At 48.5% G+C, this 115,343-nt stretch carries 96 protein-coding genes and 1 pseudogene (2 of these 97 only partly in view); 66 read left to right on the plus strand and 31 right to left on the minus strand.

Features of this window, described 5'->3' with window-relative positions; all coding sequences use genetic code 11:
- The 3 genes in view from SPI9445_RS0113615 to lipA are tightly spaced (at most 56 nt apart) and all read left to right on the plus strand, a layout consistent with a single transcriptional unit that may run on beyond the window.
- A protein-coding gene (locus tag SPI9445_RS0113615; protein ID WP_017305311.1) for a dolichyl-phosphate-mannose--protein mannosyltransferase crosses the window boundary here: on the plus strand, nucleotides 1-532 show its final stretch. It extends 1,046 nt beyond the left edge of the window; 532 of the gene's 1,578 nt are visible here — the last part of the coding sequence; its start codon lies beyond the left edge, outside the window; it ends in the stop codon at nucleotides 530-532.
- Between the two features lie 46 nt (nucleotides 533-578).
- A complete protein-coding gene (locus SPI9445_RS0113620; protein WP_017305312.1) occupies nucleotides 579-1,772 on the plus strand; it encodes an AI-2E family transporter in 1,194 nt (397 codons plus the stop codon).
- Nucleotides 1,773-1,828: 56 nt separating this feature from the next.
- Nucleotides 1,829-2,725 (plus strand): lipoyl synthase, encoded by an 897-nt coding sequence (gene lipA, locus SPI9445_RS0113625; protein ID WP_017305313.1) that lies wholly within the window; start codon nucleotides 1,829-1,831, stop codon nucleotides 2,723-2,725.
- A 132-nt stretch (nucleotides 2,726-2,857) separates the two neighbouring features.
- On the opposite strand, the pseudogene SPI9445_RS27010 reads toward lipA, so the two are convergent.
- The 7 genes and pseudogenes from SPI9445_RS27010 to SPI9445_RS0113655 form a co-directional block, all read right to left on the minus strand.
- Nucleotides 2,858-4,151, minus strand: a pseudogene (locus SPI9445_RS27010) (IS4 family transposase).
- A gap of 213 nt (nucleotides 4,152-4,364) precedes the next feature.
- Nucleotides 4,365-6,047 (minus strand): serine/threonine-protein kinase, encoded by a 1,683-nt coding sequence (locus SPI9445_RS0113635; RefSeq protein ID WP_017305314.1) that lies wholly within the window; start codon nucleotides 6,045-6,047, stop codon nucleotides 4,365-4,367.
- Nucleotides 6,048-6,266, minus strand: coding sequence for a hypothetical protein (locus tag SPI9445_RS30595; protein ID WP_164674525.1), 219 nt, complete (start codon nucleotides 6,264-6,266; stop codon nucleotides 6,048-6,050).
- A 96-nt stretch (nucleotides 6,267-6,362) separates the two neighbouring features.
- Nucleotides 6,363-8,270, minus strand: coding sequence for a cation:proton antiporter (locus SPI9445_RS0113640; RefSeq protein WP_017305315.1), 1,908 nt, complete (start codon nucleotides 8,268-8,270; stop codon nucleotides 6,363-6,365).
- 368 nt (nucleotides 8,271-8,638) lie between these two features.
- A complete protein-coding gene (locus tag SPI9445_RS0113645; protein ID WP_017305316.1) occupies nucleotides 8,639-9,565 on the minus strand; it encodes a DMT family transporter in 927 nt (308 codons plus the stop codon).
- Nucleotides 9,566-9,684: 119 nt separating this feature from the next.
- Nucleotides 9,685-9,813, minus strand: coding sequence for a photosystem I reaction center subunit IX (gene psaJ, locus SPI9445_RS0113650; protein ID WP_017305317.1), 129 nt, complete (start codon nucleotides 9,811-9,813; stop codon nucleotides 9,685-9,687).
- A 284-nt stretch (nucleotides 9,814-10,097) separates the two neighbouring features.
- The gene (locus SPI9445_RS0113655) at nucleotides 10,098-10,592 is read right to left on the minus strand and encodes a photosystem I reaction center subunit III (RefSeq protein WP_017305318.1); all 495 of its coding nucleotides are present in this window, start codon (nucleotides 10,590-10,592) and stop codon (nucleotides 10,098-10,100) included.
- A gap of 205 nt (nucleotides 10,593-10,797) precedes the next feature.
- Between SPI9445_RS0113655 and tsaD the strand changes: the two genes are divergently transcribed.
- Nucleotides 10,798-11,844, plus strand: coding sequence for a tRNA (adenosine(37)-N6)-threonylcarbamoyltransferase complex transferase subunit TsaD (tsaD, locus tag SPI9445_RS0113660; protein WP_017305319.1), 1,047 nt, complete (start codon nucleotides 10,798-10,800; stop codon nucleotides 11,842-11,844).
- Nucleotides 11,845-12,432: 588 nt separating this feature from the next.
- Nucleotides 12,433-14,706, plus strand: a complete 2,274-nt coding sequence (locus SPI9445_RS0113665) for a ribonuclease R family protein (RefSeq protein ID WP_017305320.1) — start codon at nucleotides 12,433-12,435, stop codon at nucleotides 14,704-14,706.
- A 189-nt stretch (nucleotides 14,707-14,895) separates the two neighbouring features.
- Here the strand turns inward: SPI9445_RS0113665 and SPI9445_RS0113670 are convergent, their stop codons facing one another.
- Entirely contained in the window at nucleotides 14,896-16,392 is a 1,497-nt protein-coding gene (locus SPI9445_RS0113670) for a M16 family metallopeptidase (protein ID WP_017305321.1), read from the minus strand.
- 212 nt (nucleotides 16,393-16,604) lie between these two features.
- Here SPI9445_RS0113670 and SPI9445_RS0113675 point away from each other — a divergent pair, with 212 nt between their 5' ends.
- On the plus strand, nucleotides 16,605-17,633 hold the full coding sequence (locus SPI9445_RS0113675; RefSeq protein ID WP_017305322.1) for a bifunctional heptose 7-phosphate kinase/heptose 1-phosphate adenyltransferase: 1,029 nt from the start codon (nucleotides 16,605-16,607) through the stop codon (nucleotides 17,631-17,633).
- A gap of 199 nt (nucleotides 17,634-17,832) precedes the next feature.
- Here the strand turns inward: SPI9445_RS0113675 and SPI9445_RS0113680 are convergent, their stop codons facing one another.
- Nucleotides 17,833-18,573 carry an HAD family hydrolase gene (locus tag SPI9445_RS0113680; protein ID WP_017305323.1) on the minus strand — a complete coding sequence of 247 codons (741 nt, stop codon included), beginning with the start codon at nucleotides 18,571-18,573 and terminating at the stop codon, nucleotides 17,833-17,835.
- A gap of 51 nt (nucleotides 18,574-18,624) precedes the next feature.
- On the opposite strand from SPI9445_RS0113680, the gene SPI9445_RS0113685 reads away from it, so the two are divergent.
- The 5 genes from SPI9445_RS0113685 to SPI9445_RS30600 all read left to right on the plus strand — a co-directional run bounded on the left by SPI9445_RS0113685 (nucleotide 18,625) and on the right by SPI9445_RS30600 (nucleotide 22,770).
- Nucleotides 18,625-19,083, plus strand: coding sequence for an NUDIX hydrolase (locus SPI9445_RS0113685; protein WP_017305324.1), 459 nt, complete (start codon nucleotides 18,625-18,627; stop codon nucleotides 19,081-19,083).
- Between the two features lie 164 nt (nucleotides 19,084-19,247).
- A complete protein-coding gene (locus SPI9445_RS0113690; RefSeq protein WP_017305325.1) occupies nucleotides 19,248-20,075 on the plus strand; it encodes an alpha/beta fold hydrolase in 828 nt (275 codons plus the stop codon).
- Nucleotides 20,072-21,259 (plus strand): glycosyltransferase family 4 protein, encoded by a 1,188-nt coding sequence (locus SPI9445_RS0113695; RefSeq protein ID WP_017305326.1) that lies wholly within the window; start codon nucleotides 20,072-20,074, stop codon nucleotides 21,257-21,259. Before SPI9445_RS0113690 ends, SPI9445_RS0113695 begins: the two co-directional genes overlap by 4 nt.
- A gap of 195 nt (nucleotides 21,260-21,454) precedes the next feature.
- A complete protein-coding gene (locus SPI9445_RS0113700; RefSeq protein ID WP_017305327.1) occupies nucleotides 21,455-22,366 on the plus strand; it encodes an FkbM family methyltransferase in 912 nt (303 codons plus the stop codon).
- A gap of 80 nt (nucleotides 22,367-22,446) precedes the next feature.
- Complete coding sequence (locus tag SPI9445_RS30600) at nucleotides 22,447-22,770, plus strand: hypothetical protein (protein ID WP_164674526.1); 324 nt, start codon at nucleotides 22,447-22,449, stop codon at nucleotides 22,768-22,770.
- 227 nt (nucleotides 22,771-22,997) lie between these two features.
- On the opposite strand, the gene moeB is transcribed toward SPI9445_RS30600, so the two are convergent.
- The 3 genes from moeB to SPI9445_RS0113720 form a co-directional block, all read right to left on the minus strand.
- Nucleotides 22,998-24,170, minus strand: a complete 1,173-nt coding sequence (moeB, locus tag SPI9445_RS0113710; protein ID WP_017305329.1) for a molybdopterin-synthase adenylyltransferase MoeB — start codon at nucleotides 24,168-24,170, stop codon at nucleotides 22,998-23,000.
- 350 nt (nucleotides 24,171-24,520) lie between these two features.
- Nucleotides 24,521-25,549 (minus strand): fatty acid desaturase, encoded by a 1,029-nt coding sequence (locus SPI9445_RS0113715; RefSeq protein WP_017305330.1) that lies wholly within the window; start codon nucleotides 25,547-25,549, stop codon nucleotides 24,521-24,523.
- A 109-nt stretch (nucleotides 25,550-25,658) separates the two neighbouring features.
- Nucleotides 25,659-26,792, minus strand: a complete 1,134-nt coding sequence (locus SPI9445_RS0113720) for a 5-(carboxyamino)imidazole ribonucleotide synthase (RefSeq protein WP_017305331.1) — start codon at nucleotides 26,790-26,792, stop codon at nucleotides 25,659-25,661.
- 199 nt (nucleotides 26,793-26,991) lie between these two features.
- Here SPI9445_RS0113720 and SPI9445_RS0113725 point away from each other — a divergent pair, with 199 nt between their 5' ends.
- Genes SPI9445_RS0113725 through rpsN form a run of 3 tightly spaced genes read left to right on the plus strand, consistent with a single transcriptional unit; the run spans nucleotide 26,992 to nucleotide 28,961 of the window.
- Nucleotides 26,992-27,873 (plus strand): M23 family metallopeptidase, encoded by an 882-nt coding sequence (locus SPI9445_RS0113725; RefSeq protein WP_017305332.1) that lies wholly within the window; start codon nucleotides 26,992-26,994, stop codon nucleotides 27,871-27,873.
- Nucleotides 27,874-27,878: 5 nt separating this feature from the next.
- Nucleotides 27,879-28,637 carry a pantothenate kinase gene (locus SPI9445_RS0113730; RefSeq protein ID WP_026079782.1) on the plus strand — a complete coding sequence of 253 codons (759 nt, stop codon included), beginning with the start codon at nucleotides 27,879-27,881 and terminating at the stop codon, nucleotides 28,635-28,637.
- Nucleotides 28,638-28,658: 21 nt separating this feature from the next.
- Entirely contained in the window at nucleotides 28,659-28,961 is a 303-nt protein-coding gene (gene rpsN, locus SPI9445_RS0113735; protein WP_017305334.1) for a 30S ribosomal protein S14, read from the plus strand.
- 69 nt (nucleotides 28,962-29,030) lie between these two features.
- Here the strand turns inward: rpsN and SPI9445_RS0113740 are convergent, their stop codons facing one another.
- A complete protein-coding gene (locus SPI9445_RS0113740) occupies nucleotides 29,031-29,363 on the minus strand; it encodes a hypothetical protein (protein WP_017305335.1) in 333 nt (110 codons plus the stop codon).
- Nucleotides 29,364-29,640: 277 nt separating this feature from the next.
- Here SPI9445_RS0113740 and SPI9445_RS0113745 point away from each other — a divergent pair, with 277 nt between their 5' ends.
- The 3 genes from SPI9445_RS0113745 (at nucleotide 29,641) to SPI9445_RS0113755 (ending at nucleotide 34,453) form a co-directional block, all read left to right on the plus strand.
- Entirely contained in the window at nucleotides 29,641-32,088 is a 2,448-nt protein-coding gene (locus SPI9445_RS0113745; RefSeq protein ID WP_017305336.1) for an ATP-binding protein, read from the plus strand.
- A gap of 615 nt (nucleotides 32,089-32,703) precedes the next feature.
- Nucleotides 32,704-33,687, plus strand: coding sequence for an RNA polymerase sigma factor, RpoD/SigA family (locus tag SPI9445_RS0113750; protein ID WP_017305337.1), 984 nt, complete (start codon nucleotides 32,704-32,706; stop codon nucleotides 33,685-33,687).
- Between the two features lie 157 nt (nucleotides 33,688-33,844).
- On the plus strand, nucleotides 33,845-34,453 hold the full coding sequence (locus SPI9445_RS0113755) for a cation diffusion facilitator family transporter (RefSeq protein WP_017305338.1): 609 nt from the start codon (nucleotides 33,845-33,847) through the stop codon (nucleotides 34,451-34,453).
- 57 nt (nucleotides 34,454-34,510) lie between these two features.
- Here SPI9445_RS0113755 and SPI9445_RS0113760 read toward each other — a convergent pair whose 3' ends face one another.
- The gene (locus SPI9445_RS0113760) at nucleotides 34,511-36,364 is read right to left on the minus strand and encodes an iron uptake porin (protein WP_017305339.1); all 1,854 of its coding nucleotides are present in this window, start codon (nucleotides 36,362-36,364) and stop codon (nucleotides 34,511-34,513) included.
- A 125-nt stretch (nucleotides 36,365-36,489) separates the two neighbouring features.
- On the opposite strand from SPI9445_RS0113760, the gene SPI9445_RS0113765 reads away from it, so the two are divergent.
- The 5 genes from SPI9445_RS0113765 to clpB all read left to right on the plus strand — a co-directional run bounded on the left by SPI9445_RS0113765 (nucleotide 36,490) and on the right by clpB (nucleotide 46,349).
- On the plus strand, nucleotides 36,490-39,762 hold the full coding sequence (locus SPI9445_RS0113765) for a type 2 lanthipeptide synthetase LanM family protein (RefSeq protein WP_017305340.1): 3,273 nt from the start codon (nucleotides 36,490-36,492) through the stop codon (nucleotides 39,760-39,762).
- Nucleotides 39,763-39,805: 43 nt separating this feature from the next.
- Nucleotides 39,806-41,950, plus strand: a complete 2,145-nt coding sequence (locus SPI9445_RS0113770; protein WP_017305341.1) for a peptidase domain-containing ABC transporter — start codon at nucleotides 39,806-39,808, stop codon at nucleotides 41,948-41,950.
- 136 nt (nucleotides 41,951-42,086) lie between these two features.
- Nucleotides 42,087-42,320: a mersacidin/lichenicidin family type 2 lantibiotic gene (locus tag SPI9445_RS0113780; RefSeq protein ID WP_017305343.1), complete on the plus strand. Its 234-nt coding sequence runs from the start codon at nucleotides 42,087-42,089 to the stop codon at nucleotides 42,318-42,320.
- A gap of 151 nt (nucleotides 42,321-42,471) precedes the next feature.
- On the plus strand, nucleotides 42,472-43,491 hold the full coding sequence (locus tag SPI9445_RS25570; RefSeq protein ID WP_017305344.1) for an HlyD family secretion protein: 1,020 nt from the start codon (nucleotides 42,472-42,474) through the stop codon (nucleotides 43,489-43,491).
- A gap of 173 nt (nucleotides 43,492-43,664) precedes the next feature.
- Nucleotides 43,665-46,349 carry an ATP-dependent chaperone ClpB gene (gene clpB / locus SPI9445_RS0113790; protein WP_017305345.1) on the plus strand — a complete coding sequence of 895 codons (2,685 nt, stop codon included), beginning with the start codon at nucleotides 43,665-43,667 and terminating at the stop codon, nucleotides 46,347-46,349.
- 117 nt (nucleotides 46,350-46,466) lie between these two features.
- Here clpB and bicA read toward each other — a convergent pair whose 3' ends face one another.
- Nucleotides 46,467-48,161: a bicarbonate transporter BicA gene (gene bicA / locus SPI9445_RS25575; protein ID WP_017305346.1), complete on the minus strand. Its 1,695-nt coding sequence runs from the start codon at nucleotides 48,159-48,161 to the stop codon at nucleotides 46,467-46,469.
- 281 nt (nucleotides 48,162-48,442) lie between these two features.
- Here bicA and SPI9445_RS0113800 point away from each other — a divergent pair, with 281 nt between their 5' ends.
- Nucleotides 48,443-49,831, plus strand: coding sequence for a cation:proton antiporter (locus SPI9445_RS0113800; protein WP_017305347.1), 1,389 nt, complete (start codon nucleotides 48,443-48,445; stop codon nucleotides 49,829-49,831).
- Nucleotides 49,832-50,323: 492 nt separating this feature from the next.
- Here SPI9445_RS0113800 and SPI9445_RS25580 read toward each other — a convergent pair whose 3' ends face one another.
- On the minus strand, nucleotides 50,324-53,017 hold the full coding sequence (locus tag SPI9445_RS25580) for a serine/threonine-protein kinase (RefSeq protein WP_017305349.1): 2,694 nt from the start codon (nucleotides 53,015-53,017) through the stop codon (nucleotides 50,324-50,326).
- Entirely contained in the window at nucleotides 53,017-54,738 is a 1,722-nt protein-coding gene (locus SPI9445_RS0113815; RefSeq protein WP_017305350.1) for a diflavin flavoprotein, read from the minus strand. The genes SPI9445_RS25580 and SPI9445_RS0113815 overlap by 1 nt, the downstream gene beginning before the upstream one ends.
- 199 nt (nucleotides 54,739-54,937) lie before the next feature.
- Here SPI9445_RS0113815 and SPI9445_RS0113820 point away from each other — a divergent pair, with 199 nt between their 5' ends.
- Nucleotides 54,938-55,549, plus strand: a complete 612-nt coding sequence (locus tag SPI9445_RS0113820; RefSeq protein WP_026079784.1) for a molybdenum cofactor guanylyltransferase — start codon at nucleotides 54,938-54,940, stop codon at nucleotides 55,547-55,549.
- Nucleotides 55,550-55,767: 218 nt separating this feature from the next.
- On the opposite strand, the gene SPI9445_RS0113825 is transcribed toward SPI9445_RS0113820, so the two are convergent.
- The 3 genes from SPI9445_RS0113825 to SPI9445_RS0113835 form a co-directional block, all read right to left on the minus strand.
- Nucleotides 55,768-55,989, minus strand: coding sequence for a FeoA family protein (locus SPI9445_RS0113825; RefSeq protein WP_017305352.1), 222 nt, complete (start codon nucleotides 55,987-55,989; stop codon nucleotides 55,768-55,770).
- Nucleotides 55,990-55,991: 2 nt separating this feature from the next.
- A complete protein-coding gene (locus tag SPI9445_RS0113830) occupies nucleotides 55,992-57,446 on the minus strand; it encodes a ferrous iron transporter B (RefSeq protein WP_017305353.1) in 1,455 nt (484 codons plus the stop codon).
- Nucleotides 57,447-57,558: 112 nt separating this feature from the next.
- Nucleotides 57,559-58,188 carry a FeoB small GTPase domain-containing protein gene (locus SPI9445_RS0113835; protein ID WP_017305354.1) on the minus strand — a complete coding sequence of 210 codons (630 nt, stop codon included), beginning with the start codon at nucleotides 58,186-58,188 and terminating at the stop codon, nucleotides 57,559-57,561.
- Between the two features lie 528 nt (nucleotides 58,189-58,716).
- On the opposite strand from SPI9445_RS0113835, the gene mgtE reads away from it, so the two are divergent.
- Both mgtE and SPI9445_RS0113850 read left to right on the plus strand, forming a co-directional pair.
- Nucleotides 58,717-60,120, plus strand: coding sequence for a magnesium transporter (mgtE, locus tag SPI9445_RS0113845; RefSeq protein ID WP_026079785.1), 1,404 nt, complete (start codon nucleotides 58,717-58,719; stop codon nucleotides 60,118-60,120).
- A gap of 3 nt (nucleotides 60,121-60,123) precedes the next feature.
- On the plus strand, nucleotides 60,124-61,623 hold the full coding sequence (locus SPI9445_RS0113850) for a SagB/ThcOx family dehydrogenase (protein ID WP_017305357.1): 1,500 nt from the start codon (nucleotides 60,124-60,126) through the stop codon (nucleotides 61,621-61,623).
- A gap of 28 nt (nucleotides 61,624-61,651) precedes the next feature.
- Here the strand turns inward: SPI9445_RS0113850 and SPI9445_RS0113855 are convergent, their stop codons facing one another.
- Nucleotides 61,652-62,164 carry a globin family protein gene (locus SPI9445_RS0113855; protein WP_083883540.1) on the minus strand — a complete coding sequence of 171 codons (513 nt, stop codon included), beginning with the start codon at nucleotides 62,162-62,164 and terminating at the stop codon, nucleotides 61,652-61,654.
- A gap of 169 nt (nucleotides 62,165-62,333) precedes the next feature.
- Between SPI9445_RS0113855 and SPI9445_RS0113860 the strand changes: the two genes are divergently transcribed.
- The 25 genes from SPI9445_RS0113860 (at nucleotide 62,334) to SPI9445_RS0113985 (ending at nucleotide 87,264) form a co-directional block, all read left to right on the plus strand.
- Complete coding sequence (locus tag SPI9445_RS0113860; RefSeq protein ID WP_164674527.1) at nucleotides 62,334-62,768, plus strand: hypothetical protein; 435 nt, start codon at nucleotides 62,334-62,336, stop codon at nucleotides 62,766-62,768.
- Nucleotides 62,769-63,483: 715 nt separating this feature from the next.
- A complete protein-coding gene (locus tag SPI9445_RS0113870; protein WP_017305361.1) occupies nucleotides 63,484-64,695 on the plus strand; it encodes a glycosyltransferase family 2 protein in 1,212 nt (403 codons plus the stop codon).
- A gap of 3 nt (nucleotides 64,696-64,698) precedes the next feature.
- Nucleotides 64,699-65,916 (plus strand): DegT/DnrJ/EryC1/StrS family aminotransferase, encoded by a 1,218-nt coding sequence (locus SPI9445_RS0113875; RefSeq protein ID WP_026079786.1) that lies wholly within the window; start codon nucleotides 64,699-64,701, stop codon nucleotides 65,914-65,916.
- A gap of 78 nt (nucleotides 65,917-65,994) precedes the next feature.
- Nucleotides 65,995-67,005, plus strand: a complete 1,011-nt coding sequence (locus tag SPI9445_RS0113880; protein ID WP_017305363.1) for a Gfo/Idh/MocA family protein — start codon at nucleotides 65,995-65,997, stop codon at nucleotides 67,003-67,005.
- Between the two features lie 195 nt (nucleotides 67,006-67,200).
- Nucleotides 67,201-67,824: an acyltransferase gene (locus SPI9445_RS0113885; protein WP_017305364.1), complete on the plus strand. Its 624-nt coding sequence runs from the start codon at nucleotides 67,201-67,203 to the stop codon at nucleotides 67,822-67,824.
- 10 nt (nucleotides 67,825-67,834) lie between these two features.
- Nucleotides 67,835-69,355 carry an NAD(P)/FAD-dependent oxidoreductase gene (locus SPI9445_RS0113890; RefSeq protein WP_017305365.1) on the plus strand — a complete coding sequence of 507 codons (1,521 nt, stop codon included), beginning with the start codon at nucleotides 67,835-67,837 and terminating at the stop codon, nucleotides 69,353-69,355.
- Entirely contained in the window at nucleotides 69,352-69,990 is a 639-nt protein-coding gene (locus SPI9445_RS0113895) for a class I SAM-dependent methyltransferase (RefSeq protein WP_017305366.1), read from the plus strand. Before SPI9445_RS0113890 ends, SPI9445_RS0113895 begins: the two co-directional genes overlap by 4 nt.
- 152 nt (nucleotides 69,991-70,142) lie before the next feature.
- Nucleotides 70,143-70,472, plus strand: coding sequence for a hypothetical protein (locus SPI9445_RS0113900; protein ID WP_017305367.1), 330 nt, complete (start codon nucleotides 70,143-70,145; stop codon nucleotides 70,470-70,472).
- Between the two features lie 9 nt (nucleotides 70,473-70,481).
- Nucleotides 70,482-71,180, plus strand: coding sequence for an SDR family NAD(P)-dependent oxidoreductase (locus tag SPI9445_RS0113905; RefSeq protein WP_017305368.1), 699 nt, complete (start codon nucleotides 70,482-70,484; stop codon nucleotides 71,178-71,180).
- 45 nt (nucleotides 71,181-71,225) lie between these two features.
- A complete protein-coding gene (locus SPI9445_RS0113910) occupies nucleotides 71,226-71,729 on the plus strand; it encodes a hypothetical protein (protein WP_017305369.1) in 504 nt (167 codons plus the stop codon).
- A 17-nt stretch (nucleotides 71,730-71,746) separates the two neighbouring features.
- On the plus strand, nucleotides 71,747-73,114 hold the full coding sequence (locus tag SPI9445_RS0113915; protein ID WP_017305370.1) for an ANL family adenylate-forming protein: 1,368 nt from the start codon (nucleotides 71,747-71,749) through the stop codon (nucleotides 73,112-73,114).
- Nucleotides 73,115-73,220: 106 nt separating this feature from the next.
- On the plus strand, nucleotides 73,221-73,856 hold the full coding sequence (locus SPI9445_RS25585) for an acyltransferase (RefSeq protein ID WP_017305371.1): 636 nt from the start codon (nucleotides 73,221-73,223) through the stop codon (nucleotides 73,854-73,856).
- On the plus strand, nucleotides 73,853-74,749 hold the full coding sequence (locus SPI9445_RS27655) for an esterase/lipase family protein (protein ID WP_017305372.1): 897 nt from the start codon (nucleotides 73,853-73,855) through the stop codon (nucleotides 74,747-74,749). The genes SPI9445_RS25585 and SPI9445_RS27655 overlap by 4 nt, the downstream gene beginning before the upstream one ends.
- Before the next feature lie 15 nt (nucleotides 74,750-74,764).
- Nucleotides 74,765-75,418, plus strand: coding sequence for a GNAT family N-acetyltransferase (locus SPI9445_RS0113930; protein ID WP_017305373.1), 654 nt, complete (start codon nucleotides 74,765-74,767; stop codon nucleotides 75,416-75,418).
- Nucleotides 75,419-75,452: 34 nt separating this feature from the next.
- Entirely contained in the window at nucleotides 75,453-77,006 is a 1,554-nt protein-coding gene (locus SPI9445_RS0113935) for a glycosyltransferase family 39 protein (RefSeq protein WP_017305374.1), read from the plus strand.
- Nucleotides 77,007-77,022: 16 nt separating this feature from the next.
- Nucleotides 77,023-78,084 carry a lysylphosphatidylglycerol synthase transmembrane domain-containing protein gene (locus tag SPI9445_RS0113940; RefSeq protein WP_017305375.1) on the plus strand — a complete coding sequence of 354 codons (1,062 nt, stop codon included), beginning with the start codon at nucleotides 77,023-77,025 and terminating at the stop codon, nucleotides 78,082-78,084.
- 16 nt (nucleotides 78,085-78,100) lie between these two features.
- A complete protein-coding gene (locus tag SPI9445_RS0113945; RefSeq protein WP_017305376.1) occupies nucleotides 78,101-79,174 on the plus strand; it encodes a polysaccharide deacetylase family protein in 1,074 nt (357 codons plus the stop codon).
- Between the two features lie 372 nt (nucleotides 79,175-79,546).
- On the plus strand, nucleotides 79,547-80,032 hold the full coding sequence (gene apcA, locus SPI9445_RS0113950) for an allophycocyanin subunit alpha (RefSeq protein ID WP_017305377.1): 486 nt from the start codon (nucleotides 79,547-79,549) through the stop codon (nucleotides 80,030-80,032).
- 120 nt (nucleotides 80,033-80,152) lie between these two features.
- Nucleotides 80,153-80,638: an allophycocyanin subunit beta gene (gene apcB / locus SPI9445_RS0113955; protein ID WP_017305378.1), complete on the plus strand. Its 486-nt coding sequence runs from the start codon at nucleotides 80,153-80,155 to the stop codon at nucleotides 80,636-80,638.
- Between the two features lie 216 nt (nucleotides 80,639-80,854).
- Nucleotides 80,855-81,058: a phycobilisome linker polypeptide gene (locus SPI9445_RS0113960; RefSeq protein WP_026079788.1), complete on the plus strand. Its 204-nt coding sequence runs from the start codon at nucleotides 80,855-80,857 to the stop codon at nucleotides 81,056-81,058.
- A 101-nt stretch (nucleotides 81,059-81,159) separates the two neighbouring features.
- Entirely contained in the window at nucleotides 81,160-82,368 is a 1,209-nt protein-coding gene (locus tag SPI9445_RS0113965) for an FtsW/RodA/SpoVE family cell cycle protein (protein ID WP_017305380.1), read from the plus strand.
- Between the two features lie 134 nt (nucleotides 82,369-82,502).
- Entirely contained in the window at nucleotides 82,503-84,158 is a 1,656-nt protein-coding gene (locus SPI9445_RS0113970) for a D-Ala-D-Ala carboxypeptidase family metallohydrolase (protein ID WP_017305381.1), read from the plus strand.
- Nucleotides 84,159-84,644: 486 nt separating this feature from the next.
- Nucleotides 84,645-85,622 carry a hypothetical protein gene (locus tag SPI9445_RS25595; RefSeq protein WP_017305383.1) on the plus strand — a complete coding sequence of 326 codons (978 nt, stop codon included), beginning with the start codon at nucleotides 84,645-84,647 and terminating at the stop codon, nucleotides 85,620-85,622.
- A 145-nt stretch (nucleotides 85,623-85,767) separates the two neighbouring features.
- Nucleotides 85,768-86,013, plus strand: coding sequence for a photosystem I iron-sulfur center protein PsaC (gene psaC, locus SPI9445_RS28595; RefSeq protein WP_012307203.1), 246 nt, complete (start codon nucleotides 85,768-85,770; stop codon nucleotides 86,011-86,013).
- Between the two features lie 366 nt (nucleotides 86,014-86,379).
- The gene (locus SPI9445_RS0113985; RefSeq protein WP_017305384.1) at nucleotides 86,380-87,264 is read left to right on the plus strand and encodes a hypothetical protein; all 885 of its coding nucleotides are present in this window, start codon (nucleotides 86,380-86,382) and stop codon (nucleotides 87,262-87,264) included.
- 115 nt (nucleotides 87,265-87,379) lie between these two features.
- Here the strand turns inward: SPI9445_RS0113985 and lepB are convergent, their stop codons facing one another.
- Together lepB and SPI9445_RS0113995 are read right to left on the minus strand one after the other, a co-directional pair.
- Nucleotides 87,380-88,069, minus strand: a complete 690-nt coding sequence (gene lepB / locus SPI9445_RS0113990) for a signal peptidase I (RefSeq protein ID WP_017305385.1) — start codon at nucleotides 88,067-88,069, stop codon at nucleotides 87,380-87,382.
- Nucleotide 88,070: 1 nt separating this feature from the next.
- Nucleotides 88,071-88,847 carry a pentapeptide repeat-containing protein gene (locus SPI9445_RS0113995; RefSeq protein ID WP_026079790.1) on the minus strand — a complete coding sequence of 259 codons (777 nt, stop codon included), beginning with the start codon at nucleotides 88,845-88,847 and terminating at the stop codon, nucleotides 88,071-88,073.
- 445 nt (nucleotides 88,848-89,292) lie between these two features.
- On the opposite strand from SPI9445_RS0113995, the gene SPI9445_RS0114000 reads away from it, so the two are divergent.
- On the plus strand, nucleotides 89,293-90,792 hold the full coding sequence (locus tag SPI9445_RS0114000; RefSeq protein ID WP_017305387.1) for a methyl-accepting chemotaxis protein: 1,500 nt from the start codon (nucleotides 89,293-89,295) through the stop codon (nucleotides 90,790-90,792).
- Here the strand turns inward: SPI9445_RS0114000 and SPI9445_RS0114005 are convergent.
- Together SPI9445_RS0114005 and SPI9445_RS0114010 are read right to left on the minus strand one after the other, a co-directional pair.
- Nucleotides 90,775-91,425, minus strand: a complete 651-nt coding sequence (locus SPI9445_RS0114005) for a DUF2301 domain-containing membrane protein (protein ID WP_017305388.1) — start codon at nucleotides 91,423-91,425, stop codon at nucleotides 90,775-90,777. The two genes, SPI9445_RS0114000 and SPI9445_RS0114005, sit on opposite strands and share 18 nt — an antisense overlap.
- Before the next feature lie 96 nt (nucleotides 91,426-91,521).
- Nucleotides 91,522-92,319, minus strand: a complete 798-nt coding sequence (locus tag SPI9445_RS0114010) for a transporter substrate-binding domain-containing protein (protein WP_017305389.1) — start codon at nucleotides 92,317-92,319, stop codon at nucleotides 91,522-91,524.
- A 33-nt stretch (nucleotides 92,320-92,352) separates the two neighbouring features.
- Here SPI9445_RS0114010 and tadA point away from each other — a divergent pair, with 33 nt between their 5' ends.
- Nucleotides 92,353-92,874: a tRNA adenosine(34) deaminase TadA gene (tadA, locus tag SPI9445_RS25600; protein ID WP_017305390.1), complete on the plus strand. Its 522-nt coding sequence runs from the start codon at nucleotides 92,353-92,355 to the stop codon at nucleotides 92,872-92,874.
- 46 nt (nucleotides 92,875-92,920) lie between these two features.
- Here tadA and SPI9445_RS30605 read toward each other — a convergent pair whose 3' ends face one another.
- Nucleotides 92,921-93,163 (minus strand): hypothetical protein, encoded by a 243-nt coding sequence (locus tag SPI9445_RS30605; RefSeq protein ID WP_017305391.1) that lies wholly within the window; start codon nucleotides 93,161-93,163, stop codon nucleotides 92,921-92,923.
- Between SPI9445_RS30605 and SPI9445_RS25610 the strand changes: the two genes are divergently transcribed.
- The 8 genes from SPI9445_RS25610 (at nucleotide 93,155) to SPI9445_RS0114060 (ending at nucleotide 101,553) form a co-directional block, all read left to right on the plus strand.
- Entirely contained in the window at nucleotides 93,155-93,928 is a 774-nt protein-coding gene (locus SPI9445_RS25610; RefSeq protein WP_202803697.1) for a lysophospholipid acyltransferase family protein, read from the plus strand. The genes SPI9445_RS30605 and SPI9445_RS25610 overlap by 9 nt on opposite strands.
- Before the next feature lie 95 nt (nucleotides 93,929-94,023).
- Nucleotides 94,024-94,986, plus strand: coding sequence for a glycosyltransferase family 9 protein (locus SPI9445_RS0114030; protein WP_017305393.1), 963 nt, complete (start codon nucleotides 94,024-94,026; stop codon nucleotides 94,984-94,986).
- Nucleotides 94,979-95,557 carry a D-glycero-alpha-D-manno-heptose-1,7-bisphosphate 7-phosphatase gene (locus tag SPI9445_RS0114035; RefSeq protein WP_017305394.1) on the plus strand — a complete coding sequence of 193 codons (579 nt, stop codon included), beginning with the start codon at nucleotides 94,979-94,981 and terminating at the stop codon, nucleotides 95,555-95,557. The genes SPI9445_RS0114030 and SPI9445_RS0114035 overlap by 8 nt, the downstream gene beginning before the upstream one ends.
- A 427-nt stretch (nucleotides 95,558-95,984) precedes the next feature.
- A complete protein-coding gene (locus SPI9445_RS30610) occupies nucleotides 95,985-96,197 on the plus strand; it encodes a hypothetical protein (protein ID WP_026079791.1) in 213 nt (70 codons plus the stop codon).
- A complete protein-coding gene (locus SPI9445_RS31125) occupies nucleotides 96,187-96,372 on the plus strand; it encodes a PIN domain-containing protein (RefSeq protein ID WP_017305396.1) in 186 nt (61 codons plus the stop codon). The genes SPI9445_RS30610 and SPI9445_RS31125 overlap by 11 nt, the downstream gene beginning before the upstream one ends.
- 369 nt (nucleotides 96,373-96,741) lie before the next feature.
- Entirely contained in the window at nucleotides 96,742-99,198 is a 2,457-nt protein-coding gene (locus tag SPI9445_RS0114050) for a CHAT domain-containing protein (RefSeq protein ID WP_017305397.1), read from the plus strand.
- Nucleotides 99,199-99,649: 451 nt separating this feature from the next.
- Complete coding sequence (locus tag SPI9445_RS0114055) at nucleotides 99,650-100,057, plus strand: hypothetical protein (RefSeq protein ID WP_017305398.1); 408 nt, start codon at nucleotides 99,650-99,652, stop codon at nucleotides 100,055-100,057.
- A complete protein-coding gene (locus SPI9445_RS0114060; RefSeq protein WP_017305399.1) occupies nucleotides 100,036-101,553 on the plus strand; it encodes a hypothetical protein in 1,518 nt (505 codons plus the stop codon). The genes SPI9445_RS0114055 and SPI9445_RS0114060 overlap by 22 nt, the downstream gene beginning before the upstream one ends.
- Nucleotides 101,554-101,743: 190 nt before the next feature.
- Here SPI9445_RS0114060 and SPI9445_RS0114065 read toward each other — a convergent pair whose 3' ends face one another.
- From SPI9445_RS0114065 to lipB, 3 genes are all read right to left on the minus strand, one after another.
- On the minus strand, nucleotides 101,744-103,738 hold the full coding sequence (locus SPI9445_RS0114065) for an SPFH domain-containing protein (RefSeq protein ID WP_017305400.1): 1,995 nt from the start codon (nucleotides 103,736-103,738) through the stop codon (nucleotides 101,744-101,746).
- A gap of 21 nt (nucleotides 103,739-103,759) precedes the next feature.
- On the minus strand, nucleotides 103,760-104,476 hold the full coding sequence (locus tag SPI9445_RS0114070; protein ID WP_026079792.1) for an OB-fold-containig protein: 717 nt from the start codon (nucleotides 104,474-104,476) through the stop codon (nucleotides 103,760-103,762).
- 427 nt (nucleotides 104,477-104,903) lie between these two features.
- Nucleotides 104,904-105,578 carry a lipoyl(octanoyl) transferase LipB gene (lipB, locus tag SPI9445_RS0114075; RefSeq protein ID WP_033374771.1) on the minus strand — a complete coding sequence of 225 codons (675 nt, stop codon included), beginning with the start codon at nucleotides 105,576-105,578 and terminating at the stop codon, nucleotides 104,904-104,906.
- Nucleotides 105,579-106,453: 875 nt separating this feature from the next.
- Between lipB and hpf the strand changes: the two genes are divergently transcribed.
- From hpf to SPI9445_RS0114095, 4 genes are all read left to right on the plus strand, one after another.
- Nucleotides 106,454-107,119, plus strand: a complete 666-nt coding sequence (gene hpf / locus SPI9445_RS0114080; RefSeq protein WP_017305403.1) for a ribosome hibernation-promoting factor, HPF/YfiA family — start codon at nucleotides 106,454-106,456, stop codon at nucleotides 107,117-107,119.
- A gap of 534 nt (nucleotides 107,120-107,653) precedes the next feature.
- The gene (trmFO, locus tag SPI9445_RS0114085) at nucleotides 107,654-109,012 is read left to right on the plus strand and encodes an FADH(2)-oxidizing methylenetetrahydrofolate--tRNA-(uracil(54)-C(5))-methyltransferase TrmFO (RefSeq protein ID WP_017305404.1); all 1,359 of its coding nucleotides are present in this window, start codon (nucleotides 107,654-107,656) and stop codon (nucleotides 109,010-109,012) included.
- A 459-nt stretch (nucleotides 109,013-109,471) separates the two neighbouring features.
- The gene (locus tag SPI9445_RS25620) at nucleotides 109,472-110,677 is read left to right on the plus strand and encodes a murein hydrolase activator EnvC family protein (RefSeq protein WP_071525292.1); all 1,206 of its coding nucleotides are present in this window, start codon (nucleotides 109,472-109,474) and stop codon (nucleotides 110,675-110,677) included.
- Nucleotides 110,678-110,762: 85 nt separating this feature from the next.
- Entirely contained in the window at nucleotides 110,763-112,352 is a 1,590-nt protein-coding gene (locus SPI9445_RS0114095; RefSeq protein ID WP_017305406.1) for a S8 family serine peptidase, read from the plus strand.
- 184 nt (nucleotides 112,353-112,536) lie between these two features.
- Here the strand turns inward: SPI9445_RS0114095 and SPI9445_RS0114100 are convergent, their stop codons facing one another.
- The gene (locus SPI9445_RS0114100) at nucleotides 112,537-113,730 is read right to left on the minus strand and encodes a family 10 glycosylhydrolase (RefSeq protein ID WP_017305407.1); all 1,194 of its coding nucleotides are present in this window, start codon (nucleotides 113,728-113,730) and stop codon (nucleotides 112,537-112,539) included.
- 183 nt (nucleotides 113,731-113,913) lie between these two features.
- On the opposite strand from SPI9445_RS0114100, the gene SPI9445_RS25625 reads away from it, so the two are divergent.
- On the plus strand, nucleotides 113,914-114,885 hold the full coding sequence (locus SPI9445_RS25625) for a pentapeptide repeat-containing protein (protein ID WP_017305408.1): 972 nt from the start codon (nucleotides 113,914-113,916) through the stop codon (nucleotides 114,883-114,885).
- On the opposite strand, the gene egtD is transcribed toward SPI9445_RS25625, so the two are convergent.
- Nucleotides 114,833-115,343, minus strand: the 3' end of a protein-coding gene (gene egtD, locus SPI9445_RS0114110) for an L-histidine N(alpha)-methyltransferase (RefSeq protein WP_017305409.1). 542 nt of this gene lie beyond the right edge of the window; the window shows 511 of its 1,053 coding nt (coding positions 543-1,053); the start codon falls outside the window, past its right edge; the stop codon is at nucleotides 114,833-114,835. The two genes, SPI9445_RS25625 and egtD, sit on opposite strands and share 53 nt — an antisense overlap.

A 115,343-nucleotide genomic window follows, 5' to 3' on the forward strand; every position in this document is an offset into this window, starting at 1 on the left:
GCCCTTTATGTGGCGACCTGTGGCCTATTTTTACTATACGACCCAAAACCCCGAGGAGATGATCCCCGCCTATCCCCCTCTCCCCCCCGGCATTGGCTCAATCATTTATGATGTTCACGCTATGGGCAACCCCTTTTTATGGTGGTTTTCCAGCGCGGCCATTCTATTATTAATTCTGGTGGTCATCCAACAGTGTTGGAGCGGGAAAATTAGGAAATCTAGCCTCAGTTTGCCGATGGGTTTAGTTCTCTATGGGGTGGTGAACTATTGCGCTAATCTCTTGCCTTGGATGAAAGTTTCCCGGTGTGTCTTCATCTACCACTATATGGGAGCGTCGGTTTTTGCTACCTTTGCCTTGGCTTGGATGATTGATAATTGGCTACATCACCCTCGCCCCCTCTACCGCTATTTGGGCTTAGGTGCGATCGCCTTAGTCATCATCGCCTTCTACTTTTGGCTTCCCCTTTACCTCGGTTTACCCCTTTCCAAAGAAGGCTATCAGATACGAATGTGGTTCCGCAATTGGATTTGAAACAATCAGTTAAAATGGGCTGTAGTTTTGTGGAAATTGATTCGACGTGAAACTTGGGGACTGGATTGGTTTACTCTGTTTAATTCTGTCTGGTGTGATTCTCTGGGAGTTTCGCCAGATTTTGCTGTTGTTGTTTACGGCGATAGTGTTGGCGATCGCACTCAATAGTTTAGTCCGCTGGATTCAGCACATCCTCCGTCAACGACAGATTAAGCTCTCTCGCGGAAAAGCCGTCTTAATCGCCCTCACCGTTGTCTTGATTGGGGCAACACTGTTTATTTCCCTGATCCTCCCCCCCTTCATCAACCAGTTTCAGAAACTCATTCCCAAAGTCATTGAAGGCCTTGCCCTCCTTGTGACTTGGGTGACCGACTGGTTGAGAGATCCCCCCCCTTGGTTTCCCGATGTTAACGTAGAACCCCCCAAATTCTCCGAACTCTCTCAACAAATTGGCAGCTTATCTCAAAACCTCTTGGAGAATGTCTTAGCCTTTTTCTCCAATTCAATGGCGGTTTTGTTGCAAGTCCTGCTCATTCTGATCTTTACCATCATGTTTTTAGCCAATCCCCCGGCCTATCGGAATTTGTTGCTCTTACTCTTCCCCTCCTTTTACCGTCGTCGGGCGAACATGATTCTCGCCCGTTGTGAGGTGGATTTATTGGGCTGGATGCAGGGGATTTGTTTTAACTCCCTCTTTGTAGCGGGTTTATGTGCTTTTGGCTTAAGTCTGTTAGATGTACAGTATGTTCTCACCCATGCTTTACTGGCCGGGGTGTTTAACTTTGTCCCCAATATTGGCCCCTTTGCGAGTGCAGTGTTTCCCGTGTCGGTTGCCCTGCTTGACTCCCCAGTAAAAGGCGTTTCGGTGATTGTCCTGTATGTGATTGTGCAGAATTTAGAAAGCTATTGGTTTAGCCCCATGATTATGCACAAACAGGTTTCTCTACTCCCGGCCGCTACTTTAGCCGCCCAATTGTTCTTTACCACGTTTTTGGGCTTTTTGGGCTTGGTGTTGGCTCTGCCTTTAGCCGTGATTGCTAAAGTATGGATTGAGGAAGCTTACATTAAAGATGTATTAGACCATTGGAATAGTGGTCCGGCTTTTTTGGTGGAGGCAAAAGGGCTAGATGAGTCAGGACTCTTAGAGGAAATGGTCACGCCGGAGGCGATTTCTCCTGCTTCTGATGACTCTTCTGCTGAAACATCACAAAGCCCTGAATCCCCAGAGCAGGGGGAATGAAACACTCACCCTATGCGCTGAAGCGCTACGACGAACGAACCACTCACAGTTAAACTATGACCCTTTCTGAGAATTCCCCGTGGCGTAAGGAAATTACGACTCTTCCCCCTTGGCTCCGTCGTCCGATTGGCAAAGCCAGCGATTTGTCTACGGTGCAACAGATTATTAAACAACGACAAATTCACACCATTTGTGAGGAGGGACGTTGTCCCAATCGGGGGGAATGTTATGGCCGAAAAACAGCCACTTTTCTTTTAATGGGTCCCACTTGTACCCGATCTTGTGCTTTCTGTCAGGTGGATAAAGGCCATGCTCCCATGCCTTTGGATGCTGATGAACCGCAAAAAGTGGCGGAGTCGGTGGCTTTGTTGGGATTGCGCTATGTAGTCTTAACCTCGGTGGCTCGGGATGATCTGCCGGATGGGGGAGCAAGTTGGTTTGTGCGTACTATGGAAGCCATTCGAGAACAAACCCCCACGGCTCAGATTGAAGTGTTGACTCCGGATTTTTGGAGTGGGAAGGGGGGCGCGGTGAGTCAACGGGAGCGGGTGGAGCAAGTGGTGGGGGCGACTCCAGCTTGTTATAACCACAATATCGAAACGGTGGCTCGTTTACAGGATCGGGTGAGACGGGGGGCGAAGTATGACCGCTCTCTGGCGGTGTTGGAGATGGTTAAGGAGATGAATCGGGAGATTCCCACAAAATCGGGTTTAATGTTGGGTCATGGGGAGACGGAAGGGGAGATTGTCGAGACGTTGCGGGATTTAAGGGCGGTGGGATGCGATCGCCTCACCTTGGGTCAATATATGCGCCCGTCTCTGGAACATCTCCCGGTCGAGAAATATTGGACTCCCCAAGAGTTTGAACAGTTGGGAGAAATTGCCCATTCCCTTGGCTTTAATCATGTTCGTTCGGGTCCCTTGGTGCGCAGTTCCTATCATGCAGGGGAATAGTGAATAGCCAAAACTCTTTTATTTTAGGGAACGGGGAACGGGAAGGGGGAGGTAATAGGTAATAAGTCTTAATTCCTTGTCTCCCTCTCTCCCCCTCCCCCCGACTCCCTAGGGCGCAAGCATTCATTGGTGTCAACTTAAGGGAATGGGATCCCAAATTAGCCGAGAAAGAGCGTCTTTTTGTCGATGTCGTTTTCTCTCGGCTTTGATCAGACCAAATAACTTGGCTCGCTCAGCTAAATATGCCACTGTATCAGGGTTTTCGCCTCGCAGCACAGCTTTAGCCACATAGTATAAGCTACGGAAAACCATCTCCACAGAGATTTTTTCCTTGGGTTGATGAAGTGCGATCGCTACTTCGGCGACTAATTGGTTTAAAACCGTGTAAAAAATCAAAGTGGAGAGAATCTGGATTTGTACACCATTAATATGTCCCACCCAAACATAGGCTAACCCCAAAAGACGTTTAGTGAAGGAAAAGGCTTCTTCAATTTTCCACCTTCTCCGATATAAATCACAAACTTCTTGAGGAGAAAGATGCCGAGCGTCAAGGACATTAGTTAAATAATAATACCAAGTTTTACCCCAGAGCACAGAAACTAATCGAACGGGATGATGACAAGGATTAGAACGATGCAGAAAGAACTCGTTGAACCTGATAAGATGTCTGGCCTCTCATTCGGGTGATAAAAAACTTATTTTCTTGAGTAAATTGGTCAAACCAGCTAAAAGAAAAAAAGCCCAGATCAAAAATCAATAAGCCCGATTCAGGGAGAGTTTCTAAGAACTCTTTACCCCAAATTTTATCATTACATCGAGCATTTTCTTCATACCACATTGTTACAGGAACTTGGGTCAAAGCTTCGACTATCACCATGATTTTTCCGGCAAGTTCCCCAGATTCTTTCGGGGCGATTTTTAGCCGTTTCCGAAGCTGTTCTAGGGTTGAACCATCTGCTATCCACAGAGCGCTAAATTTTTCCCTTACAGTTTCCCCTTGTTTTTCTAAGGGATTTTTCTTCGCAACGTCTGGTCTTTTGTCTAACAGTCTTTTGAGGAGAACAGCAAAAATTTCTGCGGGAAAATTCATCAATCTTTTAGAGACAGCTTGTTTACTGACTTTTAACGGTTTTACCCACAACAATCCTTCTTCTTGCAAAAGTCTCACCGCTTCACTTAATCCGGGGATATTTCGATAGACCAAACTCACCACTAACGCTACCATGACGGGCAGAGTCAACAGTCGCTCTCTCATCAGTTTCTCATGATTACCCTGTACATATTTTAACGGGGTAAATAAGCAAGGGGTTAAATATTCTTTCAGTTCTTCTACCAATTGAGGAATTTCTAATGCTGGGGTTTGACGCTGACGACGTAAATCTGGATTCCCCTCTTTTCTAGGCCGTTGCTTTGCTCTCTTTTTCATCTTCCTTTCCTCTCTCTTACTTATTTCATTTTCTTCTTCCCTCTGGTTTTTCCCATTCTTTTCTTTTTCCCCTCTCTCTCGTTAAGTTGACACCAATGGCAAGCATTGCGCCCCTACACCGACACCCGACACCCGATTCCCGACTCCCGATTCTGGTCACTGAGCGAAGTCGAAGTGCCGATTCCCCATTCCCTGTTCCCTGTTCCCCGTTCCCTAATTCGACAGCTTGGGATCCCAAATGCCGATATAAATGCGATCGCGCTGATCTCGGCTAATAGTGCCACTAAAGGAGGAGGTACTGAAAGCCCGTCGGTCTGCCTGTCGATTATACACTTCTCGTAATCCCTGCGTTGCGGCAGCACTTTGTTCTCCCCCCAAAAGTTGCCCCATCACCCGTTCAATGTCTTCTAAACTCACCGCTTGATTAAAGGATACTTCGGTTTGACGGAGGAGGCCTGTCTCTGTGTTGATGATATAGCCCAAATTGACCAAATTCGGCACATGGTTCATATAGGAAAGCGCCCTAGTTCCCTCCCAATACCCCCGACGATCAAAACTGGGGCGGCCTAATTGGGCTTCGATTTCCTCCCGGGTGCTGCCGGGGGTGAAGATGGGGACTTGTGAGGAGAGATTTGGGGAGGGAGAGGGGGAAGGAGTGGGACTGGGAGAGGGAGAGGGACTAGGACTAGGAGAAGGACTGGGAGAAGGGGAGGGGGAAGGAGAAGGGGAAGGAGAAGGACTGGGAGAAGGGGAGGGAGTGGGAGTGGGACTGGGAGAAGGGGAGGGAGTGGGACTGGGACTGGGGGTTTCTAAATTGGTGGATTGAGGGGAGGTATCGCGGAAGAGGGCAAAGCCAATCCCTGCCCCGAGAAGGGCAATGAGGGCGGCCAGGAGGAGAAGGGGGAGGGGAAGGCGATCGCGCTGGGGGGTGATTTTGGCCGGAGCAGTCCCTCCTGGTGTGGGTGCAGCCCCTCCCACAGCGCCTCCTACGGCCACTGTGGCCATTGTGGAGGAGACTTGGGGGGTTAGAACCGGGGTCAGGGCGGCTAACATGGCCGAAGCGGTAGGATAGCGATCGCGGGGATGATAACAAATCGCCCGGTCAATCACTTGGGCTAACCCTTTATCGAGGTCGGAAACACTGTCTCGCCATAGAAACTCCCCGGTTTCAGGATCAACGCTTAAGGTTTGGGGGAGTTTCCCCGTCCAGAGAAAAATAGCCGTTAATCCCAAAGCGTATAAATCACTGGAGTAGAGGGGACGACCTGCGGCCTGTTCACTGGCCATAAAACCGGGGGTTCCAATGGCAACGGAACGGGTAACATTGCCGTAGGTGTTGATGAGGGTTCCCATGACTTCTTTCACGGCTCCGAAGTCGATTAAAACGGGAGTGCGATTCCTGGGGAAGGCTTCGCCACCGCCTAGTGTCTCGGAACCAGAACCGCGCTGACGTAAAATAATATTTTCGGGTTTAATGTCTCGGTGAATAATCCGCTCCCCGTGAACCACTACCAACACCTCCAACAGATGCCGGAGAACCGTCCCCACCTCTTGCCCAGAGCGAGGCCCTTCGTCTTGTACCCACTGCTTGAGTGTCACCCCCTCAATCCACTCCTGCACCAGATAAAACTCGGACGCTTCGGAAAAATAGGCATAGAGTCGAGGGATTGCGTCGTGTTTACCTCCCAAGGCTTCTAAGGTAGCCGCTTCCCGTTGAAAGCGGTGTTTTAGTTCTTCGGGTTGGGAGACGGGAAAAGCGGGTTTTAATTGTTTAATCACACAGCGACGCTGGGAGGGTAAGTGGGTGTCAATGGCTAAATAGGTTTGCCCAAACCCACCACTCCCGAGGGTTTCTATAATTTGATAACGGTTATTGAGTAGTGTTGTGGGAGTCATTCATTTAGGAATCAGTAAGTAGGGCTGGCTGAAAAAGTCGGGAGTCGGGAGTCGGGAGTCGGGAGTCGGGTGTCGGGTGTCGGGAGTTGGGAGTTGGGAGTCGGGAGTCGGGTGTCGGGAGTCGGGAGTCGGGAATCGGGTGTCGGGTGTCGGGAGTTGGGAGTCGGTGTAGGGGCGCAATGCTTGCGCCCTAGGGAGTCGGGAAAAGACAATAGTCAAGAGTTTTGGCTATTCACTACCCACTATTCCCCTGCTCCCCTGCTCCCCTATTCCCTATTCCCTATTCCCTATTCCCCGTTCCCTGTTCCCCACCCGTCATTGATTGGGCAAACTGACCGTCAGGGGAATTTCTTCCACAGCGGGGAGGGTTTCTAAGGCTAAAGGAGAGGCGGCACTTTCGCCGGATAACTGTTTGAGCAGTTTGGGTCTAGGATCATGGAGGAGGTAGATAATTTGATCTCCCGCTTGCCATTGTTCAGAGGCGATCGCAATATTTAACCCATCCCCCCGTTGAACCAATAACGGCAACAGTTCCCCAGAACGGATTAAAGCCTGTAAATGGGCTTGTTGAAACTCCAAACCCGAAGCCCTTAAGATCGTTTTGCCTAACTTCACTTGACCCTCCCGAATGTACTCATTCCAAGTCTTAATCTTCAACTGCGGCACAAAAGCCTGATTGATTTTTTTCTTCTTCTTGCCCGAATGATTACTATTTTGGTCATTTTGCGGGAAAATCGCCAACACGCGAGGGGGTTCAAACTCCTCAACCGCCCGTTGTGCTAGGACTGAATTCACCTCCCCATTACTGGTTAATGCCAAAAACGTCCCAATGGAATGCACCCCAATATCCGCCAACATATCCACATCCAAAGCGCTACTCTGCACCACCGAGAGATTCTCCTCCTGGGCGATTTCGCAGGCCTCGGGGTCTGTATCAATCATCACCACGGACTGACCGGATTCTTGGAACAAGCGCCCCACCAGTCGCCCCAAGGGATTACAGCCAATAATTACCGCCCCCGTTGCTTCTTGGGTGGTAATCTTCAACCCTTTGGCTACCCACCGGGCGGATAACCCCTGAATAAACACCGTCATCATGATGGTTAAAAACACCAGTGCCTTGATGGAGTCTCCCCCGGTAATGCCTTGTTGGGTCAGCAAAATGGCAAATAACGAAGCCACAGAAGCCGAAACAATCCCTTTGGGGGCAACCCACGCGAGAAATAATTTTTGTCGCCAGTTCAGGGTGCTAGTCCAAGTACAACAAATCACACTGATGGGACGCACAACCAACATCAAGGCCAACACCGTCCACACACTGCCCCAACCCAGCGCAAACACACTATCAATGGACAGATCCGCCGCTAACAGGATAAATAAGACCGACACCCCTAAAACGGTTAATTGCCCCTTAAAGCGTCTTAACATCCGTTCTTCGGGCAGGGAGGAGGCTCTGAGGACGATTCCGGCTACCACTGTGGCCATTAACCCGGACTCACTGCGCAGAAACTGGGACAGACCAAATAAAGCCCACACTCCAGCCAAAACGACCAAATTTTTCAAGTCTTCTGAGAGGACATTAAAGCGTTTGAGGAACAGACCCAATAACCACCCCCCTAAGCCACCAATGGCCGCCCCAATGCCTAAACGCAGGAACAAACTACTAAAAATCTCTAGGGGTACCGCGTCGCTGTTTACAATAGTGTCGAAAACAACCACCGCTAAAATCGCCCCTACTGGGTCAATGAGTACCCCTTCCCCTTCCAAGAGGGTGGCAACTTGACGGTCTACGGCTACTTGTTTCAGCAGGGGACTAATGACCGTTGGCCCGGTGACGACGACTAAGGCCGCGTAGAGGAAAGCAATAGACCAAGGGAACTCACCCAACCAGTGAGCGGCCATCCCTCCCCCTAACAGGGTGATGAGGGTGCCTAGGGTGACAAGATTGCGTAAACTCCCGGAAACTCGCCCTAATTCCCGTAATTCGAGGTTTAAACCGCCCTCAAACAGGATAATGGCAACGGCTAGGGAAACTAAAACCTCTATACCTAATCCTAAGTCGTGGGGGTGAATGATATTGAGGCCATCGGCGCCTAATAAAATCCCGAAGAGTAGGAGGAAGACAATACTTGGCACCTTAATGAGTTCACCCAAAACTTGGGCGCTGATGCCTGCGAGAACGGCAATCACGATGATTAGGGTCAGTGTAAATGATCCTTCCATAGGTGTTTTAGGCAGGCGATCGCATTAGCCAGACGGTTAGGGTATTCTCTATTCAGGGTAGCACTGGACTCGAATTAACGCTTAGGGGTTGAGCAAATTGGGAGTAATTGGGATCTTTCGGCGATCGCTCAGGAAGGCTATGACCCACTTGGGAGGGCGCGAGGTGGGGGAGTGGGTCGCTATTTCTGTTCAACGCCTCATCACCTGAGCTAGGGCTTGCTGAATAACTCGGAGCGTAGGGAGTCGGGAGAGCGACCCGATTAATCCTCTTCTGTCACTCTCGAAGAGTTTAACGAATCTTCGCTATCACAGCCAAGGAGAGAATCAGGGTTTGAACCTGATTTGACAGAAGAGAGTTCAATAACGTCTCAAGTCGTCCCACCACTGAATAACAACCCAATGCCGAGTAGGGCGATGAACACCCCTAGAACCGCACGGGGGCTAATCTGTTCTTTCAGGAGGGCGGCCAAGGGGAGGACGAAGAGGGGGCTAGTGGCGAGGAGGGTTTGAGCAATTCCGGCGGGGGCGAGTTTAAAGGCGGTTTGTTGTAGCCAGATGCCTAGATAGGTGCCGAGGAGGGCGGCTAAGGCGATTGCACCCCAAAGCTTGGGAGAACGCAAAATCTGCCCTGTTGGGCGTGTTTGCCCGGTTTTCAGCAGGGCTAAGAGCAAGATAATCATCCCCATACCCCCCAGCAATCTCAACAGGGTACTCCAGAGGGGGGTAAGATCAGATTGGACTAAAGCGGTGCGAGACAAAACCGCCCCTAGGGCTTGGCAGAGGGTGGATAGAACTCCCCAGAGTAGCCCTTGCTTTAAATGGGCGGAATCTCTCACCCAGTCAGGGGTTCGTTCGGCAATCACCCAGCCGACCCCCAATAAAACCAGCACAATCCCCAACCAAGCGCGGAGGGGTAGGGTTTCCCCGAGGAATAACCAAGCCAAACAAGCGGTAAGGGGTGGGGCGAGGGTTTCTAACAACAGGGTACGACGAGCGCCCAATTTACTCAGGGCGAAGAGGAAGGCGGTATCTCCTACGCCAATTCCAATCCCCCCACTAATGAGGAGCAAAGCTACGGGGCGTAAGGCTTGGGGGGGGATGGCATCACCACTGACTAGGAGGGTGAGGGTTAAAAGGGCGATCGCAATTCCCCCTTTAAACAGATTCAACCACAGGGGGGCAAAGCGTTGACCCACTTGGCCATAAATCGCCGTTGCCAGCGCCCAACACAGCGCCGCCCCTAACGCGGCCAGCGCCCCCAGTTGCCACTCCCCCCCCAATAGTGCCAAATCCATCCTTTCTCCCATGAAAAACCCGCAACTCTAAACAGAATTGCGAGTGCTGAACAACCTTGAATCAAAACGGGATAGTGACCGCTTCGGGTCTGCCCGATGTTGTTTATTTTGACCCGGTTCTACTGTAAGGGGTGGAACAGGAGGTCAGGATAAAAACGATTAAATTCAATCAAAATTCCGGCGGTAAAGGTCAATAGTGCCATAATCAGCACGGGGGCCGTCGATAAAAACTTAGTCAAACCTTCCATGATGTTTTCTCCGAATGAGAGGACAGCGTAGTGACATACTTCCCGACCTTCACGCTTTGCCTAGGGCAGGCTTGCGCCAACGCGCACAGGGCGGGCTTCTCCAGCTTGGCAGCCTTCGCGTTTTATAGTGAGGCGATGCCCAACCCCACTTGTATCTTATCATACATAATTCGGCTCTCATCCCGACGCTTGCCAGTGGCAAAGCGCGGGGCTTCCCGCCGATTAGCTAAAAAAAGAACTTAACGCTGGTTTGTGATCAGCGTTTTGAAACAAGTTAAAAAACCCTAACGGGGGGAAATGGGGATTTCGGTATCCTTGGCGGTTAATTTGCCGGAAGTAAACTCAGCTAAAGCCGCTAAAGGCCAAGCAAAGCCCCCTAACATAAATTTAAAAGCGAGAGGCACATCAATGATGATTTCTTTCATTTCAGCGTCTTTGTCCCCACGAATGGCGATCAGATAAGAACGTCCGACCCAACCAATCCAGCCTGTAATATACAGGAACAGAATACTGGGGATTAAGAAGTCGCCCGCGTGGGAGAGGCTACCATCCACGATTAAGTGAGGATACCCTTCCGGGCCACAGAGGGCTTGAGCATAACGTTCAGCGCGTTTTTTGCCAGACAGGGGATCATCAGTGGTGTTCCGGAAGCTTTTAGACTTCTGGATATAAGCAGAAGACTCGCTACAAGGCACTAGGCCGTACTCATCGGCGGAGGCTGAGGGAGCAAAATTGAACCACAGCGTCATTACTAGAATCAAAGCTAACAACTTTCGCATTGAAATGTTTCCTTTTGTTACGAAACAATAAGTTTTTTGTACAAAAGCGACGGTTTATCATTTGTACATCGAAGCGATCTTACTCTGACCTGTTAATCCAGTAAAGATTACTTTACAAAAAGTGAAAGCTTCTTTCAGAACCCAGCAGAAAAGTCTGTACAGGTCAGGGCTTTTGTTAAACTGGGAGAAAGCTTAGGGTGAGATAATGGCGACGATTTTAGCAATAGAAACCAGTTGTGATGAAACCGCCGTTGCGATTGTAAAGAATCGTAACATTCTGAGTAGTGTCGTGGCCTCTCAAATTAAATTGCATCAACCCTATGGCGGGGTAGTGCCAGAAGTGGCTTCTCGTCAACACCTCGAAAGTATTAATTTTTGTTTGGATCAAGCGCTACAGGAAGCCCGATTAGATTGGGGGGGTATTGATGGGGTGGCGGCCACTTGCGCGCCGGGTTTGGTGGGGGCGTTGTTGGTGGGGTTAACGGCGGCTAAAACCCTGTCGGTGGTTCACCGGAAGCCTTTTTTTGGGGTGCATCATCTGGAGGGGCATATTTATGCGACTTATTTGTTGGAACCGACCTTAAAGCCGCCTTTTTTGTGTTTGTTGGTGTCGGGGGGTCATACCAGTTTACTCCGGGTTGAAGACTGCGGTCGTTATGAGATGCTGGGGACGACGCGAGATGATGCGGCGGGGGAATGTTTTGATAAGGTGGCTCGTTTGTTAAAGTTAGGCTATCCGGGGGGGCCGGTGATTGATCGGTTGGCGAATACGGGGAATCCGGAGGCTTTTGCGTTGCCCGAAGGCAAGATTTCGTTACCCCAAGGGGGCTATCACCCCTATGATTGCAGTTTTAGTGGCTTAAAAACGGCGGTGTTGCGGTTGGTGGAGAAGTTGGAGGAGGAGGGGGTGGAGCCTCTTCCGGTGGCGGATATTGCGGCGAGTTTTCAACGGGTGGTGGTGCGATCGCTCACGAAACGAACGATTCAATGTGCTTTAGACTATGGTTTAGATACTATTGCCGTAGGGGGGGGAGTGGCCGCGAATCAGGGCTTACGGAAGATGTTGGAAGAGACGGCGGCCCCCCATCAGCTTAAGGTTTATTTCCCGCCCCTACGCCTTTGTACGGATAATGCAGCCATGATTGCCTGTGCCGCCTCGGAACATTGCGATCGCGGTCATATCTCTCCCCTGACTCTCAATGCCCAATCTCGTCTGAACATTACTGAGGTTATGGGGTTATATCGGGAATAGGGAGTCGGGAATCGGGAGTCGGGAGTCGGTGTAGGGAGTCGGGGGGAGGGGGAGAGAGGGAGACAAGGAATTAAGACTTATTACTTATTACCTATTACCTCCTCCCTGTTCCCCGTTCCCCGTTCCCTAAAATAAAAGAGTTTTAGCTATTCACTATTCCCCTGCTCCCCTGCTCCCCCTCTCCCCTGCCCAGTTATTCAGCAGACTCTAATTAGGGGAGATGTCTATTGCCTCGCCAGACGACTAGACTTTCTCAGCAAGCCCTAGTTAAGAATTTACATTCGGCGTGATAAACTATTGATAATCAGTCCCTACCCGTGACCAGTGACCCTGAATCTTTGCCCTTACCACTGTTCACCGAACACGGTTTGCATAACGTTACGTCGCTAATGCTACACCACTTTCCAAGGATCAAAAACCCAGCTTCAACCCAGTGGATGCGCGTCCATCACAAAAGCGTTAACTCCAATCCTGTTAACTCCTGCTCGCATTCACTTACTCAAGCAACAACGATTCAAGGAATGGGAAATGAACAGCAAGGCAAGCATAATAGACCCCACTTAATAAGTATATAAAGGATAATTTGAGATGGAATTTTCAATCGCTACATTACTAGCCCAATTTAGTCAAGATAAATTAGTAGCTGGTAAATACCTAGAAAAACGCCTCAATTGTGAGGATGAGGAATGTCAAGAAAAACTCCTAGTCGCCCTGGACGCTTTAGAGCGTATTGGTGTTTTAAGCAAAGAAATGGGGAAATATCGCCGAGTTTATGAGGAGGGAGTGGTTGAGGCAAAACTGCGCTGTTCGAGTAAAGGATTCTGTTTTGCGATTCAAGATGAAGAAGGTGCCGATGATATTTATGTACGGGAAAGTCATTTAAGCACCGCTTGGAATGGTGATCGCGTTTTAGTCAGAGTGATTAAAGAGGGCAGTCGTCGCCGTTCACCAGAAGGGGAAGTCAAAGTGATTTTAGATCGGGCGAATCCTTCCCTCCTCGCACGGATCAAAAAAGCCCCCGTCGGTTTCCGGGCAGTTCCCCTCGATGATCGTTTACTTTTTGAACTGGATCTAACCAATGATTCCAGCCAACTTGATGATGCCATTGATCATCTTGTTCATGTAGAAGTCATTCGTTATCCCCTCGGCACCTCCCTACCCCTCGGACGAGTCACCAAAATCCTCGGCAGTGATGCCGAAGCCGCCGCCGACACAGATATTGTCTGTTGCAAACATGATTTACCCCAAACCTTCAGCGAAAAAGTCTTAGAGTCCGCCAAAGCCATCGGGACAGCGCCCGCCTCGGGGAAACTGCCCAAAGCGGACTTCAAAAATCGTCTAGATTTGCGCTCCTTACTAACCGTCAGTTTAGAGGATGAGAAATATCTCCAAGGGGATAAACCCCAGCTAATTGAAAATGCTTTTAGTTTAGAACCCCTGCCAGAAAATCAATGGAAACTAACTATTCATATTGCTGATTTTGCCCACTATATTGAACCCCACTCTTCCCTAGACTATGCCGCCAGAAAGCGCGGCACCGCCGTTCATCTAGGCGAGTTAAAACTCCCCATGTTACCGGACAGTGTGATTGAACGCTGTTCCTTAGCCCTGAATGAAGAACGGTTGGCGTTTAGCATTATCCTGACCCTGAATAAACATGGGATTATTCTCGCCCATGATATTCAGCCCAGCGTGGTGCAAGTAGATTATCAGATGAGTTATCAACAAATTCAAGAATATTTACGGGATGAAAGCCAAGTCGGGGAGGAGGTGAAAGCGCCTGTTGAGATGTTAGATAAACTCTTTTTCACCTTGGGGCCGGTGATCAAAGCCCAACGCTTACAACGGGGCGGCTTTGATCTGCACATGGAAATCCGCTCCCCCTTTAAAGATGAAGGGCGTTTAGGGACGTTGGCCATTGCCGATCATTTACCGATTCAAGCCATGTTAATGGAGGTAGCCCTGTTAGCTGGGAAAGCGGTAGCGGATCATTGTCGTAATTTAGAATTACCTGCGATTTATTGCACCCAACCTGAACCGGATATGATGGAACTCGAAGATTTCCTGAAATTGGGGATCAATCTGGGTTTAGATTTAGATGTGGAGTCAGAGGATGATCTTCAATCCCGGGACTATCAAGGATTTGTTCAGGAAATTGCCGGGTCTTCTGCACCGAAAATTCTCACGGAATTTTTACGCAGTACCCTACGTTCTCCGATGCATAGTACCAAGCCGGGGCCTCATTTTGGGTTAGCCTACGGGGATGGTTATTGTCATGTTCTGAGTCCGGGACAACGTTTTGCAGATTTACAGGTACAGCGCGTTTTACATCTCTTGTTTGAGGAAGGACGCGATCGCCGTTCCACCCGGGCTAAAATTCGGGTTAATCTCGGCAGTAGTACTTGTTACGACCAAATTAGTTGGAATATTTTACCCCCCCAAATCCAAACCCAATGGGAACAAGATATGGCCATGTTGATTAATCATCTCAATGAGCGAGATAAAGTGGCCGAAGATGCCGAACGGGATTTAATTGGCCTGAAAAAAGCCGAGAAGATGAAAGAACGCACTGGGGAAGTATTTACAGGGTTAATTACGGGGGTTCAATCCTACGGTTTCTTTGTGGAAATTGAGGAGTTAATGGTGGAGGGATTGGTTCATGTTAGCTCCTTGAAAGATGACTGGTATGAATACCGTTCTCGCCATAGTTGTCTCGTGGGACGGAAAAATCGCACCGCTTACCGTTTAGGCGATCGCGTGGAAGTACAGGTCAAGAGTGTAGACTACTACCGTCAACAGATTGACCTCGTAACCGTCAGTGGTGGCAGTGATGCTAGCAATGAGGATTTCGAGGATGACTAAAAACAATTGACCTAGGGCTTGTTGAATAACTGGGCTAGGGAACGGGGGAGAGGGGGAGCAGGGGAGCAGGGGAGCAGGGGAGAATTGATAATTATTCCCTATTCCCGACTCCCGACTCCCTAGGGCGCAAGCATTGCGCCCCTACACCGACACCCGTTCCCCGTTCCCCGTTCCCTGTTCCCTCAACCCCTAACTTTGAGGATTAGGGATAGTAATATCCACCGTTGTTATATTAGAATCCAAACGACTTAAAGGGGGGGTAATATCCCGAGAATTTCCTACGACTAACGTCGTCAATTGATCCGGAGTGAGATAGGTTTGAGCCACCCGTTGAACATCCTCAATGGTTGTGTTTTGAACTTGCCGTTGATATTGGAAAATATAATCCGCCGGATAGTCATAGTATTCATAGCGCATCAGACGGGAGAGGGTTTGTCCGGGAGATTGGAAGTTAAACACAAAAGAATTGAGGATGGAGTTTTTCGCATAATCGAGTTCCTCCGATGAAATTGGCGCATTGCGTAGATTATTCACTTCTCCTAGGACATATTGAATAAACGGCACCGTTGCTTCTGAGCGAGTTTGTCCTCCGGCAATGAAAACCCCCGGATAGTCAAAATTGGGACTCCAGAAACCATAGACTGAATAGGCTAAACCTTGGCGCGATCGCACTTCATTAAATAAACGCCCGCCAAAGCCATTTAACACCCCATTGAGGACACTTAAGGCCGGATAGTCTGGATCATCCACGCGCCCCCCTAAATGCCCTAACTGGATATAACTCTGGGTGAGTTGGGGTTGTTCCACAAAGAATAGACCTTGAGGATTGCGATCGCGAACTTCGGGAATCTCCGGTAATTCTGCCACCTCGACTCCTTGCCAAGAGCCAAACTTCTCCGCAATCAACGCCTTCATTTCCTCCCGGTTAAAATCCCCCACAATGCCCAGCATCATGCGTTCAGGTCGGAAAGACTGCTGATAAAAGCGGATCACATCCTCCCGCGTGATATTACTCAGGGTGGCATATTCCACCGTCCGAGCATAGGGGCTACTTTCCCCATAAACCAACTTATAAAACTCCCGTGACGCAATACTATTAGGATCATCATTCCGTCGTGCAATACCGCCCCGCATTTGATTCTGTGCCAGGGCGAGACGTGCCTCCTCAAAGGCCGGCCGCTGCACCACATCGGCAAACCAATCAAACACAGTGGTTAAATCCTCACTCAACGCATTAAAACTGGCACTGCCCAAACTTCCCCCAATACTGGTTTCCACCGAGGCCGCCCGTTGTTCCAACAGTTCGTTCAGTTCATTAGAGGGGTGATTGGTTGTGCCACCCGTGCGGATGGCCGTTCCCGTAAGATCCGCCAAACCCACCTGATCCGCCGGCTCTAAACGCGCTCCCGTGCGGAAAAACGCATTTCCTTGCACTAAAGGCAACTCGTGATTTTCCACCAAGTAGACCACTAAACCATTATCTAACTGATAGCGTTCATAGTCTGGTAGTTGAACCTCCCGCAGAGGGGGAAACTCCAACTCATCATAATGCCTTGCCCCAGCGGCCACCACAGCCGGAGCCGAGAGAATAACCAACAACATCGCCCCCAACACCAGACCGACCCAGCGTTGGAGCGCAAAGCGGCTTGACCGCAACCATCGTTCTTGTTTTTTCTGTAGTTTCATGACCAATTGTTTTATGATGTTTGCATTGCCGCAACAACAACTCTCAACCTTTCAATTTTAGCCCTGCTGGGGGGAGACTGTGGGCTGACGGCAAGCTGAGTCTATGAAGGAAGAATCCCCGTCCCTTTAGGGTCTGGGAGTGTCAAGATATGTTAGATTGACCCTAGTGCAATTTGCCTTAACCCAGTCCCGATGGATATTTGACCGGATTTATGAGCCAAGCCGTCCCCTCTTTTCCCCAACTCGCCTCAGCCGCTGACCAGTTGTTCGCCCTGCTGGATCGGTTTCAGGATATCCCTGTCCTCGTGATAGGGGATCTCACCCTCGATGAATTCCTGACCGGGCAGGTCGAGCGCCTCTCACGGGAAGCTCCGGTTCTCATTCTGCGCCATGAATCCACCCGGCAAGTCCCGGGCGGAGGGGCGAACGCGGTCTATAATTTGGCCAAATTGGGCGCACGGGTGAAAGTGGTGGGCTTAATTGGCAACGATTCCCAAGGGAAAGCCCTGCGGGGGATTTTTGAGGCGGCGGGGATTGATACGACTGGGCTAGTTGTAGATCCCAGTCGTCCTACGGTGACGAAAAGCCGCATCGCGGGTCATGCCCGCCAGTCTGTGACTCAGCAAATTGTGCGGATTGACCGGAAATCTGATGCACTACCCAGCCGAGAGATCCAGCAGGAGTTAGCGGAGGCCATTAAGCGGGCTAAGGTCGGAACCAAGGCTGTGGTCTGTTCTGACTATGGGGAAGGCGTTTTTACCTCTCCGGTGATTGGGGCGGCGCTGCAACATTCTTGCGTGGTGGTGGATGCTCAAAAGGGTTTGCCCCGGTATAAAGGGGCGACGATTTTCACGCCTAATCTGCCAGAAGCGGAATTAGCGGTGGGCTATGGGGTGACGGATGAGGTAAGTTTGCAGCACGCGGGGCGGGAGTTATTGGAGTTCACCCAGGCGGTCTATATGTTGATTACTCGGGGGGAAGAGGGGATGAGTTTATTTTCCCACAAGGGCAGTATTGACCATATTCCGGCATTTAATCAAACGGATGTCTTTGATGTGACGGGGGCGGGGGATACGGTGGTGGCGGCTTTGACTTTGGCGTTGTGTGCGGGGGGATCGGCTTGGGAGGCGGCGGTGTTGGGAAATTTGGCGGCTAGTTTGGTGGTGCGGCAGTTTGGCACCGCGACCACGACGGTGGAGGAGATGAAGGAGGCCTTACGCTCTCTGTTGGAGAAGGCTTAGTTGGGGCTGGCTGAATAAGTCCGGGAGTCGGGAGTCGGGAATCGGGAATCGGTGTAGGGGCGCAATGCTTGCGCCCTAGGGAGTCCGGTGTCGGGAACAGTAATCAACCTCTCCCCTGCCCCCCTGCTCCCCTCCCCCCCTCTCCCCTGCTCCCCTGCTCCCCCTCTCCCCTGTTCCCCGTTCCCTGTTCCCTGTTCCCTTATTCAGCAAGCGCTAATTGATTTAAGTGGGCGATCGCAACATCAGCCTGTTGAATCTCTCGCGCCCCGGCATTCCCCCAACAAATACCAATCACCCCCCCGGCTCCGGCCGCTTTCGCCATCTGAATATCTAAATGGGAATCCCCCACCATTAAAGCCTGTTGGGGTGTCACTCCTAGCCCCTCACAGACCTGTTGAAACAGCCTCGGATCCGGTTTACTCGGTTGAGGCGGATCTACCCCCATCCCCAACTGAATCCACTCCCCAAGTTGATGACGTTCAATAAAACTCTGCACCCCAGCGCTAGAATCTGCCGATAAAATACCCAACTTTATCCCCGTGGCCGCCCATTGACTGAGAATTTCCCGCGTCCCAGCGAAGAGGGGGGAGACTTCCGCCCGACGGGGAAGCGATTGATCGGCCTCTTGAAAGGCTTGTTGGGCAATGGCTAAGGCTTCCGACCAACTCCGCCCGGTTTCAGCAATATAGGCCGCGGCCGCGATGCGGTTTTCTTCTCTACTCCCCACAGCCATTAAACCTCTAGGATCAATGGTTTCCCCCTGTACCCCAAAGGCCATTAACAAGGGTTCTCCGGTGCCGGGGATTTGAGCATCCACGAAGCGCGATCGCCTCTGAGCCAAAAGACGTAAAAAATCGAGAGAATTTTCTAAGGTGCCATCTTTATCCAAAATAATCGCCTCAATCCCCTCAAAGGTGACAGTCTGACAACGAATTTTCACAGCACGTTTTCCGGTTTAATTTAGAGATATTTTGTACCCCCCCTTTTTCCCATGATTCATCGGTATTGGCAATTCTTCACCACCGTCTTAGGCATTATCTTCCGCCACCCCATCACCGGAACCACCTTGATTCCCGTCCTCCCGGATGGCAAAATCGTCCTGATTCGTCGTCGAGATACCGGAAAATGGGGATTACCCGGTGGAATTATTGACTGGGGGGAAGATATTCCCACCACCGCTCATCGTGAGTTAGCCGAGGAAACTGGGCTAGAAATTACCCAAATTGGTCGTTTAGTGGGGGTGTACTCCGCACCAGACCGAGATCCTAGAATGCACTCCATTAGCATTGTGCTAGAAGTGGCCGCTCAAGGAACCCTCCAAGTCCAAGACACCAACGAAATAACCGACGTGCGCGCCTTTGACCCCCAAGAGATTCCCTTTGGACATTTAAGTCATGATAATGACCGTCAGTTACAAGATTATCTAAATAACTTGACAACAATTGCTTAATGTGCATCCAAAACTCCGAAACAGAAGATCACTTAAGAATCTCTTATCAATCCCCCTCCAAACGTAATTTTTTGTGACTTTTGCCCAAATCTGTGGAATTATAATTCCAACGTTGCTCACACTCCTCTTGTCTACCCTTATTGATTCAGTCTGGTTGAACTCAGATGCAATTACCAGTCCGCAATTCTCGAATCCGCCTCTCTCAGGGACAAATGTTCTGGCGGGAAGTTGGCAAAGGAACGCCCCTTGTGTTCTTACATGGTGCAGGGAGTGATGGCAGTCAGTGGCTCCCGGTTTTTGAACGCTTAGGTGATCAATATCAGTGTTTTGCCCCTGATTTACTGGGGTTTGGGGAGTCAGAACAGCCAGATCTGCACCAGTCCATCAACCTCCATGTGGAGTGTTTAGAGGCCTATATTGCCGCCCTCAAGTTAGAAAAGTTTTACTTAGTGAGTTATTCCATCGGGGCCTGGGTGGCCACCCATTACACCCTGAAGAACCCGGAAAAGGTGCAGGGAATGGTGGTGATTGCACCGGAGGGGGTGGAGGTGAAGGAACAGGAGGGACGCTGGAATACTGAAAAAAGGCTCACATCTCCCCGTTCCCTGTTTTGTGGGTGGTTAAAGTTCCTGTTTCCCCTAGCTAAACTGTTGGGAACTCACCATACTATTGAGCAGTTGTTGAATTATCGCAAGCAGTTGTTAGCTTGTCCGGCCACTTGTGAGTTATTGTTTCAACGGCGCAGTCAGGAGATTAAGGAAGAGTTCCTTTATAATCAGTTGGCGGGGTTGAGGACTCCGACGCTGGTTTTACAAGGGGGACAAGATCAAGCGGTGCGCATTGCCCAGAGTAAGGTTTATTCTCAACTCGCCCCATCTGCCCGTTTAAGGGTGATGAAACACGGGGGGGCGGATTTACCGGAAGTATGGCCTGATAGCATTGTGCAGGAAATTCGCCGTTTTGCCGTGGTTTTAGCTGAAATTGGGCGATGAAGGCAAAGCAACGGGTTTTGATTGTGGTATCCCATCCGGTGCCTTATATTATCCCCTTGTTTCGCGGGATGGTTGAGGAAGGCAGCCTAGATCCGTTGGTGGCCTATTGTAGTTTGCAGGGGGTGGAGTCCTATCAAGATCCGGAGTTTGGGACGGAGATTGCTTGGGATGTGCCGATGTTGGAGGGGTATGATTGGATCAATCCGCCCAATGTCTCTCCTCGGCCGGGAATTGGACGGTTTTGGGGGTTAATTAATCCTCAGTTGATGGATTTGGTGGATCAGGTGGATGGGGTGATGGTCTATGCAGGCTATGCCTATGCGAGTTTTTGGCTGGTGGCACTGGCGGCGAAGTTGAAGGGGAAACCGTTTTTGTTTAGTACCGATGCTAGTAGTATTGCGCCTCGCGATCGCGCACCTTGGAAACGTTGGCTAAAACCCTTGATTTTGCCTTGGATTTTCCGCCTCGGGGATGTGATTTTAGTGTCTTCGACCTACGGGAAAGAAATGGTGGAAAATTTAGGCATTCCCCCTCAACGGGTGGTTTTAACCCCCTCGGCGACGGATAATGATTGGTGGTTAGCCCAAGGCGCCCAGGTAGATCGGGAGGCCGTGCGCCAAGCTTGGGGCATTCCCGAAGATGGGGTGGTTGTGTTGTGTGCGGGCAAGCTACAGTATTGGAAGCGGCCCCACGATATCCTGCGGGCGTTTGCTGTCGCGAATGTGCCGGGGAGTTATTTAATCTATGCTGGGGATGGGGGGTTACGGGGAGAATTGGAGAGGGAGGCGCAGGAGTTGGGAGTGGGCGATCGCGTGAAGTTCCTCGGTTTTGTCAATCAACGGGAATTAGTCGGGGTGTATCGTGGGGCTGATTTGTTTTGTTTATGTTCCGAGTATGAACCTTTTGGGGTGGTGGTGAGTGAGGCCATGTTGTGTGAAACGGCTGTCGTAGTGAGTGATCAAGTGGGGGCGCGGGAAATTGTCGAGTCGGGGGTGAATGGTTTCGTCTATCCCTGTGGCGACATTGACGCACTGGCGCAGGTTTTACGGGAAATCTTACCGGAGCGCGATCGCCTTCAAACCATGGCTAAAGCCGCCCAAAAACGCCTAGAAACCTGGTCCCCTCGGGAAAATGTCGCCGCCCAAATTCAAGCCGTCCAACTCGCCCAATCCATCCGCAATTGATCATCAACGATTAGGGAACAGGGGGAGGAGGAGAGGTTGATTACTATTGCCTATTACCTACTACTGGAATGACACACCTTAAATAGTGCATGAAGAAAACCATCGAAACTGGCTTCAATTAGGAAACAAACCGAAAATCTATCGCACACTTTTAGCTGTGTCAAGGCACTACCCATTCCCTATTCCCTATTACCCATGTCCTTCCTCACCTATCTCAATCGACCTGAATATATTCTCCAACCTTGGCAAATTTATCAACGATTGCTTAATCCTCCCGATCAAGTCCTCAACGAACTCAAAACTGTTCAACTCAATTGGGGGCTCCCCTTTCAAATTTTGCCCAATCCTGATGATAAAGTTGAGTGGTCCTTATGGATCATGGGCATTTATGATCCCGCCCTATCGGAAACCCTTTGGCGACTCATTGAACCCGGAGAAACCGTTTTAGATATTGGGGCAAATATTGGCTATATGACCAGTTTAATGGCCGTTAAAGTCGGTAAAACAGGACAAGTATTAGCCTTTGAACCCAACCCCGAAGCTTATCAAGAACTGCTTGAACAAGTGAACCGTTGGCAAACCTATCCAAACCTAGGTCAAATTTATGTAAAACCCCTTGCCTTATCCAACCAATCCGGAGAAGGCCTGTTAAAAATCCCCAAATACAATCGCGGGGAAGCTGCCCTAATTTCAGCCGAGGCTCAAACCTCACCCGATATTCTCAAAACCTATTCTGTAACCCTTGACAAACTGGATAATTTATGCAGTGAAAACCAGAAAATATCAGTGATAAAAATAGATATTGAGGGGCATGAACTCGCCACATTCCAAGGCGCAGAAAACCTGCTAAAACAACAGAATATTCGCGACATTTGTTATGAAGATCATGCGGGATATCCTAGCCCAGTCAGTGACTATTTAGAACAGTTTGGCTATAAAATTTTCAGGATTTGGAAAGGCTTCTGGAAACCCTTACTTTACCCCGCCACTTACTCGGAAATCCACCCGTGGGAACCCCCCAACTATTTAGCAACCTTAGATCCCAAGCGAGCCAGAGAAAAGCTAAAACCTCGGGGATGGTCGATTTTAAATCGGGCTGGCGGTTGAATCTATCCCCCATTTAGGGAGCAGGGAGTCGGGAGTCGGGAATCGGGAGTCGGGAGTCGGGAGTCGGGAGTCGGGAATCGGTGGCCACTGAGCGAAGTCGAAGTGGAGTCGGGAGTCGGGAGTCGGGAGTCGGGAATCGGGAGTCGGGAATCGGGAGTCGGGAATCGGAAGTAATGTCATTGCGAGGTACGAAGCAATCTAGTCAGGAGTCAGGAGATTGCCTCTCCCCCTCTCCCTCTCTCCCCCTCTCCCTCTCTCCCCCTCTCCCTCTCTCCCCCTCTCCCCCCTCTCCCTCTCTCCCCCTCTCCCCTGCTCCCCTGCTCCCCCCCGTTCCCTGTTCCCCGTTCCCTGTTCCCTTCGTGAACTACCCCACCCTGCCGAGGCGCGAGGATGGGGCTTCCTGATTCATGGGAAGTGCTTTCTATACCGAAATATAGCGAGTCTTATCTTCCCTCCCCAGGCAGAAGTCCTAGTTCCTAAGACCCAAATTTTCTCTTGCAACACAGCCCTTTTTAGCTTGGTTTTCGCTTTGGGAGTTAGTGGTCAAGTCCATCCCCTCCCTGCAAGCGAGGAAGGGGAATTCCGCAACATTTTTGTTAAATAGCGTCTAGTGTTCTTCAGCAGACCCTATTTAATACTCCGGCACAGAAGAATCTACTTCCCGACTCCAGGCCAAAATTCCGCCTTTGACGTTTGTCCCCTCAATACCATGTTCTTGGAGAATCCCTAACGCCTTCGCGGAACGTCCTCCCATTTTACAATGGGCAATTAAACGATGACCATTGAGTAGATTTTTCACCTTTTCCACTCCCGGACCATCTTCAATTTCCGGCAGAGGAACTAACACTGAACCCGGAATTTTAGCAATGTCGTATTCATTGGGGTTACGGACATCGAGTAAGACAAAACTATTCGATCCACTATCTAACAGTTGTTTTAACTCTTGTACAGTTATTTCAGCCATAGTTTGACGCTTCCTTTCTTCCTCAGCTTTAGCTTGGGGAATCCCACAAAACTGTTCATAATCAATGAGTTTTTCAATCACCGGACGTTCTGGATTTGGTCGTAAACGCAATTCCCGGAATTTCATATCGAGGGCATTATAGAGCAACAAACGCCCGCTTAAGGTGTTGCCTGTCCCCAGAATAATTTTAATCGCCTCGGTTGCTTGAATCACGCCAATAATACCGGGCAGAACGCCTAAAACGCCCCCTTCGGCACAGGAGGGAACTAACCCCGGAGGTGGGGGCTCCGGGAATAAGTCGCGGTAGTTGGGGCCGTCTTCGTAGTTAAATACGGTGGCCTGGCCTTCAAAGCGGAAAATTGAACCGTAGACGTTGGGTTTATTCAACAACACACAAGCATCATTGGTGAGGTAACGGGTGGGGAAGTTATCGGTTCCATCAATCACCACATCGTAAGGCCTCATGATGTCTAGGGCGTTTTCTGAACTCAAGCGGGTTTCGTATAAGTCCACTTGGCAGAAGGGGTTAATTTCTAAAATCCGGTTTTTGGCGGATTGAATTTTGGGTTTTCCGACCCAGGAGGTGCCGTGAATGACTTGCCGTTGTAAGTTGGAGTGGTCCACTATGTCAAAGTCCACAATGCCAATGCGACCGATTCCTGCGGCGGCAAGATACAGCAGCAGGGGGGAACCAAGTCCTCCGGTGCCAATACAAAGAACACTAGCGGCTTTTAAGCGTTTTTGACCTTCTACTCCGACCTCGGGCAGGATGATATGGCGTGAATAGCGCTCATAGTCATCTTTGCTGAGTTGGATTTCCTCTAAATTGGGATTTAGCATAATAGTTCAGCGTGAGCATCATCTTCTGAACCTTTGATCATACCCTTTTTTGCTCGTCTCTAGGACATAGGGGAATTTGATGTTGGGTTTTGCTGTCGCTCGACCCAACCTACAAATGGGGGGCAGGGGGGAGGGGGAGAGAGGGAGAGGCGATCTCCCGACTCCTGACTAGATTGCTTCGTACCTTCCTTCGGAACGCTACGCGTTCACTTCGTGACGCTCCGCGTTCGCGAAGCGTTGCGTAGCAAACGCGAAGCGTTGCGCAGCAAACGCAATGACATTACTTCCGACTCCCGACTCCCGACTCCCGACTCCCCATTCCCTATTCCCCGTTCCCCGTTCCCCGTTCCCTATTTAAACGGACGATACCCTTTATCGGGGTCGTATAAGTGACATTGGCGGCTGATGGTGTCCATTAATTCCCAGGAGAATTGGCGGGTTTTGATGGCGCTGCCCCAATGGGTGGTTAGACTCTCATGGGCGAGTCGTAGGTTATAGGAGGGGATGGCGACGGAGAGATGGTGGGGAACATGAACGTTGATGTCGTGACAGAGGAATTCGACCCAACGGGGATAGGTACAGTGGACGGTTCCGGCGAGTTGGGCTTCTACTTCGTGCCAGTCTTGGGGGGTTTTAAAGTGAATTTCGGGGATGGTGTGGTGGACGATGGTAAAGGTACTCATCCAGAAGTGATACACTAACCAGGGCATGAGCCAGAATTTCACGAAACCCCAGGGGCCGGTGGTGATGAGGAGGAGGGGAAAGGCGATCGCAGCAAACAACAGGACCACCGCAATGGAGAGTTTCACTTTCCCTTGATCTCGGGCTTGAAAGTTATCTAGTTTGAAGTGCATTAATCCCCAATGGGCAATAGAGCCAATCCACCACAAACGCCCCCGGATAGCCCGGTAAAAAACGCGAACTAACCAAGGTTTGGCTTGATAATCGCTCTCAGTCCAAGGTTCCCAAGCGTTATCGAACTCTAGTTTGTTGGTGTGGGCGTGGTGTTGATTGTGCAGAATCCGCCAACTGTGGAAGGGGTAAATGAGGGGCATCATAAAAAAGTGACCCACTAAATCATTCACCCAGCGACGTTGAGCAAAGGACCGATGACCACAATCATGGCCAATGACAAACCATCCCGTCAGGGCGGTTCCAGTCCAAATCCAAGTCAGGGGTAAACAGTACCAAGGCAGGGCAATAATGCCGATATAACCCACTAAGGCCGCACAAAGGCTGATCACTACAGAAGTCCAAGCTTTGCGGCGATTTTTCTCAAAGCATTGGCGGGGTAGGGTTTTTAAAATGTCTTTCAGGTGCAGCGTGGTGAGGTCGGGGGAAACCAACGTCTGGACAAACTTTTCCGTCGTGGCGGTCATGAATTTTTTTCCGTCTCCGTAAAATATTAAAGGCAGTTAATAAACCTTTACATATATACCACGGGGAGATGGACTTGCTGGCATGAGCTAGGAATTTATGCGGATTTGGTTAGGACGGATACCAAAGCTGTTCAATGGGTTGTGCGATCGCCAAAACCCCCGCCTCATCCAAAGGGGTTTCACTCAAAACCGTGATATGCGCCAATTTCCGACCCGGCCGCGACTCCGCTTTTCCGTACCAATGCAACGTAGCCCCCGGAATTTCACTCAAACGCGCCCGTTTTTCCCCATAATCATGGTAAGCCGTCTCATACCCCAATAAATTCACCATCACTGCCCCCCCCGTCTTCAACGACGGCACAGGCAAAGGCAAACCTGCCACCGCCCGCAACTGCATTTCAAACTGGGACACCTCACAAGCATCTAAAGTGTAATGACCGGAATTGTGGGTACGGGGCGCAATTTCATTCACTAACACCCGTTGATCTGGAGTTAAAAAGAACTCAATGCCAAAAATCCCCACCACCTCAAGGGAATTTAACAACGTCCTAGCCGCGTGGACAATCTCCTCTGTCAACGAAGGCGACAAAACCGCCGGAGCCACCACCCGACGACAGACTTGATGGATCTGTTGGGTTTCCACCACCGGATAAACCACCACCTCCCCAGTCAGGCTTCTCGCCGCCATTACCGCCAGTTCTCGCTCAAAAGGAATAAAAGACTCCAACAGAATAGACGGCCGTCCTAGACGCTCCCAGAGGGCAATCAGCGCCTCCCGACTTTTGAGGATAAAAGTCCCCTGTCCATCATAGCCATGTCGTCTTGCCTTCAGCACCACCGGAAAATCACAGGGCGGGATAGTCCTATCCGGTTCTAATAATTGGTAATCTGGCACCGGAAGCCCCATCTGTTCAAGAGATTGGTGTTGGGTGTACTTATCCAACAAGGGGGCGAGGGCATCTAAACGCGGCCGAAAACACACCCCCGCCTGTTCAAGAGGTCTAAGTGCGTCGAGGTCGATAAATTCGTTTTCAAAGGTAATCACATCACAACATTCAGCCAACTTAGCCGTCGCCTCTGCGTCGGCAATGGGGGCGTAAATCACTTGATCGGCAATACTCACGGCCGGATCATCCGGGCTAGGTGTTTGTATGATTAATTGCAGTCCTAATTTTTGCGCGGCGGCGGCCATCATCCAAGCGAGTTGACCGCCGCCAATTATCCCAATTCGTTGGACTGTCATGGTTTTTCCCTCTTGACTCGAAATGTTCCACTGGATGGTTGATCATAGCGTGACTTGGGGTGGGGAACTCTCAACTCCTTTGTTGCTTCTTGTACTGCACCAAGATTCTCCTGAAAACCCCCCATCCTGGGTGAAAGCAAAATTCAGGCTGCATTCTAGCAGATCAACCCTATTGGGGTTGTAGTTTTTTAATGAGTTTATGAAAAGAAAACAAGATTTCGCAAAAAATCGGCGAAGAATCGGCTTATTCTTCACCCTGAGTTTATCGGTTCTCTTTGCCACAACCTCCAGCGCGGCCGATGATCCGACGGTGGTTGAACCGCCATCCTCGGGTCAACGCGCTCAACTCGCCCGTCAGATGGCTAATGGTTTGATCTGGCCGACGACGGGGATTCTTTCCCAAGGGTTTCACACTTATCACACTGGGATTGATATTGCAGGCGCTCCCGGAACGCCCATTGTGGCGGTTCAGGATGGGGTGGTGGTTATGTCGGGGTGGGATGATTGGGGTTTGGGCTATGCCATCACGTTACAACACCCGGACGGGTCGCGGACGGTCTATGGTCACAATCGGCGTTTGCTGGTGCGTCAAGGGCAACAAGTCCAACAAGGACAACTGATTGCGGAAATGGGTAGCACGGGCAACAGTAGCGGGCCTCATCTCCATTTTGAGTTTTATCCGTCTCAGAGTCGTCAAGCGGTCAATCCGATGTACCAGTTGCCGCCGTTGCTGGGGGGGCGCATTCCTAGCACGGAGTCTCAGGCTACCCAACGGAATCCGGAGGTCATGGGACAAGGGGCGGGTCGGATGGAAGTGAATGTAAGGCGGGGATTAGCTTGTGATGAGGCGTTGTTAGAGCGGGAAACGGCTAATTTCTATGTCCAAGTTTGTCGTCAAGGCGGACAATTGTATTATATTGGACGGTCAAAATCAGATGCTCAAAGTGTGGTGCGTTTGCCTGCTTTCCCGGTGTCTGGGGGATATCGCGCCCAAAATGGTAGTTTTTCCTATGTGGTACGGGGGGAACGGGTGGAGGTGTTCCGCAATGGCATTCGTTTACGGACGGAATATTTTCTTTAGGGAGGATGACCATGGAGTTGGAGGGGTTAGCGCTTTCGATTGGCAATTCTCGTCTCCATTTTGCGGGGTTGCGTGGGGATAAGATTGAATGGGTGGCTCATGCGCCTCATTTACGGGGGGGGTTGGAGGAGTTACCGGAGGCTATTCTCTCGTTTTTGTCCCTTTCTCTGCCCCTTTATCTGGCTTCGGTGGTGCCGCAACAAACGGAATTCTGGCAACAGTACCCCCACACCCAGATTCTGACGTTGGCGGATTTGCCGATTCAAGGGGTATATCCCACGATGGGCATTGATCGGGGGTTGGCTCTCTATGGGGCGGTAAGACGCTATGGCGCGCCTTGTGTGGTGATTGATGGGGGAACGGCTTTAACGTTAACGGGGGGGAGTAAGGGCGGCCAATTTGGGGGAGGGGCTATCCTGCCGGGTTTGGGGACTCAGTTTCAAGCCCTTTATCACCAGACGGCCGCTCTGCCTTCTCTGTCTCTCCCCCTTGCTCTGCCTGAGCGCTGGGGTCATGATACGAATGAGGCGATCGCCAGTGGAATTTTGTACACGGTTTTGGCGGGGGTGCAGGATTTTCTCTCGGACTGGGCGACTCGGTTTCCCCACAGTGCTATGGTGGTGACGGGGGGAGATCAGTCCCGTTTCTTGTCCTATTGGCGATCGCGCTATCCCGAAAGCCCCTTTTCTCTCATCGGCGACCCCTACCTGATTTTTGCTGGAATACAAGCCTGTGTTCATGCTAGAATGAAAAACGCTGTCTAAATTAACAGGCTTAAAGCTGGTATGGCAAAAAAATCTATGATAGAGCGCGAGAAAAAGCGCCAGCGTTTAGTTGAAAAATATGCCGCGAAACGGGAAGCATTAAAAGAAGAGTTTAGAACTTGTACCTCCCCCGCGCAAAAACTGGAACTCCACCGCGAATTACAACGTTTACCCCGCAATAGTGCCAAAGTACGCGTCCGCAATCGTTGCTGGGTAACAGGTCGTCCTAGAGGATATTATCGTGATTTTGGACTCTCTCGCCACGTTTTCCGGGAATGGGCCCACGAGGGATTACTCCCCGGTGTGGTTAAGTCGAGTTGGTAAAGACTTCCGAATCAGTCAAAAGGGGCGAGGTTTTTCTAAAAACCTTGCCCCTTTTGCTTTGGGGGAATTTTAGCCGTTGCCACAACAGCGATCAATGCCCAGACTATCTAAGAGGAGATCACTCACGGCATTGGCGATCGCAAACTCACTGTAAAAACTTCTACTAAAATCAAAAGCCTGCATTTCCGTTACAATAGCTATAACCAGGGAGCCTAGATCATTCTCCCCTTCTAGGCGTTGACGCACGAAAATCTGAGCAGCACGTTCGGCTATTTTCTCATTAACCAATTCAGGGATAAACTCGTGATCTAGCCACTCCTGCAAGGCTGATTGTAACCATTTTCCTTCTTGGCGGGCATCTTCTACGGGAGGTAAAGTAATCGGAGGAATGGGTTGTGTCATAGGGATTTATGTCACAAAGAGGAATAAACAGCTAGAGAAATGCGGTATCGTAAAAGTATATCCTATCCTAGTCTTGCCTTAGAGCAATCTTGCCTTAAACCCGTCAATTCATGTAGGACAGAATTGTAGTTTCGATATTTCTGAGCAGAATTCCGTCACCATGATAGACGCTAGGTCTCAAGATCATTTTTTCGCTTATCTCTTCAACTACCCTTGATGAGATCATTTCAATTTCGTTTAATCTATTGTACAGGCAACCGTTTCTGATCTAAGTCCCATGCCAACTCCCGTTCAAAAATTACTCAATTCTCTCTCACAAGATGAACAGGAATCCATCAACACTCCCGGATGTATTCAGCCTCATGGTGTTTTACTGGTTTTACAAGAGCCGGAACTAAAGATTCTCCAAGTCAGTGCCAATAGTGATATCATTTTGGGCATTCCTCCTCAACGCTTAATTTCTCAAAACTTGTCGGCAGTTTTTGAGCCTTCCCAAATTAAGAAATTAAAACGGGTTTTACAATCCCCTAATTTGCTTGGACTAAATCCCGTTAAGCTGTCATTTCAAAATCAAGAATCTTATAAGCCTTTGGATGGGATTGTTAATCGAACCGATGGGGTACTAATTTTAGAATTAGAAGAAAATTCTAGTATCCATCACTTCAGTTTTTTGGATTTTTATCAACTGATTCAAAACACGGTTATTGAGCTACAAAAAACTGAAAGCTTGCTTCATCTCTGTGAAGTAGCTGCTCATGAATTTCGCGAAATTGCCCAACTGGATCGGGTAATGGTTTATCAGTTCCAACCCCAAGGACACGGTTTAGTTATTGCAGAAGATAAACGAGAAGATTTAGAATCTTTTGTTGGCTTAAATTACCCGGCTAGTGATATTCCTGCCATCGCCAGAAAACTATTTTCTAAAAATCGGGTTCGTCTTATTCCTGATGTTTATTATCAACCTGTTTCCCTCATTCCCTCCGATAATCCTCTGACTGAAAAGCCCTTAGACTTAGGTCAGTCGGTCTTGCGCAGTGCCTCCTCTTGTCATTTAAAATATTTACAAAATATGGGAGTACGGGCTTCTTTAGTTGTGCCGATTCTACGACATGGGGAATTGTGGGGACTCATTGCGGGACATCATTACAGCCCTCAATATTTCCCTTATGAAGTCCGGGCAGCTTGTGAGTTTTTTGGTCAAGCATTATCCGCAGAATTATCTGCCAAAGAAAGTTATGAAAGCTATGATGCTCGTTTAGCCATCCAAGATATTCAAGGGCAATTACTCACCCAAATGACCCAAGCGGATAGCTTTGTAGAGGGCTTAATGGAAGATCCCGATCAACTGCTGAATTTAGTTTCTGCTACCGGGGTGGCTATTTGTTTGGGAGACAAAATACAGACTCTCGGGAAAACTCCCAGCCATAAAGCCATTATGGTACTCTTGCAATGGTTAGAAGAGGGTCATTTTCGAGATAAACTCTACTGCACCGACTCCCTCGCCCTCGAATATCCCTCAGCCATCAAGTATAAAGACGTGGGGAGTGGTTTATTGGCGATCGCGATTTCCCAATCTCAACAAAAATATATCCTCTGGTTTCGCCCGGAAGTCATTCAGACTGTGGACTGGGCAGGCAACCTAAATGATAGCACCCATCAAACAGACGATGGCACGGTTTCATTATGTCCGCGTCATTCCTTTGAACTGTGGAAAGAAGAAGTTCAATTAACTTGTTTGCCTTGGTATGCCTATCAAATTGAGGCCGCTTTAGATTTGCGGAAAAATATTATTAGCATTGTTATTCGCAAAGCTGATGAACTGGCGCAACTGAATCAGGAACTCTATACTGCACTGCGCCAATTAAGACAAGTTCAAACCCAATTGATTCAAAGTGAAAAAATGTCGAGTTTGGGGCAAATGGTCGCGGGAATTGCCCATGAAATTAACAATCCTGTTAATTTTATTTATGGCAATTTAGCCCATGCTGAAGCCTATAGTCAAGGCTTAATTGATTTGGTTGAACTCTACCATAAACACTACCCTCAACCCCATAAAGAGATTAAAGAAGAAGCGGAAAACCTTGATCTAGAATTTTTAATTGAGGATTTACCAAAACTGTTATCTTCCATGCAACTCGGAGCAGAGCGCATCCGCGAAATTGTTCAATCTCTGCGTAATTTCTCCCGGTTGGATGAGGCAGACATGAAACCTGTGGATATTCACGAAGGGATAGATAGCACCCTTTTAATCCTCAGTAATCGTCTCAAAGCTAAGACGGATGCACCAAGTATTCAGGTGATTAAAAAATATGGTAAAATCCCTCCGGTTGAATGTTACCCTAGCCAACTCAATCAGGTTTTTATGAATTTGTTGGCAAATAGCATTGATGCCATTGAAGAATATAATCATACCCGCACATTTCGGGAAATTCGAGAAGATCCCAGTACCATTCTCATTGAAACCGAATTAGTTGGACAGATGGTTCGCATTCGCATCAAAGATAATGGGATGGGAATTCCTGAATCCGTTCAAGCTAAATTATTTGACCCCTTTTTCACGACTAAACCTGTGGGAAAAGGAACAGGGATGGGATTAGCCATTAGCTATCAAATTATTACCGAAAAGCATCAAGGTACACTCTGCTGCATTTCTCAACCCCATCAAGGCGCAGAGTTTATCATTGAGATTCCCCTCTATCCTAAGTCTGATTCTCGCCTAGCTTAGGTTTATCATCGGTTATAACTTGTTCAGTTTTTTGAATCACCCGATTGGGGGAAGTGATTTTGAGGGAATCCTAAATATAGTAGGAAGGTAAGAGAACTTTACTCCCGAAAGTCAATCATCACGAAAACACCCTCAGCAAATTCCCGGATTGAAATGGTGTTTTCTCTATTGACTTCTCCTGTTTTTTGATCGGGTACACCAAGCGAAAAGTCATCTGATTTGTTTGGTTTAGTTCTCGAATCTGTTCGGAAATCCACCCCTATCCTGTGGGGAGATTATGACTACCTCTCGTCATTCTCATAATTTTTAAGAGTTGATGAACCTTTTTGCCTTTACGAACGTCTAAAGGTTGGTTATTATAAAGTTAAGGTAAAGTCATAACGACTTCGAGTTAACACAAATTTCCTGATAGCTCAGATGGGTAGACGATGAAAAGAAGAACAAGCATAGGGGAGGAGAAAACGGAAACCGCAGAAAATTGAGACTGATGCACTCCATCTCCCGTCAGGGGGGAAGGGGGGGAGTGACTGAACAGATGCACGCCTTTTTACTGCATAGAGAGGATAAACCTCAGCGAAAAACCTGTTGCGACTTTTAAGGAGTCATTATCACACGATGCCTACTGCCAACATTGACACCAAAGCGACTCACACTAAAATTTCTGGGGATATGGTGCGGACTTATCTCCAAGAAATTGGGCGGGTGCCCCTGCTCACCCATGAACAGGAGATTATTTATGGAAAACAGGTGCAAAAAATGATGGTTCTGCTGGAAGAATACAGTGCGTTGCAAGAGTGCTTGCGACGGGAACCGACTCGGGCAGAATGGGCGGCACATCTGAACATCAGTGAAAGCGAATTAGGGCAACTGTTACGCCAGGGAAAACGGGCGAAACGGAAAATGATTGAGGCGAATTTGCGCCTAGTGGTGGCGATCGCGAAAAAATACCAAAAGCGCAATATGGAATTCTTGGATCTGATTCAGGAAGGGACATTAGGCCTAGAACGGGGAGTGGAGAAATTCGACCCCACCAAAGGCTATAAATTCTCCACCTATGCTTACTGGTGGATTCGTCAGGCCATCACTCGTGCGATCGCCCAACAAGCTCGCGCCATTCGTTTACCCATCCACATCACCGAAAAACTAAACAAAATCAAAAAAATTCAACGGGAACTTTCCCAACAACTCGGACGCAGTGCCACAGCCGGGGAAATTGCCCAAGAATTAGGCGTTGAGCCCTCCCAAATCCGGGAATATCTCAGCGTTGCCCGTCAGCCTGTTTCCTTAGATGCGCGAGTGGGAGACAACCAAGACACGGAACTCTGTGACCTACTCGAAGATGACGGGATTTCTCCCGACTTATTCATTACTCAAGAGTCTCTGCGCCAAGACTTGCAGAATTTGATGGCCGAATTAACCCCCCAACAGCGCAAAGTGCTTAGTTTGCGCTTTGGTTTAGACGACGGGAAAGGGATGTCCTTAGCCAAAGTCGGGGAACGGTTAAACCTCAGTCGGGAACGAGTGCGCCAACTCGAACACCAAGCCCTGAGTCACTTACGGAAACGTCGCGCCAAAGTGAAAGAGTATTTGAGCGCTTAAACTGTGATTGATGTGTGAGTTGCCCATGATTAGCCTAGGTTCTAATCATGGGCTTTTTGTGCCGCCAAGGGGAAAAAATCCCCCCTAACCCCCTTAAAATGCTATTCCTAGAGGGAATTCATGAATTGCCCCCACTTACAACCCATTGAGGAATGAGATGTCGGATTGTGGATGTCACGTTGAAGCCAACAACAAGCAAGAACGAAAAACCCTATGGATTTTGTTGGTCATTAATGCCAGTTTATTTGTGCTGGAAGTCATTACAGGCGTTCTAGCCGAGTCTACAGCCTTAATTGCCGACTCCTTAGATATGTTGGCAGATATGATCGTCTATGCTCTATCCCTTTATGCTGTCGGGAAATCTCGTCAGCACAAAAACCGTGCGGCCTCTTTGAGTGGCATTTTTCAAATAACCCTAGCGGTTTTAGTCCTCGTGGATGTCATGCAACGGTTTATTACAGGGAGTTCTCCCGAGTCAGGCTGGATGATGGGAATTGCGGGTTTAGCCTTGTTGGGGAATAGTTTCTGTTTATATTTAGTCTCAAAACACCGCCAAGGGGAAATTCATATGCGAGCTAGTTGGATTTTCACCCAGAATGATGTGATTGCGAATGTTGGAGTGATTATAGCGGGTTTGTTGGTGGCTGTTTTGGATTCCCGTTTCCCTGATTTGATTGTGGGGTTTATGATTTCGCTCCTTGTCCTACGCGGGGGAGTGAATATCTGGCGTGAGGCGCGGTTAGATGTGGGGAATAGGGGGAATTAAGGATTGGCTCTCCCTGTTGCTGATTAGTCAGGAGCAGAGAGAGCTAGGCAATCGGAGTTAAAACAAAAAGGTCAGCCGTAACGTACCAATCAGAACACTGGGATTACGAGAGGTTTGATTAGGAGCCGTCAGCCAAATTAGACCGGGGGTGATAAAAATTTGGTCGGTCATTTTATAACGGTAAAAGCCCTCAATATGCCAAGGTACGGTATTCCCGGCGATTAAATCCGTAAAATCTTCACCTAAATTAGAGCCGAACCAATTGTTACCCGTGCGGAAAGGTTCCGGGACTTTGGCGCGGGTGGCGTAGGGAGAGGCTCCCACCACTAGGCCGCCTAAGTGACCGGGGCCGCCTAGGTCAGGAAAGGCGAGGGAAACGCCATAGGTGAGAACATCGGCGGAACTGCCGGAATAGGGGGTACCGCCAAAGAAAAGGGGCAGGGTTCCCCCGGAGGTTTTGATCCGGTTATAGGCAAACCAGCCGTTAACGGCGAATTTGGGGCTAATTTCCCATAAGGCGGCGATTCCGTAAGAATTGACCCGTGATTCTTGACTGGGAATGACGGGGAAGTTGGCGAGGGTGGTTCCTTGGTCGCCAAAAAAGATGGGCAAACTGGCCACGGGACCGCCAACGTTGTGGCGACTGTAGCTATAGGTTAATCCGAAGGAAAAGTTATCGCTGGGTTGAACGGTGAGTTGAGCGAGAGCAGAATAACGACCGTCAAAGAGTCCCCCACTAAAGGGATTATCGGGTTGGGGACGGGTGGGGTCGTTGGCATAGCTGGCGAGGTATCCGGCGCTGAAACTGAGGCGATCGCTAAAATGGTGGCTAAATCCTAATCCGGCTCCTTCAAAGTTATAAATGGCGCTGCGTTGTCCAAAGAGGGAGAGGGAGCCGGTGCCGCCGTTATCATCATCCCAAAAACTGAAGGTGGTGGGGACATAATCATGATGTTCCCCCCCAAATCCCATGATGACCAGTTGGGTTTGCTGGCTGAGGGGGAATTTATAGCTGAGTTGGGTTAGACCGAGGGTATTGTTGCCCGGTAGGGAGCCAATGTTGTTAAAGGTTTGTTGACCTTCGGGGGAAAAGTCAGAACCGCCCTGAAAACCGCGCAGGGGGGAGGGGCCGTAGCGTAAACCCCGAGGTTGTCCGGGGTCAACCGGACCGACGGGACGGTTGGGGTGAAGCAGGTTGCCACTGGTGAGGCGGATTTTCAGTTCATCTTGGCCGGAAAAGCTGGTGAGGAAGTCGAGACGAACTCGGTTGCCAAAGATGGGGTTTTGGGTGGGGGTGGGGACGTTGATTTGTCCGGTGCGACCGAAAATGGCGGGAAAGGTGGAGGTGGTGCCGCTTCCGGTGAGGACATCGGTGAGGGCAAAAATGGCTTCTCCTCTCAGTTTGGTGGTGGTGGAAAATTGGTTATCTTCTAAGAAGGCGGTTCGACTTTCGAGGTGATCTACGCGGGTGCCGAGTGTCACCAGTTCGCTTTCAAATTCTTTGAGCAGTCGTTCTAATAGGTTGAGGTCTTCGCGGGTCACAAAATCGGCGGTAGATGCGGCGAGAATGCGCTGGATTTGTTCGAGGCAAGCGTTTAATCCGGCGGCGAATTCGTAACGACTCAGGGGGCGTTGACCGCGAAAGGTTCCGTCTGGATAGCCCACTAAGCAACCATAACGCTCTATGAGTCCCTGTAAGGCGCTAAAGGCCCAGTCCCCTGGGGAGACATCCCGCAACCCAGAAACGGAGTTCATTTGGCTCATGGGGGCGCTGTTGAGGGTGAAATCCTCAAGGTTTTGAGCGAAGAGGGGAAGGGGGGAGAAGGCGATCGCACCACTGCCTAATCCCAACAGGAGAGTCCCCAGTCTGCCCATGACACTGGGGGGTAGATACCGCGCAAATTTTGACATTGTTTTGTTTCCTCACAAACCTTTTTGGCAAGCTTGCCGTATTTTTTTAAGAATGATTATCATTCTTGTACAAGTGTGAGTATGATAATCATTATCACTAAAAAAGGCAAGGGGGAAGCATTGCAATGGCTGAAACGGAAAGGGGGCGAGGTGTGCAGGTCAAGAGTCCGGGCTGGTATCAGGCTTTACGGTTGGAGGAGCGTTTAGCGTCGGGACAACCGGGGGCATCTGGTAGCGAGAATCGCTACCTAGAGCGCTGGCGACAGCAAACCCCCTTTCAGCAAGAGGAGTATTGGCGGCAAAAGTTAGCGATTGAAGGGATCAGTGAGGATCTGTGGTGTGCCGTGGTGGGGGAGTCTCCGGAGTCCTTGGCGCACCGTTTAACACCTCCCCAATGGTTGAAGCAACTAGAGAGCGCCTTTGGGCGAGCAGATTGGGATAATATTCAGATCGCCTCCGGTGCGGATTTAGCGGAGGAGCGTTTACTGGTGGGATTGCTCCATTGGGTGCGGCCGTTACTCAGTGAGGCGATCGCGCAGCGTCTCGGAACGAGAATCGCCCGCTTGGAGTCTCAACTCCCCCCCGCGCCCCCCTCTTGGGGTGTGGACAGCCTTAAACGCCTCTTACTGGGCAATTTACCTGAACAACTACTCAACTTCATCAGTCAAACACTCACCCTAGAGTTAAATGTTGCTCGTTTACAGGGTCAACTCTCAGGAAATACGGCGAAAGAACGGTTTCTGGACTTTATTGAACAGTTAAAACAGCCCGATTATGCGATCGCCCTTTTTGCAGAATATCCCGTCCTCACCCGGCAGTTAGTCCTACACCTAGAGCAATGGGTGAACAGTAACACAGAACTGATCCAGCGTCTGGTGGAGGATTGGCCCCTCATTTGTTCTCACTTCACAGCGCAACCTCCCGGACAACTGGTAAAAATTCAACAGGGGGCAGGCGATCGCCATTGTGGGGGGCGTTCCGTTGCCATCTTAGAATTTAGCAACCTGAAGCTAGTTTACAAACCCAGATCCCTCGCCATTGATCAACAATTCCAACAGCTTTTAGAGTGGTTTAATCCCCACCTTGAGATCCCCTTCCCTCAAGTTAAAATCCTCAATCAAGGACAATATGGTTGGATGGAATACATCGCCCCAGCCAGTTGTGAAACCCCTGTTCAAATTGACCGTTTTTATCAAAGAATTGGTCATTACCTAGCCCTTCTTTACACCTTAGAAGCCACAGACTTTCACCTAGAAAATCTCATTGCTGCGGGAGAAAACCCCGTCCTCATTGACCTAGAAACCCTCTTTCGTCCCGAACGAATCGATCCCAACAGTCCCGAATCTTGTTTAATTGCCAATCAGAAAATAGCACAGTCGGTGATGAGCGTTGGTTTATTACCCCAACGCATCGCACTTAAAGAAAAATCCCCCGGTTTTGATGCCAGTGGTTTAGGGGCAGTGGGAGGAGAAACCCTACCCACCAGCAGCGCACAACTCAGCGCAATCGGCACAGATCAAATGCGCGTTACCCGACAACCTGATATTCTTCCTTCGGCTCATAATCAACCCCAACTAGAGGAAAAATCTGTTCAAGCTTGGCAATATCAGAACTCAATCCTACAAGGTTTTACCACCCTTTATCATCTCTGTTTAAGCCACCGTTCCCAACTGCTTAATCATTGGCTTCCCAAATTTGCGAACTGTGAAATTCGGGTCGTTTTGCGTGACACCCGCCTTTATGGATTACTCTTAAAAGAAAGCTATCACCCCGATCTTTTACACAACGCCCTTGAGCGCGATCGCTTCTTTGATCATCTGTGGGTTGACGTTCCCCACCGTCCCAGCTTAACCCAAATTATCAACCTCGAAAAACAAGCCCTATGGCGAGGGGATATTCCCTTTTTTACCACCCGCCCCAACTCCCCCCACTTAGTCAGTGAAGGTCAAGAAATCGCCAACTTTTTTCAAAAATCTGGATTAGAACGGGTTAAGCAGAAAATAAACCGCTTAAGTGAAGAAGACTTACAGCAACAACAGGGATTTATTCAAGCCTCTTTAAATAGCTTAATTTTACAAAAAGCTGAACAAGATAAAGATTCTAACAATCTCCAGCACTTACAGTTTACTCCCCTAAAAATTGCCCAAAATTCAGCCCCTTCTAGCCCTCTTCCCCCAAGACTAATCAACACTGCCCAACACATTGCCTCCCATCTCGAAAGCTTAGGGATTATCGAAGAAAATAAAGCCGCTTGGTTAGGATTGGGTACAGTGGGAGAGGGACGTTGGACGCTTAAACCTTTAGCCTGGGATTTATTTGAAGGACTTTCCGGCATTACCCTATTTTATGCCTATTTAGGCGCAGTCTCAGCCAATGCTGCTCACACAAGACTTGCTCAAAAATGCCTGAATACCATCCTCCTACAAACCCACTTTGATCAGCCCTTTATTCAATCCATAGGCGGCTTTAATGGCTGGGGAGGATTAATTTATACCCTCAGTCATCTCGGACACCTTTGGCAGCAGCCAGACCTATGGCAACAAGCTTTAAATTGGTCAGAAAAACTCCCCCCATTAATCCTCAAAGACGAGAGTTTTGATATTGTCTCCGGTGCGGCTGGTTGTATTTTAGGTTTAATCAGTTTATCTCGCTGTATTCCTGAACCAAACCTGAAAAAAATTGCCCAAGACTGTGGAGATCATTTATTAGCAAAAGCCCTCACTATGCCCCAAGGGATTGGTTGGCTAACCTTACCGCCTCGACAGCCGTTAAGTGGCTTCTCTCATGGAGTCGCTGGCATTGGTTTTGCTCTGGTAAAATTAGCCCAATTTACTGGAGAAAGTCGTTATAAAGCCGCTGCCCTAGAAGCTTGGAAGTATGAGCGCAGTTTATACCGAACACAGCAGAAAAACTGGTGTAATGCTCCCAATGAACCTCTAGGTTTTTCTGTGGGATGGAGTTATGGCGCAACAGGTATCGGTTTAGCCCGTTTGGGTGGGATTAATGGCTTAGATTCTGATGAGATTCAGACAGAAATAAAGGTCGCCATTGAGACTAACCTACTGGCTTTAGAGCAAGGATTAAACTGGGAAAACTATCAGGAAAATCATTCACTTTGTAACGGAATTTTTGGACGTTTAGAGCTTTTACAATCAGCTATTGTGTGGCAAAAAAGCAATCATTGTTTAAATCCTAAGCTAGAAAAAACTTATACAAATTATCTCAATTTAACTTTGGAGAGCTTAGAGCAGATGGGCTGTCGTTGTGGTGTTCCGGGGGGCGTAGAAGTATTAGGCTTAATGACAGGTTTAGCGGGGATTGGGTACGGTGCTTTACGTTTAGCTGAACCAGAAAAAGTTGCCAATATTTTACGCTTAGAGCCACCTAAAAATTATTAAACTTTCTGGGAATTTATCGCTATTTTAAAAAGCTCAAAGGGAAATGCTCTATAAAGTCGTTCTACAACACAATGAAGAAGATTGCGGAGCCGCTTGTTTAGCCACAATTGCTCAATATTATGGTCAGATTTTTGCCCTCAGTCGTGTCCGCCAAGTGGCAGGCACAGGCGCATTAGGCACAAATTTACTCAATTTAAAGCAAGGGGCAAAAGCCCTCGGTTTTGAAGCAAGAGGGGTTAAGGTTAACTTAGACCTCATTCAACAAGATATTGTCCCCTTACCGGGAATTATTCATTGGCAAGGTAATCATTGGGTCGTTTTATACGGCACAAAAAAACAACAATACATTATCGGAGATCCTGCGGTAGGATTGCGGTATCTATCCCAAGCTGAATTATTATCAGGTTGGGATAATGGGGTGATGCTTTTATTGCAACCTCGTCCTGATTTTAACCTTCAACCGGATGATCGTCATTTAACTACAGGTTTTCAACGATTAAAACAACGGTTTTGGCAACAACGCCATCTCTTGTTACAAGTCCTAGGGATTAATCTAGTTTTTGGGCTACTTTCTCTTATCTCTCCCTTCTTCTTACAATTGCTCACTGATGAAGTGTTAGTGCGTCAGGATGTTTCTTTTTTAAACAGCTTGATGATTGTTGTTTTTGTTTCTAATTTATTCCGCAGTGGTTTAAGGTTTATTCAATCCTACATTATAACCTATTTTGCCCAAGGGTTAGAGTTAGATTTGGTTTTAGAATTTTGTGCCGCTTTACTAAAACTTCCTTTAACCTATTATGAATCCCATCGCAGTGGTGAGGTGGCCAGCCGTTTACGAGATATTCAAGCGGTGAATCAATTTATCTCTCAGGTGATTATTTTACTCCCTAGTCAGTTTCTGATTGCTGGGGTATCTCTGGGGTTGATTTTTATTTATGATTTTCGTTTAGTTTTAGCCACCCTAATTTTAGCGGCTATTATGACATTAGTCACGGTTGCTTTTTTAAAGCCGATTCAACAAAAAACCCAAAGCCTTTTAGCATTAACGGCAGAAAACCAAGGGGTGTTAATTGAAACTTTTAAGTCAGCCATATTACTAAAAACAAAAAGTGCTAGTGGAGAGTTTTTAGAAGAGTTTCAGTCTCGCTTTGGGCGGCAAGCTCATCTTAATTTTCAGCGTTTAAAGTTGGCTCTGGGAAATACGGCATTTTCTAATTTAGTATTCTTACTGGGAGAGGCTATATTTCTTTGGGTGGGCAGTCAGTTAGTCTTTGCTGAACGTCTCACCATTGGTCAGTTGGTGGCTTGTAATATTATGAATCGTAATTGTTTGGCTTTCGTGGTCAGTTTAATTGAATGGGTCAATCAGTTTATTTTTGTTAAGATTGCTTTACAACGGCTCAATGATGTAACTGGGAGTCAGTTAGAGGTTCAGAAATTAGAACGAAAACCTTGGGTCAATTTAGCAGCCAATGATCAGATTATTTTTGAAGATGTAACCTTTTATCATCCGGGACGTTTAGAGCTTTTAAAGAATTTTTCGCTGCGGCTACCGGGAGGACAAGCGATTGCGTTAGTGGGGGCTTCTGGTTGTGGGAAAAGTACCTTGGTGAAGTTACTGGCGGGGCTATATTTTCCCCAAGGGGGGTTAATTCGTATTGGCCCTTATAATTTACCGGATTTAGCTCTAGATTGCGTTCGTCAACAGGTGGTTTTAATTCCCCAAGAGGTTCACTTTTGGAGTCGTTCAATTATTGATAATTTGAGTTTAGGTCAGAGGGGGCTAAGTTTTGCCAAGATTGTAGAGGCTTGTCGGATTGCTCAGGCTGATGAGTTCATTGGTCAGTTGCCCAATCAGTATCAAACGATTTTGGGGGAGTTTGGGGCGAATTTGTCTGGGGGGCAACGGCAACGATTGGCGATCGCGCTGGGTATCGTCACAGACCCGCCCATCCTCATTCTGGATGAGTCTACGGGCAGTTTAGACCCCGTGACGGAGGCGGCGGTGCTAGAGCAGCTTTTAGCCCATCGTCAAGGCAAAACTACCATTCTCATCAGTCATCGCCCCCCAGTCATTCGTCGGGCCGATTGGGTGGTGATGTTGGAAAACGGCAAGGTTCAACAGCAAGGTTCCCCTGAAGTTCTCCTGACTCAGTTGGGCAAGCATCTAAGTTTTTTGGATGGGTGAAACCCAACCCCTTAAAGGGTTTCGGCAACTGGGGAAATCTTTTTATTTTGATAATGATTATCGTTCTCAGTTTTGGGGTAAGATAAAAGCGGGGTGCATTCCGCTCCCCTCCAACTGAACCTATAGGAGGTTAACGATGTCTAATTTTGAAATCACCCGTGCGTGGAAAGATCCAGAGTATCGCGCCAGTCTCAGCGCAGAACAACGCCGTCTGTTGCCTGAAAATCCGGCAGGTCTGATTGAATTGAGCGATGAAGATATGTCTTCTTTGGCCGGTGGCTGTACGACTTGCACCGGTGGCACGGGCTTCACCCACACTTGCAACTGGTCTTGTGGCCTTGAAGCAGAGGACAGTTTGACCATCAGTTAGGCACTCAAACCTCATCTTTCTCAGGGTCGCCCCACAAAAAAGCACCCCAAAATCCTTGGACAAAAAAGTATTGTGCCGGGATCTTAGGGTGATAGTTGTTCACGGTTTAAGACCCAGATTTTACTCTGGGTCTTCTTTATATTTTAACCTTATGGTCTATCCCGATCATCTCCCTCGACTCTCTGCCCAAGAACTACTTCCTCCCCTGAATCCTTGGTTACGTTGGGGGGGGCTGACTCTTGGTGGAACAGCGATCGCCGCCTTCCTCCTGTCCGCCGTCATTCCTTACCCCGTGACAGTGACAGCCCCGGCTACTATCCGCCCTGTGGGAGAATTACGCCTTGTGGAAGCACCGAGGGCGGGTATTGTTCAAGAGATCGTCGTGGGGGAGCATCAAGAGGTCGTAGCGGGGGAAATGATTGCCCGACTCGATGACACCCCCCTCAAAATTCAGCATAGGCAGATCCAAGGCCTGATCGACCGCCTCGACCAACAACTAGCACAAATGACCGTACAAATCACAGCAATGGATCGTCAAAGGGTGGCAGAAGAGGAGGGGAGTCAACGGGCGATCGCCTCAGCCCGGGCGGAATGGGCAGGACAAGAACAGGATTATCGCGATCGCCAACAAAACAGCCAACAGGATCTAGCCATTGCCCGCACCAACCTCCGCCAAGCCGAAGCCGAGTTAAAATCCGCTCAGGCCAACCTGCAAGCTGTGGAAGCCTCCCTAAAAGCCGCCCGCGCCCAACAGCAACGTTATGAACCCATTGCCCAACAAGGGGCTATTTCCCAAGATCAATGGGCGCAAGTTCAGTTAAGCGTCATTGAACAGGAACAAGCCCTCATCCGCGCTCAACAAGAGATTGAAACCCGCCAACAAGGGATTCAAGCCGCCCAGGCCACCTTAGAAAAAGCCCAAAACGGCCTCACTCTCAACAAGAGCGAAGTGTTAATCTCAGAACAGCGTTTCGCCCAACAACAGGCCACCCGTGAAGTCACCCTCGCCCGCCTGCAACAGGAACGGGAGTCCCTGATCCGTCAACAGATTGAACTGCAAAAACAGCGCGATCGCGAACAACGGGAACTCGATCAACTAGAGCAAGAATTGCAACACACCCTCATCGAGGCCCCCCTGTGTACTACAAGCGGGGATGGAAGGACAGACTGATATTCTCGGCGCGAGTGAAACCCTGTTGCAATGGATACTCCCGAAAGTGAGATTGAGTACAAACCTGTAGGGGGTATCCGTGAATAGGGAATAGACAAGAGGGAATCAGAATTGATCATCTAACAAGAATCAGGAATAATTGATGCAGTGATTGTCCCTCTTTCCCATAATCCATGCAGCCGACCGATCCGAGTAAGTTTACCGAACAAGCCTGGGATGCTATTGTGAAATCCCAAGATGTAGCCCGTCGCTATGGCAATCAACAACTGGAAATTGAGCATCTTGTGTTATCCCTCCTCGACCAAGAAGATGGACTCACTCAACGGATTCTCACCAAAGCCAATATTGATTTACCTCGCTTCCGGCAGCAAGTAGAATTATTTATCGGTCGTCAGCCTCGGTTTCCCTATGTTGAGCAATTGTATTTAGGGCGAGGCCTAGATGTAATGTTAGACCGCGCCGAGGCCTCCCGTGCCAGTTGGCAGGATAGTTATATCTCCGTAGAACATCTGCTCGTCGGTTTTGCCGAAGATGAACGGATGGGGCGGAAAGTGCTGCGGACGTTTAATCTGGACCCCCAAGATTTAGAGGCCGTCATTAAGTCCGTGCGAGGAACTCAGAAGGTCACAGAACAGAATTCTGAGGAAAAATACGAAGCCCTGAGTAAGTACGGCCGGGACTTAACAGAATTAGCCCGGGCGGGGAAATTAGACCCGGTGATTGGTCGGGATGAGGAAATTCGCAGCGTGATTCAAGTCTTGTCCCGTCGGTCCAAGAATAATCCCGTGTTGATTGGGGAGCCGGGGGTGGGGAAAACCGCCATTGCAGAAGGGTTAGCACAACGGATTATTAATGGAGATGTCCCCGAATCCCTGAAAAATCGCCAACTGATTGGGCTGGATATGGGGAGTTTAATTGCGGGGGCGAAGTATCGGGGGGAATTTGAAGACCGTTTACGTTCCGTTCTCCATGAAGTGACCCATTCCGATGGGCAGATTGTGCTATTTATTGACGAACTCCATACAGTAGTTGGGGCGGGGTCGCCGCAAGGGTCAATGGATGCGGGGAATCTGCTCAAACCCATGTTAGCCCGGGGTGAGTTGCGCTGTATTGGGGCGACAACGTTGGATGAGTACCGCAATCATATTGAAAAGGATCCGGCTCTAGAACGGCGCTTTCAACAGGTTTATGTGAAACAGCCTACGGTGGAGGATACCATCTCAATTTTGCGCGGCCTCAAGGAGCGTTATGAGGTGCATCATGGGGTAAAAATCATTGATGCGGCTTTAATTGCGGCGGCGACGCTTTCGGATCGTTATATTAGCGATCGCTTCCTCCCGGATAAAGCCATTGATTTAGTCGATGAGGCCGCCGCTAAACTGAAAATGGAAATCACCTCCAAACCTGTCGAGTTAGAAGACATTGACCGTCGCCTCATGCAGTTACAAATGGAGAAACTCTCCCTAGAAGCCGAAAATCAAACCCCCAGCCCCGGGGTGAGCAGTGTTTACAGTTCCTCCAAAGAGCGCCTCGAAAAAATTCAACAGGAAATCGCCGAACTCGAACCCACCAAACAACGACTCTCCGCCCAATGGTCTGGGGAAAAACAACTGCTCGAAGAAATTAAAACCCTGCGCGAACAGGAAGAGCAACTGCGCTTACAAGTCAAACAGGCCGAAGATAGTTATGACCTCAACAAAGCCGCCCAATTAAAATATGGCAAATTAGAACTCCTGCAACAGCAAATTGAGGAAAAAGAAGTCCAACTCAATGAACTACAATCCCAAGGTCAGGCCCTGTTACGAGAACAAGTCACCGAGGCCGACATTGCCGAAATTGTCGCCCGGTGGACGGGAATTCCCGTCCACCGTTTATTAGAATCCGAACGGCAAAAACTCCTACAACTCGAAAGTTATCTCCATCAGCGCGTCATCGGGCAACGAGAGGCCGTTTCCGCCGTCTCCGCCGCCATTCGTCGCGCCAGAGCGGGCATGAAAGACCTCGGCCGCCCCATTGGGTCGTTCCTCTTTATGGGGCCCACAGGGGTGGGAAAAACGGAATTAGCCCGCACCCTAGCCCAGGCCCTTTTTGATAGCGAAGAGGCCATGATTCGGCTCGATATGTCCGAATATATGGAAAAACACACCGTCTCCCGCTTAGTGGGTGCGCCTCCGGGCTATGTGGGCTATGAGGAAGGGGGACAACTGAGCGAAGCGGTGCGCCGTCGTCCCTACTCGGTGGTGTTATTGGACGAAGTGGAAAAAGCCCATCGGGATGTTTTTAACATTTTATTACAAGTCCTTGACGACGGGCGCATTACGGACTCTCAAGGGCGAGTGGTGGACTTTCGCAATACAATTATTGTAATGACCAGTAATATCGGCAGTGATTATATTTTGGAGTCTTTACAAGCCCAGCAGGAAGAGGGGAAAATGCAGGATCAGGTGATTCAAACCCTGCGCAAACATTTCCGCCCAGAATTCCTCAACCGCATTGATGATTTAATTATTTTCCATCCTCTGACGCGAGACGAATTAAGGCAGATTGTGGGCTTACAGTTACAACGGTTACAGCGTTTATTGAGTGAGCAGAAAATCACGTTAGAACTAACGGCGGCGGCTCAGGATTATATTGTAGAGGCAGGTTATGATCCGGTTTATGGGGCGCGGCCGTTAAAACGGGCGATTCAACGGGAGTTAGAGAATCCCCTCTCGACGAAGATTTTAGAAATGACGTTTACAGAAGGGGATACGGTGTTAATTGATTGTCGGGAGCATCAATTATCTTTTATTAAGAAAACGACTCCCATTTTGCCCGCTTCTGAAGTGGTGATGACGGTAGAAACGGAGGTTGTTTAGGGAATCGGCAATCTTGACAAGTTAAGGCTCAACGTTAGAAGTCAAGGGAACAGGGAACAGGGGAGTTGATAATTATTACCTATTCCCTATTCCCTAACCCGGAGTATTGACCAATAATCAAGAGGGAACAGAAGCAGTCGGTTCTAACACCACGGGATCAATTAAGTTTTTCGCTTGTTGTAAAGCATCTAAACGAGTTTGTACCCGATGATGTGAGGGAATTCGATCCAGAATATTAAAGCGTTGGAGACGTTGCTCAACCTTCCCTTCTGCCCCCACAATGAACACAGAAATTGATTTCTCGTAGGCTGTATCTACCAGTTTTTCAATGGCCAACGTAGCCGTTACACCCAACAACGGCACATCACTTAAATCCAGAATCACGACCTTGTAGTTATCTAAAATTGATTGACGCTGGGTGATTGCTTTTGCTGCCCCAAAACTCATGGGCCCGCCTAAGTGTAACAGCAAGATTTGACCATGTGCGTCATGGAGCAACTGTTTAACCTGCTCATTTTTCAGTAACTCATCGCTGGGATTATCAATAGCTTTAACTTTTTCCGATTGAATTTCCGCCAGACGATTAATGGTTAACACATTGGCAATAAATACACCCACACCCACCGCAACAATTAAGTCAACAAAGACCGTGAGCAACATTACCCCATACATAATGGCAGCGGCTTTTACTGATAATTTATGCGCCCGTTTAAGGAATTTCCAGTCAATAATATCAATCCCAACTTTGAGGGCAATCCCAGCTAAAACAGCTAGGGGAATATTCCGAGTTAATTCGGCCGCTCCCAAAATGACAACTAATAACACCCCAGCCCGTGCCATGCCCGAAAGTGCAGTTAATCCACCCGTTTGGATATTAACCACCGTCCCCATTGTGGCTCCGGCTCCCGGTAAACCTCCACACAAACCGGACATAATATTACCAATCCCTTGACCAATTAATTCTTTATTAGAATTATGTTCTGTTTGGGTCAAACTATCGGCAATCACAGAGGTTAAGAGGGAGTCAATACACCCTAACATCCCTAAAACTAAACCATCAACCAGCATTTCCTCAATTAAGTCCGGGCGGAAGGTGGGGAATTGAATGGTAGGCAGACCCAAGGTAATTTCCCCGATAATCCGGATTTCGCTATTGTGAAAGAAGATTAAATAAACGGCAGTCCCGGCAATTAAGGCAATGAGTTGAGGAGGACAAAAACGTTTAACTTGTTTTGGGGTGAGGTAAATTAAGGCAACGGTTAACACCCCTAAAATGGTTTCAAGGGGGTTAATATTATTGACCAAGTTGGGCAGATTTTGGACAATGCCTAAAACTCCCCCAGGGGGGTTGGCTTGGCCTAAAAAGGGGCCAATTTGTAAGATCACCATGATTAAACCAATCCCGGACATAAAACCGGAAATCACGGTGTAGGGCATTAGGGTTATATATTTACCTAATTTTAATAAACCGAAAATAATCTGAAAAACCCCAGCCAACATGACGACGGTAAAGGCCATAACTAAGCCATTTTCGGGATCTTTGGCGATGAAACTGGCGACTACGGCAGTCATGACCACAGTCATGGGTCCCGTGGGCTCTGACATGAGGGTGGGTGTTCCCCCAAAGAGAGCGGCGAAGAAACCAACACAAACAGCGCCGTAGAGTCCGGCGGCTGGACCCGCACCAGAGGCCACACCGAAGGCGAGCGCCATCGGCAGTGAAATAATAGCGGCGGTGACTCCTCCGAGAAGATCACCCCGCAAGTTACGCAGGTGAATGGTATTTGTAACTTGAGTGATTGAAATATTCATTAAATGAGAGAGAGTTAATCAATTGATTCAGAGCCGAAGGCTAAGGAAAAACCAAGCATTGTATTGAAGAGAATCTATGTCAAAAGTACAATCATTGACTTCTATCTATGGTTAGATTGTCAAAGTGACCAAGTTTGGGGTGGAAACCGGGTAAACTCTTTGGCTTATATTTACAATAATCAATGGCAAACTAAAAATCATTGACTTATGTCTATGGTTAGATTACAAAAAAGACCGAAATAGCCTTTAATGGGGCAAAGTTGTAGTAGTACATGGAGATGATGTTATTAGAATCTTTGGCTCAGGGGTGGACGACTCCCCTATTGGCAACGGAAGCGGTATCTGAGAACAGCCCTACTATTCTGGCTGGGGTGCTGCTGAGTTTGGTGGTGATTTATGTGGCGAGTAAGTTGGGGGGGGAGTTATCCCGTCTGCTGAGTTTGCCTCCGGTGTTAGGGGAATTAGTCGGGGGGGTACTGATTGGAGCCTCGGCTTTGCATTTATTGGTCTTCCCTGAAGGGGGCGCAGAGGCTGGGACTTCGGTGATTATGGGGGTATTAAATGCTATTACTCCTCTCTCCCCGGAAGCGGCCAATGAAGTGTTTGCCAGCCAAAGTGAGGTGATTTCCCTGTTGGCTGAATTGGGGGTGATTGTCCTGCTGTTTGAAATTGGGCTAGAGTCCAATTTGCGGGAATTAATGAAGGTGGGCGTTCAGGCTGTTGTAGTCGCTGTGATGGGGGTGACTGTTCCCTTTGTCGCTGGCACGGCGGGCTTAATTCTTGTTTTTGGGGTTCCCACAATTCCGGCTATTTTCGCGGGGGCTGCCCTCACGGCTACCAGTATCGGCATCACGTCTAAGGTGTTGTCGGAAATTGGCCGTCTTAAGTCTTCGGAAGGTCAGATTATCCTCGGGGCGGCGGTGATTGATGATGTTTTGGGGATTATTGTCCTAGCGGTGGTGGCGAGTCTGGCGAAAACGGGTGAAGTGGATGTGATGAATGTCATTTACCTGATTATTAGTGCTAGTGGCTTCCTGTTGGGGTCGATTTTGTTGGGGAAAGTGTTTAATCAGAGTTTTGTTGCGATCGCCGATAAACTCAAAACTCGCGGAAACCTTGTTATTCCGGCGTTTGTGTTCGCTTTCTTTATGGCGTTTTTGGCCAATGCTATCCACCTAGAAGCTATTTTAGGGGCTTTTGCGGCGGGTTTGGTGTTGGATGAAACCGACAAGCGCAAGGAGTTGGATAAGCAGGTGATGCCTATTGCAGATATTCTTGTGCCGATTTTCTTTGTCACGGTAGGGGCGAAAACGGATTTAAGTGTGTTGAATCCGGCGAATCCCGCTAACCGTGAGGGATTGATTATTGCGGCTTTCTTAATTGTGGTGGCCATTGTCGGGAAGGTTGTCACCGGATGGACGGTTTTCGGGCAACCTAAGATTAACCGTTTAGCCATTGGGGTGGGTATGGTACCCCGGGGCGAAGTGGGGTTAGTCTTTGCTGGTGTGGGCAGTGCAAGCGGGGTTTTGTCGGAATCTCTCGATGCTGCCATTATTATGATGGTGATTCTGACGACCTTTTTGGCTCCTCCTTTCCTCCGTTTAGCGTTCCGTGACTCGGAGACGGAGGCGGAAGAAACGACGGTGATTTCCAATCCGGTTGAATCCTAGGGTTATGGTTGGGGAATGGGGAATCTTGACAAGTTAGGACATCGGGAGTCGGGAGATTGCCTCTCCCCTGCTCCCCTGCTCCCCCTCTCCCCCTGTTCCCCGTTCCCTACCCTATTACAATTAGCGCGACGGGGTAGGTGTTTTTTTAGGGGGATGGGGAAAAATGGCTGAAATTCAAGGAGGGTCTGGGGTTGAAGGGCTTTGTTGTTCGGAGGGTGTCGCGCACCTTACAGGGCAAGGGTTTCAGCCTTTTCTTGTCTTTTCCCGGAGGCTGTGTTATAGTTTTGGGGTGGGTGTCGCGCAAGTCAGGCGGGAAAGTCCCACGGGGTACGCATTCTAAGCCGCCGCTCTTGAAATGAGCTATAATGCCTATGAGGTATTGAAACCAAGGTTTACCGTTGACAAGAAAGTTGGAAAACGGGTAAACTTGAAATGAGCTATAATGCCTATGAGGTATTGAAACCCTAATTCCCTACTCGCAAACTGATCAAACTACGGCTCATCCCCAAGGGGACGGGTCACATCTTCAACGGGGCTAAGTGCGGTGTGTTCCTGTTGCTTCCGGGATAAAGGACGATTGACATTTTCCGGCGGCAATGGGGCTGTTTTTTCGTCAAGGGTATGGGAACCCGTCTGTTTAGGGAATATCCCATCAGAATCGTCCTGATTCGGTTCTAGGGCTGTGATCTCCTCGTCTGGGAGGGGCTGAGTGGTCGCTTCTACGGGATCAAGAGCTGTGATTTCCTCGTCTGGGAGGGGCTGAGTGGTCGCTTCTACGGGATCAAGGGCTGTTACCCCTTCCTCCTCGGCGAGGGGTTGGGTGGCCGCGTCGGAGGTTGACATAAAGGCTGTGGAGGGGACGGACTCTGGGGCTGTGGGGGTGTAGGTCTGATGACGATGGGGGAGGTGGGCGAGTTGGTGCTGAAAACGCTTGATTAGGGGCTGTAGGTCGAATAGAACATCTTTGGCATTTTGGTAGCGATCGCGCACATGGGACCGAATCATCTTATTCAGGATAGCCGCTAGTTCTGGACTCACCCCGAAACTGTAATGTTGCCACAGTAACTCCCCTGTGCGAGGATCTTCTTCCAATTGGGTGGGATGAAGTAAGGTTAAAGCCCGAATCGCAATCATTCCGGCGGCATAAATATCACTACTAAAACGAGGTCGCCCAACGGCCTGTTCTTTGGGAGTGTAGCCTTTTGTCCCGATGGCAATGGTGAGGTTGGTTTGATGTTCGGGATCATCTTGCCATTGCATCTGCATTTCCTTCACCGTGCCAAAATCAATCAACACCAATTTATGATCCGACTGACGACGAATAATATTATCCGGTTTAATATCCCGGTGAATCACCCCCTGATCATGAATGAACACCAACACCTCTAAAATGTCCCGCAACAGGTCAATGACTTCCGCTTCCGAGAAAGGGACATCCCGCACTAATTCTTGACCCAAGGGATGGCCTTCTATTAATTCCTGCACTAAATAAAACTCGTCCCCTTCCTCAAAATAGGCCAACAGTTGGGGGATTTGGTCATGTTTACCTAAGCGTTCGAGGGTTTCTGCTTCTTTAATAAATAAACGCTTGGCCAGTTGCCAGTAACGAGGATCATTGCTGCTGGGATGGAGTTGTTTAACCACACATTGGGGTTGTCCCGGCCGCAAGGTATCTAAAGCAATATACGTCTCACCAAATCCCCCAGCACTGAGTTTTTTTAGCACTTGATAGCGCCCCACTAATTTAGTCGCCAAAACTTCCCGTTCTCGTTCCGCGAGGAGGTCGTGAAAGTCGTCTTGTTGGGCAATAATTTCTTGAATAATGGGCGAGGAGGCGTAATGTTTTAAGGTAGTGCGCAGGTTCTGCTTAATTAAGAATTCTCGCACGACTCCCAAGGTAGCGGTAGAGATACCCGTTAAGGCCAACAGGGTGAGGGGAACAGCAGTAGGGATCAAGGTTTGGGCGTAAAAACAGAGGATATAACTCCCCCCACCCCACACCACCATAAACCCCACAGTCCACAGAACACTGTGTAGCCAATATTTCCGTTGACTAATCCAAGCGCCAAGGAGGAGGGTGGAGACGAACACGACGGCACCTTTAGTCAGGGGATGGGGAAAAGCCTCCCGTAGCGCTTCCCCGGTGAGGAGGGTTGCGATCGCGTTGGCATGGATTTCAATTCCCGGCATCCGTTCATCTACGGCGGTTCGGTGGAAATCTTGGGCGAGTTCAGATGTCACCCCCACCAGTACAATTTTGTCCTGAAAGTAGGCCCCACTGCCTAAATAACTCTGCCAGTTCTCAGGATCCAGTAAATCCACAAAAGGAATATATTCAAAGCTGTAGCGTGGTCCCCGGAAGAATATCCCCTCACCGGGTCCCTCGATGGCGTTTAAACCCGCCCCTTGTACCGTCGCTTGGGCAAAAGACGGCATTCCCCCGATAAATTCTTGAAACAGTTCCTGTAAGTCGGGGTTAAATTGAATCCAAGTCTCCTGAAATACCCGCCCTAAACGATGAATCCGCCCGTCATTCTCATAGAGATAATTGATAGAACCGAGATTCAAATTCGGCACAGTCTCGGCAAATTGGGGAGAGATTAAGCGCAACATTTCCCCCCGTCGGATGTTGCTTTGTTCGTAGCTGGCCGCCAAAACGACCCGTTTTCCGTAGTTCTGGAGGGCTTGTTCTAGGGCTTGATCATCCTCGACTCCGTAACCACTGGGTAGGTCAAACAGTAGGTCAAAAGCAATTACCTTTGCTCCACTGTCTAAGACCTTTTGGATAATTTCTGCATAGACTTGGCGCTCCCAAGGCCAGCGTTGAATGGGTTCGAGATAGGTTAAATCCGGGTTCTGGGGGTAGCTGGTGCCTTGGGCAATGGAATAGTCATCAATGGCAATAATGACGATATTTTCCGGCACTCCCGAGGGGGGATGGAGATGAAACCAGAGGGTGCGCAGTTGGTTGTCTAACCATTGCACCGTAGCGTTATTTTGGGCAGAGGCGATCGCACCACAAAGCGCCCAAAAGACCATCATCCCCACACTCGCCCGTTGCCAATAGACTCGCTTCCCCACCAAGGCCGAATTATCGGTTTTGGATCGAGATCCACTACTGAGATCCTTGGGTTGCGGAGAACCCGGTTTTTTGCGCCAAAATTGCCATTGAGAAGGAATCGCCATTAATAGTAAATGCCTGTCTTCCGATGATGAACTGCCGTTATCCCCTCGTTATCTAAGACCTTGCCACTATCCACCACCGCATACACTAACCAATGATCGCCGCACTCCATACGCTCATTGACCCGGCACTCTAGATAAGCTAAGGCTTGTTTGAGAATGGGACAACCATTTTCTGCGGTTTCTATGTCTAACCCCACAAACCGATCTTCACCGGGGGCGAAGTTTTTCATAAAATGTTTCCGCAGTTGTTTCCCCTCCTGCAAGATATTGAGGACAAATTTATCCCCACTGTGCATTAAGTCTGCGATCGCCCGTTCCTTGGCCACCGCAATGGTTAAACCCGGAGGGCTAAAACTGGCCTGGGACACCCACGATGCTAACATAGCGTTAGAAAGTTCGCCTTTACGGGTCGTCACCACCGATAAAGACCCCACAACACGCCCCACCGCTTGTTCTGTCCGCGCCGATTGAGACTCACTCACCGAAGCTTTAGGCTTTTTCTGCTTCTGTTGCCGTTTCACCAGTTGAGCAAAATCCGTCCCCACCTCTTCACAATACTTAATAATACTGTCCGTCGGTTTGAACTTCACCCGAATGGGATCAAAACCGAAACGATACCCCGCATCGCGCAATTTCCCCTCTAATAAATCAATGGCCTCCCCACTCCAACCATAGGAGCCAAACACCCCCGCCAATTGTTGTTTATCGGCCGTTGAAATGACCAATCCTAAAGCCGTTTGGACTTGGGTAGGGGCATGACCCCCCAAAGTGGGAGATCCCATAATAAACCCCGCCGAGTGAGTGACAGCGGCCTTAATTTCTTCGGGTTCCGTAAACTCGCAATTGATTGAATCGACAGCCACTCCGGCCTTAGTAATTCCCCGTGCGATCGCCTGTGCCACAATCGCCGTGTTCCCATAGGCCGAAGCATAGATTAACGCCACCCGATTTTGTTGGTTTTGCTGTTGTTCAACCCAAGTTTTATAAAGTCCCGTTAACTCCGTCAAACCGTAACGCACTAAAGGCCCGTGACCTACTGCATATAACTTAGCCGATTTATTGCCCAACTTCTCCAAAGCCGTCTCCACCTGATTAGCATGGGGAGCCATCAAACAATCAAAATAATAGCGTCGATCTTCCCGGTAAACCTGCCACCCCTCATCAAAAATCTGATCCCCGCAAACGTGCGCCCCAAACAATTTATCCGTGTATAAAATCTGGGTTTTCGGGTCATAGGTACACATTTGATCCGACCAGCGCGGACTAGGAGTTAAAATAAACTCCAAATGATGCCCCTGACCTAAATCCAGGGTATCCTCCCCCTTCATCACTTGAATCTTTAACGCCTGATCCGGTAAGATTTTCCGCAAAGAAATTGCCCCCGGATTCGAGCAAACAATAGTCACATCCGGCGCAATTTCTAACAACGCCTTCAGGGTGACAGCCCGATTCGGGTTAACATGACCACAGATCACATAATCAATGTCACTCACCGGAAACCGTTCCGTTAAAGCCTTTAAAAAAATCTCCGTAAAAGATTCCCCCGGCAAATCAATCACGGCGGTTTTATCCCCTTTAATCACAAAAGAATTAGCCGTTGTTCCCTTTTGCAGAGCATATTCGATTTCAAATTTCAATCTATCCCAAGTTCGAGAACGGATCACCGTTGTTTCCGCACCAATGGGTATAATTTGGGTATCTCGGGGTTTATTGTTATTCATGGTGTCATTTATCCTTTTAAGAAGGGGTTTAGTTTTGAGAATGGCTTGAGTTATGAAAATTTAGCCGATTTGAGTTTTGAGCTATCCAACCCAAAAAGGGAGGGGGTAAAGATTGATAAAATTAGGATCAATCGGAGTTTTTACTTTTGTATAGTTTCTCCCCATCTTACAATAAATTTTGCCAGCCGGAGTTAACGTTATGTTATCAAACCCATCTTTAATCGTTTATACTTTGGTGTTAGCGGGAGGTCAAAGTTCAAGAATGGGGCAAGATAAAGCCCTAATTCCCTATCAAAATATCCCCCTACTGCAACGAGTGGTAAAGGTTGCCGTAAGCTGTTGTTCTCAAGTGTATATCGTCACTCCTTGGCCAGAACGCTATCAAGGGTTATGTTCCCCCGACATTCAATTCTTGGGAGAAAAAACACCCGGGCAAGGTTCTTTAGTTGCCTTTGCTCAAGCTTTAGATCAATTGACTCAGTTCCCTTTACCAGATTGGGTTTTACTCCTAGCTTGTGATTTACCCTATTTACAGCCAGATATTATTCAAGATTGGATTAAACAGTTAGGCAATCTCGACCGTAATATTTTAGCTTTTGTCCCTAAATCAGAGGATTACTGGCAGCCTTTATGTGGATTGTATCGCCCCACAATCGCCCCTCATTTACAGCAGTATTTAAGGCAAAATAAACGTTCTTTTCAAGGCTTATTAAACCAGATTTCTGTGGAGTCTGTTGGGATGAATTCAAGGGTTGACAAAATGCTCTTTAATTGCAATACTCCCGAAGATTTAGAAAGTTTAGGGAGCTAGCTAGACGAGAAACCGGGTTGTGTTAGTTGGCTGCTTTTCCCGCTACTCCCTAACAAAAACCCGGTTTCCAATCTTCACCTAATTTGGGGCAAAATAAGCGTTCTTTTCAAGGGTTATTAGAACCGATAAAGCTTTTATGGCTCAACTTGGGAATGGAGGCAGAGCCTCCGAGGGGCGTTACTTGGCTGGAGCCAAGTAACGAGAGGGAGGTAGGGGTTTTAAACCCGTTCTACCCAAATTTCCTCCGCCGTTTCTCGGTCTAAGGCGGCACGAGTTCGCCCCATACTAATAATATAGGAGGGAAATTGTTGTTCAACTTTGACCTGACAACCGGGCATAATGCCCAAAGCCATTAGTTTAATTAAAGTTCGCTCAGTTTTTGGTTTCAGCGCAACGACTGTGTGCATTTGACCTTTTTTGACGGTGGATAAAGCATTCATGATCAGAAACTAACTCCTAAGATGGTTAAGCTGAGATGGACAAGGTAGCCAATGAAAAAGGCAAAGGGAATAATAAATAAAACCATCCAGATGGTATTTTTTAGCCCCTGTTCTTTCACTAACATTTGTAACTGGGCAACACAGGGTAAAAAGAGGGTCAGGACTATGGCGGAGACGACTAACTGATTGCCTGTCAGTGCGCCCTGTTGTTGAATGTCAAATAGTCCGGCCGCGCCATAATCTCGACGGAAGAAACCATAGAGGAAAATGGGGGCGGTTTCTTGGGGGAGTCCTAATGCTCGTGAAATGGGTTCAATGAGGCGGATAATGGCATCAAATAGACCCGTTAAACGACCGAACCAAATCAGGACGGAAGCCCAAATAAATAGGGGTAAGACTTCCCAGAAATACCATTTCATCCTTACCCATGTTTTGGTTAAAACGTTGCGCCATTTGGGTAGACGTAGGGGGGGAATTTCCATATAAAAGCCCCCAGAGGTGCCGGGGAGGAGTCGGGCGGTGAGGTAGCCCATGCCTAAGAAGATGGCGAAAATGACCCCACCCCAGAGGACTAGGGCGGCGGGTTTCTGGGCGAGTAGTCCTAAAATAACGCCCCACTGGGCGGCGCAGGGGATGGCGAGGGAAAGGAGAAAGGCGGCGATGAGTCGTTCTCGTTGGGTGGTGAGGGTGCGGGTGACCATGGTTGCCATGGTGTCGCATCCTAAGCCTAAAACCATGGGAATCACGGCACGACCGGATAGACCCATGATCTTGAAGAGGCGGTCTAACATGAGGGAGAGTCGGGGGAGGTAGCCGCTATCTTCGAGGAGGGAGAACATGAGGAAGTAGGTGGCGACGATGGGGAGGACAATGGCGACGGCATAACGCACGCCTAGGGTGATGATGCCGTAGTCGTGGGCGATGAGGTCTTGTAGGATGGGCCAGGGGATAAGCTGGTTGGTGATTTGGTCAACGATGGGGTTAATCTGTTCTTCAAAGAATCCTTCGATGCCATCGACGAGGACTCCGGCCCCAATTTCTCCGACGAATTTATATATTCCGTAGTAGAGGATGAGGAGGAGGATGGGAAATCCGGTGAGGGGATTGACGGTGAGACGGTGGAGGTGTTCGACGAAGGAAAGGCGGGGGGTGTCGATGGTGAGGAGTGCCTGATTTTCGAGGTGTTGGGCTTGGTTTTGGCGGGTTTGTGCGATCGCCAAAGACAAGGGCTGATTCAGTTTTTCTTGGGTTTCGAGGATCAGGTGTTCAATGTCTAAACGCTGGGGAAAGTCCGGGGGGCAAGTATCCCAGAGTTGGGGGTCTTTTTGCAGGAGTAAGAGGGCTAAACTGCGCGGGGTGAGGCGGTAGTTTTGCCAAGGGTGGGGTTGTTGTAACCACTGTTCGAGTTGTGCGATCGCCTGTTCGATTGCTTCGGGGTAAAGAACCAGAGAATTCAAAGAGCCACCTCCTAATGAAGGGAGAGAGTTGTGAGCCAGAGAAAAGAATCAAGAGGTTGAAGGCAAGGATAATCCCCTAGGAAGGGTTTAAGGGGTTTGTCGTCAGATCTCCTCAAACCAATAAGGGCAGGGGTGGGGCGGGGATTTGTTGCTTAAGGGTTTGTTTTAACTCCTGAATCCCTTGATTCAGTCCGGCCGCCATCAAAATCACGGGAATCTGTAATTGTTGGGACAGGATTTCTGGGTGCAAGGCTAGTCCTAAGCGCCGCGCTTCATCCATCATGTTAATGGCGAGGATTAGGGGCAGGTCTAATTCTAATAACTGAAAGGTTAAGGGCAACATTCGCCCTAGGTTTTTCCCGTCTACTACATGAATCACACTGGCGAACGTCTGAGTTAACAGCAGGGTTTTAGAAACAGCTTCCTCTTCACTCATCGGTAGGAGGGAATACATTCCGGGGGTGTCTACCACTGTCACCGTCTGTTCACCTAAACGCATCACCCCCCGACTCACTTCTACTGTGGTGCCTGGATAGTTAGACACGGTGGCGTAAATCCCGGTAAGGGCATGAAATAAGACACTTTTTCCCACATTGGGCATTCCGACTAAGGCAATTTGAGCATCAGAAATCCTGGATTCCCCGTCAGTCCAAGCTTGGCGCTCTTTGCCTGGCCAGAGTGACCATTTTGTAGCGGTGGCTTTGCTTGACCCACAGTGGGAGTGACAGCGATGACAATCCATTGATTAACCCCCGAGATTTATTGCTAATAATTTTCAATTAATATTGTACAGGTGAGGTGATGTCCACAGGCAACAATTTCCAGATTTTTTAAGGATGGGGACTGGTACGAGAAAGCTGGGGCGAGAAAATTAGGGGGTGTTGTGTTCTGAACCGTTAAAAGGCTGTTATCCCGGTAAAATGCAGGGTTTTGTGGAGTTTTAGGAGCGGAGTTCTGGGGTCAGACCGGCCAAGGAAGCCGGGAGAAGGACAGCCGGGGAGAAGCAGAAGCCGGGGGCGGGTATTCTTGCAAATCATCATCAATTGCTGCGGTCAAATTTTAGCCATTGGTGCCGTGAGAAAAACGTGGCTTTAAACACTGGCAAAACGGATCAAGTCGGGTGGGGCGCACCCAATCTCAAGCTTCAGGAGATTTGCCCTCTAGTTTGGTTGGAGAAATCCTGCTAAATTATGGCAAGTCTATGAATGAAGAATCCCTGTCTTTTTAGAGCGGGGAGCGTCAATGATCATGTACAACGACAGGGCTAACCTTGACTGAACCAACCCCACCAAGCCAAACTGTAAGCCGTGATGAACTTCGCCAACTGGTGCGGACCCAGTTGGAAATGTTGCTGGAAAAAGGGAATCTCCAAGGGGCTAAAGCTTTGTTGATTCCGGTGCAGCCTGTGGATATAGCCGAAGCCATTGAACTGTTGCCGGAGTCCATGCAGGCGATCGCCTTTCGCTTACTCTCCAAAGATGAAGCCATCACAGTTTATGAATATCTCGACTCCACTGTACAACAGTCCCTACTCCAAGAATTTAAGCGGCAGGAAGTCCTGGATATTGTAGATCAAATGTCCCCCGATGATCGCGCCCGCTTATTTGATGAACTTCCGGCCAAAGTCGTCCGCCAATTAGTCGCCCAGATGAGTCCCAAGGAGCGTCAAGCTACAGCGCTCTTATTGGGCTATGAGGAGGACACGGCAGGGCGAATCATGACTCCGGAATACATTTCCCTCAAAGAGACGTTAACCGTTGCTCAAGCCCTCGAACGTATCCGCACCCTGTCTAATGCGTCAGAACTAATTTACTATCTCTATGTGACCGATACCTCCCGCCATCTCAAAGGGATTGTTTCTCTGCGGGATTTGGTGATTTCGTCCCCAGACCAAGTGCTAGGGGGGATCATGACCTCAGATGTGGTCAGCATTACCACCGAGATGGATCAGGAGGAAGTCGCCCGTTTAATCCAACGGTATGATCTGGTCGCCCTGCCCGTGGTGGATAAAGAACAGCGTTTGGTGGGGGTGGTGACGGTGGATGATGTGCTGGATATTTTAGAACAGGAGGCCACAGAAGATATTTATGCGCTCGGTGGTCTACAAAGTGATGGCACGAATTATTTTCAAACTAATTTATTTACAGTCGCTCGTAAACGGGTGTTTTGGTTGTTGGTGTTATTAGTAACCAATACCTTCACCAGTTCGATTATTCAAACCCAAGGTAGTAATTTAGCTTGGACTGGTCAGGCGATCGCCATTACCGCCTTTATCCCGCTACTCACTGGTACAGGGGGGAATATTGGGGCGCAATCTTCTACGGTAGTAATTCGCGGATTGAATACCAATGAATTAAAGGATCTCGGTCCACTGCAAGTGATTGGACGGGAAGCCTTAGCGGGATTTCTTCTCGGGGCTATGTTGGGGGGTATGGCTACCCTGTGGGGCTACTATATCCTCAAGGAAACATTAGTTGTTGCGATCGCCGTTGGTAGTAGCCTCGTCGTGATTTCTCTGTTAGCCTCGGTTTCGGGATCCGGTTTACCCTTTCTATTTCGTTCACTGGGTTTGGACCCCGCCCTAATGTCTGCACCCTTTATCACTACGGCCGTCGATGTAGTTGGCGTGTTAATTTATTTCCATATTGCCCGGTTGATCTTCTTCCATCTTTAACCCATGTCTTCTATTGCTAGTCATTATCACGAACGCACCAAATACGCCCCGGACACCATTGCCACGAAAAGTCAGGGTCTAGACTGGTCTAAACAACCCAGTCCCTTTAAAGAGTATAAACTAGGCAAAACCCTTGACCTCAAACCCTATCTAGGCAAAGATACCCTAGAGAATTTGACCTCAGAGGCGATCGCCTGGCGTAGACTCTCTCAGATGCTCTACTGTACCTATGGCATCACCGCCAAAATGGCCACCCTCATGGGGCCTCCGGTCTATTTACGCGCCGCCCCCTCAGCTGGGGGACTCTACCCGGCGGAACTCTACCTGATCTCTCGTGGGACGGATCTTCTGCCTCCCGGACTCTATAACTACCAACCCCAAAACCACGCCCTCCTGCAATTTTGGGATGAGGCCGTTTGGGCGAATTTAGAACAAGCTTGTTTTGAACCTGAAATCTTAAAACAAGTGGATCTTGCCCTCGTCTCTTCCGCCATCTTTTATCGTTCTGCTTGGCGTTATGAAGATCGGGCTTACCGTCGCATTTTTCTGGATACCGGGCATCTCCTGGGCAATTTAGAACTCGCTGGGGCAATTAATCACTTTCGCCCCTGTTTATTAGGCGGTTTTAATGATCAAGCCATGAACGAACTCCTTTATCTGGATTCGGAACAGGAAGGCGTAATGACCGTGATTCCCCTCGGCGACTCTACCCCCCCTCCAGAATCCTATCTCACGGCTCTCCCCTCCCCCATCTATTCTGATTACGCCCTCGTACAGGATGGCGACCTTTTAAACTATTTTCATCAATCTACTCAAATCACTGCATTTCAAGCCCCCACCTCGGAGGTCAGTGAGACAACGGATAAATACAACTTTCCCTTTTGTTTAAAAATCTCGACCCAAACGGCCCCCATCCACTGGGGAATTCACTTAGAAGAGTTAGAGCAAACCATCTTAAAACGGCGCTCTACCCGTACTTATACGGGGGCTGACCTAACCTTAGATGAGTTAAACCTGCTCCTGCACTTTACCTATCACCCCGAAGACTACGCCAACCAAGGTTTAGACCCTCAGCCCGACTATTTTGATTTAAGTCTCCTACAAACCTTTGTTGTGGTGTCTGGGGTGACAGGTCTAGAAGAAGGTTGTTATTACTATGCCCCCCAAGCCCAAGAATTGCGGCAAATTCGCTTTAAAAACTTCCGCCGAGATGTTCATTTTCTCTGTTTGGGGCAAGAATTGGGGCGGGATGCCGGGGCGGTAATCTTCCACACGGCCGACTTAAAGCTAGCTATCCAGAAATATGGCGATCGCGTTTATCGGTATCTCCACATGGACGCTGGGCATTTAGGACAGCGTTTAAACCTCGCGGCCATCCATCTAGGACTGGGAGTGAGTGGTATTGGGGGCTTTTTTGATGACCAAGTGAATGAAGTCCTCGGGATTCCTGAAGATGAAGCCGTAATCTACATCACGACCTTAGGCCGTCCCAGATTGCGCTAATTCATTCAATCGTTAAAAGCGTGACAGATTATCGAAAAGCATCAACTATGTAGTTTATATATGAACTGACTTCCTCCGCACTTTCTCCAGATAAACCATGATTCTTTCTGAGAAACTCAAGTGCTTCGATATACCAAGAAGCAGAAATTTCTGAAGATTCACGAATGGCGCAGGATATTTGATTGAAAATTGTTTCTAAGGATGTTGATTCTAAAGGATTGTCATGACCGATCACAAGACAGTAGGTTAGTAGGCGGAGCAGTACATCAACATCTTCCTTCAAAGAATGAGATTCTATTTCAGGGGGGGAGTTGAACAAAAATTGTGATGTTTTAGCAGCATCCGGGAACTTTCTCACCACAAAATTGACAGCATTGGCAGAAAGTTCCTCAGCATTTAGCGCGAATACTTCAGCCGCATTTAGCCGTACCTGTGCCTTCTTTAAGGAATTGGAAACGGCCTCAAGTTCTGATTTAGAAGGAAATCGAGCAGCAACGTCTGTGGCCGCGATGTCAGATGTCATAGAGATTGGACGAACCATAGGAACTAACCTTCTCAACAAAAGCTTAACGCCATCAACGAAAATTCAATGATGCTATATCATTATAGCTTGACCATTACAACACAAGTCACGGGTGTGTGGCTCAGAGGTGTTTGCTATGAACAGTTTCAGAGATTTTTTGAATAAAGACTCTGAAAGGCAAATATACATGGATCAATATGAGAACATGAAAAGCCTAATAGAGAAGAGAGAAAATATTTTATCCAAAACTAGCTATGAAGACTTCTGGGGATACACACATAAGATTCTTGGTTTAACAGCTACGATTTCTGCTGCCCTTGGTGCAGTCTTTACGCTATCTACAAATCAACATATTGTTCTTGGTTTATCTATTATCTCATCTACTTCTGCCGCCTGTTTGACTTTTCTTAATCCTTCTAGTCGTGAATTCCGATGGAGGAATATTAAGGGTCACTGTTCAATTCTTAAGCTTGAGATTATAGAAGCACGGGCAGTGATTTATAGCTCCAAATCGTCTCGGGTGGAAAAGATACAGAAACTTAAGGAACTTAATCAAAAGTTGATATCTTTTGAGCAAAAGTTTCAAGAAGTTTTGAGTTCTGGTAATATATCAATCACTTAAGTGACATAAAGATGGAATTTTAACCCCTGAAACCTCGGACACCCAAGCATCCCGACCCAGTGCGAGATTCAGTAAGGCTCAAAAAATAAATCACTTCATAAAACCCCCCCCATGAGACGGCAACGTTATAGCGAAGGAATTCATATTTCGTTACGTTTATATTTCTTAAAGGTGATAAGTTTATCTTCACTCATCAGATCCATCCTGTGACCATTTTCTAGAGTTTACAGTCCCTTTTGTGGTTTTTCACTCATAATAAATACTTATTTTGCGTCCAAAAATTCAACCAACTTTATAAAGATTCCGTAAAGATACGGAGAAAACCTCGACATTGACTTTTTCCTTTGCCATAATTTTGTGGAGGAGAAAAATTAGGATCGGTTCACTATAGCGAGAATAAACCCATTGGGAATCCCTATAGTCCAGAACCATAGTCCAAAACCGTTCATGATCGCTTCTTGCCTGACTTCAGATTAGGCAAATACATATCTGATCTTTTTAGAGCAATACCTAAACCAGTCATTCCAACCGGATTATCCTTTGAACCGGATAGATTTGAAGAGAATCTCATGAGCAGAATCACGGGGGGTCTTTCTTAAGTTCCTTTTGTGGATTTGTTCCATCGTTTTTTTGTGCAGTTTGTTCTGTGACTGAGCGCACATTTGCTATGCAATCAGCATAGATTTTCAGGATAAATTTTTAGGACAAGTGGGTTATGTTGCAACATGAAATCCTCACTAACCAACTGGGAAACGACCCGTCAGAGAATTTAGCTTCTTTGTCAATGGCTAACTATAATGAAGCCAAAGAGGGAACGGCAAATTTAGGGAATTTGTCAAACGTTAGCTCAGATTTAAGACCTCTTGTTTCTTTAATTGTTCCCGCCTATAATGAAGAGGCGATTATAGAAGAAAACCTTGACATTTTATATGAATATACGGAATCTTTAGGTGAATTGTATCGCTGGGAAATTTTGGTTATTAATGATGGGAGTCGAGATAATACAGGGTTTTTAGCTGAACAATTTGCTTGTGAGAAAGACAATGTTTTTGTCTACCATCATGGGGTCAATTTTGGTTTAGGTCAGGCTTTGCAGTTTGGCTTTCATAACTGTCAAGGCGATTATGTCATTGTATTTGACTTAGACTTAAGTTATGCGCCCTATCATATTGGGAAGCTACTGGATAAGATTACTCAAACTAATGCCCGGGTTGTAGTAGCTTCTCCCTATATGAAAGGAGGGGAGATTTCTAATGTGCCTTGGCTAAGGCAGACGCTTAGTATTTGGGCGAATCGTTTCCTAAAAGTGGCGGCTAAAGATACCTTAGCCACCTTAACGGGAATGGTGCGGGTTTATGATGGGCCGTTTTTGCGATCGCTCAATTTGCGGTCAATGGGCATGGAGATCAACCCGGAAATCATCCATAAAGCCATGTTGCTCAATGCGAGAATTATTGAAATTCCTGCCCATCTGCACTGGCACTCTCCCCGTCTCCCGGAGGGACAAACGACTCCCCAACCCACTCCGAAAAAGAATCGGCGGAAGTCGAGTATGAAAATCCTAAAACACACCATGTCGATTGTGGTTTCAGGGTTTTTATTCCGACCTGTGATGTTTTTTATTATCCCCGGTTTGTTCTTTCTGTTTCTATCGTTGATTGCTGATACTTGGGTGTTAATTCACTGTTTTAATGAGTTCCAAAATCCCGAATTAACCCAGTATTGGTTTGGTTATCGCTTATCAGAAGCCGTGGCAAACGCCTTTAAGCTTTCTCCCCATTCGTTTATTTTGGGGGGAATGACCTTAATGATTGCCATTCAACTGATTAGTTTAGGAATTTCTTCCTTGCAAAGTAAAAGTTATTTCGAGGAAGTGTTCTATTTGGGAACCGCTATCTATAAATCTACTCAAGCGAAAGGAAAGTAAGTCATGACTACATTTGCAGTCCCCCCGCGTATGGTGTCCTTGCCTTCAGATCAAGATGCTTCCGGTCGGACCCTGGGAGAAGCGGAAATTCGATTAGTCGCTGAGGCGATTAATAGCGGCACTTTAACCGGAACAAAAGGTACATTTGTTAAGCAATTAGAACAGGAATTTGCTCAATTATTAGGGGTGAAATATGCCTATAGTTGCGCTTCCGGTTCGGCGGCGGTTCATGTGGCGATCGCAGCCATTGATCCCGAACCCGGTGATGAGATTGTCACCACCTCCATTACAGACATGGGTGCATTAACCCCTATTGTCTATCAGGGCGCGATCCCCGTCTTTGCAGATGTGGATCCCCGCACGTGGAATGTGACGGCGGCGAGTATTGAGCAAGTTCTGAGCGATCGCACTAAAGCCATTATTGTGACCCACCTATTCGGCAATCCCTGCGAAATGACCGAAATTATGGCACTGGCTCAATCTCGCAATATTCCCGTCATTGAAGATTGCGCCCAGTCCTTCCTTGCCACCCATAATAATCAATATGTTGGGGCGATTGGTGACATTGGCTGTTTTAGCTTACAGCAAGGAAAGCACATCACCACAGGTGAAGGCGGAATCGTCACCACCAATGATGATGCACTCGCTCGTCGTATGTTCTTATTTATCAATAAAGCATGGGGTTACGGGGATCCCAAGCCGGATCATTATTTCTTAGCCTTGAATTACCGGATGTGTGAATTACAAGGCGCTGTTGCTGTGGCACAGTTGCAAAAACTGCCCGAAATCGTCCAAGCGCGACGCACCACGGCCGCTCAACTCACAGCGCAAATCCAAGACCTCCCCGGCATTACCCCCCCTTGGATTGATCCCCGCAACACCCACAGTTACTGGAAATATTGCCTGAGTGTGGATAGTACCATCATCCCCGATGGAGCCGTGGGATTAGCCAAACCGCTAAAAGAAAAAGGCATTTTCTCCGCCCCCCGTTATATCCAAAAACCCGCCTTTCAGTGTGAAGTATTCCGGGAACAGCGCACCTTTGGGAACTCTCGTTTCCCCTTCACCTTAGCCCGTCCTGAAGCGGTAGACTACAGCCCGGAAAAATTCCCCGGTAGCTTTGCCGGACTCGAAGCAGTCCTAGTGTTGCCTTGGAATGAATGCTACACAACGGATCATGTGAACTATATTGCTGAATCTTTGCGTGAAGTGTTGGCTTAGGTCGAAATCCAGAGGGGGGAAGCCTTACAGGCATCCCCTCTCCCTAAAATTATTCACCCTTCTTTGGTTAATCTAATCATGACTAAAAAATTAAGTTTCGGTTTAGTGGGTGCCGGTGCGATCGCCCAAGCCTATGGCCAAGCCTTCCCCCAAGCAGAATACGCCGAATTAGTCGCCGTTGCAGATGTGCGTCCCGAAGCGGCCAAAAACCTCGCCCAAGTGGTCGGCGCTCGCAGTTATGCTTCCTACCAAAAGATGGCCGAAACGGAAAAACTGGACGGGGTGATTATTTGCACCCCTCCCAGTACCCACCCCGACATCTGCCTCTACTTCATCGAAAAAGGGATTAACGTCCTCTGTGAAAAACCCTTTAGCATTGACAGTCGGAGCGCCTACGCCATGCGAGACGCGGCTAAAAAGGCCGGGGTTTTGATTACAATGGCCTCGAAATTCCGTTATGTGCAGGATGTGATCCGAGCGAAAAGTATTGTTGAATCGGGGATTTTGGGCGAAATTGTCTTATTTGAAAACGCTTTCACCGCCCGGGTGGATATGTCCGAACGGTGGAACGCCAATCCGGCCATCAGTGGGGGCGGGGTGTTGATGGACAATGGCACCCATTCGGTGGATATTATGCGTTATCTTCTCGGCCCCATTGCTCAGTTGCAAGTGGTGGAGGGCAAACGGATTCAAGGTTTAGCGGTGGAAGATACCGCCCAGATGTTTGTGATGAGTGAATCGGGCGTGCGGGGTAGTATTGACTTGTCTTGGAGTTTGAATAAAGAACTAGATTACTTTATCCGCATTTACGGTTCTCAGGGGACGATTTCGGTAGGCTGGAAAGAGTCGAAATATCGGCAGGCCAGTAGCCCGGATTGGATTGTGTTTGGAACGGGGTACAACAAAGTTCAGGCTTTTTGCCGTCAGTTGGACAACTTCTCCCAAGCCATTCAAGCCGAGGCCCCCTTATTGATTACGGTGGAGGATGCGATCGCCTCCGTAGAAGTCCTCGAAACCGCCTACGCCGCCCTACCCCAAAGTCATTGGGTATCCGTTGCCCCCCTGAAAATGCCCGTCGCCGTTGGTTAATTTTCTAGGGAACAGGGAAGTCGGGAGTCGGGAATAGGGAATGGGGAATGGGGAGTGGGGAGTGGGGAATAGGTAATAGGTAATAGGGAATAGGTAATAAGTCTGAATTCCTCGTCTTTCCCTCTCCCCTGCTCCCCTGCTCCCCTGCTCCCCCTTCCCAGCAAGCCCTAGATAGACCTTTATTCCCGAAAACCTGTGAACTCAATTCGTATTCATCCCACCGCCATCATTGAAGAAAACGTCCAAATCGGGGCGGAAACCTCCATTTGGGACAACGTGCATATTCGGCACTCCAGCCAAATTGGGGAACAGTGCATCATCGGGGAAAAGACCTATATTGCCTATGGGGTGAAAATCGGCGATCGCGTCAAAATCAACGCCTTCGTTTATATTTGTAACGCCGTCACCCTAGAAGACGGCGTAATGATTAGCGCCGGAACCGTCTTCACCAACGACCGATTCCCCCGTGCCGCCACCCCCGACCTACAACAACTCTGGACATCAGACCCCGACGAACACACCCTCCCCACTCTAGTTAAAGCCGGGGCCACCATTGGCGCTCATTGCACCATCGGCAATGATTTAACCATCGGTCGTTTCGCCATGGTAGGAATGGCCGCCCTCGTCACCAAATCCATCCCCGACTTTCATCTAGCCATCGGACACCCCGCCAAGTCCGTGGGCTGCGTCTGTCGTTGCGGGAATCCCCTAATGCGCTTCCCTGATGATAATACAGCCGTCAACGTGAAAAAAGTCGTCTGTTCCGCTTGTGGTCGTGCCTACGAGATTCAAGATCGGCAAGTGTTGGAAATCAACTAATCATTAACCCATGAAACCCACCCCCCCACAAACCCCGCAAAACCCCGATTCCGTCCCCCCCTTCCCAAGTGAGGATAATGTCCCCCCCTTCCAAAGGGGGGCTAGGGGGGATAAAGGGGATAAAGTCCCCCCCTTACAAAGTGGAGATAAAGTCCCCCCCTTCCCAAGTGGGGATAAAGTCCCCCCCTTCCAAAGGGGGGCTAGGGGGGATAAACCCCCATCCTGGGGCATTATCGGCGGGGGCATCCTAGGCATGACCCTAGCCCAGCGTCTCATCCAAAGCGGACAGCGCGTGACCTTAATTGAAAGCGCCCCCCAACTGGGTGGATTAGCCAGTGCGTGGCAACTGGATGATTTAATCTGGGATCGTCACTATCACGTTACCCTGCTATCGGATAGCCACCTGCGGGGATTATTGCGAGAGTTGGGACTAGAAGACCAAATGCGCTGGGTCCAGACAAAAACCGGGGTTTATGCCAACAGTCAACTCTATTCCGTCTCCAATGCCCTAGAATTCCTGCTATTCCCCCCCTTAAACCTGATTGATAAAATCCGCCTAGCCGTCACCATTCTCTATGCTTCGAGACTCCAAAACTGGCGTAAACTAGAGCAGATTTCCGTTGTAGACTGGTTAAGGCGTTGGTCAGGCGATCGCACCTTCAAAAAATTCTGGTTGCCCCTCCTGCGTTCCAAACTCGGCGACAACTACCCCAAAGCCTCCGCCGCCTTCATTTGGGCGATTATTGCCCGTCTCTATGCCGCCCGTCGCACCGGACTAAAAAAAGAAATGTTCGGCTACCTCCCCGGAGGCTATGCCCGCCTCCTAGAGCGATTTAGCACCGCCTTAACCGCCCAAGGGGTCAAAATTAACCTCGGGCAGCCCGTTCAACGGGTACAAGCCACCCCAAGCGGTACAGAGATAACCTTTCGGGACGGGTCTAGCCAAATCTTTGATCACGTCATCATCACCGCCGCCGCCCCCCTAGCTGCCCAACTCTGCCCCCAACTCAGTGAAACGGAAAGCCACCGTTTACACAGCATCCAATATCAGGGCATTATTTGCGCCTCCCTCCTCCTCCGTCGCCCCCTAGCCACCTACTACGTCACCAACATCACCGACGACGGCATCCCCTTCACTGGAGTGATTGAAATGACTACCCTCGTCAAACCTGAAGAATTTGGCGGGCGTACCCTAGTATATCTGCCCAAATACGTCCCCGTTGAAGACACCGCCTTTCAGTTAACCGATGAGGAATTAAAAGCCCAATTCATGGCCGCCTTATTGAAAATGTACCCTCATTTGCACCCCGACGACTTATTAAGTTTCCAAGTCTCCCGCGTCAAATATGTTCTCCCCATCTCCACCTTAAACTACTCCCGCAATTTGCCCCCCATGACTACATCTGTACCGGGAATTCATATTATCAACTCCGCCCATATTCTCAACGGTACTCTAAACATTAATGAAACCATCCAACTCGCAAAACGCGCTATTTCAGAAATTTTATCACCCCAACCTACCCAGCCATGAAATTAAAACTTTTACCCCCCCACAGCTTAATTAAAACCGGAACCGTTGACCATGCAGACTGGAACTTTAGACCCATTTTAGGCTGGATTCAACGCCTGCGCTTTCGTTTAGTTCTCTCACTTTTGCCTAAAGAACCCATTGGCAAACTCTTAGAAGTAGGTTATGGCAGTGGGATATTTTTACCCGAACTTAACCAACACTGCTATCAGTTATATGGCACTGACATTCACCATCATCATCAATCTATCACCCAATTATTAGAACAACTCAACATTCAAGCTCATCTCTATGCCAGTAGTGTCGAATCTTTACCCTTTACTGACCAGATTTTTGATACTATTGTAGCCGTAAGTACCCTAGAATTTGTGCAAGATATAGAAGCCGCTTGTTTAGAATTAAAGCGAGTCCTAAAACCGGGACAATCTTTAATTATTATCACCCCGGGACAGTCTCCCTTAGTGGATTGGGGCTTAAAGTTGTTAACCGGAGAAAGTGCCAAAACAGATTATGAAGATCGTCGTCAAACCTTAATTCCGACTTTATTAAAGCACTTTACCCTACAAGAAAAGAAAACCTTTTCCCGTTGGGGTAGTTCTATCTTGTGCTTATATAAAGCCCTAAAACTTTCTTACTAAAAGTTACTATTCCTCAGCTAAAACCTCCCTATATTTTCGATGTAAACAAAAATAAATTAACATGATTTAAGATTAAGATTTTCGCTCCCTATCTAGATTATGGCATATAATATTAGCTATGTTGCTTGTCTTTTAAACAAGGGGCTATACCCATGATTGAATCCACTGACCAAACCCAACAACCAACCGAAAAACTTATTGACCTGATTCTCCAAAGTATTGAAGAAATTGGAGAAGAACAACAGATTGAAGTTCCCACTAACTTAAGCCCAGACACAGCACTATTCGGCAAAAATGGACTGTTCGACTCATTAGGATTAGTGTCCTTAGTCGTGGCACTAGAACAAGGCATTGAAGACGAATTTAAGTTAAGCCTCAGCTTGGCGGATGAACGGGCAATGTCCCAGAAAAACAGTCCTTATCGAACCATTGAATCTTTAGCGAATTATGCTCATAGCCTCATTTCCGAAAAGCAAAACTAGGGGGCAATTATGGAAGCACCTATTACCTTAATTACAGGCACTCGTAAAGGCATTGGCTATTTTTTAGCCCAATATTATAGTCATGCTGGCCATATTGTAATTGGTTGTAGTCGTCATCCCATTGATTGGGAACTCCCCCATTATGAACATTATACCCTAGATGTGGGCGACGAGGAGCAAGTTAAATTGCTGTTTTCGAGTGTCCGCAAAAAGTATAAAAAATTAGATAATTTAATTAATAATGCCGGAATTGCTTCCATGAATCATGCTTTAGTTACTCCCATTTCGACGCTGGAAAAGGTACTCAATACTAATGTTGTTGGTACATTTTTATTCTGTCGAGAAGGGGCTAAACTCATGAAAAAGAATAATTACGGGCGCATTGTTAATTTTACGACTATTGCTGTGCCGTTAAAGTTAGCAGGGGAGGCGGCTTATGTGGCATCAAAAGCGGCCGTTTTAGCCCTGACAGAAGTATTAGCGAGAGAGTTCGCAGATTTCGGAATTACGGTGAATGCGGTGGGTCCAGTACCGATTGAAACGGATTTAATTCGTGCTGTTCCCCCGGATAAAATCCAAGCTTTATTAAACCAGCAAGCTATTAAACGCTTCGGGCAGTTTGAAGATGTTGCGAATGTGATTGATTTTTTTCTGCGTCGTCAGAGTGATTTTATTACCGGACAACATCTTTATTTAGGGGGAGTATAGGTTAGTCGTCGATGATTTTTACTGCCAATACGGGATAAATTAATTATGACTTATTTCTCTGTTTCGTCTATCTTAAAAACCAGTTACCGGAATGATTTAGAACGCTTGATGTTTTTTAATCCTCATCAAGGGAAAGTTCGGGAACAGGTAATGGCTTCTATTGAAGTTTATGGACAGCCTAAAATTATAGAAGAGGAGGGATTTTTAAGGATTACACTGGATTCGGATCTCTGTTCACAATGTTTGTTTGCTTTGGATACTCGACAGCAGTTAATTGGGGTGATTCTCTATGGGCGTGCTAGTCCAGAGAATCTAGTGATTACTCATGTTGCAGTGCAAGAAGATTATGCTAGTGGGGGGATGTATCAGGATCGGTTTTTGGTGTTTCGACTGGTGGCGAAAGTGCGAGACATTGGTCAGAAAATTAAGGGGATTCGGTGGGTGAGTTTAATTTATGGTCTGGGAAAAGAGCAAAAAATTCCGGTTTTTCATGGGGGAGGGAGTCGCCCAACTTCCCAATTTCGGGTTAAGGAAATTATACAAACTTAAGGTGGAGATGAGTAACGATGTATATTGATTTTTTGCAAAGGGTTTTTCGCGAACATGAAGCAGAGGCGGCCATTGTCTGGAAAGATGAGATATGTTCCTATGGCTGGCTGTTAGAAGCGTTTAACTATTGGTTAAACTATCTGGAACAGCAGGGGATTAAAGCGGGAACTGTTGTTAGTTTAGAGGCTGATTTTTCCCCAAATGCGATCGCCCTTTTTTTAGCACTCCTCGAAAAAGGCTGTATTCTCGTGCCTTTGACGGATTCTGTTGCCGCAAAAAAGATTGAGTTTCGCCAAATTGCCCAAGTGGAGGCTATCCTAACCATTGATGAGGGGGATAATATCTGCTTACTCAGAACCAATCATACCGTAGATCACGAGATTTTACTGAGTCTAAAAGTCAAACAAGAACCCGGTTTAGTTCTGTTTTCCTCCGGTTCTACAGGCAAGAGTAAGGCCGCCGTGCATAATTTTGTCCCGTTGTTAGAAAAATTTAAAGTTCCCCGGCATAGTTTCCGCACCCTGACCTTTTTATTATTTGATCATATTGGGGGAATTAATACCCTACTCTACAGTTTAGCCAACGGCGGATTTATCGTCACCTTACAGGATAGATCTCCCGATGCCATTTGTAGGGCGATCGCAAACTATAAGTTACAACTCCTACCTGCCTCTCCCACCCTACTCAACTTAATCCTCCTGAGTGAAGCTTATCAACGCCATGACTTATCCAGTTTAGAAGTCATTACCTACGGCACAGAAGTAATGCCAGAAAGCACCCTCACACGCTTACATCAGCTTTTCCCCCAGGTTAAACTTTTACAAACCTATGGCCTTTCTGAGGTGGGAATTTTACGCTCAAAATCCCGAGATTCTAACTCGTTGTGGTTTAAAATTGGGGGAGAAGGATTTGAAACCCGAATTATTGAAGGTAAGCTGGAAATCCGAGCGCAATCGGCGATGTTAGGCTATTTAAACGCCCCCAATCCCTTCACTGAGGATGGCTGGTTTAAAACTGGGGATGCGGTAGAAGTGGATGGGGAATATATCCGCATTTTGGGCCGAACTTCTGAGTTAATTAATGTGGGGGGAGAGAAAGTTTATCCCATTGAAGTAGAAAGTACCTTAATGTTAATGGATGGCATTGAAGATGTAGCCGTGAATGGCATTTCACACCCGATTACTGGGCAAATTGTTCAAGCGAGAATTAAACTCAAAACCTCAGAAACCTTGCCAGAATTCCGGAAACGAATGTGGCAATTTTGTCAAGATAAACTAGCAAAATATAAAATTCCTCAGAAAGTCGTTTTAGTCGAGGAATGGCTGCATAGTGATCGGTTTAAAAAAATGCGTCGGGAAGTCCCTGCCAATGAGTATAGTCAGTAATCCGTAGGTTGGGTGAAAATGTAACCCGTAATCCGTAGGTTGGGTGGAGCGACAGCGAAACCCAACAATGTAACCCGTAAGTTGATATTGCTCAATCCGATCGACAATGAAAAAACAGGAACGGATCGAAAGCGATCGCTATACCACCGTAGAATACCAACAATTCACCGCCTCGCCCCAGATACGGCAGACGATGAAACTGGCCGGGATGTTGTGCTTGCCCTTCATTTGGCCCCTTGCGATCGCCTCCCGTTCTTCCGACTTCATTTTCCGCACCATTTCCGAACTCCTCTCCCTCCTCCCCTACCTTTTCGGCACCATCATCCGTTACCAATTCTATCGGCACACCCTCACCCACTGCGGGGAAAACGTCGTGATTAGTTTCGGCACCATCTTCCTCTACCGAGATATCACCCTAGGAGATCACGTCCTCATTGGGATGTACAACACCATTCACTACTGCGACTTTGGTTCATTTGTCCTGACCGCCGACGGTTGCCGCTTCCTCAGTGGGGCAAAATACCACAACTTCGAGCGCACCGATTGCCCAATGGCCTTACAGGGGGGGCAACTGCGGCGCGTTGTGATTAGTGATGACTGTTGGATAGGAGCCAATGCCATCATCCTGAACGATCTCGGTACCGGGAGCATAGTGGGCGCCGGGGCCGTAGTCACCAAACCCGTAGAACCTTACACCATCGTTGCGGGAAACCCTGCCACCGTGATTAGGAGACGCTTATGAAACTCATCCGTTGGATTTTAGGCTTATTTGTCCTAGGGTATGGTTTAGGCTGTCAGGCCGCCTCTCCTCCCCCTCCCACCAATGTAGCGGAAAACCCCAACTATACCCCCATCCTGTTCGTCCATGGTCTAGGGTTAAACGCTAGCACATGGAACAATGCGATCGCCCACTTCCAAGCCCAAGGCTACCCCTCCAGCTACCTCCTCGCCCTAGACATCAAACCCAACGACGAAATCAATATTACAGCCGCCGAAAAATTTATAGCCCCCGCCATAGAATCCCTCCTCCAACAAGCCGCCGAAACCGCCCGTCAAGCAGGCATTGATCCCCCCCAAAAAGTAGACATCATCGCCCACAGCATGGGCGCAGTCAGCACACGCTGGTACATCGCCCAAATGCGCCCAGAACGAGTCAGAACCTGGATCGCCGTCGCCGGGGCAAACTACGGCACAAACGCCCTCTGTCCCTACCCCGGCCCCGCCAACCAAGAAATGTGTCCCGCCTTCGCCACCTCCCAAAGAGACAGTTTCGTACAAATCGCCCTCAACGGCACCCCCAGCGCCCCCACAGACCCCAGTCCTTACAGCATCGGCACAAACCCCCCCAACCTACCCACCATTCCCCCCGACCGAGAACGCTGTATTGCCTACTTCACCGTGCGCATTGATCCCGATCGTTGGATTAAACCCGAAGACAGCGCCCAACTCCCCGGCTCCGGAATGCCCAACCTCCAACTCCCCCGTCATTTCCCCGCCCAAGAAACCTCCCCCGGTAACTACCTATTCCAGAAACCTGTTGATCATGATCCCCTCCCCCAAGACCGGGACTTTCTCCAACTGGCGAGTTATCTCATTGAACAAGTAGACCAAAATCTAGACACCCTCTGTCCCTAAGCCTAATTAGAACTAATGGACTATCAAACCATCCCCTTAAGCCCTTCCGCCCGTCCGCCAACACCCGATCTCATCCAACTCCATCAAACCCTCTTACCCACCAGTCCCATCGTCCTCCTCGGCGAAGAATTTATGGGTCAATTTTACTATCGCCATTTGATTCGAGATGGATTAATTACCGGAGCCATTGCCTATGTAGACAACCACCCCGCCGGATTTATTATCGTCACCGCCAATCCTAGCAGATTCATGAGTCAAGCCCTGCGTCGCCATTGGTTCTCCCTAGTTTGTACCTTGTTACTCCCCCTGTTAACCAAACCCCAACGCATCCGGGCCTTATGGGAAGCATGGCAGATTATGCGCCATCGTAACCCCGGAAAACAAGAACCCGGCGCAGGAGAAATCCTCTCCTTGGGTGTTTTACCCCAATATTGTTCTCCCCAATTTGTCCGCCAATCCAAACTAAAAATTGCTCAGGACTTGATGGGAATTGGGCTAGAACAACTGGAAAAACAAGGAATATCTGTCGTGAGAGCCATTGTCGATCAAGATAACACCCCAGCCAAGTTTTTTTATCACGGCCTAGGCTGGCATCTCCACCCAGAACTTATTCCGGGCTGGCGCGTCCCTACCGTTGAATTTCGCCTACATTTTTCCGCAAAACCATAATTTTTTTAATCGTTACTTTAACCAAAAACCGCTTATGTTTTCTTCCCTAAACCCTTACAATACCAATAATTCACCGGAACAGTCTTCCCTTTGTAATAAGATTAATTACAAACTCTTGACTATTATTGGGTTATATTTAATTATTACTGTTCCTCTCGCCGTTCATTTAAACATTTGGATTGATGAAAGTTTTTCCTTACACGCCACTGACAACGATTTAGCCACCGCTATTGACGAAGCCATTAGTTTTGGTGCAAGGCCTCCAGTTTATTTTATTTTATTATTTCTCTGGAGACAACTTCACTCATCCATTTTTTTCGCCCGCTTATTATCCATTCTTTTGGGCGTAATTTTTATTCTCTTAATCCCCACACTATCCAAACAATATTTACCCCAACTCAATCCCTATTGGCTCACCCTATTAGCCGCCTTTAACCCTTACTTTATTTGGGCAGTTTTAGAGATTCGAGAATATCCCTTAATCCTCCTTTGGTCTGCCTTACTTCTAATCACATTTTTTAACGGCTACTTAGCCAACCATCAGCCAAGACTGAATCAAATCGCCTATGGATTTGTCGCCATACTGTCCCTTTATACCTACTATTACCTTGCCTTTATTCTAGTCAGTCATGGTCTAATCTTATTAATTCAAAGGAAGTGGCACAAAGTCCGAGCATTCGCCCTATGTATGTTCATAGATGCTCTTTTATTTATCCCCTATCTTGCCATCCTTAAAAATCAACTGTCCGTCGCAGAATCTCGCAACAGTTCCTTAAAAATTAGCTTATCTTCACTGCTAAGTTCTATCAAATACTTAACCCGGATGGGGGTGAGTTTAGTTTTCCGAAAAGAAATCATGAGCCAAGATTACGCTAATCATTGGTTCAGCTATCTAATTATCGCCATTGTATTAATGGCTATTTTAACCTTAAAACACCACCTTTTAACTAAAATTAGCTGGAGCATTCTATTACTTAATCTCGGATTATTCGGAATTTTGATAGCTGTCATTAACCTATTAGGACAACATACCGTTCTCCCCCGTCATCTCATTTTATTATTCCTCCCTATCCTGTTAGTGACTGGTTTAGTAATTTATCTCATCTCCCACGGCATACAGTCTCACTCGCCCAAATATATAACCTTGACATTGGTTAGCCTTATTTTATTTTTAAACCTGACCTCAACCTACATTATTTATCAACCAATAGCCAAAGAAGGAGATCAAAAACGAGTCAGCACTTATTTAAAGCAAAACGTCCAAGCTTCCGAAAATGTCTTTGTTTTTTCCAATTGCTACCACCTCGCACTAAGTTACTATGATTATGGCTCCGGTAAACTCCATCCTCTACCCCGTGAACTAGAATTTTCTCGCCCTTCCCTAGAGCAACAAACCTTATCCCCCGAAGAAACCCATCAGTTATTAAATAATATCAGTCAATATCACAGCATCTGGTGGGTCAAAGCTGATTTTTGTGATCTCAACGCAACTTGCGCTCAAATTAATGAGTTTCTAACCCAAAATTATACATTGAAGCAAGAAAAACAGTTCTATAAAGCCGATGTGAGTTTGTTGGAAAAAACTTAAGCCATCCTGAATGACTATGCTATCCCTTAACGTTAAAAAACTAACTCAATATTTCTGGTGGTGTCTGGGTCTATTAGTTACAATAGCCTTGTTATCTTGGGCATTACGAGATATTAATTTAATCCAAGTTGGGCAAGCCTTCCAAACGGCTAAACCGACTTGGGTTATTATCGCCCTGATTACCTTTTTAACTTCCTTTTCTTTGAGGGCTAAACGTTGGGGAACTCTCTTAGGAGCAACACGAGATCCCGGCTCGTTTCAGATTCGTCAAACGGCGGTTTTTATTGGTTTTGCGGGGAATTGTGTTTTGCCTGCTCATGGGGGAGAAGTGTTAAGGGGATTAGTCTTAAAACGGTTTGGGGGGATTCCGTTTCCGGTGGCAGTGGGGAGTATTTTCACCGAACGTTTATTAGATGTTGTGGTGGCGTTTATCCTGTTATTACTCGCATTATGGAGTATTTCTCAACAAGGGGTAGAGGGGGTAGAAAATATCCCTGTAGGATGGATTGCTTTACCTTTAATTGGACTCGGTACGGGCTTTTTTTTAGCCGCTTGGTGTCCCCATTGGATGCTAAAAATACTCCAACACGTGCTAAGGGTTTTACCCGGTGCGAGGTGGAAAAATACCCTATTAACGATTGTTCAATCCATTTTAGAAGGGTTAGAAGCTCTCCGTTATCCTCGACGAACGTTTCTGGCGCTATTAGAAACCTTTGGGGTGTGGGGATTGACGGGAATCACCTACTGGGGATTAATGCAGGCCTTTGAGATTCATCAACCTTTGGCTGGGGCGTTTTTTGTGCAAGGATTGGTGGCATTGGCGATCGCACTTCCTTCCTCCCCCGGCTATCTTGGCCCATTTGAAGCCGCCATCCGCTTTGGTTTAGAACGCTATGCCGTCCCCCCCGATACTATCATTGCTTTCGCCCTCCTCCTACGCGCCTTAATGTATCTCAGCTTAATGACCGTCGCCCTCATTTTAGCCCTCCGTCTCGGCCTAAACTGGCGGGATTTTTCCCCTGTTTTTATGAACAGGGAACGGGGAAGGGGGCAGGGGGGCAGGGGGGCAGGGGAATAGTGAATAGCTAAAACTCTTGACTATTGCCTTTTCTCGACTCCCGACTCCCGACTCCCTATTCCCTGTTCCCTGTTCCCCGACTCCCAACTACCCATTACCCATTACCTTAAATCCCATGAACACCAAAAAACCCCTAGCCAGTTTATCCCTTGATCTTGATAACAAATGGTCCTATATGAAAACCCACGGAGACGCAGGATGGGAGGCCTTCCCCTCCTACCTTGATGTTGTCGTGCCTCGATTTTTAGACTTTCTGGAAACCCGCCATTTAACCATTACCGTGTTTATTGTGGGTCAAGATGCCGCCCTCGAAAAGAATCACACCGCCCTCAAACAGATTGCCCAAGCTGGCCATGAAGTGGGGAATCACTCCTTTAACCATGAACCTTGGCTGCACCTGTATTCCGAGGCAGAGATTGAAACCGAGATAGAAAAAGCAGAAAAGGCGATCGCACAGGCCACCGGAAAAACCCCCATCGGCTTTCGCGGCCCCGGTTTTAGCTGTTCCCCCACCGTCCTCAAAATCCTCCAACGTCGGGGCTACCTCTACGATGCCTCCACCTTCCCCACCTTCCTCGGCCCCCTCGCCCGCGCCTACTACTTTATGACCAGTAACCTAAGTAAAGAAGACCTCGACCAACGAAAAGCCCTCTTCGGCAAATTTGAGGAAGGATTCCGCCCCCTCAACCCCTACCAGTGGCGCTTAGATGAAACCCGACTGATAGAAATTCCCGTCACCACCATGCCCCTCTTTAAAATCCCCATCCACTTCAGTTATTTACTCTATCTCAGCGTCTTCTCCCCCCCCTTAGCCAAACTCTACTTTAACCTCGCCCTCACCCTCTGCCGTCTCACCAAAACCCAGCCCTCCCTCCTACTCCACCCCCTCGACTTCCTCGGCACCGAAGATGCCCCAGAACTCGCCTTTTTCCCCGCCATGAACCTCCCCAGTTACAAGAAACTCGCCTACTTGAGCTATTTTGTCGGGGCATTAGGCGATCGCTTTACCCTCGTTCCCCTCCACCAACAAGCCCAAACCCTCGCCCAATCCAGCCTCAAAACCTTTAAACCCCGCTTTGCCCTCAGCTAGTCCCAGAGTTGGGGGGCAGGGGGGCAGGGGAGCAGGGGAGAGGCAATCTCCCGACTCCCGACTCCCGACTCCCGACTCCCTGTTCCCTATTCCCCATTTTTGCTTCATAAAAAGCAAAGAACTTTCCTTGACATTTACTTCTCTTTGTGCAGGCTTTCCTTTATGACCAAAAGATCCCCCATCCTTGGCAAAAAATGAGGAAAACATTACAAAATATTACGAACTCACAACGAAGGTGAACACAATGCCGCAAAATAATTCGGGAAGGTTGCTGACTCTAACCCAATGTGTAGCAGCATCTGCAACCCTGTTAAGAAAAACCAGTTAAATCTCAATCTGGTCTAATTTTTTTAAATTGGAGGAATCCATAGAATGAGTATTGTCACGAAATCCATCGTGAATGCCGATGCAGAGGCTCGTTACCTCAGCCCTGGTGAGTTAGATCGAATCAAAGCATTTGTAACCAGTGGCGCAAGCCGCCTGCGCATTGCTCAAACTCTAACCGAGTCTCGCGAGCGCATCGTAAAAGAAGCTGGCGACAAATTATTCCAACAACGTCCCGACGTGGTTTCTCCTGGTGGAAACGCTTACGGCGAAGAAATGACCGCCACCTGTCTCCGTGATATGGACTACTACCTGCGTCTGATCACCTACGGTGTGGTTGCTGGTGATGTCACCCCCATTGAGGAAATCGGTTTAGTGGGTGTGCGCGAAATGTACAAGTCCTTGGGAACTCCTATTGAGGCTGTTGCTCTGAGCGTCACCAAAATGAAAGAAGTAGCGACTAGCTTAATGTCTGCTGACGATGCAGCCGAAGCTGGCACCTACTTTGACTATGTTGTTGGTGCAATGCAGTAAGGGAATCTCCCCACTGTTGAACATAACCCAACCCAATGATCTGATCGCAAGGGCAGCGCCACCATAAGAACGCCTCCCTGTGAACAATTCTAAGAAATAGGTGAGATAAGGAAATAAACAATGCAAGACGCAATTACCGCCGTTATCAACTCTGCTGACGTTCAAGGAAAGTACCTTGACGCTGCTGCTATGGAGAAGCTGAAAGGCTACTTCGCCACCGGACAACTCCGTGTTCGTGCTGCTAGCGTAATCAGTGCCAACTCTGCTGGTATCGTGAAAGAAGCCGTAGCAAAATCCCTGCTGTACTCTGACATCACCCGCCCCGGTGGGAATATGTACACCACTCGTCGCTATGCTGCTTGTATCCGCGACTTAGACTACTACCTGCGCTATGCCACCTACGCGATGTTAGCTGGCGATCCTTCTATCTTAGATGAGCGCGTTCTCAACGGTTTGAAAGAAACCTACAATTCCTTGGGCGTTCCCATCGGTGCTACCGTTCAAGCCATCCAAGCGATGAAAGAAGTCACCGCTAGCTTAGTCGGTCCCGACGCTGGTAAAGAAATGGGCGTGTACTTCGACTACATTTCCTCTGGTTTAAGCTAAGGTCTTGGACTGATCAGCACCAGACTCCGAATCAAGAAAGCAGTTCGGGTAGTCGGCGAGCGAGTGCTAGTAAGTTAAAGGCTTGTCTATCTGGCTCAAGATAAGTTTTGACCGTCTAGTATTGGTTCGTTAACTCCCGAACTTTGCCATAGGTAGGGAAATGTTGAATCCTTTTCCTTTAGGGTCGTCGATTGAAACAAGAGGATAAATCTAACCATGAGAATGTTTAAAGTCACGGCTTGCGTACCGAGTCAAACTCGTATTCGCACGCAGCGTGAATTACAAAATACTTATTTCACCAAGCTGGTTCCCTACGATAACTGGTTCCGCGAACAACAGCGCATCATGAAAATGGGGGGCAAAATCGTTAAGGTACAACTAGCCACAGGGAAACCCGGAACGAATGCCGGATTATCCTAGGTTAGAGGGCTTGACTTGAGCTTTTTGGGGGAGGTCTTTTCTGGCCTCTCTTTTTGCGTGAAGGTTTGATGCTATGATCCTGACGAGAGAAGTTGTGAGCCATGCCCTTGTTAGCTACACTGCGCTATTTATTTCCCTTTTTTGACCCCGAAGTAATCGACTGGGCGATTGAAGCCCGTTTGTTGCGCTGGTTGACCTTTGTCTGGTTATTCATTGGGCTAGTGATTTTATTCTCGGCTTCCTACCCTGTCGCCGATGCAGAGATGGGGGATGGACTGTATTATTTTAAACGCCAAATCCTTTGGGTGGTGATTGGTTTGATTGGCTTTAATGGCTTGGTGCGATCGCCGTTGCGAGACATCCTCAAATATTCCCACTGGCTGTTCTTCCTCTTCCTCGGTTTAATTTTTGTCACCCTCATTCCAGGAGTCGGCATGACCGTTAATGGAGCCAGTCGCTGGGTCGTCGTTGCCTCCATCCCCCTACAACCGTCAGAACTCATTAAACCCTTCCTCGTCCTCGAAAGTGCCAAAGTTTTCGGCAACTGGGCAAAACTCCCCTGGGCGACTCGTTTGGGGTGGTTGTCCATTTTTGCTGTTCTCATCGGTGCTATTCTCCTCCAACCCAACCTTAGCACCGCCGCCCTGTGTGGGATGAGTCTATGGCTGATTGCCCTAGCGGCCGGCTTGCCCCTCTTGCAACTGGGGGGAACCGCCCTCACAGGGATTATTCTAGGAACCATTAGCATTTCCACCCAATCCTACCAAAAACGCCGGGTCATGTCCTTCCTTGACCCTTGGCAAGACCCGATGGGGGATGGCTACCAACTTATTCAAAGTTTACTAGCTGTTGGCTCTGGGGGAACTTGGGGGGCCGGATTTGGCTTATCCCAACAAAAGTTATTTTATTTACCCATTCAGTACACCGACTTTATTTTCTCCGTTTATGCCGAAGAATTTGGCTTTGTCGGCAGTGCGACGTTATTGGGATTATTGGCGATTTATGGCACCTTGGCGCTGATTGTCTCAATGAAATGCCGTCAACCTGTCCAGCAATTAGTGGCAATGGGAGTCATGATCTTTTTAGTCGGTCAGTCTTTGATTAATATTGGCGTAGCTACAGGGGTTTTACCCACAACAGGTTTACCTCTACCCATGTTTAGTTATGGGGGGAGTTCTGTGATTACCAGTTTAGTCTTAGCGGGGTTATTGGTGCGAGTAGCCCGGGAAAGCAACGAGGCGGAAGTGGTATCCTTGCAAGAACGCCGCCAACAACGCCGAGGGGTTGCTCCCACTGTGATTCAGGAGTGACATCCTCCTCGTGTTACTGAGGGAGTGGCGGGAGTCCTGGCAATGTTGTTAAATTTTGCTGAGTTACTGACAATTCACCCTAAAATCAGGAAGATGGGTGAATTTCATCGAAATCAGCAAGTCCTGTAGGCGTTATGTCACAATTAACACCAGACCAACGAAACTATTACTACCTGTTAGAAGCAGAACGAACGGGGGTGCATAAACCGATTTTAGCTGCTCTGCACTATGCGCATCGGAAACCCTCCTTGAAGGATGGAGAAACCGGATTAGGAGTCGTCGCCGCCGGATCGGTCATGGAGTCTCATCTGGATACCTTTCCTGAACAGGTTCAATATGCGGGGAATTTAGTGCGCAGTTTTACCGATCATCTGACCGATCAGGGATGGAAAGGCACCGATTTATGGAATGCAGAACTGGGGCGTTATAGTAATAGTTTCGTCGAGTTGCTGGCCGATGGCTTCGGGGGATCTCCGGGGAAACCTGTCCAAGGTCGCTTAGAAAAATGCGATCGCGCCGAATTACTCCAAGCCTACAAAAGCGATACCGAACGGGATTATGAAGGCACCCAAGCGGCTCATAATCTGGTAGAACTGGATCGGGAACTCCTCAGCTTAGTGGAGCGTTTAAGTCAGTTTTTTATCGGTTTACCCCATCAACGGGATGCTCTACTCGAAGCGGTGCGCATTTGGCGGAAACTGGACTCCGTAGATGCCACCGTGCAATCCCTCGTCAATAACCCCAGCGCCACCCTGGCCTCTGTCCCTCCCGCCGAGTTGGACTTGTTGCTGAAACAATTTATGCAGCGTGTATCCCCCCATTATGAAGGCTATCCCCACCAACGGGAAGCCCTGCTGCGTTTAACCCAATATTGGCGGCAGTTGCGATCGCGAGAAGAAGCCATCGCCTCCCTCGAAAAGGACACCTCCCCCGACACCGGACTAAAACACCTTGATCCCGCCCTCATTGCCTTTGTCGAGCGCATCCCCGAGTTTTATCAAGGTCAAGGCCAACAGCGTAACGCCCTCACCGAAGGCTTCCGACTCTGGCGCAATCTCGACTCCCGACAGACCGCCGTCGCCACCCTAGGCATTAACCCCACCCTCCTGGCCTCCACAGGCAACGATCCCCAAACCCTGCGACAAGTAGCCATGCAACTGGATCACGAACTGCTCAACTTTGTGCGACGAGTTCCCAGCGCCTACCAAGAACAAACCCAACAAAGGGAAGCCCTGATCCGAATGGTGCAACTGTGGCGGGGTTTAAGCACCTACAACCAAGCCATTGAGTCCCTCACTCAAGACCTGCAACGGATTCAACAACAGCGCAAAGAAGCCGCCCCCCCACCCAAACCTGTAACGATTGTGGTGCCGAGTCGTCCCGCCCGGTGGACAACCAGCAATATTCAACTTTCCGCCTCCATTATCCCCAACGGCAACTTTACCTGGACTGAAGCCACCCGAGGAGGAACCCGGATGCCCCCCAATCAGGCCACCGTGGACGCCATTGTAAGGATTGCCACCCTCGCCCAACAAGCCCGCGATCGCCTTGGTCGCCCCCTCATCATTACCAGTTGGTACCGTCCCCCCCATATTAACCGCGCCGTCGGAGGAGCCAGCCAAAGCCGTCACATCGTCGGGGATGCCATTGATTTTGTCTGTGAGGGACTATCCGGCAATCAACTATATTGGTCTTTAGATCCTTGGTGGCCCGGCGGATTAGGGCGTTATGGTCACTATCCCAACCTTTGTCATATTGATGCCCGAGGCCATCGCGCCCGTTGGGGGTAAATCTTAGACCAGTTAAGGGAACAGGGTAATAGGGAATCGGGAGTCGGGAATCGGGAGTCGGGAGTCGGGAATCGGGAGTCGGGAATCGGGAGTCGGGAGTCGGGAATAGTTAATAATTATCAACTCCCCCTCTCCCCTGCTCCCCTGCTCCCCTGCCATGACTTGAGACAGAGAATTGCTACAATGAAAGCAAAGACCCCATTGAGCCAAGGCATCTCACAGGGTGCAAAGAGGGCTGTTCTAGTCAAAACAAGGCAATTCGGTTGAATGGTCGGAGTACAGCAGAAAACTGAGTTTTTCCTAATCCAGAACGATTCCTCTCAGATTTGTGCCGCCTACAATTTGGGTTATTGCGGGGAATGGTCTAACCCTGGGTGACAGCAGGTAAGGTTCTAGCCCAGGTCAATGATGGTTTTAACCAACCGCAGATCATCGATTGTGGGTCTTGTTTGCCATCCCCTTGTCCGTTTCATTGGTGAAAATACTATGTTTTTTCAATATCCCTCCGTTCAACCCATAATTGCTCAAGCACCCCCAGAACCAGCCGCTAATGGGGAGGAATCATTTGATTTGATGACCACCGCCTTTATGGCCACCAGTGGTTTATTACTGATTGCTGTGATTGGTCTAGTGGTCTACGGCAAGTTACAAATTGATAAACTGAACAAGGCCATTAAGTTTGAGGAATATCGCACCAAAGACCTCCAAAAACGGCTGAAATTAGCCCTTAAAACCATCCAAAAAATGGAAACTAACCCCGACTTAGTTCACTCGCGGGAATTTAACTTAGATTATTTGCGCTTGCGGATGGATGAGGAAGTGTTCCACTATGCCATTGTGAATCAGGTTAAAATTCGGGTCAAAGACTTGATTTCTGTGGCACTGCGTCCCAATACCGCGAATCATCAAGTCGGGATTGCGGCAACAGGGCGACAAGTGGACGAAACCTTTGATGTCACCTATGAAACCGAAGCCCACGGGAAACGAGTACAAGGGGTACTCTTTAGGATTCAGATTAAATTAACTAAATTACCCACTCAGTCCACCTCAACAACCATTAGCCAAATTATTGATTGTATTGAAAAGTTCCTGAGTCCTAATGAGGATCATGATAATTGGCAACCGACCATTCAAGGAAGGGTAGCACGGATGGATTGGGATCAAAAAGCGAAACCCACGCCCCTGTTAGTTTTAGAACAGTCTGGGGAAGGGGTGAATGTGAGTTTCCGCACCAATCCCAATCGTCGGGCAGGGGGGGCTGAGGACGAGTTAGCACCTGCACCTCCCCCACCACCGACCCGAGGCAGAAGTCAGGGAAAACCTCAAAATCCCCCAGCCGGGGCTAAACGTCCGTCTTCCCAACGACCCGCCCGTCCTTCTTCTGGTAGCACCGGAGGGGCTTCCAAAGGAACTCCCCGTCGTCCTAATCCCACGGCTAAACGCAATCCACCAACCAAACGGTGATTTAGACCGGGTTTTTAGGTAACAGAGTGTTACAGATTCTTAAGGGTTGACCCACCTTTCCACTATGAGGATTCAGAGCTAAGGTAAACTAACCGTTAAATCACTAACCCGATTTTAGGAGAACACTCACACTAGGAGTTACTCGATGTCTCATAGCGTCAAAATTTACGATACTTGTATTGGTTGCACTCAATGTGTGCGGGCTTGTCCTTTGGATGTATTAGAAATGGTACCCTGGGACGGTTGTAAGGCTGGACAGATTGCTTCTTCCCCTCGGACGGAAGACTGCGTAGGGTGCAAGCGTTGCGAAACCGCTTGTCCCACCGACTTCCTAAGCATTCGTGTTTACTTAGGGGCAGAAACCACCCGCAGCATGGGTCTGGCTTACTAAAACAAAAACAAACTTTAAATGGTGTGCGAATTAGAGGGCAGGGGTTTAACTTGCCCCTTCTTTTTTTTGTTGATTCTGCCCTATCAAACTGTAAAGAGGGCTTGCTGAATAACTGGGAAACAGGGAACGGGGAACAGGGGAAATTCAGGTTTTTGCCCTCAAGTCTATTTAATTTGGTATAAACGGCTAAAAGTCCTAGTAACACTGCTTAGAGAGATATTCAGCAGACCCTAAAGAGGACTATTCATGGTTTACTGTTCCGGATGGGGGATCTCAAGGGGAGGGAACAGGGAATGAAGACCTTGCGTCTGAAGGTCTTGGTGCGATCGCCTACTGTACTCTTTCGTTCCCCAACTCTTTCGCAGCATGAAGACTCAACCTTTACTCTCTCGTCTCATTCTCTCGGGTTTTTTGGTCATTCTGCCCGCTTTAGGAGTCCAAGCTCAAGACATAGCCCCGGTGATGGCTCAAAGCACAGCTTGTCAGGACTACACCCCCGAAGCGGCCGCCCAAGAAGCCTTACTTATGCAAATGCTCAACCAAGCACGACAACAGGAACAACGCCAAGGATTAGGCAACTTGCAACAGTTTTTAACCCTAGCCGAGCGTTTCTTACCTGGTGCGTTGGGCGATCGCGTAAACCTCGGACAAGTGACCAGCATCCTCAATCAAATCATGAGTTGGGTCGGTGCAGATACTAGCCTGAATCAAGGCGCACCAGACCCGGAAGTTACCCGAGTCATGGAAGTGGTCACGCGTCGTTTAGAACCCCTTTTAAGGCAATCTGGGGGCAATCTAGACCCCAAACAGGTGGTTAATATCTTAATGGATACCGCCTCAGAAGTTAGAGAAGTGAAAGCCCGATTCCCTCAAAATAGCACCCTAGACTATCTCAACGGAGAATTAGAAGCCCTGCGCCGTGAATGTCGTTCTGGCGTGAGTCCTCGTCGTTCTACCCCCCCTCCTGCTCCTGCCCCCATCCCCTCTTCCGGCTCAGGTTTACCTAGTTTACCCCCTCAAGCCGCCAGTCGTTCTGTTCAACTTTATACCCAAACTTGTCAAGACCGAGGGGGTACTATTAGTTCCTATTTTGAAGGGGAAGATACAGGAGAAGGTCGTTTAGACTATCGGCAAATGTTGCAATGTATCCCCGGAGCTCGTGCGTTAGATTGGGCGGATCTCGAAAATGATTGTCTGGCGGCCGGAGGAGAATGGCTAGGGGAGCGTTCTGGCCCCATCTGTCGGTTCTAGGATGGGCTAAGTTGTTTAAGGGAACAGGGGAGCAGGGGAGAGGTTGATTATTTTTCCCGACTCCCGACTCCTGACTCCCGACACCCGATTCCCGATTCCCCTTCGACTTGGCTCACTAAATCCCACCGAGACGAGAGAAGGGCCAAAAGCGGAAAATAGCGCGACCAATGACTTGATTTTGGGGTAAGAAGCCCCAAATATGGGAATCATTGCTGTTATTGCGGTTATCCCCCATCACAAAGAGGGCATTGGCTGGGACTTGGAAGGGGGCGAGTTGATACTGAGGGGAAGCGGCAATATAGGGTTCTGTGAGGGGGATATGATTCACATACACCCGGTTATCGTGGATTTCAATATCTTGACCCGGAATGCCGATGACTCGCTTAATAAACGCCTGATCCGCTTGGTAGCCTTGGGCTTGGAGTTGGGGCGGGGGGCTAAATACAATAATATCGCCCGGTTGGGGGGGATGGAAACGATAGGAGACTTTTTCCACCACGACGCGATCGCCTGTTGCCAAAGTCGGTACCATAGAATCTGAGGGGATAAACCGGGGTTCTGCGATATAAGTCCGAATGACAAAGACTAGCACAAGTGCGATCGCCACCACTTGCACATTTTCCCAGACCCACCTGCGCCAATTCTGGGGGGTTTCAGCAGGAGATTGAGCCGTTTCCGAAGCTTGAGCCGAAAGATCCTTATCCTGAGAGGTCATGAAACTTGCGCTAAACCGAATAGAGTACCACTCTGCACTATACCCCGTTTCCGTCCGCCAAGCGATCACGGCTCCAGGAGCAAGCCCCACCCTAAAATAACGACAACGCCCGCAACAACACAGAACTCAACCCCCCCAACATATTCAATAAATCAATCCCCACACCACTCCCCCCCCTCCCCGGATTATTCATCGCCTCCATCTGGGCTAAAAAATGCTCGGCCGCCTGCTTCCCTTGCTCATTCTCTTGTTCTTCAAATAACCCTAGAGCAATTTTGGCATCCTGCATCGCCCCCACTTCATCCAACAAGCGGAGGCGGGCAACACTCCGGGCTAAATACACCTCCCCATAGCGGGGATTTCGTTCCAGCGCCTGATTATAATACTCAATCGCCCGGATAAAATTCCGTCGATTACTTTCTAACACCCCTCGGGCATAAAAATGATCCGCCGAGAAAAACTGCCCCGGTATACCAATCGCCCCATCTACCACCGCTTGATTGAGATTCGTGGCTTCCAGATTAGCCTGCATAAAATAGGCATTGCGCAAATCCGCCCCCGCCACATTAGCCCCGGTTAAATCCGCCCCCGTCAAGTTGGCCCCATTGAGGGAAGCCCCCCCCAAGTTAGCAAAGCGTAAATCCGCCCCCGCTAAATTCGCCCGACTCAGATTAGCAAAGCGTAAATCTGCCCCCGCTAAATTCGCCCCACTTAAATCAGCCATCACTAAACCCGCCCGAGTTAAGTCACATTGGGGACATTCAAGCTGGGAAAGGAGTTGATTGAGATGCTGGAGGTTTTCTGCACGTACCGATAAACTCAAGGGCATCAAGAGCAAGACAGTTGTTGCAGCTAAGGTCTTTTTCATGGTTTTGCTGGGCGGAGTTTTTCCCATCTTAGCTTAACTTAAGGTTTGATCTCCGGGTTGGGTAAGTTGAGAACCTTAAACTCGTTCAATTCCCAAGGACTAAAATCTCACCTTTTGGGGCGTTCCTGATCAAGGTTTTTGTGAGATAATAGGGAAATACTGTAGGGTGATTAACACTAAATTTGACCAAGTTAAGAGATTTCCTAAGCGACAAAAAGTAAGCTACACCAGATAGAAACAGAAGGCAGTCAATCTCAATGGGCAGTCTACAGCAATCCTAAATAGTTTAGGGTAGAGGGAATTGATAAATCCCCCTACCGTATGGATTGAATTCCCCAACACATTACAACTCAAATAAACTGGGAGGGGAAGGGAGCAATGCGTTTCGGATAATTCGTTCTTAACTGAGTCTTCTACTTTACAACTCTTAAAAATCACTGAGATTATGTTTGGAAAACTGCGACTCCGCCAAAGAATTTTACTTGGCTATTTTTTACCCATTGTTGCATTTTTGTTAACCACATTATGGGTAGCTTCCAGCACTCAAACCATTATGTTGAACTTTAACCGCGTCAGTTTCATTGCAGATGTTATTGATAAAGTTCATCACCTCGAACTGGCTCACTTAAGAATGTCTAATGGAACAAGGGGCTATCTTTTAGAACCCGAATCGTCTTTTTTGGATAGAAAAATTCAAGGTCGTAACTTTTTTCAAGAAACGGTTGATTTACTCAACGAAAGTCAATATAGCGTTGATTTTGCGCAACAATATTTTTCCGGTCGTGATTTTGATGAATTGGTGGACTTAAGGCAACAATATGAAAAGGTGATGAGTTTAATCACCCAACAGGAGCAAAAGCGAAATGAAATGATTGCCTTCCGGCAGCAGGGAAATATTGAGTTGGCGAATCAAACCTTTATTGAACATACTGGGGAAGAGATTAACCAAGAGTTTCAACGTATTAATAATCGCCTCCATGAGATGTATCAACGGATGGTGCTAGAAGAGCAACAGGTGGTTCAACAAGCTTTAGGCACCTTATTCACAGGATTTGTGTTCTTAGCTATTATCATTGGTGGAGGGGCTGGTATCGCTTTATGGTGGATTGCCACCCAATTAACGCGCACGATTTACCGGGCGGCGCGACAAATTCTCGCCTCTACAGGGGAAATTGCCACGACACTGGAGCAACAAGCCTCTACAGCCAGCACTCAGGCGGCCTCGGTGAATGAGACAACAACAACCATGGACGAGTTAACCAACTCTGCTCAAACCTCGGCCGCCCAAGCGAAAGCGGCGACTCATGCCGCCCAAGAAGCTTTAGCGTTAACGGAACAGGGAAATCAGGCTGTAATCGCTACTCTGGCTAATATGCAGCATTTACAGGGTAAAGTGCAGGCGATCGCACAGCAAATTAAGCGCCTGAGTGAACAAAATCAACAAATTGGTACTATTGCCCAACTGGTCAGCAATTTATCTTATCAAACCAATATGTTGGCCTTAAATGCTTCAGTGGAGGCCGTGAGGGCAGGAGAATATGGCAAAGGCTTTTCAGTAGTGGCCACAGAAATCCGCAAGTTAGCTGATAGTAGCAAACAGTCAGCAGAACAAATTCATCGTTTAGTGGGAGATATTCAGGGGGCAATTCATTCCACCGTGACGGCAACGGAAGAGGGAACCAATACGGCGGAAAGTGGCATTGAACGGGTGGAAGAAACGGCGAAAGTGTTTGTTGGGGTTCAAAAAGCGGTGAGTCATGTGGTGGAAAGCAATCAACAAATTGCTTTAAATATTCAACAGCAAGTCCGAGCCGTTCAGCAGGTTTTTGAAGCCATGAGTTTGTTAAATCGCAGTTCTCAAGATACGGCGAAAGGGATTGAACAAACTCATGGAGAAATGTCTCAGTTAAATGAGGCTGCCACGGCTTTAGAGGCCCTGTTGTAAATGCTCAAATACTGACTTATCGCCAATATCTGGGGGGATGGGTTGCACCAGTTTACGCAGGACAAAAATCACAAATAAAGCCGCCCAACTCCCCAGTAAGGTGCGTTCCATGCCCAAGGGTAACACCCCCACTAGATGCCCTAATAGTAAGAGGGGAACAAGGGGGGTGAGGATTTTGGTTTCTAAACGATTAAAACAAAAGGCTTCTTTGAAATAAATCCCTGTGAGGGCGGCAAAGGTAAAACCAACGCCCAACACACTGGCCGGGGTGTAGTAGAGAGTTAAGGCAAAGGGGGCAGAATCGGCGTAGGCGAAAATGAGAGAAGCAACGGTGCCGATAATCCAGAAGAGTTTGAGGAGACGGTGAAGGGGGGCGAGGTAGATGTGAATTTTAAGCAGACTCAGGCCTAAACCCAGGGAAAAGAGGGTATAGAAGACACTGAGGAAGGGCAAGAGATCCGGGGTTGCCCCTAGGAATAATAATAAGGTGGTGGCGAGAAAAAAGCTGAGTCCGGCAAGGGCTAAACCAGCGCGATAGAGTTTCACGTCTCGCCGATCTTCGCTATTAATGGTAAACGGACCAAACTTGCCGTCATAAACTGGGAGGTTAGAGGTTGAAGTTGTAGTAGTCATAAAGCAGAAATCTAAATCGTGAGGTTTGGGAATCCCCACCGTTTTAAGGTGAGGAAGATGTCAAAGCAAGATGAATATTGAGAGTGGAACACTAGATTAATTATTGCCTAATCCCCAATAATCTAAACGTTCTTGTAGCCAACCGGAACGATGCCAGCGCGTGAGGGCATTGTTTACGGCAATATAGAGATCACTGTGTTGTAGACCTTTGGGAAGGGCTACGGCTAAGGGTTCACCGGAGAGACGCACCCCTAGAATATGGTACTGGGGATGTTCTTGTACCCAACCCGTAAGGATAGTGCGATCGCCCCCAAAGGCATCCACTTCCCCCAACTCCAGCAGCTGCAAGGCTTCCACATAAGACGACACCCCCACTAATTCCACCGGATGGAGAACATGACGCACCACGGCGATGGTACTCGACTGTTCTAATACGGCGATTTTTGCCCCCACTAAGTCTCCCAAGCGTTGAATCCGGGGGTTGCGGGTGATAAAAGTTGTACCATCGAGATAGTAATGACGGCTAAAATTAACCAAGCGGGAACGGGAGGGAGTCGCCGTGAGTCGGGCAATGGTGAGATCCACCTCTCCTGCTAATAACAGGGGTAGGCGATCGCGATTATTCACCGCCTTAAACACCACCGCCTCCCGACTCCCTAATAATTCTTGGGCTAACTGACGAGCCAGATCAATCTCTAAGCCCTGTAATTCCCCATTTTCATCACGAAACGCCAAAGGGCGGACATTTTCATTCACCCCCACCACCAGCCGCCCCCGTTGGCGAATTTCCCCCAATCCCGCCGCCCCGACAGGATAGGGAATCAGTACCGGAGACGTGAGCAGGGCAATCACCCCCCCCCAAGCCATAAAATGCTGTTGCCACTGTTTACCCATAAACCCTTCATGAAGAAAAGCGCCATTCGGGAGATGCTCACCCCAACCACTTATGAACGCCATCTGTATTGGATGCGTCGCGCTCTGATCTTAGCGCAGGAAGCGGGATCTGCCGGGGAGATTCCCGTCGGAGCCGTGATTGTCAACACTCAAGGAGACTGTCTAGCCCAAGCGGGGAATCGCAAAGAACGGAATCAAGATCCCACCGCCCACGCAGAAATTTTAGCCCTCCGCCAAGCCAGCGCCACCTTGCAGGATTGGCGTTTATCCGACTGTACCCTCTATGTCACCCTAGAACCCTGCATCATGTGTACTGGGGCAATTATTCTCGCCCGACTGGGGTTATTAGTCTATGGAGTAGACGATCCGAAAACTGGCACAGTGCGCACGGTGCTTAACTTACCCGACAGTCTGGCCTCTAATCATCGGTTACAAGTTCTAGGAGGCATTCTAGCCCAAGACTGTCGCCAACTGTTACAGGATTGGTTTCAGGAACGGAGGGAACGGGGGAGGGGAGAGGGGGAGAGGGGGAGAGGGGGAGAGGGGGGGAATTAAGACCTATTACCTATTCCCGATTCCCTAGGGCGCAAGCATTGCGCCCCTACACCGACTCCCGACTCCCGACTCCCGATTCCCGACTCCCGACTCCCGACTCCCGACTCCCGACTCCCGACTCCCGACTCCCGACTCCCGACTCCCGATTCCCGACTCCCGACTCCCGACTCCCGACTCCCGACTCCGTGCCACTGTAAGAACTGGCCTCCTGTGGGAGGTGAAACCCTTCAAGGCTTTTTATGCTGAAAGTGTAGTGAACAAAACCCCCAAGCAGGTTGATATGATGCACGTTCTCACTCCCTTCGCCGTTCCCTTCCCCTACCCATTCAGCAAAACCGAAAAGCCCCACTCTCGGGTTTCCCCTTGGTTATCTCGTCTAGCCTATGCTCTCGGTCAATCCCTCGTTTTACCCACCCACTTTGACCAAATCACCGTCACCGGACAAGAAAACCTACCCCGCACTGGTCCGGTTTTATTAGCCCCCACCCATCGTTCTCGCTGGGATGCCATCATGGTGGCCTATGCCACAGGTCGCCCTGTCACCGGGCGGAATATGCGCTTTATGGTGTCCATTAACGAGATGAAAGGACTCCAAGGCTGGGTAGTGGGTCGTTTAGGGGGCTTTCCCGTCAATCCCCTCCAGTTGCGCATTGAAACCATCCAGCACAGTGTAGAGTTGCTCTGTGAACAAGAAATGCTGGTGATTTTCCCAGAAGGCAATATTTACCGTCAACGCCATGTACAACCCATTAAACGAGGGGTGGCGACCATTGCCTTACAAGCTCAATCTAAAATGACCGAACAAACCCAAGGGGTGCAAGTGATCCCGATAGATATTGCCTATTCTGACTTATCGGCTCAATGGGGCTGTCAGGTGAAGGTAAAAATTGGTCAACCGTTGAATACTCTCGATTATCAAAACTACAGCCCGAAACAGGCCTCTCGTGAACTGACGGCCGATTTACAAGCGGCCTTAGAAGCTTTAGCAGATACACCCAAGGGGGTCAAGGGCGATCGCATTTCTAGCCCAGAACAAGAACCTGTCCTCGTTTAAAGTAGAATAGGGGCAGGAATTAGCAATCCTCGTGATTAATAATTCCGTACTTCCAGAAAAAACCCCTAAAAACACCCTAATTACCCAGAGTTGAGATGCGCATACTAGCCCTTGTCCCTGGCGGAATTGGCGATCAGATTCTCTTTTTCCCAACCCTAGCGACACTGAAGCAAACCTACCCCCAAGCCCAGATCGATGTATTGGTAGAACCCCGGTCTAAAGGGGCTTACCGAGTCTGTCCGTCTGTGAGTGAAGTCTTAGTCTTTGACTACAAAGATCGCAACGGCTTGGCCGATTATCTCAATTTATTGGGGATGATCCGCGATCGCGAATATGATATAGCCCTCACCCTTGGACAGCGTTGGGCCGTTGGTCTACTCCTATGGTTAAACGGCATTACTACCCGAGTAGGCTATGAGTCGCAAAAGTCCTGTTTACTCACGGATACAGTTCCCCTCAAAACCGAACAGTATGCCGCCGAAATGTACCATGATTTGGTGTTAGGTCTAGGGATTCAAACCCCTTGCCCAACTCCCACGATTGCCGTTCCCAAGTCGGATATTGACTGGGCTGAAGCCACTCAAGACCGCATGGGAATCCGGGAGACAGGCTACATTCTCCTTCACGGAGGCTCTAGCCAACTGGCCGTCACGAAGGGGATTGATAAAATCTATCCGCCCCAACATTGGTCAGCCATTATTGCCGATCTCCAAGCCAAACAGCCCGATGTTCCCATTGTGGTCGTCAAAGGCCCGGAAGATAGCGCCCTAGTGAGTGAACTGCTCGAAAAAGCACCCAGCTTAAAAGTTGTCTCTCCCCCCGATATTGGTAAACTGGCCGCCTTGATTGCCGGGGCGAACTTAATGCTCTGTACAGACAGCGCTCCCATGCACTTGGCGATCGCCGTTGGCACCTATACCATCGCCCTTTTTGGCCCCACCGATGCCAAAAAGCTAGTTCCCCCCAACAGCGAAACCTGTATTCCCATCCAATCCCCCTCTAAGGCGATTGGTGATATTCCTCCTGTCACCGTACTTGAACAAATTTGGCGTGGCTAAAACCGCAGTATTTCTAGATCGTGACGGCGTTCTCAACGTCGAAAAAGGCTATATCCATCACGTCGAGGACTTAGTGCTTATCCCCGGCATCGCCCAATCGGTGCGCCGTCTCAATGACCGGGGGTTCTTTTGTTGTATGGTATCCAATCAAGCCGGCCCCGCCCGGGGATACTACCCCCTCTCCCACGTCGAAGCCCTGCACCAGCGTCTCATTGACCTCCTCGCCCAAGAAGCCGGAGCCCAACTCGACGCTTTATATTATTGCCCCTACCTCAGTCCGCCAGCCGGAGGGAAAACCCCAGACTTCACCCGTTGGAGTACCTGGCGCAAGCCCAACACCGGAATGTTAGTCGCGGCGGCGTGGGAACATGATCTTGACATTAAGCATAGTTTTATGGTAGGGGATAAAGCCACCGATGTAGATCTAGCCCGCAATTGTGGAGCTAAGGGGATTTTAGTCCAAACAGGCTATGGCCAAGAAGTATTAGAGGGCAGCTATCAACACCACGCCAAACCGGATTACATTGCCAAAGACTTAAATCAAGCCGTTGATTGGATTTTAGAACATTGAGCGACTCATTCCTTCTGTGTTAAATTGACCCCAAACTCTAATAAAGTTAACCCCGGTCTAAGATTTTCAGCATGAGTATCAGGATGTGAATCATCATCAGAAAAAAAGGAATAGCTTTGGTATTAGAAACCGGGTTTTTTCTAGGGTTTAGAACACCCAAGAAAAGATGAACGCAACCCGGTTTCTGAGTTAGTGGGGGGAAAGAAACCGGGTTTCAGGGAGGTGATAGCGGGAAAGGAGTTGGTGCAAGAAACCCGGTTTCAGCGATGAGTTCAGAAACCGGGTTTTTGCTAGGATGATTGCAATGATCGCCTTTTGCTCTGAGGTAAAATTGGGGTGGTACCCCTATCCCGTGCATGGTCTGGTGTGGGGGTGGGAATATCTCAGTTTTGGTGTAAACTCTCTATTATTACCTCGGAAAATAACCATGAATATCAGGCAATTAATTGATGAGGAAATTAGCAAACTAGACGAGGATGAGTTAGCACAACTCTATGAAATTGTCAAGAATTTTTCGCGTCCCAAAACCAACAACAGTTTATTTTCCAAGTTAAAGCAGGTCAAAATTGAGGGTCCCGTTGATTTTGCCGCCAATATCGATCTCTATCTTAACGGAGAGAAAAAGATTGATGGGGATTAAAATCTTTGTGGATACATCATTTATCATTGCCTTGGTCAACATCCGAGATCAGGATCATCAACAGGTTATATCTATTGCCAGTGAATATGAGAACCATTTTTGGGTCATCACGGATGCAGTAATTCTTGAGGTTTCCAATGCTTTATCTCGCCGCTATAAATTGGCAGCAATCTAAATTATCGAAAACTTTTTTGAGTCGGACAATGTAGAAGTCGTGCGTTTAACGCCAGAACTGTTTGAGCGGGGATTTTATCTCTATAAAAACCGACGAGATCAAAAATGGGGTTTAGTCGATTGCATCTCATTTATAGCAATGCAGGACAGAAAGATTGATACTGCGTTGACATTTGATCGTCATTTTACTCAAGCTGGATTTAAAACTCTTCCCAATATAAATAATGATCTGACATAATGTTTGATTCTGACTGGATCTAGTATTACCGATTTCAGACCAATTGACGAGTCCCCCGACGGGATATTGTCTGTCGTCGATTCTAGCCCCATGGGGTAAAATTGGGGTGGTATCCCTATCCGGTGCGTGGCCATGGATGAACAACAACTGCAAGCCTATCTCTCCCTGATTCAAGAACTGCTCACCTGTCGCAGTGGGGAGGAACTGGTGGCGAAATTGAGCAACCACCGGGAACTGGTGGATGAGGGATTAGTGCAGGTGATGCGTGCCGTTGCAGAGATGATGGCGCAACAGGGGCGGGGGAATGCAGGCTGGTTGCGGAATTTTGCCGATACAATCGAAGCGGTTAACTATGAGTTGCCTCGGCTAGAAACTAAACTGACAGCAGATGCTCTGTTGCGGCAAGGATTTCAACAGTATCAACAGAGTCAATATTCCCAAGCCTGGGAATCTTTGCAACAGTCTCTCGCCTTGTATGAAGACATCGGGGATAAGGCTAACATCGCTTTATGTTGGGGACAGTTAGGTTGTATTGAGCGCGACCGGGGCAACTGGGAGGAGGCGGAGCGTCTGTATCAGCAATCTTTGGCTTTGAGAACCGAATTGGGCGATCGCTCCGGGATGGCTGATGTTTACAATGTTCTCGCCTTTGTCCATCAACACTTAAACCGAATTCCCGAAGCCCTTGCCGCCTGGAAAGAAGGGTTAACCATTTGTCCCCCCGACCGATTCCCCCTAGAAGCCTTGAAACTCGGTCGCAATTTAGGCGATGCTGCCTTTGAGATTCAAGACTGGGCCACCGCCATCTATGGCTATGAGGCGGCCATTGAAGCCGTCGAAACCCGTTGCACTTTCACCGACTCCTACAGCGAGAAACAACAACGCCGGGAAGCCGCCCTAGACCTCTATCCCCAACTCGTGCAAGCCTGCATCAATGGCGGCGATATCGGGAAAGCCTTAGCCAGCGTCGAACGCAGCAAATCCCGCAACCTGATTGAACTCCTCAGCAACCGCGACCTTTACCCCAAAGGCGACATTCCCCCAGAACTCCTGAAACAACTCGACCGCCTCCGTCGGGAAGTCACCGCCAAACAGCGACTTATCGAAACCCTCGAAACCCCCACCAACCCCGATAATCAGGACATCGGCGGACTGGGACAACGGGGCAGCAGTGCCGCCAGCTTCACCCCGGAAGTCATGAACAGCCTGCGTCAAGAGTACGAACAGGCGCAAAAGGACTTAAGCCAACTCCTGGAAACCATCAACACCTACGACCCCAACTTCAGCCTCACCCAACGAGTCCCACACATCCAATTCTCGAAAATTCAGGAGTTATTGGATAAAGATACCCTGTTGATGGAATGGTATCTCAGCCCCCAAGGAATTTATACCTTTATCGTCAGGGGCGAAACCGGGGAAATTTCCGTGCATCTTTCCCCCCCAGAACACCTGAAGCAATTACAGGAGTTGCGCGAAACCTATCTCCAAACCTATTCCCACTCCTTAGACGACTGGGAAACCCATCTCAACCACTTCCTGCACCGTCTGCGGGATATCCTGGAATTACCCCAACTCCTCCCCCAAATTCCCCCCACCTACCGCCGCCTAATTGTCGTCCCCTATCGGGAGTTGCATTTATTCCCCCTCCACGCCTTACCCCTGGGGGATGACGATGAACCCGAATATCTCGCCGATAGATTCCCCCTGGGAGTCACCTATAGCCCCAGTTGTCAATTCCTGGAAGTCTCCCAACGCCAGCGCAAAACCACCAACCGCCAGCGCTTCTTTGCCATCCAAAATCCCACGGAAGACCTAGACTATGCCGACTTAGAGGTTGAAGCCATTTTAGCCAACTTCTCCCAAAACGCCCGCTATCTCGCCCGCCAGCAAGCCAGCAAAACCAGCCTGAAGGAAGACCCCCACCGCCAAGCCTTCCAAGAGGCGGATTATGTGCATTTTGCCGGACATGGAGCCTTCAATTTCAACAGTCCCCTCCTCTCTCCCCTCGTCTTAGCCGGGGCGAAAGTCTCCGTCAGTGACTCAGAAGGGCGAACCCTCTGCGAGGAAACCACCCCCTCTGAACCCGCCGAGACTCGTTTTCTCCCTTGGCGCAAAGGCACCCAGATTGACTTGAGCAAATGTTACACCCTGGGAGAATTGTTTGAACTGGATTTACCCGCCTGTCGCCTAGTGATTCTCTCCGCTTGTGAAACCGGGTTAACAGACTTTTCCCCAGAATTGGAAGAATATATCAGTTTGGCGGTGGGGTTTCTCTATGCGGGGGCGGCCAATGTGATTTGTAGCCTGTGGGCGGTGAATGATCTTTCGACAGCGATTTTGATGGTCAAACTTTACGAAGAAATGCAGACCCAGCCCTCCGTTGCCTTAGCCTTGAAACAGGCGCAAGAGTGGATGAGACGAGTCACGAAGCAAGAGTTAACCGCGTGGCTGAATCAGTCCGGTTTAGCGGCCTCCCCTCATCCGAAAGCGAAACTGCGAGAGAAATTAAACTTAGGCTTTGAAGATGCCGATTACCGACCCTATAAACATCCTATGCACTGGGGGGCATTTTGTGCCATCGGCGTTTAACCGTAGGTTCGGCATAGGAAAAGCGCAACCCAACACCCCCCCAATCCAACCCCCTGCAATCCCAACACCTCCCCAATCCCAACACCTCCCAATCCAACACCCTCCAATCCCCTGTAGGTTCGGCATAGGAAAAGCGCAACCCAACCTACGAATCATCTATGGTTGGATGTTGGGTTGCACTGTCGCTTCACCCAACCTACGAATCATCTATAGTTAGGGTCTGCTGAATAACACCAGATGCTAGGCTCAACAAGGGAACAGGGAACTCTTAACAGGGAACAGATCATCTAAAACTGGCACGATTGCCTATTCCCGACTCCCGACTCCCGACTCCCGACTCCCGATTCCCCAACTCTCGGACTTATTCAGCAAGCCCTAGTTAGGTGTTGGGTTGCACTTTTCCTATGCCTAACCTACGGATAATCTATAGAAAAATAGTAAGGAAAAAACCATGAAAGATTCTACAGAAACCCTGCTGATGTTTGCCCAACTGCTGGAAACAGAACCCCCCATCCTACAACCAGATATCCTCCCACAAGCCCAACAGTTAGCCGCAAACTTAGAGCAACTCTCAGAAAATGATCAAGAACAAGCCTCTGCTTTAATTGTTGACTGGATGAAACAATTTCCCCAAGCCCGAACAACCTTTAAAAAAGCACTCGCCCAACGAAACCGGAAAGAATTTGACGAACCCTTACCCCCTAAACCCGATGAGATACAATGGACAATTCCCAACTTTCAAATCGTCGAAGAACCTGACCAAGTGATTCTCTCCCTTCCCGCCCCAACCCCCCAAACTATCTCCTTGTTCTCCTACGTTCGTCAAACTTTAACCCGATGGATTCACAACCACCGATAAACCCCCTCCTTTATGCTCCCAATTTACATTTATTTGCCTTTCATCTCTGGCGAGGATTGACAGGAGAAACCGATTCTCTAGTCTCCAATCCTCACCAACTATGGCAAAAGGGAGATGAAATCTTAAAGCGCTTAGGATTCCACGAACGTCTGCACCTCTACGGCTATCCTGAAGCCTCCCCAGAACCCCCCGGCGCTTACGTTAACCTCCACCCCCAAACCTGCCTGAAACTGGCGGGAAGACTGCCCTATTCTGACCTCAAAATTACCGGACGAGTGTTAACCTATCGCCTCTATGATAGCTATAGTTTAACCATTAATTTACGCCGTCCCGAACAAGAATATCAGCAAAAAACCCCAGAAGTCCCCCTAACTTTTTGGCGAAACTTAAACACAGAAGAACAAATTTTTCTCCCGGATTTTGTCCAAAGCTCATTAGGACAAACCCTGCTGTTAACGGCATTTTTACCCGCAACAGAAACGAATCAAAAGGCGCAAGATTTACAAGAATTTGCCCGCCGTTGTTTAGAACAGTTGATGCCCTCCCGCAAAATCAAACGCCCTCCTTTATACCACTGGGGAGAGGTATTCGGTAGCCCGATTTTTCAGTTTGGCGGTCAAGTTTTAGATGCCAATTTAGTCGAAGAAGCGGAGATACAACCTCATATTTTGGTTCTTCTCTGGCGTGATGAGTTAGCAAGTGCTAAGTTTGTGGATGCCTATGAGCGGTTCATCAATTTATTCTATTATCGCAATAAGGTTCTTGCAGCTTATAGCGAAACTCGGACACTGTACCGTAAAACCTACCAAGCCTATACAGATTTAGAGAAAAAAGTCAAGAATTTTAAAGGTTTATTAAGCCAAAAAAGTAGCGGGCAACAGTTGAGCGAGGGGGAATTAAGGGAACTCAAAAGCGTTTTAAAGGAGTTGGCTGTATTAGATTTAGAATATGCGCGATTGTTGCGCAATTACAAGCACTGTCGCAATACGATTAGCATTAATACCAAAAATTATCTGGTGACATTGGGGGAGATTGTGAATACACTGCAAGAGCAGGGTTATGATTTACAGGGGGGAGAACTGGATTTTTTCCAAGAATTTGGCACTCGCACTTCTCCCTATTTCCAAACCCGCATAGGGGACGAACTGAACTACTTTGTGGAAGGGTCAAGTTTAGCGGATAAAGCGATCGCCTCCCTTCGGGGTATAGTGGAAATCGAACAGACTCAGCGCGATCGCACCCTACAAGAACAAAACGAGAAACTTCAGGACAAAATCCAAGCCCTTGGGGTTGGCATTGCCACAGGTGCTATTATCGCCTCCACCTCCGCTTTAATCTGGCAAGACCCGGTTTCCTGTCCTTGGTCAAAAACCCCAGTTCAATCCTGCCATCCCTTCATCCTAGCCGTAGGGGTGAGTTTGGTCTTTGCCGTTGCGGCCTGGTGGGGGGCGAAATGCCTCATCGGGTACAATCGCCAGCGAGGACAGGGGGGATAGGGAGTCGGGAGTCGGGAGTCCGGGAACTCTCCCCCCCTGTTCCCTGTTCCCTGAAGAGAGGGAATCGGTGTAGGGGCGCAATGCTTGCGCCCTAGGGAGTCGGGAAAAGGTAAAAGGCAAGAGACAAAAGTTATCAACTCCCCCTCGCCCCCTCCCCCTCTCCCCCTATTCCCCGTTCCCTAGCTTGAGGTCAGACTGTAGATTCTGGCGACTCAGAAGCTAGGGGGGGCTGGGTTTTGGGGGTAGGAGAGGGAGCGGGAGGATTCCCATTTCCCTCGGGACTACTTAAAACCTGTTTGACTTGCCCTAAGAGATTCCCTAATTTCCCCTCATCTAATAGGGTGTTGACGAGGGATAAGCCACTGGTAGACAGGAGGAGTTTACTAATATCTCCCATGTTCCCGTTACCGTTGCCGTTGCTGTTGGGGAAGGCGAAAATCCTCGCATCCCCCAAGACTCCGGGCTGCGGGGCGAGGGCTTTGGCGAGTTCGGGCAGATGATCGGCCACGTCGGGGAAGAGGGTTTTAATTAATTCTGCGGTGCGGTTCGCGTCGCTGAGGGCGTTTTCTGCGTCGATGAGGGCGCGTTTCCCTTCGGCTTCTGCGATCGCCTTATATCGATTCGCCTCCGCTAACGTCCGAATAGACTCGGCTTCAAGTTCCGCCGCTTGCCGCGCAATTTCCGCTTGACGACGACGGCGGAACACATCAATTTCCACCACATTCTGATCGGCGATTTGTTTTTTCTGGGCTTCTTTTTCGGCTTCAATCATAGAGAGGCGACGTTCCCGTTCCGCCTGTTCTACCGCTTGGGCAGTGCGCACCGCCGATTCTGCCTCGGCGCGTTCGGCATCGGCGAGGAATCGTTCTTTTTCTTTGTTGGCAATGGCGATCCCCGCTTCCTGTTGTGCCACGCTCGATTCCTGTTCCGCTAGGGCTACCTCAATTTTCGCCCGCAAGCGAGAAGCGTCTACAGCCTGTTGTCGGGTAATTTCTGCCACTTCGGCCTCTTGTTTCTGAATGGCTTGGGCAACTTTTAGCTTTTTGTTCTGTTCCTCTAGGGCAATATTAGCCGAGATTTGGCTCTGTTGAATGGCCAGTTTTTTCTGAATTTCTTCCTCTTCCACTGCTTGATTTTGCAGGATTTTATTCCGTTCAATTTTCGCCGCTTCTTGGTCTTTCGCTTCTTGAATTTCCCGCTCCCGTTGGGCTTTTAAGGCCTCTAGTTTTTGGTTTTGGGTTAAGCGCAACGACTCGATTTCTTCATGTTGGTTAATCTTGGCGGCTTCTTTGTTTTTGGCAATGGTCAACGATTTCCGCTCGGCATCCAGTTCTTGCTCTTCAATGGTGACACGAGTTGTTAATTCGACTTCCCGTTTTTGTTGAATTGAACGCTGGATTGTTTCGGTTCTCAGCCGCACCCCTTGGGCATCAAAAAAGTTGTTTTCGTCATAAGTATCGCTTTCCTCAATCTCAGAAATGGCGATATTGTTCAACGTTAGACCAACTTTCTTTAAGTCCTGTTGAATTAAGTTCAAAACTTCATCCGCAAACCCTAACTTATCGGAGTCAATTTCGGCTAAACTCTTCCGTTTAGCGGCCGCACGAATGGCATCATCTGCCCGTTTTTCAAGGGCATCTTTAATATCTGTCTCGGAAATCATCCCTTTTTTCGACAAACGAGCGGCCGAAATGCTCACATCTTCTTCATCGGCATTGATACAGACATAAAAGGTGACGCGCATATTCGCCCGCAAATAGTCCTGAGTCCGCACAGCGAGGGGGCCAGTGCGTTCTACATCAATGCTAATCTCCCGTAAGGGTACCCGGGTGAGTTCATGGAAACCGGGCAGCACGACACAACCGCCATTAATAATCACCTTTTTCTGTTTGGTAAATAATCCCCCAGTGCGAACAAAGGCCTCGTTATTGGGGGTGATGTTATACACCAGTTTGTAAGACCACAGGGCGACGACTAACAGGACAAAAATAAATAGAACGGTGCCGGCCGGGACAAATAAACCCGTATTTAAGCCGCCGGGAGTTTGGGCTTGGACGGGGGAGGCTGGTTGGGTTTGAGCCATAATAATTGGCTCGCTTTCTTGAATAGCAACCTGCTCGAAAATTTGATTGTGTTCATCTTCGAGGGTGGGTAAAGATTGGAGTAAATTGAGCCAAAGTTTCATAGAACGTTTCGGTAAATTGGGTTAAGAATCTTGAATTTCTGAGTGATTGGCAAGCCACCGATCTTCATCGGAGCTATCTTTCGCAATCACTTGATAACTATGGGGACGACGATCCACGACAATCACTTTTTGTCCCCGTTGCGGTGCAAAGGTTGCCCAGTCGGGGAGGGTGGCAGCAACAGTCACGAGGTTATGGTTGGGATCTGAAACATCGACTTGACCAATTTTTCCCTCTGTAATGGGGGGAATGGTTTTAGAGGTGACGGTGCCAATACAACCAATTAGGCGATCGCCACTGGCATCTTCTCCAAAGGGGGCAAACAGTAAACCAATGGGACGGGCAATCCAACTCCCTAGATAAAAACTGAAGATCAGGGTGGTGCCAAAAATCACCCCTCCCCAGCCCCAAAAGGTGACGGGAATCTCCCCGGTGATTGACCCCACGACGGTATTCACGACCCATCCTGTCACCCCCCAAAGACTTAAATTTGTAGCCAGCAGCAAGATTAAGGGGGCTTTTCCTACACCTAACCAACCTAAAACTTGAGCGGCACTAAATTCCCCATTACTTTCTAAATCGGGGTCTGCATCGGCTTCTAGGATGCCATTGCCAACCTCAAGCTCCCCGTCTAAATCTAGCTCATCATCCCCGCCACCGGATGCAATGACAAACAGGAATAAGGCAATCCCAACGCCGAGGATAATCCAGTAAGGCAGATGACTGAGACTATATAGCATTAACTTAAGGGGGTGAAAACAACGGTCTACCCGAATCAAGGGGCAAACCTTCCCTCAGATTAACGATTGTTCTTCAGAACGTCAGGAAAGTGAAAACATTTTTAACTTTCCTCTTGTTTTTTCCCATTGGAGAATGTAGCAATTCTCCTACTGGTGAGGTGCAGAGTCTCTGGTTTGAGGGAATAGGGAACAGATCCTCTACAAAAGTGAATCATCACAGACGGGGAAATGCTATAAGACAAAAAGAAGCGGGAAAGGATTATCCAAGAACCTCTCCCACCACAGTAACTCTGACCAATCGAAGCAATACTATTTCATTATGACTACGGCCTGTATATGTTCGGGGGGGTAAATGTATATTCTCGTGACCACAATAAATTTCCCCTATCTCGCCTAGGAAGATGGGGGAATTGATCGCTCATTAGGTTTAATTTTCTACTATGTCCACACCAAACACATGGGCAAAAGCGCTAATAATTTTGGGTCGGACTGCTTCGACGGTGAGGGTGGGAATAAATTGGCTGAGACGGCCGACGGGGCGATCGCTAATCCCACAGGGAGTAATCCGCTCAAAGCCTTGGAGATCGGGACAGACATTGAGGGCGAAACCGTGCATGGTGATCCAACGTTTGACTTTAATCCCAATGGCGGCGACTTTGTAGCCTTCGACCCACACCCCCGTTAAGCCCGGAATGCGATCGCCTTTCAGACCATAGTCCGCCAAAACGTGCAGAATCACGGCTTCGAGTTGCCGTAAATACCAGTGTAAATCCGTCTGATAGTAACGTAAGTTCAAGATAGGATAGCCCACTAATTGACCCGGACAATGATAGGTGACTTCGCCCCCCCGTTCCGTGCGGTGCAGTTCGTAGGGGTCTTGTTGGGGGTCAAATTTCACAAAAGCCAGATCGGAGCCGGTGCCTAGGGTGTAAACGGGGGGATGTTCTAACAACAATAACAGATCCTCTAGGCGGGGATCTTGGAGGCGTTGGGTGAGGAGGGAGCGTTGTTCGGCTAGGGCGATCGCATAGGGAACGCAGCCATACTGTTTCACTACACAGCGTCGCGGCTTAGGATCGGGAACAGAGGGTCGATCTATCATGGCTAAAAGGGGACTAATATCAGTAACCGCAAGGATCACAACGGAATCGAGACTTTTGACGATTCGCCTTCTCTGATTCCATCGCGTTATCCCGCATCGTCTGCACTCGGGCAGAAGGCACATCAACCCCAAATTCCTTGGGCTGTTTAGATTACCACATTCTCGGGCAATCTCATAAATGTCAAGAGATGCAACGGAACATGAAGAGAAGTCAAGGGAATAGGTTCTCTGGAATACAAGGTGCTAGGGTGAAGGTAGAACAATGAGGCGTTATTCTAACGCACAAGGTCAAAACAGGGTTAAAACAGGGTCAAAATAAGGTCAAAAGAAGATCAAAAAAAAGAAGGTCAGAAAAAGGAGGCCATCCGCCCAATCTCATCATACTTTTTCCCAAGCTCAAACTCATTCTTGGAGCTATGTTCATGCTATAATAAAAGCAGGAGGATTGCATACATAAAAAAATGCAAAAACTGTCAGTCCTATATTATGGGAATGAGAGTCACAATAAAAGCAGTAAATCTCTGTCGATCCATGTTCAAAAGAAAGATACTTTTCGGAAAAACCCCCAAAAACATCCTGACTCGGAAAATACAGTCTAATCACGGCTTTTGGCTTCGTTGCTACTCCCGACTTGCTTGAGGGAATTCTGCTAGAATTGCTGATCTACAATTTCTGATACAATTGTAATTCGCGGAATTGTGATTTGCAGATGTATAGATTTTTTTCAGGCTGAAGCAGTTCAATTCTCACAGAGTTCGCTTAATGCAAAGAAACGAGTAGTTTCCTGAATCACTCCACATTAAACAGCATGAAAGCCTTGCTGTTCGGGAGTCATTCAACTGTTCGACTTAATAGACTTAAATGGAGTAATCGATATGAAGCTATTAATCCAGGGCAATAATATTGCAGTCACTGAAGCCATCCACAACTATGTTAAGGAAAAGCTGGAAAAAGCAGTTCGGCATTTCCAAAATATCACCACAAAAGTTGATGTTCATTTGTCGGTGGCTCGCAATCCCCGGATCAGTAATAGTCATAAAGCAGAAGTGACCGTTTACGCTAATGGAACGGTCATCAGGGCGCAAGAAAGCAGTGAAGATTTGTATGCCAGCATTGACTTAGTGGCGGATAAAATTGCCCGTCAACTGCGGAAATACAAAGAGAAACATCTGTTTAAGAAAGTTCATGCTCAGGTCAAAACAGGTGAGGTGATTGAGGAAAAACCTGTTGATGAAAATTTAATCGGCGATCGCCAACCTGAACTTCCTCCTGAAGTAGTACGCATGAAGTACTTTGCCATGCCCCCCATGTCTGTAGAGGACGCGCTGGATCAATTACAGATTATTGATCACGACTTCTACGTTTTCCGCAATAGTGACAGCGATGAAATCAACGTGATTTATATTCGCAATCATGGCGGATATGGTCTGATTGTGCCGCGTAATGGCAACGGAAACGGGAACAGCAGCAATGGTAGCACTCATGTCATTCTCGAAGAAGAAGAGGATTCGTTTGCGGAATTCCCTCCTGCCCAAGTGTAGAATCCCCGTGAGTGCAATCTAGAGTCACTTAATCCCTCCCCCTCCTTTCGGGGGAGGGGTTTTAATTAGGTCAGTGACATCCTCCCGACACCGACCCTAGGGGTACGGTGCGGGCTTCCCCATATCACTATGAGGCCTTCCTGCTTCTACGGGAGGCTCTAGATGTCTTTTTAGGGACATCCCCGATAACCTCTTCCTCCACAGGCAGCTTGACCCCCAGTCCGTTCGCGAAGCGTGACCCAGGAAGGGCTGCAAGTCCACGCTGCTCGACTATCATCGCCGCAGCAACGCCCCTATCCGTTACAAACCCACATAGTTGAGGTTTAACACGAATAGTAGCTTATTGACATGAACCTATTGTACAATATGTAGGGATAAATCGTCACTCCCTAGTAAATGATTGTTGGTTAATTTTCGGGGCATCGAACCCCTCAATTAACCGTCTTTCATCCCGACACTGACATTCGTACAGTGCGGGGCTTCCCGACGATGAGCTAACGCTATAATTTCTGGACTGAGTGTTAGAGGTTCAAAATGACTGTTCATGTAATCGGAGGTGGATTGGCGGGTACAGAGGCCGCTTGGCAAATTGCCGAGGCGGGGGTTTCGGTGGTTCTCCATGAGATGCGTCCGGTGTGTAGTAGTCCAGCCCATCACTCTGAGGCTTTGGCCGAGTTGGTCTGTAGTAATTCCTTTGGGGCAATGGCAAGCGATCGCGCTGCCGGACTACTCCATACTGAACTCCGTCAGTTAAACTCGATTATTATTCAAAAAGCGGATCAACACGCTGTTCCGGCTGGGGGGGCTTTAGCCGTCGATCGGGGGGTATTCAGTGACGACCTCACCCACACCCTCAGCCAGCACCCCCGCATCACCCTACAACGGGAGGAAGTGTCCGCTATCCCCCCGGAGGGAGTCGTTGTCCTGACCACTGGCCCCCTGACCAGTCCCGCCCTAGCAGAAGACCTACAACGCTTTACGGGCTTGGACTATATGAGCTTTTTCGACGCGGCCAGCCCCATTGTGGTGGGGGACTCGATTAATCATGACCTTGCCTTCCTGGCCTCCCGCTACGATAAGGGGGAGGCAGCCTATCTCAACTGTCCCATGAGTCGTGAGCAGTATTTGCATTTCTGGCAAGAACTTTGTGGCGCAGAACAAGCCCCGGTGAAGGATTTTGAGCGAGAGACGGCGAAATTTTTTGAGGGCTGTTTACCCATTGAAGAGTTAGCCCAACGGGGAGAAGATACCATGCGCTATGGCCCCCTGAAACCTGTGGGCTTGTTTGATGCCCGTTTGGGGGACTTTAAGGCTCCCGAAAACCAAGGGAAACGCCCCTACGCGGTGGTGCAGTTGCGCCAAGAAGATAAGGCCGGCCAACTGTGGAATATGGTAGGCTTTCAAACGAATTTGCGCTGGGGGGAACAAAAACGGGTGTTTCGCCTGATTCCGGGCTTGGAACAGGCGGAGTTTGTGCGGATGGGAGTCATGCACCGCAATACGTTTATTAATTCCCCGGAACTCCTAAAACCGACTTTACAGTTTAAGCAACGATCCTCTCTCTTGGCGGCTGGGCAGTTAGTGGGGACGGAAGGCTACACGGCGGCGGCGGCTGGGGGGTGGCTGGCGGGAACGAATGGGGCGCGTTTGGTTCTGGGTTTAGATCCAGTGATTCTCCCCCCGACCACTATGATGGGGGCGTTGTTGGAGTTTATCACGTCGGCCTCCCCGAAACATTTCCAACCTATGCCCCCGAATTTTGGGATTTTGCCTCCTTTAGGGCATAAAATACGCGGTAAACGAGAAAGATATGGCGTTTACCGCGATCGCGCCTTGGCAGACTTAGAACAGTGGAAACAAGGCCTTCAGAAGGATGGGGTTGCCCTCGTCTAGACCAAGAGTTCCGGGGTTAAGTGGCCACGGGTTCGGTTGTATTTGTCAAAGTGTTATTTGTCAAAGTCTTGTGCAAAGACTCACCCTGCAACCGTTGATGATATTTAGTCATCAACACGCTCAAAAGGTCGGGCATTTCCTGCCTGCAATGGGGACAATACCAATAGGCTCGTCCCTTTTGAGCATACATCAGCATCTGTTGAGAACAACAAGGACAGGGAATCATAATGGGTTCTATCAAATAAACAGTTTTAAAAGTAGGGTCGCACCCCTATTCCCCAGTTTAGGCAAAGAATTCTCAAATGTTTGTAAAGATAAATCACATTTATGGGAGATAAGGCAACATTTGATCATTAAGGAGAAATAAGTCAATCTACGGTTGTAGTGAAAATAACAATTGATTAAATTACCCCTATTGTTAATTTTAATCTTTTGTATATTCCAAGCGTCAGTTTATTTATGAATCATCACAAGCCAGCCCATTTTACCATTTTTTTGTATCAATGGCTACTCTGCCTGATCCTATTCGTTGCGGTCTGGTTGGGCTGTAGCTCGATGGCCTGGGCGAACTCTCCAGCGAATAATTTATTACAACACTGGCAGGAGAAAATCCACGAACAACAGACTGAACTCACAGAAGAACAAACCCATCTCACAGAAATTGAGCAATCCGCCCAGCGTTATTTGGATAATTTACAGCGTAATATCCAGATTATGGACTTACAGTTGAATTATTACCAAACGGAGCTAGATGAGAATAATCGCCAATTACAAGAATTATCGAGCCAATTAAACCAAGAGCGACAAGTCTATGCTCCCCAATTAGAGGCAACGGTGGCAAGGCTGCGTTTTTTGCAACGTCAATCCCTGAGTAGTCAAGGTTGGCGTTTTTTGCTCCATAGTGAGGATTTAAATGATTTTTTTGACCGTCGCGCCCGGTTAAAGTTGGTCTATGAAGCGGATCGGGAAAAGCTGGCCAAATTACAACAAAAATCCGACAAAATTAAGGCACAAAAGGACAGCGTACAACAGCAAAGTGAAAAAATTGCCCAATTAACCCAACAAATCGCAACGCAAAAATCCGATATTGAAGCCCAATTTGCTATTCAACAACAATTATTGAACCAGTTGGGGGGGGATTTAGCCGCCCTGAAAGCGGTTCAGGAAAAACTGGCGGAGGATTCGGAGGGGATTAGCCGTTTAATCCAAAAACGGGCTAGGGGCAGCAATCCAATTATTTTAGGGGGAACGGGTCGCTTTGCGGTACCCCATCAGGGGCCTGTGACCAGTGGGTTTGGCTGGCGACAACATCCGGTGTTAGGGGGGAGACGCTTACACGGGGGGATTGATTTTGGGGGAGAGGTGGGCAGTCCAATTTATGCGTCGGATAGTGGGACGGTGATTTTTGCGGGCTGGTATGGGGGCTATGGGCGAACGGTGGTGATTGATCATGGGGATAGTTTAACGACGCTGTACGGACACGCTAGCAAGCTGTATGTGAGCGAAGGACAGCCTGTTAAACAGGGAGAGGCGATCGCAGAAGTGGGATCCACCGGCCTCTCTACTGGCCCCCATCTACATTTCGAGATTCGCCGCAACAGCCAACCCATTGACCCATTAACATTGGTGCAAGTCCCTACGGAACAATTGGGTCAACTCCCTTGAACCTCCCCCTTTTGTACACCACTCAAATCAAAGTGTTTTTCGATAAGATGAGAGCAAGATGTTATCAGGAAGCGCTGTTAGAGGAATGAGCAAAAGATTAGTCTGGTTATTGGGTAGTTTGGCCAGTGTGGGCTTGGTCGTTCCTGTGCAAGCTTTGCAGGAGTCTACAGGCGATCGCGGCATTGTAGCCCAACGACTCCATCAAGCCCCCTACAACCTGATTGGGCGCAAAATTGGCTTAGGTCAAGTGGAAGTCGGACGACCGGGGAAATTTGGCTTAGATAAGACCTCCTCGGCCGCTTTACGTTCCGTTGTCGTGACGGGAGTTTTTTTACAAGATAGTCCCGCTAAAGCCAATAGTAATTTAGATACCCATGCCTCTATGGTTGCAATGGTCATGGTGAGTCAAGATAAAGCCCTAACAGGTGTGGCCCCCGGAGCGCGTTTATACTCTTCTGCCATTGGTTCCCTGCGACATGGAGGACAACCGGAAGAATGTCTGTCTGCCCAGCACGTCGCCCTCCAAAATGGGGGAGATGTGCGGGCGATTAACTTTAGTTTTGGCGAACCTTTGCGCCGAGATCCCCGACCTGACCCGATTTTAGACGGAAATGCTCTCCTCACGCGCTGTGTGGATTGGTCTTCTCGGGTTCATAATACCCTCTATGTAGTCGCCGGGAATCAAGGGAGTGGGGGGATTCCCATTCCGACGGATAATTTTAATGGAATTAATGTCGCCTCCTCCACACCCCGGGAGGATGGTTTTACAAAACTCGATTTTTCTAATTTAAGTGATGCACCCGAAGGCATTGGGCGGAGTTTAATCCTCCGGGAAATTAATGTCGGGCCCCGTCGTTCCATTGGTTTAGTGGCACCCGGGAGCCAAATTACAGTTTATAACCTACAGGGACAAGCGGTTCCGGTGATGGGAACCAGCTTCGCCGCGCCCCATGTGGTGGGGACTGTAGCGTTATTACAGGAATTCGGCGATCGCCAACTCGCCGCCAAAGTCCCTCAATGGACCACCGATGCCCGACGGAGTGAAGTCATGAAGGCGGTTCTTCTCAACTCAGCCGATAAACTCAAAGATCCCGGAGATGGTCGCTATTTAGGCATGAGTCGCACCCTCCACACCAAAGAAAATGAAACTTGGCTTCAAGGGGATGCCGCCCAAGATCCCAAAATTCCCCTTCATATTCAAATCGGCACCGGCCATTTAAACGCCTATCGTGCCTATCAACAGTTTAGTCCCGGTCAGTGGTCAGCCTCTGCCCCAGTTCCCCCCATCGGTTGGGATTATGGCACTGTGGCCGTTAATAGTGTGCAGGATTATGTCTTAGAAAAGCCCTTAAAAGGGGGAACCTATGCCGCGTTTACCCTCGCTTGGCATCGTTTAGTGGAGTTAAATGATCAGAGCAATACAGGTTTATTTACCGTGGGAGATAGTTTCCATGATCGGGGATTAAATGACTTAAATCTCTATCTCCTCCCCTTGGATGCCCAGACAACGGAAGAAAGTATCTGTTCTTCTGTCAGTGAGGTGGATAGTGTAGAACATATTTTTTGTCGAATTCCCGAAACGGGACGCTACAAAATCCGCGTTAAGTACCACACCCAAGCTAACGAACCCACTCAAGCTTATGCTCTAGCTTGGTGGACGGCAACAGGGGAATAGGCAATAAGATTGACTAGGGCTTGCTCAATCTTGACAAGTTAAGACCCCACGTTAGAAGTCAAGGGAACAGGGAACGGGAAGGAACAGGGGAAATTCAGGTTTTTGCCCTCAAGTCTATTTAATTTGGTATAAACGGCTAAAAGTCCTAGTAACAGTTCTTAGAGGGATATTCAGCAGACCTTACCTAAAAGCCTTGAACTAAATCATAATAAGTCGCCGCCATTTCCTCTGGCTTTCCACTTAAAGGAAACAGTAAAATACTCTCCACTCTGGGATTTTTAACCAAGTTTTCCAGTTGATTAAATTGCCGTTCTGTGATAGCAATTCCATTACTGGCTTCCACATATTTCATCTCATCTTGAAAATTTTCCTCCGCATAAACTTGAATAAAAGCCCGGTCAATATCCCAATTTTCCCAGTCCGCCGCAAAATATTGTTTCGCCCAATAAGGATTATGATGAGCCAGATCAAAACTGACATTCGGATTCGCTTCTCTCATCGCCTCAATCATATTCTGCACAAAATTAGTCAGCTTTTCTGTGCGGTCTACTTGTCCGGGTAATTCGGCATGATAGCCTAAATAATCATCCCACTGCACCGCATCAATTTGGGGATATTTCTGCACAAATTCTACTAAAATATCCGTCATATATTGAGCCACTTCCGGCACACTCACATCTAACACATAATGATCTACCCCCGGATGGGTTCTATCTACCCCGGCGACAATCCATCGGCGCTGAACCGCTAAATCAAACAGAGGACTATCCTCGTCAATTTTAATTCCTTTCTCAAAATAAGCATGAACTTCCATCCCCTGTTTATGAGCTTCATCAATTAACCAATCTAGCCATTGATCTTGGAATTGATTGGGACAACTGCGGGAATTAAATGTTTTCGCCATCACTTCACTGGGGTACATGGTGCAAGCATTTCCCCAAACTCCATGAATGATGGTATTAATCCCTTTAGAACGGTAATAACGCACTCGTTCCCGGATCATTTGTTCACTCGCATTATTGGTAATTTGGTAACGACTGATATAAATTCCCCGTAAATTTTGCTCCTGTTGTCGAGGAGAGGTGGGAGAGGTTGTAACTGCCGGAATCGGAGAAAGAATCGTCGAAGGCGCGGTGGCTTGAGGACTCGGGGATGCGTTAACAATAGGGGGATCTGTGGGGGAGGCTAAAGGAATAAAATCAGGGAGAAAATCCTCCAAGGGGATCTGTTGAACGGCATAGCTTAACACCGCTTGGGGGACTCCCAAATCATGGAGTTTTGTCCAGCCCCAAATCCCTAAACCTAGACCGAGAATGAGAACAGAGATGGGTATGCTACAACAACCACAACCCCCTTTTTTTTGCTTTGATTTTGTCATGTTAATAAAAAATGCCTGTTATTAGCTTACCGAGATCCTGAAGGTTGACTGCCATCTATTCTAGAAATTCAGCCAAATCTAGGAAGATTTCTGAGAGAGTGGGCGCAGGTTTCACAAAACTTAAAATTCATGTCAAAATGACAGAGTAGTGATTGAGTGGGTTTTCTAATTGAGGCAATGCTGATGACCCCAAATGTAAATCAACCCAATTCTAATGATGCTGTGTTGGGAGGAATGGCGATTCCTCTAGAGGGCTTAGTGTTGGGGGGGCTAGAGGGTGTAAAACAGAGAATTGTCAATGGCGATCGCACGACCCAAGCTATAGCCCTGCAAGAAACGCTAAACTACGGAGAAGAGGGTCGCCGCGTTCTCTATCAAGTCCTCAATCATAGTCAAGGGACACTACAAGAGTCCGCTTGGCGTATTCTGTGGGACAATGCCCAAAATGAGCAGGAACAGGAAGAATTACGGGCTTATCTTCCCCTGAGTTCCGTGTTAGGTGTAGATCATCAAAAAAAACTCCTCACCTATGCCCACGTTTTACCCAAAGTCAAACTCAGTCGCGCCAACTTACGGGGGGCGAATTTACAGGGCAAAAATTTACTAGAGGCCAACTTAATTGAAGCCATTTTAATTGGGGCGAATTTAGAAGGGGCGGAATTGAGTTGTGCAGACTTACGCGGGGCGAATTTGAGTAACGCCAATCTACGACGAGCGAATCTAAGCGGGGCGAATTTATGTCAAGCCACACTCGAACGCAGTAATTTAGAGCAAACCTACCTCATTGAGTCCATTCTCAAAGGGTGTGATTTAGTCGGGGCAAATTTAACCGGGGCGAATCTCACTGACGCGAATTTACACAGTGCTAACTTGCGAGAGGTGAATTTTAGTCAGTCGTTTCTCAGTCGGGCGAATTTCCGGGAGGCCTTTCTCTGTCAAGCGGACTTATCCGATGCGGATCTTCGACGGGCGGTTTTAAGTAATGCCGACTTGCGGGAGGCGAATTTAAAAAATGCCAATCTCCGGGGGGCTAATTTGCGCGGCGTGAATTTACAGGGCGCTTGTGTAGAAAATACCCGCTTTGGGGAGAATCGTTGGTTTTCTACAATGGTTTGGTTAGATTTGGAAGCGAGAGGGGCGATTTTTGAGAATTGATGAGCATTAAACCAAACCACTCTTTTTCATCAACCCATCCCTGAATCGGGTTTAAACCCTGTTGAGTTAAATATTCGGGTAATGTTTGCCAGTTAAACTTACGAGAAATTTCTGTATGGATGGTTTCTCCTGCTTTAAAATCCAAGTTTAAGTTAAGACTATTTAAACTCACTTGATGGTCTTTTTGCGCGTCTAAATACATCTCAATTTGATGCTCTTTTTTGTTATAAATCGCCCGATGTTTAAACAAACTTGGGTCAAAATTGCCATCAAAGCGCCAGTTCAGATGTTCGAGCATATTTAAATTAAAAGCGGCTGTGATTCCTTGACTGTCATTGTAGGCCGCCTCTAGCACATCAGGAGATTTTTGTAAATCAATCCCAAGTAGGAAGTAGTCTCCCGGTTGTAATCCTTGGGCAACTTCTTGTAAAAAGCGATCGCAAGCTTGGGGAGTAAAG

Origin of the sequence: Spirulina subsalsa PCC 9445 (assembly GCF_000314005.1) — a bacterium.
Lineage (GTDB): Bacteria > Cyanobacteriota > Cyanobacteriia > Cyanobacteriales > Spirulinaceae > Spirulina_A > Spirulina_A subsalsa.

Excerpts from the sequence above, each read along its gene's own strand:
- tsaD (WP_017305319.1), top strand. The coding sequence starts at position 10,798 with ATGGCGACGATTTTAGCAATAGAAACCAGTTGTGATGAAACCGCCGTT.
- SPI9445_RS0113960 (WP_026079788.1), top strand. The coding sequence starts at position 80,855 with ATGAGAATGTTTAAAGTCACGGCTTGCGTACCGAGTCAAACTCGTATT.
- SPI9445_RS31125 (WP_017305396.1), top strand. The coding sequence starts at position 96,187 with ATGGGGATTAAAATCTTTGTGGATACATCATTTATCATTGCCTTGGTC.
- SPI9445_RS25585 (WP_017305371.1), top strand. The coding sequence starts at position 73,221 with ATGAAAAAACAGGAACGGATCGAAAGCGATCGCTATACCACCGTAGAA.
- SPI9445_RS0114070 (WP_026079792.1), bottom strand. The coding sequence starts at position 104,476 with ATGCTATATAGTCTCAGTCATCTGCCTTACTGGATTATCCTCGGCGTT.
- SPI9445_RS25610 (WP_202803697.1), top strand. The coding sequence starts at position 93,155 with ATGATGCACGTTCTCACTCCCTTCGCCGTTCCCTTCCCCTACCCATTC.
- SPI9445_RS0113730 (WP_026079782.1), top strand. The coding sequence starts at position 27,879 with ATGACCATGGAGTTGGAGGGGTTAGCGCTTTCGATTGGCAATTCTCGT.
- SPI9445_RS0113985 (WP_017305384.1), top strand. The coding sequence starts at position 86,380 with ATGAAGACTCAACCTTTACTCTCTCGTCTCATTCTCTCGGGTTTTTTG.
- SPI9445_RS0113695 (WP_017305326.1), top strand. The coding sequence starts at position 20,072 with ATGAAGGCAAAGCAACGGGTTTTGATTGTGGTATCCCATCCGGTGCCT.
- clpB (WP_017305345.1), top strand. The coding sequence starts at position 43,665 with ATGCAGCCGACCGATCCGAGTAAGTTTACCGAACAAGCCTGGGATGCT.
- tadA (WP_017305390.1), top strand. The coding sequence starts at position 92,353 with ATGCTCACCCCAACCACTTATGAACGCCATCTGTATTGGATGCGTCGC.
- SPI9445_RS0113800 (WP_017305347.1), top strand. The coding sequence starts at position 48,443 with ATGTTATTAGAATCTTTGGCTCAGGGGTGGACGACTCCCCTATTGGCA.
- moeB (WP_017305329.1), bottom strand. The coding sequence starts at position 24,170 with ATGCTAAATCCCAATTTAGAGGAAATCCAACTCAGCAAAGATGACTAT.
- SPI9445_RS0114100 (WP_017305407.1), bottom strand. The coding sequence starts at position 113,730 with ATGACAAAATCAAAGCAAAAAAAAGGGGGTTGTGGTTGTTGTAGCATA.
- SPI9445_RS0113995 (WP_026079790.1), bottom strand. The coding sequence starts at position 88,847 with ATGAAAAAGACCTTAGCTGCAACAACTGTCTTGCTCTTGATGCCCTTG.
- SPI9445_RS0113910 (WP_017305369.1), top strand. The coding sequence starts at position 71,226 with ATGACTTATTTCTCTGTTTCGTCTATCTTAAAAACCAGTTACCGGAAT.
- SPI9445_RS0113970 (WP_017305381.1), top strand. The coding sequence starts at position 82,503 with ATGTCACAATTAACACCAGACCAACGAAACTATTACTACCTGTTAGAA.
- SPI9445_RS0113965 (WP_017305380.1), top strand. The coding sequence starts at position 81,160 with ATGCCCTTGTTAGCTACACTGCGCTATTTATTTCCCTTTTTTGACCCC.
- SPI9445_RS0113635 (WP_017305314.1), bottom strand. The coding sequence starts at position 6,047 with ATGACTCCCACAACACTACTCAATAACCGTTATCAAATTATAGAAACC.
- SPI9445_RS25570 (WP_017305344.1), top strand. The coding sequence starts at position 42,472 with ATGGTCTATCCCGATCATCTCCCTCGACTCTCTGCCCAAGAACTACTT.
- SPI9445_RS0113675 (WP_017305322.1), top strand. The coding sequence starts at position 16,605 with ATGAGCCAAGCCGTCCCCTCTTTTCCCCAACTCGCCTCAGCCGCTGAC.
- SPI9445_RS0113815 (WP_017305350.1), bottom strand. The coding sequence starts at position 54,738 with ATGAATAACAATAAACCCCGAGATACCCAAATTATACCCATTGGTGCG.
- SPI9445_RS25580 (WP_017305349.1), bottom strand. The coding sequence starts at position 53,017 with ATGGCGATTCCTTCTCAATGGCAATTTTGGCGCAAAAAACCGGGTTCT.
- SPI9445_RS0113930 (WP_017305373.1), top strand. The coding sequence starts at position 74,765 with ATGGACTATCAAACCATCCCCTTAAGCCCTTCCGCCCGTCCGCCAACA.
- SPI9445_RS0113690 (WP_017305325.1), top strand. The coding sequence starts at position 19,248 with ATGCAATTACCAGTCCGCAATTCTCGAATCCGCCTCTCTCAGGGACAA.
- SPI9445_RS0114000 (WP_017305387.1), top strand. The coding sequence starts at position 89,293 with ATGTTTGGAAAACTGCGACTCCGCCAAAGAATTTTACTTGGCTATTTT.
- SPI9445_RS0113900 (WP_017305367.1), top strand. The coding sequence starts at position 70,143 with ATGATTGAATCCACTGACCAAACCCAACAACCAACCGAAAAACTTATT.
- SPI9445_RS25625 (WP_017305408.1), top strand. The coding sequence starts at position 113,914 with ATGACCCCAAATGTAAATCAACCCAATTCTAATGATGCTGTGTTGGGA.
- SPI9445_RS0113745 (WP_017305336.1), top strand. The coding sequence starts at position 29,641 with ATGCCAACTCCCGTTCAAAAATTACTCAATTCTCTCTCACAAGATGAA.
- SPI9445_RS0114060 (WP_017305399.1), top strand. The coding sequence starts at position 100,036 with ATGGATTCACAACCACCGATAAACCCCCTCCTTTATGCTCCCAATTTA.
- psaC (WP_012307203.1), top strand. The coding sequence starts at position 85,768 with ATGTCTCATAGCGTCAAAATTTACGATACTTGTATTGGTTGCACTCAA.
- SPI9445_RS0113715 (WP_017305330.1), bottom strand. The coding sequence starts at position 25,549 with ATGACCGCCACGACGGAAAAGTTTGTCCAGACGTTGGTTTCCCCCGAC.
- SPI9445_RS0113700 (WP_017305327.1), top strand. The coding sequence starts at position 21,455 with ATGTCCTTCCTCACCTATCTCAATCGACCTGAATATATTCTCCAACCT.
- SPI9445_RS0113880 (WP_017305363.1), top strand. The coding sequence starts at position 65,995 with ATGACTAAAAAATTAAGTTTCGGTTTAGTGGGTGCCGGTGCGATCGCC.
- SPI9445_RS30610 (WP_026079791.1), top strand. The coding sequence starts at position 95,985 with ATGAATATCAGGCAATTAATTGATGAGGAAATTAGCAAACTAGACGAG.
- SPI9445_RS0113870 (WP_017305361.1), top strand. The coding sequence starts at position 63,484 with ATGTTGCAACATGAAATCCTCACTAACCAACTGGGAAACGACCCGTCA.
- SPI9445_RS27655 (WP_017305372.1), top strand. The coding sequence starts at position 73,853 with ATGAAACTCATCCGTTGGATTTTAGGCTTATTTGTCCTAGGGTATGGT.
- SPI9445_RS0113645 (WP_017305316.1), bottom strand. The coding sequence starts at position 9,565 with ATGGATTTGGCACTATTGGGGGGGGAGTGGCAACTGGGGGCGCTGGCC.
- SPI9445_RS0113740 (WP_017305335.1), bottom strand. The coding sequence starts at position 29,363 with ATGACACAACCCATTCCTCCGATTACTTTACCTCCCGTAGAAGATGCC.
- SPI9445_RS0113755 (WP_017305338.1), top strand. The coding sequence starts at position 33,845 with ATGTCGGATTGTGGATGTCACGTTGAAGCCAACAACAAGCAAGAACGA.
- SPI9445_RS0113875 (WP_026079786.1), top strand. The coding sequence starts at position 64,699 with ATGACTACATTTGCAGTCCCCCCGCGTATGGTGTCCTTGCCTTCAGAT.
- SPI9445_RS0113835 (WP_017305354.1), bottom strand. The coding sequence starts at position 58,188 with ATGGATTGTCATCGCTGTCACTCCCACTGTGGGTCAAGCAAAGCCACC.
- SPI9445_RS0113820 (WP_026079784.1), top strand. The coding sequence starts at position 54,938 with ATGTTATCAAACCCATCTTTAATCGTTTATACTTTGGTGTTAGCGGGA.
- SPI9445_RS0113655 (WP_017305318.1), bottom strand. The coding sequence starts at position 10,592 with ATGCGAAAGTTGTTAGCTTTGATTCTAGTAATGACGCTGTGGTTCAAT.
- SPI9445_RS0113640 (WP_017305315.1), bottom strand. The coding sequence starts at position 8,270 with ATGGAAGGATCATTTACACTGACCCTAATCATCGTGATTGCCGTTCTC.
- SPI9445_RS0113850 (WP_017305357.1), top strand. The coding sequence starts at position 60,124 with ATGTCTTCTATTGCTAGTCATTATCACGAACGCACCAAATACGCCCCG.
- hpf (WP_017305403.1), top strand. The coding sequence starts at position 106,454 with ATGAAGCTATTAATCCAGGGCAATAATATTGCAGTCACTGAAGCCATC.
- SPI9445_RS0113665 (WP_017305320.1), top strand. The coding sequence starts at position 12,433 with ATGGAATTTTCAATCGCTACATTACTAGCCCAATTTAGTCAAGATAAA.
- SPI9445_RS0113860 (WP_164674527.1), top strand. The coding sequence starts at position 62,334 with ATGGATCAATATGAGAACATGAAAAGCCTAATAGAGAAGAGAGAAAAT.
- SPI9445_RS0113670 (WP_017305321.1), bottom strand. The coding sequence starts at position 16,392 with ATGAAACTACAGAAAAAACAAGAACGATGGTTGCGGTCAAGCCGCTTT.
- SPI9445_RS25620 (WP_071525292.1), top strand. The coding sequence starts at position 109,472 with ATGAATCATCACAAGCCAGCCCATTTTACCATTTTTTTGTATCAATGG.
- SPI9445_RS0113780 (WP_017305343.1), top strand. The coding sequence starts at position 42,087 with ATGTCTAATTTTGAAATCACCCGTGCGTGGAAAGATCCAGAGTATCGC.
- SPI9445_RS0113915 (WP_017305370.1), top strand. The coding sequence starts at position 71,747 with ATGTATATTGATTTTTTGCAAAGGGTTTTTCGCGAACATGAAGCAGAG.
- lipA (WP_017305313.1), top strand. The coding sequence starts at position 1,829 with ATGACCCTTTCTGAGAATTCCCCGTGGCGTAAGGAAATTACGACTCTT.
- SPI9445_RS0113765 (WP_017305340.1), top strand. The coding sequence starts at position 36,490 with ATGGCTGAAACGGAAAGGGGGCGAGGTGTGCAGGTCAAGAGTCCGGGC.
- SPI9445_RS0114030 (WP_017305393.1), top strand. The coding sequence starts at position 94,024 with ATGCGCATACTAGCCCTTGTCCCTGGCGGAATTGGCGATCAGATTCTC.
- SPI9445_RS0114065 (WP_017305400.1), bottom strand. The coding sequence starts at position 103,738 with ATGAAACTTTGGCTCAATTTACTCCAATCTTTACCCACCCTCGAAGAT.
- apcA (WP_017305377.1), top strand. The coding sequence starts at position 79,547 with ATGAGTATTGTCACGAAATCCATCGTGAATGCCGATGCAGAGGCTCGT.
- SPI9445_RS0113905 (WP_017305368.1), top strand. The coding sequence starts at position 70,482 with ATGGAAGCACCTATTACCTTAATTACAGGCACTCGTAAAGGCATTGGC.
- SPI9445_RS0114055 (WP_017305398.1), top strand. The coding sequence starts at position 99,650 with ATGAAAGATTCTACAGAAACCCTGCTGATGTTTGCCCAACTGCTGGAA.
- SPI9445_RS0113855 (WP_083883540.1), bottom strand. The coding sequence starts at position 62,164 with ATGGTTCGTCCAATCTCTATGACATCTGACATCGCGGCCACAGACGTT.
- apcB (WP_017305378.1), top strand. The coding sequence starts at position 80,153 with ATGCAAGACGCAATTACCGCCGTTATCAACTCTGCTGACGTTCAAGGA.
- SPI9445_RS0113935 (WP_017305374.1), top strand. The coding sequence starts at position 75,453 with ATGTTTTCTTCCCTAAACCCTTACAATACCAATAATTCACCGGAACAG.
- rpsN (WP_017305334.1), top strand. The coding sequence starts at position 28,659 with ATGGCAAAAAAATCTATGATAGAGCGCGAGAAAAAGCGCCAGCGTTTA.
- SPI9445_RS0113825 (WP_017305352.1), bottom strand. The coding sequence starts at position 55,989 with ATGAATGCTTTATCCACCGTCAAAAAAGGTCAAATGCACACAGTCGTT.
- SPI9445_RS0113760 (WP_017305339.1), bottom strand. The coding sequence starts at position 36,364 with ATGTCAAAATTTGCGCGGTATCTACCCCCCAGTGTCATGGGCAGACTG.
- SPI9445_RS0113685 (WP_017305324.1), top strand. The coding sequence starts at position 18,625 with ATGATTCATCGGTATTGGCAATTCTTCACCACCGTCTTAGGCATTATC.
- lipB (WP_033374771.1), bottom strand. The coding sequence starts at position 105,578 with ATGATAGATCGACCCTCTGTTCCCGATCCTAAGCCGCGACGCTGTGTA.
- SPI9445_RS0114010 (WP_017305389.1), bottom strand. The coding sequence starts at position 92,319 with ATGGGTAAACAGTGGCAACAGCATTTTATGGCTTGGGGGGGGGTGATT.
- SPI9445_RS0113890 (WP_017305365.1), top strand. The coding sequence starts at position 67,835 with ATGAAACCCACCCCCCCACAAACCCCGCAAAACCCCGATTCCGTCCCC.
- SPI9445_RS0114095 (WP_017305406.1), top strand. The coding sequence starts at position 110,763 with ATGAGCAAAAGATTAGTCTGGTTATTGGGTAGTTTGGCCAGTGTGGGC.
- SPI9445_RS0113940 (WP_017305375.1), top strand. The coding sequence starts at position 77,023 with ATGCTATCCCTTAACGTTAAAAAACTAACTCAATATTTCTGGTGGTGT.
- trmFO (WP_017305404.1), top strand. The coding sequence starts at position 107,654 with ATGACTGTTCATGTAATCGGAGGTGGATTGGCGGGTACAGAGGCCGCT.
- SPI9445_RS0113725 (WP_017305332.1), top strand. The coding sequence starts at position 26,992 with ATGAAAAGAAAACAAGATTTCGCAAAAAATCGGCGAAGAATCGGCTTA.
- psaJ (WP_017305317.1), bottom strand. The coding sequence starts at position 9,813 with ATGGAAGGTTTGACTAAGTTTTTATCGACGGCCCCCGTGCTGATTATG.
- SPI9445_RS0114005 (WP_017305388.1), bottom strand. The coding sequence starts at position 91,425 with ATGACTACTACAACTTCAACCTCTAACCTCCCAGTTTATGACGGCAAG.
- SPI9445_RS0113895 (WP_017305366.1), top strand. The coding sequence starts at position 69,352 with ATGAAATTAAAACTTTTACCCCCCCACAGCTTAATTAAAACCGGAACC.
- SPI9445_RS0114050 (WP_017305397.1), top strand. The coding sequence starts at position 96,742 with ATGGATGAACAACAACTGCAAGCCTATCTCTCCCTGATTCAAGAACTG.
- bicA (WP_017305346.1), bottom strand. The coding sequence starts at position 48,161 with ATGAATATTTCAATCACTCAAGTTACAAATACCATTCACCTGCGTAAC.
- SPI9445_RS0113770 (WP_017305341.1), top strand. The coding sequence starts at position 39,806 with ATGCTCTATAAAGTCGTTCTACAACACAATGAAGAAGATTGCGGAGCC.
- SPI9445_RS0113750 (WP_017305337.1), top strand. The coding sequence starts at position 32,704 with ATGCCTACTGCCAACATTGACACCAAAGCGACTCACACTAAAATTTCT.
- SPI9445_RS0113720 (WP_017305331.1), bottom strand. The coding sequence starts at position 26,792 with ATGACAGTCCAACGAATTGGGATAATTGGCGGCGGTCAACTCGCTTGG.
- SPI9445_RS25595 (WP_017305383.1), top strand. The coding sequence starts at position 84,645 with ATGTTTTTTCAATATCCCTCCGTTCAACCCATAATTGCTCAAGCACCC.